The sequence below is a fragment of the Paenibacillus borealis genome, from assembly GCF_000758665.1.
GTDB lineage: Bacteria > Bacillota > Bacilli > Paenibacillales > Paenibacillaceae > Paenibacillus_AQ > Paenibacillus_AQ borealis.
Genome location: NZ_CP009285.1, coordinates 5,703,050 through 5,818,392, shown reverse-complemented (window position 1 = coordinate 5,818,392; position 115,343 = coordinate 5,703,050). Strand labels below are relative to the sequence as shown.

At 51.5% G+C, this 115,343-nt stretch carries 80 protein-coding genes and 1 pseudogene (2 of these 81 running past the window's edge); 54 read left to right on the top strand and 27 right to left on the bottom strand.

Features of this window, described 5'->3' with window-relative positions:
• Window positions 1–607, top strand: the end of a protein-coding gene (gene cls, locus PBOR_RS24865) for a cardiolipin synthase (protein WP_042216328.1). Its footprint begins 848 nt before the window's first position; only the last 607 of its 1,455 coding nucleotides appear in the window; its start codon lies beyond the left edge, outside the window; it ends in the stop codon at window positions 605–607.
• Window positions 608–1,293: 686 nt separating this feature from the next.
• On the opposite strand, the gene PBOR_RS24860 is transcribed toward cls, so the two are convergent.
• The 4 genes from PBOR_RS24860 to PBOR_RS24845 all read right to left on the bottom strand — a co-directional run bounded on the left by PBOR_RS24860 (window position 1,294) and on the right by PBOR_RS24845 (window position 6,320).
• Window positions 1,294–3,642 carry an MMPL family transporter gene (locus tag PBOR_RS24860; protein ID WP_042216327.1) on the bottom strand — a complete coding sequence of 783 codons (2,349 nt, stop codon included), beginning with the start codon at window positions 3,640–3,642 and terminating at the stop codon, window positions 1,294–1,296.
• Between the two features lie 33 nt (window positions 3,643–3,675).
• Entirely contained in the window at window positions 3,676–4,293 is a 618-nt protein-coding gene (locus PBOR_RS24855) for a TetR/AcrR family transcriptional regulator (protein WP_042216326.1), read from the bottom strand.
• 970 nt (window positions 4,294–5,263) lie between these two features.
• Window positions 5,264–5,653 (bottom strand): YhfM domain-containing protein, encoded by a 390-nt coding sequence (locus PBOR_RS24850; RefSeq protein WP_042216325.1) that lies wholly within the window; start codon window positions 5,651–5,653, stop codon window positions 5,264–5,266.
• A 229-nt stretch (window positions 5,654–5,882) separates the two neighbouring features.
• On the bottom strand, window positions 5,883–6,320 hold the full coding sequence (locus PBOR_RS24845; protein ID WP_042216324.1) for a hypothetical protein: 438 nt from the start codon (window positions 6,318–6,320) through the stop codon (window positions 5,883–5,885).
• 207 nt (window positions 6,321–6,527) lie between these two features.
• On the opposite strand from PBOR_RS24845, the gene PBOR_RS38650 reads away from it, so the two are divergent.
• The 3 genes from PBOR_RS38650 (at window position 6,528) to PBOR_RS37110 (ending at window position 8,164) form a co-directional block, all read left to right on the top strand.
• The gene (locus PBOR_RS38650; protein ID WP_425415504.1) at window positions 6,528–6,800 is read left to right on the top strand and encodes a hypothetical protein; all 273 of its coding nucleotides are present in this window, start codon (window positions 6,528–6,530) and stop codon (window positions 6,798–6,800) included.
• A 65-nt stretch (window positions 6,801–6,865) separates the two neighbouring features.
• Window positions 6,866–7,348, top strand: a complete 483-nt coding sequence (locus tag PBOR_RS35695) for a copper amine oxidase N-terminal domain-containing protein (RefSeq protein ID WP_052429631.1) — start codon at window positions 6,866–6,868, stop codon at window positions 7,346–7,348.
• A 471-nt stretch (window positions 7,349–7,819) separates the two neighbouring features.
• Window positions 7,820–8,164, top strand: a complete 345-nt coding sequence (locus PBOR_RS37110; protein WP_157764122.1) for a hypothetical protein — start codon at window positions 7,820–7,822, stop codon at window positions 8,162–8,164.
• Between the two features lie 1,135 nt (window positions 8,165–9,299).
• Here the strand turns inward: PBOR_RS37110 and PBOR_RS24835 are convergent.
• Window positions 9,300–11,594 carry an alpha-galactosidase gene (locus PBOR_RS24835; RefSeq protein WP_042216322.1) on the bottom strand — a complete coding sequence of 765 codons (2,295 nt, stop codon included), beginning with the start codon at window positions 11,592–11,594 and terminating at the stop codon, window positions 9,300–9,302.
• Window positions 11,595–11,693: 99 nt separating this feature from the next.
• Complete coding sequence (locus PBOR_RS24830; RefSeq protein ID WP_042216320.1) at window positions 11,694–12,683, bottom strand: LacI family DNA-binding transcriptional regulator; 990 nt, start codon at window positions 12,681–12,683, stop codon at window positions 11,694–11,696.
• Between the two features lie 192 nt (window positions 12,684–12,875).
• On the opposite strand from PBOR_RS24830, the gene PBOR_RS24825 reads away from it, so the two are divergent.
• The 5 genes from PBOR_RS24825 to PBOR_RS24805 all read left to right on the top strand — a co-directional run bounded on the left by PBOR_RS24825 (window position 12,876) and on the right by PBOR_RS24805 (window position 19,303).
• Window positions 12,876–14,708 (top strand): sensor histidine kinase, encoded by a 1,833-nt coding sequence (locus tag PBOR_RS24825; protein WP_042216318.1) that lies wholly within the window; start codon window positions 12,876–12,878, stop codon window positions 14,706–14,708.
• Window positions 14,686–15,798, top strand: coding sequence for a response regulator transcription factor (locus tag PBOR_RS24820; protein WP_042216316.1), 1,113 nt, complete (start codon window positions 14,686–14,688; stop codon window positions 15,796–15,798). The genes PBOR_RS24825 and PBOR_RS24820 overlap by 23 nt, the downstream gene beginning before the upstream one ends.
• A 373-nt stretch (window positions 15,799–16,171) precedes the next feature.
• Window positions 16,172–17,488, top strand: coding sequence for an ABC transporter substrate-binding protein (locus tag PBOR_RS24815; RefSeq protein ID WP_042216314.1), 1,317 nt, complete (start codon window positions 16,172–16,174; stop codon window positions 17,486–17,488).
• Window positions 17,489–17,562: 74 nt separating this feature from the next.
• Window positions 17,563–18,441 (top strand): carbohydrate ABC transporter permease, encoded by an 879-nt coding sequence (locus PBOR_RS24810; protein ID WP_042216311.1) that lies wholly within the window; start codon window positions 17,563–17,565, stop codon window positions 18,439–18,441.
• A gap of 16 nt (window positions 18,442–18,457) precedes the next feature.
• Complete coding sequence (locus PBOR_RS24805; protein WP_042216309.1) at window positions 18,458–19,303, top strand: carbohydrate ABC transporter permease; 846 nt, start codon at window positions 18,458–18,460, stop codon at window positions 19,301–19,303.
• A 190-nt stretch (window positions 19,304–19,493) separates the two neighbouring features.
• On the opposite strand, the gene PBOR_RS24800 is transcribed toward PBOR_RS24805, so the two are convergent.
• Together PBOR_RS24800 and PBOR_RS24795 are read right to left on the bottom strand one after the other, a co-directional pair.
• The gene (locus tag PBOR_RS24800; protein WP_042216307.1) at window positions 19,494–21,125 is read right to left on the bottom strand and encodes a helix-turn-helix domain-containing protein; all 1,632 of its coding nucleotides are present in this window, start codon (window positions 21,123–21,125) and stop codon (window positions 19,494–19,496) included.
• Between the two features lie 112 nt (window positions 21,126–21,237).
• The gene (locus PBOR_RS24795) at window positions 21,238–23,028 is read right to left on the bottom strand and encodes a sensor histidine kinase (RefSeq protein ID WP_042216305.1); all 1,791 of its coding nucleotides are present in this window, start codon (window positions 23,026–23,028) and stop codon (window positions 21,238–21,240) included.
• A 262-nt stretch (window positions 23,029–23,290) separates the two neighbouring features.
• Here PBOR_RS24795 and PBOR_RS24790 point away from each other — a divergent pair, with 262 nt between their 5' ends.
• From PBOR_RS24790 to PBOR_RS36415, 4 genes are all read left to right on the top strand, one after another.
• Window positions 23,291–24,634 (top strand): ABC transporter substrate-binding protein, encoded by a 1,344-nt coding sequence (locus PBOR_RS24790; protein WP_042216303.1) that lies wholly within the window; start codon window positions 23,291–23,293, stop codon window positions 24,632–24,634.
• A 203-nt stretch (window positions 24,635–24,837) separates the two neighbouring features.
• Window positions 24,838–25,728 (top strand): carbohydrate ABC transporter permease, encoded by an 891-nt coding sequence (locus PBOR_RS24785; protein WP_245647897.1) that lies wholly within the window; start codon window positions 24,838–24,840, stop codon window positions 25,726–25,728.
• Between the two features lie 15 nt (window positions 25,729–25,743).
• Complete coding sequence (locus PBOR_RS24780) at window positions 25,744–26,583, top strand: carbohydrate ABC transporter permease (protein ID WP_081970085.1); 840 nt, start codon at window positions 25,744–25,746, stop codon at window positions 26,581–26,583.
• Between the two features lie 157 nt (window positions 26,584–26,740).
• On the top strand, window positions 26,741–33,415 hold the full coding sequence (locus tag PBOR_RS36415; protein WP_081972169.1) for an S-layer homology domain-containing protein: 6,675 nt from the start codon (window positions 26,741–26,743) through the stop codon (window positions 33,413–33,415).
• A gap of 326 nt (window positions 33,416–33,741) precedes the next feature.
• Here the strand turns inward: PBOR_RS36415 and PBOR_RS24770 are convergent, their stop codons facing one another.
• The gene (locus PBOR_RS24770; protein WP_052429630.1) at window positions 33,742–34,578 is read right to left on the bottom strand and encodes a helix-turn-helix domain-containing protein; all 837 of its coding nucleotides are present in this window, start codon (window positions 34,576–34,578) and stop codon (window positions 33,742–33,744) included.
• A 221-nt stretch (window positions 34,579–34,799) separates the two neighbouring features.
• On the opposite strand from PBOR_RS24770, the gene PBOR_RS24765 reads away from it, so the two are divergent.
• The 5 genes from PBOR_RS24765 to PBOR_RS24745 all read left to right on the top strand — a co-directional run bounded on the left by PBOR_RS24765 (window position 34,800) and on the right by PBOR_RS24745 (window position 41,535).
• On the top strand, window positions 34,800–35,942 hold the full coding sequence (locus PBOR_RS24765) for a DUF2264 domain-containing protein (RefSeq protein WP_042216299.1): 1,143 nt from the start codon (window positions 34,800–34,802) through the stop codon (window positions 35,940–35,942).
• A gap of 25 nt (window positions 35,943–35,967) precedes the next feature.
• Window positions 35,968–37,830: a heparinase II/III family protein gene (locus PBOR_RS24760; RefSeq protein ID WP_245647895.1), complete on the top strand. Its 1,863-nt coding sequence runs from the start codon at window positions 35,968–35,970 to the stop codon at window positions 37,828–37,830.
• Between the two features lie 355 nt (window positions 37,831–38,185).
• Complete coding sequence (locus PBOR_RS24755; RefSeq protein ID WP_167549569.1) at window positions 38,186–38,416, top strand: hypothetical protein; 231 nt, start codon at window positions 38,186–38,188, stop codon at window positions 38,414–38,416.
• A gap of 77 nt (window positions 38,417–38,493) precedes the next feature.
• A complete protein-coding gene (locus PBOR_RS24750; RefSeq protein WP_042216293.1) occupies window positions 38,494–39,630 on the top strand; it encodes a glycoside hydrolase family 88 protein in 1,137 nt (378 codons plus the stop codon).
• A gap of 6 nt (window positions 39,631–39,636) precedes the next feature.
• Window positions 39,637–41,535, top strand: coding sequence for a DUF2264 domain-containing protein (locus PBOR_RS24745; RefSeq protein ID WP_245647894.1), 1,899 nt, complete (start codon window positions 39,637–39,639; stop codon window positions 41,533–41,535).
• Between the two features lie 61 nt (window positions 41,536–41,596).
• Here the strand turns inward: PBOR_RS24745 and PBOR_RS24740 are convergent, their stop codons facing one another.
• Both PBOR_RS24740 and PBOR_RS24735 read right to left on the bottom strand, forming a co-directional pair.
• A complete protein-coding gene (locus tag PBOR_RS24740; protein ID WP_042216289.1) occupies window positions 41,597–43,063 on the bottom strand; it encodes a DHA2 family efflux MFS transporter permease subunit in 1,467 nt (488 codons plus the stop codon).
• A 29-nt stretch (window positions 43,064–43,092) separates the two neighbouring features.
• Window positions 43,093–43,968: an SDR family NAD(P)-dependent oxidoreductase gene (locus PBOR_RS24735; RefSeq protein ID WP_042216287.1), complete on the bottom strand. Its 876-nt coding sequence runs from the start codon at window positions 43,966–43,968 to the stop codon at window positions 43,093–43,095.
• A gap of 166 nt (window positions 43,969–44,134) precedes the next feature.
• On the opposite strand from PBOR_RS24735, the gene PBOR_RS24730 reads away from it, so the two are divergent.
• Together PBOR_RS24730 and PBOR_RS24725 are read left to right on the top strand one after the other, a co-directional pair.
• A complete protein-coding gene (locus tag PBOR_RS24730) occupies window positions 44,135–44,587 on the top strand; it encodes a MarR family winged helix-turn-helix transcriptional regulator (RefSeq protein ID WP_042216285.1) in 453 nt (150 codons plus the stop codon).
• A gap of 124 nt (window positions 44,588–44,711) precedes the next feature.
• Window positions 44,712–47,555: a glycosyl hydrolase 115 family protein gene (locus PBOR_RS24725; RefSeq protein WP_042216282.1), complete on the top strand. Its 2,844-nt coding sequence runs from the start codon at window positions 44,712–44,714 to the stop codon at window positions 47,553–47,555.
• 145 nt (window positions 47,556–47,700) lie between these two features.
• Here PBOR_RS24725 and PBOR_RS24720 read toward each other — a convergent pair whose 3' ends face one another.
• Both PBOR_RS24720 and PBOR_RS24715 read right to left on the bottom strand, forming a co-directional pair.
• Window positions 47,701–49,290, bottom strand: coding sequence for a response regulator transcription factor (locus PBOR_RS24720; RefSeq protein WP_245648295.1), 1,590 nt, complete (start codon window positions 49,288–49,290; stop codon window positions 47,701–47,703).
• A 156-nt stretch (window positions 49,291–49,446) separates the two neighbouring features.
• Window positions 49,447–51,228, bottom strand: coding sequence for a sensor histidine kinase (locus tag PBOR_RS24715; RefSeq protein ID WP_157764120.1), 1,782 nt, complete (start codon window positions 51,226–51,228; stop codon window positions 49,447–49,449).
• Window positions 51,229–51,437: 209 nt separating this feature from the next.
• On the opposite strand from PBOR_RS24715, the gene PBOR_RS24710 reads away from it, so the two are divergent.
• The 5 genes from PBOR_RS24710 (at window position 51,438) to PBOR_RS24690 (ending at window position 58,090) form a co-directional block, all read left to right on the top strand.
• Window positions 51,438–52,784 (top strand): ABC transporter substrate-binding protein, encoded by a 1,347-nt coding sequence (locus PBOR_RS24710; RefSeq protein WP_052429629.1) that lies wholly within the window; start codon window positions 51,438–51,440, stop codon window positions 52,782–52,784.
• A gap of 77 nt (window positions 52,785–52,861) precedes the next feature.
• The gene (locus PBOR_RS24705; RefSeq protein ID WP_042216277.1) at window positions 52,862–53,752 is read left to right on the top strand and encodes a carbohydrate ABC transporter permease; all 891 of its coding nucleotides are present in this window, start codon (window positions 52,862–52,864) and stop codon (window positions 53,750–53,752) included.
• Between the two features lie 12 nt (window positions 53,753–53,764).
• Entirely contained in the window at window positions 53,765–54,589 is an 825-nt protein-coding gene (locus PBOR_RS24700) for a carbohydrate ABC transporter permease (protein ID WP_042216274.1), read from the top strand.
• An 83-nt stretch (window positions 54,590–54,672) separates the two neighbouring features.
• Complete coding sequence (locus tag PBOR_RS24695; protein ID WP_042216272.1) at window positions 54,673–56,682, top strand: beta-galactosidase; 2,010 nt, start codon at window positions 54,673–54,675, stop codon at window positions 56,680–56,682.
• Window positions 56,683–56,752: 70 nt separating this feature from the next.
• Window positions 56,753–58,090, top strand: coding sequence for a glycoside hydrolase family 30 protein (locus PBOR_RS24690; RefSeq protein WP_042216270.1), 1,338 nt, complete (start codon window positions 56,753–56,755; stop codon window positions 58,088–58,090).
• Window positions 58,091–58,117: 27 nt separating this feature from the next.
• On the opposite strand, the gene PBOR_RS24685 is transcribed toward PBOR_RS24690, so the two are convergent.
• Window positions 58,118–58,897, bottom strand: a complete 780-nt coding sequence (locus PBOR_RS24685) for a helix-turn-helix transcriptional regulator (RefSeq protein ID WP_052429628.1) — start codon at window positions 58,895–58,897, stop codon at window positions 58,118–58,120.
• 68 nt (window positions 58,898–58,965) lie between these two features.
• On the bottom strand, window positions 58,966–59,385 hold the full coding sequence (locus tag PBOR_RS24680; RefSeq protein WP_042216268.1) for a pyridoxamine 5'-phosphate oxidase family protein: 420 nt from the start codon (window positions 59,383–59,385) through the stop codon (window positions 58,966–58,968).
• Window positions 59,386–59,509: 124 nt separating this feature from the next.
• Between PBOR_RS24680 and PBOR_RS24675 the strand changes: the two genes are divergently transcribed.
• Together PBOR_RS24675 and PBOR_RS24670 are read left to right on the top strand one after the other, a co-directional pair.
• Window positions 59,510–60,436, top strand: coding sequence for a helix-turn-helix transcriptional regulator (locus tag PBOR_RS24675; protein ID WP_042216266.1), 927 nt, complete (start codon window positions 59,510–59,512; stop codon window positions 60,434–60,436).
• Window positions 60,437–60,690: 254 nt separating this feature from the next.
• Window positions 60,691–61,338, top strand: coding sequence for a FusB/FusC family EF-G-binding protein (locus PBOR_RS24670; protein WP_042216264.1), 648 nt, complete (start codon window positions 60,691–60,693; stop codon window positions 61,336–61,338).
• Between the two features lie 388 nt (window positions 61,339–61,726).
• On the opposite strand, the gene PBOR_RS24660 is transcribed toward PBOR_RS24670, so the two are convergent.
• On the bottom strand, window positions 61,727–63,073 hold the full coding sequence (locus PBOR_RS24660; protein ID WP_042216261.1) for an MFS transporter: 1,347 nt from the start codon (window positions 63,071–63,073) through the stop codon (window positions 61,727–61,729).
• A gap of 177 nt (window positions 63,074–63,250) precedes the next feature.
• On the opposite strand from PBOR_RS24660, the gene PBOR_RS24655 reads away from it, so the two are divergent.
• A complete protein-coding gene (locus tag PBOR_RS24655) occupies window positions 63,251–64,459 on the top strand; it encodes a helix-turn-helix domain-containing protein (protein WP_042216259.1) in 1,209 nt (402 codons plus the stop codon).
• A 968-nt stretch (window positions 64,460–65,427) separates the two neighbouring features.
• Here PBOR_RS24655 and PBOR_RS24650 read toward each other — a convergent pair.
• The 5 genes from PBOR_RS24650 to PBOR_RS24630 all read right to left on the bottom strand — a co-directional run bounded on the left by PBOR_RS24650 (window position 65,428) and on the right by PBOR_RS24630 (window position 72,592).
• Window positions 65,428–67,179, bottom strand: coding sequence for an ABC transporter substrate-binding protein (locus PBOR_RS24650; protein WP_042216258.1), 1,752 nt, complete (start codon window positions 67,177–67,179; stop codon window positions 65,428–65,430).
• A gap of 75 nt (window positions 67,180–67,254) precedes the next feature.
• A complete protein-coding gene (locus PBOR_RS24645; RefSeq protein ID WP_042216256.1) occupies window positions 67,255–68,157 on the bottom strand; it encodes a carbohydrate ABC transporter permease in 903 nt (300 codons plus the stop codon).
• A 9-nt stretch (window positions 68,158–68,166) separates the two neighbouring features.
• Complete coding sequence (locus PBOR_RS24640) at window positions 68,167–69,123, bottom strand: ABC transporter permease (RefSeq protein ID WP_042216254.1); 957 nt, start codon at window positions 69,121–69,123, stop codon at window positions 68,167–68,169.
• Window positions 69,124–69,210: 87 nt separating this feature from the next.
• Window positions 69,211–70,809: a response regulator transcription factor gene (locus PBOR_RS24635; protein ID WP_042216251.1), complete on the bottom strand. Its 1,599-nt coding sequence runs from the start codon at window positions 70,807–70,809 to the stop codon at window positions 69,211–69,213.
• Entirely contained in the window at window positions 70,802–72,592 is a 1,791-nt protein-coding gene (locus PBOR_RS24630) for a cache domain-containing sensor histidine kinase (RefSeq protein ID WP_052429817.1), read from the bottom strand. Before PBOR_RS24630 ends, PBOR_RS24635 begins: the two co-directional genes overlap by 8 nt.
• Window positions 72,593–73,041: 449 nt before the next feature.
• Between PBOR_RS24630 and PBOR_RS24625 the strand changes: the two genes are divergently transcribed.
• A complete protein-coding gene (locus PBOR_RS24625) occupies window positions 73,042–76,602 on the top strand; it encodes a DUF5695 domain-containing protein (RefSeq protein ID WP_081972167.1) in 3,561 nt (1,186 codons plus the stop codon).
• 101 nt (window positions 76,603–76,703) lie between these two features.
• Here the strand turns inward: PBOR_RS24625 and PBOR_RS24620 are convergent, their stop codons facing one another.
• Window positions 76,704–77,594, bottom strand: a complete 891-nt coding sequence (locus PBOR_RS24620) for an AraC family transcriptional regulator (RefSeq protein ID WP_042216250.1) — start codon at window positions 77,592–77,594, stop codon at window positions 76,704–76,706.
• A 169-nt stretch (window positions 77,595–77,763) separates the two neighbouring features.
• On the opposite strand from PBOR_RS24620, the gene PBOR_RS24615 reads away from it, so the two are divergent.
• The 14 genes and pseudogenes from PBOR_RS24615 (at window position 77,764) to PBOR_RS24550 (ending at window position 96,066) form a co-directional block, all read left to right on the top strand.
• Complete coding sequence (locus PBOR_RS24615; protein ID WP_042216248.1) at window positions 77,764–79,728, top strand: glycoside hydrolase family 127 protein; 1,965 nt, start codon at window positions 77,764–77,766, stop codon at window positions 79,726–79,728.
• A 398-nt stretch (window positions 79,729–80,126) separates the two neighbouring features.
• Complete coding sequence (locus PBOR_RS24610) at window positions 80,127–80,711, top strand: TetR/AcrR family transcriptional regulator (RefSeq protein WP_052429627.1); 585 nt, start codon at window positions 80,127–80,129, stop codon at window positions 80,709–80,711.
• A gap of 30 nt (window positions 80,712–80,741) precedes the next feature.
• The gene (locus tag PBOR_RS24605; protein ID WP_042216247.1) at window positions 80,742–81,974 is read left to right on the top strand and encodes an MFS transporter; all 1,233 of its coding nucleotides are present in this window, start codon (window positions 80,742–80,744) and stop codon (window positions 81,972–81,974) included.
• Window positions 81,975–82,174: 200 nt separating this feature from the next.
• Entirely contained in the window at window positions 82,175–83,572 is a 1,398-nt protein-coding gene (locus PBOR_RS24600; protein WP_042219876.1) for an MFS transporter, read from the top strand.
• Window positions 83,541–84,119: a TetR/AcrR family transcriptional regulator gene (locus tag PBOR_RS24595; protein ID WP_042216244.1), complete on the top strand. Its 579-nt coding sequence runs from the start codon at window positions 83,541–83,543 to the stop codon at window positions 84,117–84,119. The genes PBOR_RS24600 and PBOR_RS24595 overlap by 32 nt, the downstream gene beginning before the upstream one ends.
• 222 nt (window positions 84,120–84,341) lie before the next feature.
• A complete protein-coding gene (locus tag PBOR_RS24590; RefSeq protein WP_052429626.1) occupies window positions 84,342–86,228 on the top strand; it encodes a sensor histidine kinase in 1,887 nt (628 codons plus the stop codon).
• A complete protein-coding gene (locus PBOR_RS24585) occupies window positions 86,225–87,802 on the top strand; it encodes a response regulator transcription factor (protein WP_042216240.1) in 1,578 nt (525 codons plus the stop codon). Before PBOR_RS24590 ends, PBOR_RS24585 begins: the two co-directional genes overlap by 4 nt.
• Window positions 87,803–87,931: 129 nt before the next feature.
• On the top strand, window positions 87,932–90,034 hold the full coding sequence (locus tag PBOR_RS38165; RefSeq protein ID WP_245647893.1) for a DNA/RNA non-specific endonuclease: 2,103 nt from the start codon (window positions 87,932–87,934) through the stop codon (window positions 90,032–90,034).
• Window positions 90,035–90,049: 15 nt separating this feature from the next.
• Window positions 90,050–90,526, top strand: a complete 477-nt coding sequence (locus tag PBOR_RS24575; RefSeq protein WP_039310794.1) for a hypothetical protein — start codon at window positions 90,050–90,052, stop codon at window positions 90,524–90,526.
• Between the two features lie 327 nt (window positions 90,527–90,853).
• Window positions 90,854–91,269 (top strand): annotated as a pseudogene (locus tag PBOR_RS24570) (DUF6985 domain-containing protein); the annotation flags it as partial.
• A 63-nt stretch (window positions 91,270–91,332) separates the two neighbouring features.
• Window positions 91,333–91,803, top strand: a complete 471-nt coding sequence (locus tag PBOR_RS24565) for a MarR family winged helix-turn-helix transcriptional regulator (RefSeq protein WP_157764118.1) — start codon at window positions 91,333–91,335, stop codon at window positions 91,801–91,803.
• A gap of 124 nt (window positions 91,804–91,927) precedes the next feature.
• Window positions 91,928–93,406 carry an MDR family MFS transporter gene (locus tag PBOR_RS24560; protein ID WP_042216234.1) on the top strand — a complete coding sequence of 493 codons (1,479 nt, stop codon included), beginning with the start codon at window positions 91,928–91,930 and terminating at the stop codon, window positions 93,404–93,406.
• A gap of 188 nt (window positions 93,407–93,594) precedes the next feature.
• Window positions 93,595–94,896, top strand: a complete 1,302-nt coding sequence (locus tag PBOR_RS24555) for a GntP family permease (RefSeq protein ID WP_042216232.1) — start codon at window positions 93,595–93,597, stop codon at window positions 94,894–94,896.
• Window positions 94,897–94,923: 27 nt separating this feature from the next.
• On the top strand, window positions 94,924–96,066 hold the full coding sequence (locus PBOR_RS24550) for a glycerate kinase family protein (protein ID WP_042216230.1): 1,143 nt from the start codon (window positions 94,924–94,926) through the stop codon (window positions 96,064–96,066).
• Between the two features lie 596 nt (window positions 96,067–96,662).
• On the opposite strand, the gene PBOR_RS24545 is transcribed toward PBOR_RS24550, so the two are convergent.
• Together PBOR_RS24545 and PBOR_RS24540 are read right to left on the bottom strand one after the other, a co-directional pair.
• A complete protein-coding gene (locus PBOR_RS24545; RefSeq protein ID WP_081972165.1) occupies window positions 96,663–97,691 on the bottom strand; it encodes a CdaR family transcriptional regulator in 1,029 nt (342 codons plus the stop codon).
• A gap of 196 nt (window positions 97,692–97,887) precedes the next feature.
• The gene (locus PBOR_RS24540) at window positions 97,888–98,823 is read right to left on the bottom strand and encodes a dihydrodipicolinate synthase family protein (protein WP_245647891.1); all 936 of its coding nucleotides are present in this window, start codon (window positions 98,821–98,823) and stop codon (window positions 97,888–97,890) included.
• A gap of 99 nt (window positions 98,824–98,922) precedes the next feature.
• Here PBOR_RS24540 and PBOR_RS24535 point away from each other — a divergent pair, with 99 nt between their 5' ends.
• The 6 genes from PBOR_RS24535 to PBOR_RS24510 all read left to right on the top strand — a co-directional run bounded on the left by PBOR_RS24535 (window position 98,923) and on the right by PBOR_RS24510 (window position 105,931).
• The gene (locus PBOR_RS24535; protein ID WP_042216228.1) at window positions 98,923–99,681 is read left to right on the top strand and encodes an IclR family transcriptional regulator; all 759 of its coding nucleotides are present in this window, start codon (window positions 98,923–98,925) and stop codon (window positions 99,679–99,681) included.
• A 65-nt stretch (window positions 99,682–99,746) separates the two neighbouring features.
• Window positions 99,747–101,711: a YjhG/YagF family D-xylonate dehydratase gene (locus tag PBOR_RS24530; protein WP_042219869.1), complete on the top strand. Its 1,965-nt coding sequence runs from the start codon at window positions 99,747–99,749 to the stop codon at window positions 101,709–101,711.
• Window positions 101,708–103,294, top strand: coding sequence for a glycoside hydrolase family 43 protein (locus tag PBOR_RS24525; protein ID WP_042216226.1), 1,587 nt, complete (start codon window positions 101,708–101,710; stop codon window positions 103,292–103,294). The genes PBOR_RS24530 and PBOR_RS24525 overlap by 4 nt, the downstream gene beginning before the upstream one ends.
• Window positions 103,295–103,471: 177 nt before the next feature.
• Window positions 103,472–104,266, top strand: coding sequence for a MerR family transcriptional regulator (locus tag PBOR_RS24520; RefSeq protein WP_052429624.1), 795 nt, complete (start codon window positions 103,472–103,474; stop codon window positions 104,264–104,266).
• Entirely contained in the window at window positions 104,263–104,946 is a 684-nt protein-coding gene (locus tag PBOR_RS24515) for a GNAT family N-acetyltransferase (RefSeq protein ID WP_042216224.1), read from the top strand. Before PBOR_RS24520 ends, PBOR_RS24515 begins: the two co-directional genes overlap by 4 nt.
• The gene (locus PBOR_RS24510) at window positions 104,924–105,931 is read left to right on the top strand and encodes an alpha/beta hydrolase family protein (RefSeq protein WP_042216222.1); all 1,008 of its coding nucleotides are present in this window, start codon (window positions 104,924–104,926) and stop codon (window positions 105,929–105,931) included. The genes PBOR_RS24515 and PBOR_RS24510 overlap by 23 nt, the downstream gene beginning before the upstream one ends.
• A gap of 96 nt (window positions 105,932–106,027) precedes the next feature.
• Here PBOR_RS24510 and PBOR_RS24505 read toward each other — a convergent pair whose 3' ends face one another.
• Window positions 106,028–107,644, bottom strand: coding sequence for a mannitol dehydrogenase family protein (locus tag PBOR_RS24505; RefSeq protein WP_042216220.1), 1,617 nt, complete (start codon window positions 107,642–107,644; stop codon window positions 106,028–106,030).
• Entirely contained in the window at window positions 107,645–108,721 is a 1,077-nt protein-coding gene (gene uxuA, locus PBOR_RS24500; RefSeq protein WP_042216219.1) for a mannonate dehydratase, read from the bottom strand.
• A gap of 244 nt (window positions 108,722–108,965) precedes the next feature.
• Here uxuA and PBOR_RS24495 point away from each other — a divergent pair, with 244 nt between their 5' ends.
• The gene (locus PBOR_RS24495; protein ID WP_245647889.1) at window positions 108,966–109,598 is read left to right on the top strand and encodes a GntR family transcriptional regulator; all 633 of its coding nucleotides are present in this window, start codon (window positions 108,966–108,968) and stop codon (window positions 109,596–109,598) included.
• Window positions 109,599–109,680: 82 nt separating this feature from the next.
• Here the strand turns inward: PBOR_RS24495 and PBOR_RS38645 are convergent, their stop codons facing one another.
• Window positions 109,681–109,959, bottom strand: a complete 279-nt coding sequence (locus tag PBOR_RS38645; RefSeq protein WP_425415503.1) for a helix-turn-helix transcriptional regulator — start codon at window positions 109,957–109,959, stop codon at window positions 109,681–109,683.
• A gap of 16 nt (window positions 109,960–109,975) precedes the next feature.
• On the opposite strand from PBOR_RS38645, the gene PBOR_RS24490 reads away from it, so the two are divergent.
• The 4 genes from PBOR_RS24490 to PBOR_RS24475 all read left to right on the top strand — a co-directional run.
• Window positions 109,976–112,069 carry an alpha-glucuronidase family glycosyl hydrolase gene (locus PBOR_RS24490; RefSeq protein ID WP_042216216.1) on the top strand — a complete coding sequence of 698 codons (2,094 nt, stop codon included), beginning with the start codon at window positions 109,976–109,978 and terminating at the stop codon, window positions 112,067–112,069.
• Window positions 112,070–112,104: 35 nt separating this feature from the next.
• Window positions 112,105–112,899, top strand: a complete 795-nt coding sequence (locus PBOR_RS24485) for a Nif3-like dinuclear metal center hexameric protein (protein ID WP_042216214.1) — start codon at window positions 112,105–112,107, stop codon at window positions 112,897–112,899.
• Window positions 112,900–113,256: 357 nt separating this feature from the next.
• Window positions 113,257–114,867, top strand: a complete 1,611-nt coding sequence (locus PBOR_RS24480) for an extracellular solute-binding protein (RefSeq protein ID WP_042216213.1) — start codon at window positions 113,257–113,259, stop codon at window positions 114,865–114,867.
• Between the two features lie 53 nt (window positions 114,868–114,920).
• Window positions 114,921–115,343 carry the start of a glycoside hydrolase family 2 TIM barrel-domain containing protein gene (locus PBOR_RS24475; protein ID WP_042216210.1) on the top strand. The gene runs 3,066 nt beyond the window's last position, so the window shows 423 of its 3,489 coding nt (coding positions 1–423); the start codon lies at window positions 114,921–114,923; the stop codon falls past the right edge of the window.

The window sequence follows — 115,343 nt, the reverse complement described above, 5'->3', positions numbered from 1 at the left end:
GAAGCATGAGCGGGGGGATTATGAGGAATTCTCCTTTTATACAGGGGGGCATAAAGGGACAAGCCCGGTTCAGATCATCACCAGCGGCCCCAATTCGGAGACCGAGCATCTGAAGAACATGTACATCAAGCTCATTTTATCGGCCCGGAAAAGTGTATATATCCAGACTCCCTACTTCATTCCGGACACCAGCTTCATGGATGCCTGCAAAATCGCCCTGCTCTCAGGGGTGGATCTGCGCATCATGATCCCTAATAAACCTGATCATCCGTTTGTGTATTGGGCTACTTGGGCTTATGCCGGAGATCTGCTCAATTATGGGGCCAAAATTCTGCTCTATGAGAACGGCTTCCTGCACGCCAAGACGATTGTGGCAGACGGGGAAGTGGCATCTGTAGGGACGATGAATATCGACTCGCGCAGCTTCCGTTTGAACTTCGAAGTCAATGCCATTGTATATGACCGGCAGGTGGCCGCACAGCTTCAGGACCTGTTTCTGCAGGACAGCCGGGTAAGCTCTGAGCTTACGCCTGAGCGGTACAAGGAGCGTTCGCTTATGATTAAGCTGAAGGAAGGGATCTCGCGGCTGCTGTCGCCTATTTTATAGAAGAAGATGGTGTAAGGATACTTGTATAGCGTCAGATTTCAACTGGTGAAAACCACATTGGTAAATCGCTTACTGAGGATTTGCAGTGACCCGATTACGGTATACGCAGTATGCTTAATTGCACTTTGTACAACTAAAAGTTATGTTTTTCAACCGATTCTCCGTTTAGTTGTATTTCGTACAATTAAACTGCGATTACAGCCTGATACTCACCCATTCGGGCAAATTTAGTTGTACAGACTACAGTTATAAGACTCAAGCCTGCCTTTTCGCTGTTTTTAATTGTACAGTATACAACTATTACTGAATTTCCACTTGGAACTGAATCCGTCAATTGTACAAGTACAACATCAGAACTATAGAAGTGAGTTCAGTAAAGCTGATGGGAACGCTGAAGCCGGGTTACGGAACGGAAACGCTGAGACAGGAATTAAAGGGTGAATTGTAGGTCTTCTGGGTTTTTACGATAAGGCGCTGGCAGCTGGGAAGCATGTGGTTTTCAGTGTAGCTTGAGAAGAGCTGTTGTATAGAAAAGAGGGCCTGCGGACAATGTCTGCAGGCCCTCTTTTGTTTGGGGGCGGACGGCGGTGATGCCGTCCATTATTTTTGATGAACTAATATATGTTGGGGTCCCCGCAAATTAATTGAGTAATTATCGAAGCTAAGTCTCCGCTTTGCGGGGTTATTTAGTGCTTCTGTCCGCTCTCGGCATTCAGCTTGGCGATCAGCTTATCGCCTTCCACGTCGAGATTCGGGAGCAGGCGGTCCAGCCATTTCGGCAGCCACCAGGCTTTGTCGCCGAAGACGGCCATGACGGCCGGAACGAGCGTCATCCGGATGATGAAGGCATCGATCAGGATGCCGAAGGCGAGTGCGAAGCCAATCTGCTTAATCATCGCGTCAGGAGCGAAGATGAAGCCGAAGAAGACGGAAACCATGATTACGCCTGCGGCAAGCACAACACGGCTGGCGAGATCATAGCCGTGAACGACACTGTCATTGCCGTGGCGGCCGTGGACATAAGCTTCACGCATGGAGCTGACCAGGAATACCTGATAATCCATGGCCAGCCCGTACAGAATACCGGTGACCAGAATCGGCATGAAGCTGAGCAGCGGTCCTCCTGTATCGAAGCCGAACAAGGAGTGCAGCCATCCCCACTGATAGACGGCTGTGGTCACGCCGAAGGTGGCAAGAATACTGAGAACAAAGCCGATGGTCGCTTTGATTGGAACAATAATCGACCGGAAGACCAGCAGCAGGATGATCAGCGAGAGAATAACAATGATGCCGATGTAGACAGGGAAGGCATCAGACAGTTTGGAAGACATATCAATATTGATGGCGGTGAAGCCGGTCACACCAAGATTAATATTGTTGCCTGAGGTTAGACTGGATGACGGATCTCGCAATTCCTGCACGAGATCTCTTGTAGCTGTATCTGTCGGACCCGTTTTCGGGATCAGGCTTATGATGGCGAGATCACCGGTGGCATTAACGCCCATCGGAGACACCTGCGTAACGTTATCATGCATTTGCAGCTCTTGAGTCAGCTTGCCCAGCAGCTCCATCGAAATTTTGTCGGACGGGTTCTTCGGCTCCGCCACCAGCAGCAGCGGTCCGTTGAAGCCTTCGCCGAACCCTTTGGAGATCACATCATAGCTCTGGCGAGCCGGAGTATCCAGGTTAGCCGAGGCGCCCGAAGGAATGCCCAGCTCCATCTTGGTTACCGGAATCGCTGCTGCTCCAAGAACGAGTACAACGAGAATAATGATCACCCAGCGGTATTTCACTGTGGCATTTGCCCAGCGGTGTGAGAAGCCATGGCGCTCTTTCTTGCTGTTTCCGGTGTTTTTGGTGCGGGCTTTGGCGGTGACGATCTTCTCACCGACCAGTCCGAGCAGGGCAGGCAGCAGGGTCAGGGCGAGCAGAACGTTGATCAGAACGCTGGCTGCAGCTACAAGTGCCATGGTCGACAGGAAGCCGATGCCGATAACAAGCATGCCGCATAGGGCGATGATAACGGTCAGACCGGCGAAGAATACGGCGCTGCCGGCGGTGCCCAGTGCCCGGCTGGCGGATTCGCCGGCGCTTAGTTTCTCATCGAGAATCAGGCGGCGTTGGCGGTTCACGATGAACAAGGAGTAGTCGATACCTACTGCCAGACCGATCATCACGGCGAGAATCGGCGTAATGTCATTCATCTGGATCAGACTGCCGAGTGCGAAAGCACCTCCGACACTGATTCCGACGCCGAGGAGAGCGGTAATCAACGGCAGACCGGCAGCAACGACCGAGCCCAGCGTCATGAACAGTACGACCGCCGCGACAACAACTCCGACTGCTTCGGTCGAACCGATAGCCGGGATGCTCTTCAGGGAATCACTCGGAATCGCAGTGATTCCGGACCCTGCCTGCTCGACTTCAGTCACGGTATCGATGATGTTATCCGGTACTTCCGATGGAAGGGATGTCTGCTGAACCGTGAACTGGAACTGGAACAGGGCAATATTGCCGTCAGCAGACAGCATAACGCCTGGAACCGGAGCGCCGTCAGCCATCAGCGGACCATAAGGGGCCGACTGTGCTGCAGCGGCGGCTTGGCCGGCAGCAGCGGAAGGATCAGCAGCGGCGGCTTGGCCGGCGGCAGCGGAAGGATCAGCGCCAGCGGCTTGAGCAGCAGCGGCAGCAGCCTGTGCTGCCAGTTCAACCGGATTGATGACGTATTCCATATTGTAGACGTCATTGATAGCTTTCTGAAGTAGCGCTACACGTTCCGGTGTATCCAGACGTTCTCCGTCTGGTGCGGTGAAGGCGACACTAGCTTGGCCGCCGGCAGCAGCAGGAAGCTCTTGGGTCAGCTTATCCAGCACTTTTTGCGATTCGGTGCCTTCAATTTTCATTTCGGAGCTGGACTGGATGCCATTGACACCAAGCAGCGCCCCAATAACACCGAGCACGACAATCCACGCCGCGATGAAATACCAGGGCTTGGAATAAGCCGACTTACCTAAGCGGTATAGAAATGTTGACATGTGATGGTTTCTCCTCTTTATCTCTGAATTTATTTAGAAGCCGTTGCGTAAGTAAGCAAACATGGAATTCAAATATTGATCAAACGATATGGCGCCGGGGCGGTCATCCTGGGTTTCGCCAGGCAACAGAACATTGAGCCGTCCGTCCATAATGGGCACGAACGCTCCATAGACGGCCCCGGCAAGCAGATGGGTATATCCGTCCGCATAACGTCCGTTGGAGAACTGTTCGAGTACTTCCTGGGCCGCGATCTGCAAGCGCCGGAATACGCTCAGGATATACGGCTCCAGTGACGGATATTGCTTCGCAAGCGAGACGAACTGCCGCAATTTATGCAGGAACTCGGAAGTGAACTGCATCTTGAGCAGACCGTACAATACATCGAGCGGAGTTGAATCATCTGTGAAATCCGCGAATATCGTTTTCTCATCCTGATTTGTAACACAGCCCATGAAATATTGCGCTACCGCTTCTTCTTTGCAGGAGAAGTAGTTGGCGAAGGTCCGCCGGGAATAGCCGGCCTTCCGGACAATATCATCGACGATGAAGCCGTCCATACCTTGCTCCAGTACAAGCTCGAAGGCGGCTACAGCCAAAGCGTAGGCGGTGGCTTCTTTTTTTTGGTCCCGCAGTGTCAGTTTGGGATTCAAGTTGTATGCTTCCTCCTTTCTTATGTATAGGATGAACGCTGAATTGTTATCTACAGTCTATATTATTGCTCAAAGAGCAAAATTGCACAATGTGCAATTAGTGTCTGAAACGTGAATATTTAAAATCTAACGTAATAATTCAGTTTCCCGTTTCTGATGGTTAGTTGTCGGAGGAACCTTGCTGGCGTGGAGAATGGGAAATGTTGTTGATTCAATTAAATATAGTTGGCAATGAAAAAACGAAGGATTATGGCACTGATTTTGAACATCCAGAATGGTCATATCTTAGGAAACAAGTGACAGATAAGGAACCTTGCTTAATTGCTCCGCAGGTGCCTTTTTATTCATACATACAGGTCATTATGGGGTTGTGACGAATAGGGGCTTATACGCGAAATTGAGCCCATTAGAAAGGGAGTGTGATAAATAAATAAACGCATCATCACGATCGACGACGAACTAAAAAGTGTAATGTTAATTGGTCGCTCCTGTAGACATATGGATGGGGAATCATCTGTGTGAGCAAAATAAAATGATACATAGCTATAGCTCATCAGCGATTCAAAGTAATAGTAGTTATTATTTGCGTACGAACGTACAAATTGTTCGGAAGGAGCAGTTCAATAAAAAGAAAGGAACAAACGTTATAAAGAAGAAGGAGCGCGGACCAAGACTGTATTACTCATTTTGATCAGGCGCTTATTTTCAAATAAGCTAAAAATTAATTTATACATAATGAAGTCTCATCAGTCCAATTTTATTGAATGCTATCCCCTCTTATGTGCACAAAAAAGTGATTGAACGCAAAAAGACACCAGAAAGGTGTCTATTATCTACATAGTGAAAATGAGATGGGGATTTGAGAGCAGAGTGAGCTAGAGTACAACTCGAACTCTGAAGAATCACTACTAACAAGAAATAATCAATGGACGAAGCATCTACAACGACCTTTTTAAGTGAACGTTTAAAATTATTCTTTGTTTCCCTTACTTAACAGATCGGCGAGTTCTTCCGAATTATGATCCTTTAAGTCCAGCATCTTTTCACTATTACTTTGTTTAATCAAGAAGCCGTTTTTAGTTTTAAAATCCATATAAAGGCTGTACTCAACAACCTTAGAATCAGCGTAGGTAACAGTCATCTGATAATTTGGTGGACCCACATCAACAGACCCGCGTACTTTTTTAACAGTTCTTATAGCATCTTCGAAGATTTGAACGCTTTCACTGTCAGAGTAAGTGATCTCATTAGTTTCGGACACAAGATTAACACTAATGATATCTGGTCTTGGTCTGGCAAATACATAAATTAAAATCACTAAAAGTATGATTGAAATTGAAAAGATACTAATTTTTTTCATGAATTACCTCCCTACTGAAGAAATCTGGAGACTGAATATTCAGCCTCCAGACAATTCTATAGCTCATTTGAGTAAGTGTTAGTAACTTCATTTAGCAAATTATCTCTGATATCATTATCTCTTGTTATAAAAGTTCCTCGTTTATTAGTAGCGGCAGAATTAATTTCATCCAGAGTAAAGACTCCTGCGTTTCTATTGATGATTTGATATTGGCCTTGAGGATTTTTACTTAAGAATAAAATATATTCTGTTCCTTTTGGGTTTCTTGGTAGCCATCATTAACCATTTTCACTTTTTGTAAACCAAAATCAACGATAGCATTAGATTCAATCACTTCTAAATTTTCACCTATGTCTGATGAATCTCCTGCTAATACTTTTTTAATACTAAGATTATTTAAGGTGTAATAATCTTGTAAATCACCTGTATCGTAAAAAGTTGCAATATGCTTTCTATTTTCAAAATCATCCATAGGTGATGCAACAACAACGAGGTCTGAATAATTTGACAATTCAGATAAGTTATCATAAATATCATATTCCGTTTCAATGTTAACCTCATTTGAATTAGGAGTTTCTGCATTTAAGTCGGGAGCCTTTAATGCAGGTCCTCCATAAAGGGATCTTAACTCACTGATGTCGTAGCTAGGATGTTGAGGTTGAAACATGGAAGGGCTTATACGCGAAATGGAGCCCATTAGAGATGGAGGAGACTTTATGTTAAACGAATAATCACAACCGACGCCGAACTAAAAAGTGTAATGTTATGAGAGCCGCCACCATTTTTAAAATGAAGCAAATGAAAAAGCAAGACTCTCATAACGAGAGTCCGTTTTTCATTTTTACTATTTGATGGCTGGGCAATTTCTCCTACATTGGGAGGAACCGAGTTGCTCGATTCGCATCTTATTACAATTATAGAATCAGATGGTAGTCATAATATTCCTTCCATCAGTAGATGGAAGCTTTTATCAACCGTTGTTAGTGGTGATGATTCGGGGAAAAACAGAACCACCTTTTCTAGTTTGGTAGTCAATGGTACACCACTTGCTAGTGGCGCATTATCAGGCGCGCAGAATGATCATTCTATTGTAACTGTGAATAGCAGCACTTCGATTACAATTGTTGTAAACAGAGGCCGATATTAGGTATGATAACAGACGATGGATTATTTATTTATCCATTGTCTGTTATTATTAAAAAGGAGGTTAGTATGAAAAAATCATTGAACATATATCTTATTTTTGTAATTTTTTTGATGAGTGTTGGAGTAAATAGTGTTTTTGCTTCTAAAGATCCTAGTGGTAGTATAACTAGTGTGAAATCTTCCAGAGAACATCCAAGTGTTTTTATCAATAATGAGAAATTGGATATCTACGCTAATGTTACAACTCTTGGGACAACGCTTGTTCCCATGCGGCCTATATTCGAGGCTTATGGAATGACTGTAGAATGGGATAACACGACCAAAACGGTTACTGCGACCGAAGGGGATGATAAAATTCAGTTAACGAATAATTCGTATGAGGCGTATGTGAACGGAAGTAAAGTAGCATTAACTCAGGCTCCTTCTCTAGAACCTGATAGTAATATTTTCTTTGTGAATTTAAGATTTATTTCTGAAGCAATTGGCGCAAAGGTTACTTGGAGTAAAACTGCCAATGGTGCTTCCATATACATCAACTTTACTGAATAATTTTGAATCATTATAAAGAGCCTACCTTTCAATTCGGTAGGTTTTTTACGTTATAAAGACCTAACTCATCATTTTTGTATTAGGTGTATATCTCTCAGATAATACCGATTTTATTCAAGAGAATCGAAGTGGATTTAGGGGGAAATAGCATAACAATAGATCTCCAAGTGACTATAAAAGGAGTTTATACATGTAAATTGAAATATCGATGTAGATGTATATCCGCCGAAAGTGGATAACCGGCGGTCAAATCGTGCCTGGTTACTGTTACCGACACGAATACAAAATTTTTGGTACTAACTAAACTAGAACAGGCAATGAGTTTCTATAAGGCTGTCAAGTTTACTAATAATATTGACGGTTATGGGCGGCAGATGTATCCGATTTTCTTTATTCCACCATATAACGATGGAGTAAAGCTCAAAACTATTTATAATCAAACACCAAAAAACTCATATATTCTCCGCTAATATGTATGAGCTTGAAATTATCAGCTTACTTTACCTTCTTGCACCAAATAGCCCTAATGTAAAAGAAATAGTAGATAAAACTTCTATACGCTTGAAAACCACATGCTTTGGTAACTGTGATGACGGAGTGGGAGAGTGCTTTGATACATCGCTTGTTGTATTATGCTATCTTGCAACGGTATCTCCTGAAGATACAGATTGGATAAAAGGCAGAATTGATAATTATAACTGTCATGTTGGAGACAGAAAATGCCCATGGTTTGCAAAATGGTATTTCTGGCTCTGCCTTTCTGAACAACCATTTGAAATTGCTGAATCAGAGATTAAAAATATACAGGTGAGATAATGCCATGGCTGACAACAAAGAGTGCAATCATGAATAGCGAATACGATAAAACGATTCACCCTGTAAATATCTGTATGCTTCGCAACCTAAAGAGCAGATATCCAGAATACGCACACATAAAAGAACGTCAACCTTACATAAGTGGAAAAGACGGAAGATTACATTTTGATATAGCCTAATCATAATAAGCATAAGAATTAGAGTTCAATTAAAGTTATTAATTTAACGGATTACGATAGCTTAAGAAACAGCCTTTTCACCAAAGCTGTTTCTTATGGTCAAATATCAACATTAGAATTTAATATCGCCTAAAGTAAAAGGCTCGGGGCCATTATCCGTATATGAACTGCGTTACACTTGGGTGCTTATTTCAATTTATATCCTGAAGTGATTTATTTACATTGTGGTGCATAAGAAGGGGCAAGAAGATTAGTGAATCTCAATCCGAACGATGAAAGAATTTCGTTTTTTAAAGAGGATTTCATTTACCCCTATCTTAGAATTAAATACCTTCCAGAGGTTCTTCATGATATGCAACATTATCACATTGAAAATTTTATATGCCTCATGAAGGATAAATTTGTTGGATAATCACCCCAGAGTTCTGAACTCATGTGAAGTTTAAATGATGAATGTGTAAGACCATCGTAGCAATCGACGGTCTTTTTTTATGGATATTAAAAGTTGTTCGATCATAATTGCCAACATTAGATATCACACTTTTTTCGACATAGATTCCAACTTTATTTAACCGAAACAGTTGTACAAATTACAACATTGGTTCACAAATATCCGGCTGTTCAGGCAGATTGTTGTACGAAATGCAGGAATTATCCGGCTGAGCCGTCTGAGGGAGCAGAAATGTTGCAGTTTGTACAACAGTTTCAGATTATGGCCGTGATCGCGAGGGAATTGTTGTATTTGGTGCAGGATTTTAAAAGCAGCCGCTTAAGCAGGAATTTACCGCAACAGTAACGGCAGCAACCGCAACCGCAACCGCAACCGCAACCGCAACGGCAGCCTAACCTTTCAATGAAGTATTAGCTATTTTTATTTGATTTATAGCCTCGCCGATCCATATAACAAAAAGGCTTCAGTCCCCCGGGGAGACTGAAGCCTTCTCAATATTTAAGGATTAACGCTGTACAGCTCTCAGGCGATAGGTGCAGCTCGCGTAATCGCCACGCAGGTCGGAAACAACCAGGCCGATACGCATCAGGCGGTCGCCGCCGTGAGGTACGCCGTCAAATGCTGTCTGGAACGGAGCGGAGCTCTGCCCATCAGCAGGTACAGCGGCTTCTCCGCCGCCGTGGCCATTTGCGGTAACACCGGCTGCGCCAGTCTCAATCACATAATCCAGCTCCGGATTGAGCCCTTTGAGCGTAAGGCGCGAGATTGGTGCGTTCGGTATGGCAAGCACCCGGAAATAGGCTACGAAGGCTTCCGTTTTATCTTCGCTGACGAACATCCAGGCGGTGTCGCCGTTACCCTCAAACGGACTCTGCAGGCGATACATATCGCCCTGCTGCACCAGCGTGCGGATTTCCTTGTACTGGGCAATCTGCCGGGCAGCCAGATCCTTCTCGGCACCGGTGAACTTGGTAAGATCCAGCTCATAGCCGAAATTGCCGCTCATCGCTACATCCCCGCGGGTGGCAAGGGAGGTAATGCGGTCTACCTGATGGTTCGGAACCGCTGATACGTGAGCACCCATACTGCTGGCCGGATATACGATACTTGTGCCGTATTGAATGGCCAGGCGTTCAAGCGCATCGGTATCATCACTGGTCCAGGTCTGCGGCATATAGAACAGCATTCCCGGATCGAACCGGCCGCCGCCGCCCGAGCAACTCTCGAACAGGATATCAGGGAAGCGCGAGGTCAGGCGCTCCAGCAGGTTGTACAGGCCGAGCATATAGCGGTGGGCGGTTTCTTGTTGCCGCTCCGGGCTGGCTGTCGCGGAGGCAATCTCGGTCATATTACGGTTCATATCCCATTTGACATAAGTAATCGGTGCGCTGGAGAAGACAGCACTTAATGTCTCATACAGATAGTCGCATACTTCAGGACGCGAGAGATCCAGGATGAGCTGGTTGCGGGCTTCGGTACGGCGGCGTCCTTCGGCATGCAGACACCAGTCCGGATGCTTCCGGTACAGATCGCTGTCCGGAGAGACCATTTCCGGTTCTACCCATAGTCCGAATTGCAGGCCTTCGTTATTGACGCGGCCAGCCAGATCGGCCAGACCTTCAGGCAGCTTGCGGCGGTCTTCGAACCAGTCGCCCAGCGAGCTGTTATCTTTGTCACGCTTGCCGAACCAGCCGTCATCGAGTACGAACAGTTCAATACCGAGAGGACCTGCTTCCTTGGCGATCGCTGCGATTTTGTCCGCATCGAAATTGAAATAGGTTGCTTCCCAGTTATTGACGAGAATCGGACGGGCCTGGTCGCGGTGAACGCCGCGGCACAGCCGGGTCCGGTACAGCCGGTGATAGGTGCGTGACATACCGCCGATTCCTTCACTGGAATAGACGAGCACAGCCTCCGGCGTCTGGAAGGATTGGCCCGGCTCCAGCAGCCAGGAGAAATCAAACGGATTAATCCCGATGCTTACACGGGTCTGCCCGAACTGCTCAACCTCTGCAGTGGCGGCGAAGCTGCCGCTGTAGACGAGGCTGAAGCCGTATACATCACCCTGATCTTCATTAGCGCCGGGGCGGAGCAGGGCAAGAAACGGATTGGTCTGATGGCTGCTTGAACCGCGGCGGCTCTCCAGCGACAGGGCTGCGCCCGGAGTCAGCGGACGGCGCTGAACATGGCGCTCTCTGGCCCATGCACCGCTCAGGTGTAGTGTATCGTAGGCGGAATCCGCGAAATCAACGGATGCGCTGAGGGCTTGTTCAAGCCGCAGCGGAGCCTCACCGTTATGTTCAAAACGTACGGAGCGTGTAATCGCGCTATGACCAGCGAAGACGGTATACACCAGCTTAACGGTCAGACCGGCGTAATCATCCTTCAGGGTAAGCTCCAGTGTCTGGGCTTCCGCTTCATTCTCCGCATAGACGGCAGGCAGTCCTTCAAGGGCTGGCTTGCCCGCTGTAATCGTGTAGCCGGCATATTTGAGTTCAGTGATGCGTGTGCCGTCCGTCAGCTGAACCTGATAGGCAGGACGCCGGAAATCACTTGTTCCATACTGCGGATACTCCTGGGGAAGGGCATCCAGAGAGAGGGTAGGTTTGGACAGCAGCGGGGTTGGGGAGAAGGAAGCACGCTCGCGCAGCTCAAGCGCCCCGGTCAGGCTGTTGTCATGACGGAGCTGTGCGCCCCAGTATACATGGGCGGGATATCCGTCTACCAGTTGAATGATATAGCTGGTATCTTTGGATTGAAGGTGGAACAGGCCTAGCGTTTCATCTGCATAAATGTTCATATTCATAACGCTCCTTGTCGGATGTGATGTGGTCCGGTGCTCCGGTCCGTCATTGCAGCTGTAACATATAATTTCTGCTTGCATAGATGCAGCCTGCGTTTATTCAGGCATTCCGCCGCTGGTCTCCCTGACGATCAGCTTCGTGCCGATAATCGTATGCGAAGGCGCTTCGCGACCTTCGAACCGCTCGGCGAGCAGCTGGACGGCCGCTTTGCCCATCTGCTCGGGATAGGCGCGAACCGTTGTCAGCGGGGGCTGGACGTAAGCGGCCATCTCGATATCATCGAAGCCAACGATAGCCATCTCTGCAGGCACCTTCACGCCGTGGTCGTGCAGGGCGCGGAGGGCGCCGACCGCCAGCGGGTCACTGGCCGCGAAGCAGGCCGTCGGCCGCGTGGCACCTGCCAGCAGCTCGTCCATCATCCGGTAACCGTCGGCGCTGCTCCAGCCGCCAGTGCGCACCAGTCCGGCATCGTAGCAGCCTTGGTTCTGCATCATCCGGCTGAAATGATGCACCCGGCGTTCGCCCTCGCCTCCGCCGCCGATGAAGGCAATATCACGGTGGCCAAGGGCAAGCAGATGGCTAAGTGCCTGATCGACAGCCTGACGGAAATGCGTCCGTACGGAGTCATACTCCAGACGTTCCACGTACTGGTCGACCAGCACCGTCGTGCTCTTGTCGGCATGCAGCCTTTCGAATTCCTTAGGGTCGAAGCCGCCTACGACGATAAGGCCATCGTCTGCCCGGAGCGGGGGCAGCGGGTTACGTCCGCGCAGCGTCTGGCCGAGCACAATCCCCAGCTCCTCGCAGCGCAGCTCAACACCGCGGCGGATCGAGCCGTAGTACGGATCATCCCGCTCTTCTTCCGCTGAACACCAGAGCAGAAGCGAAATAGCCTTGCTGCTCAGCTCGGTCTCCCGCTTCAGCTGTCTTAACCGGGAGGGCTTGTAGCCAAGCCGCTCTGCGACCGCAAACACACGGGTCCGCGTATCGTCACTGACAGCCAGGGACAGGTCATTATTTAGCACTCTCGATACGGTGGCGGCGGATACGCCGGCCTCACGGGCGATGTCTTTAATCGTTGCCAAGCTGCTTCACGCCTTTTTAGTTAATATATTTACTAAAACTTCGCTTTTATCCTACCACCTGTTTGCTTTTCTTTCAAGTGGCTTTTTAGAGGCGCTTACAACCCGGAGCTATAGCTGAATCTTACGGCTTCTAAACCTGCTGTGATTGTGATACCATGTTGGATATTCATTTGAGGGTGGAGGAGAACGAGCTTGGAATACACAACATTCATCAGAAAATGGTTTGGCCGGCTCCGCTTCAAAAGCAAGGTAATTGCGATATTCCTGCCGCTGCTTATCCTGTCTCTGCTTATTCTGGGCGTACTGTCCAGCCATTTATTCAGCCGTTCCCTGATTGACCGGACTACTCGCAATGTGGCTGATGAATCCCAGCTGATTCTTTCCCGCACGGACTATATCCTCCGCAGTGCAGAGACTGCGTCCAATATTATGGTCACCAACATCAACCGCCTCTACGAGTCTTATCCGGGCGATCAGGCAATGCCGCTGGATAAGGTGCGTTTTGCCAATCTGATGCAGAGCCGTCTATCCACAGACCTGTCGATCTTCCGGGAGGTGGATGCAGCCGTATTCGTCGGCACGGACGGAACGGTATATCCTTCTTATACTTCCGGCGGGGATGAGGGAGGCATTGCGTCAAGCGGAATGCTGGAGCGGGTTAAGGCATCGGACAGCTACGGAATTTCGCATTGGTTCGATATGGACAAACGCAGCTACCTGACGCCTGATCCGGCCGTACCTGTACTCACGCTGGGAAAGATGGTCATCAATATTGATAGCGGCGAGCCCCTAGGTACCCTGTTTCTGATGGTAAAAGAGGAACAGCTGTCGGCATTCCTCCAGTCCAGCGATCCCGCGGCACCGAAGGCTTATTATTTCATAGACGGACAAGAGAGGGTCGTAGCGGCGGCGGACAAGAGCAGCCTGCTGCAGCCGGTAGAGCCGGCGATGGCAGCTGAAATCGAAGAAGACAGCCGTCCGCCGGACGCGGCCAGTTTTTCGTACAGGGACAATGGTAATCTGGTTACGGTCAGCCATTACGGGCGGATGGACTGGGAGCTGATCAATGTGGTCTCGCTTAAGCTGCTGACAGCGGATGTACAGCAGAATGTCAGGCTGACAGCGCTGGTCGGAGCCTTGTGTCTGATCTTTTCCCTGTTCGGGGCAAATTTTCTGTCACGGATGGTTGCAAGCCCCCTGGAGAGACTGACGCGGGCAATGCGCCAGGTGGTGAGCGGTGATCTTCGTCCTGTTGCGGCAGCGAGAACGGAGGACGAGATTGGTACGATTGCCGAGGCGTTCAATTTCATGGTCGGCCGGGTAGGTGAATTGCTGGACGAGGTGACAGAGGAACAGAACCGGAAGCGGGAATATGAACTTGCCCTGATCAGCGCACAGATCAAACCGCATTTTCTGTATAACACGCTGGATACCATATATGTCCTGAACGAGCTGGACCGCAATGAGGAAGCGCGGGATACGACCAAGGCGCTGGCGGATTTCTACCGGATGGTGCTTAACAAAGGCAGGGAGCTTATCATTCTGGAGAAGGAAGCGCGGATTACGGATGATTATCTAGCGATTATGCAGATCCGTTACCCCGATGTGTTCCGCTATGAGATCGATATTCCGCCTGAGCTGTCCGGTACACCAATTCCGAAGCTGTCGCTGCAGCCGCTTGTGGAGAACGCGATATATCATGGTTTGAAGAAGAAAGGGAGCAAGGGCTTTATCCGCATCGGGGCCGGTATTTCAGCAGGCAAGGTCATTGTTCAAGTGACGGATAACGGGGTCGGCATGGACGGGGAACGAATCGCAGCCATCATGTCCGGGAGTTCACGGGAGGACGAGGCCCGGTCGATCGGAACGTACAGTGTCCGCCAGCGGCTCAGCCTGTATTTCGGTGAGGAATACGGCTTGACGGTCCGAAGCGCTGCCGGTGAAGGCACTGTAGTAGAGCTGTCACTGCCAATGCTTGCAAATGAAAAGAGGGATGAGCAGGATGTACAAGGTGATGATTGTTGATGACGAGCCGCTGTTCCGCGATTATCTGCGGCTTAAGATGGACTGGCAGCGGCACGGGTTCCGCGTATGCTGTGAAGCGAGGGACGGCCAGGAAGCGCTGCTTGAAGCGGAGAAGCATCAGCCCCATCTGGCGCTTGTCGATATTAATATGCCGTTTATGGACGGCATTGAGCTGGCGGGCAAGCTGAAGGACCGCTTCGAGCGGATTGTCATTGTATTTGTTTCGGGACATAACGAATTTGAATATTTGCAGAAGGCGGTGCGGACGGGCGTGCAGGATTATCTGCTGAAGCCGTTCAACGAAGAGGAAATGCTGGAGATGCTGACCCGTGTCCGGACGAAGCTGCCCCGCCTGTCCACCGACCGGGATGCCGGAGAATTGGCGGCGGAAGGAAGCGGTACGGCGGCGGTCCAGTCCGGACAAGAGGCGGCAGATCTCAGCTCCATCCGTGATGCCATTGTGCTGGGACTGCGGATGAGGGACGGTGATATCCTTGAGGAGGTGCGCAAGGCCATCCGCCAGCTCCGCGGCAGCAAGTGGGGGGACGAATATCCTGATGCGATGATGATGGGGCTGCTCTCACTTGTGTTAACCTTCGCTGGTGAACGCGGATTTCCTTTTCACAGGGTATGGAATAACGATGAGGATAAGGCACCGTATGACAGGCTGAAGGAATGCGGCTCCTGGGATAAGGCTGAGGAATGGCTTATCGGCCTGTACCGCAGGGTGATTCAACTGACGGAGGATGTGAAGCCGACCAAGGCATCGAGCCTGTTCGCCGCAGCGATCAGCTATATTGAACAGCATTACGCGGACGAGAATCTGTCGGCCGAACAGGTGGCAGGCGGCGTATATGTGGATTCCAGCTATCTGCGCCGTGTCTTCCGCAAGGAGTCCGGTTATTCGATTGTCGACCATATTACCCATATCCGGATGAAGAGAGCACGGGTACTGCTGCTGGAAGGCAACCGTAAGCTGGCTGATATTTCGGAGAGTGTCGGATACGCAGATCCCAATTATTTCAGCAAAAGCTTCAAAAAGCGTTTCGGTGTGACACCGACGGAATACGAGCAGCTGGTCAAAAAATAATTATGCCCCGGAAGCTGCGGAGTACGGCGGCAGGGTGTTTCATATCCGTTTAGCCGGAGGTTCCGGTTGAGCGGGATTGGCGGTTCCCGGCAGGGGGCCGCTTTTTCTATAATATGAGAATGGATATGCTTCGCATCACTTGTTAGGAATTATGATCTTACTCTATCGTGTATAAGATAATGAGCAATTACACTCCCGCAGAAACAGCACCGGCCTTAAAGTAAGAGGTAAAGCTGTTTCTGTTTTGTCCCGTTTTTTACGGGTAAGGCCCGTTTTATGCCTTAAGATCAGCGTCTCCCGGAGGCTATAATGTGAAAGTAGCAAGCAGATAATAGTCTTAAGACAACATACTCGCATGAGGGGGATCCACACTATGATCATTCAGCACAAACGTTTAAGCGCACTAATGATAACGCTTTCCATGACACTCCTGCTGTCTGCCTGCGGCGGCAACACCGCTTCAGACAACACTCCGGCTGCGGACACAGCGGCAGAGGGCGGTACAGTCAAAATAAAGGTATACGCCCAGCATTTTGACGATGATACCAAGGGGCCTTTCGATTATGCGGTGGAAGAGCTGAAGAAGGAAATGCCTGAGGTGGAGATTGAGCTTGATCCTGCGGTGCAGGATGGTTATCAGAAGCTTAAAACTTATGCCGCTACAGGGAACATGCCGGATATATATTTCACAGACTGGGCCACCCTGCAGACCTTTGCCAAATCGAAAAATGTAGAGCTTCTGGATGACTATGAGACTACTGCGGAGTACAAGAAAAATCTTAATCCGGGTGTAGAATCGCGCCTGGTTGCACCGGACGGACATGTATACGCCTATCCTGATACCGGCATCGAGTTCCAGCTGATCTACTATAACAAAACCATCTTCGATAAGGTTGGTATTGCCACACCGATCAAGACGATTGATGAGCTGGCAGCTGCTGCTGTGAAATTAAACGCAGCAGGGTATGTGCCCATGTCGATTTTCGCCAAGGAAAAGTGGATCAGCGCCGCCTTCTATAACGGTCTCGTGACCCGTGAAGAGTCTCAGGGCTTCGGCGCACTGGGTGAACAGGGAATGACAGAGCTGCCGCAGCCGTTCGTTACCGCAGCAGAGCAGCTGGAACAGCTTCAGCAGGCTAAACTCTTCGACGCCAACGCTACGAACACGAACTATGATCAGGCTTCCTCGCAGTTCTATCAAGGCAAGTCCGCGATGTTCGTTAACGGCCAATGGGAAATCTACAGCGCAGCGGAGAAGCTCGGCGACCAGGTAGACTGGATGTATTGGCCGGCCAAGGACGAAGCGACTTATGAAGCGTCCAAATATTATATCGATGGTGCAGGGGCACCGCAGGGTTATGCCGTATCTCCGGCTAGTGCCAACAAAGAAACGGCAGTTAAGGTAGCAGCATTCCTGGCAGCGAAATCAGCCGAGTATAAATATACGCAGCTGGGCAGCCCGATAATTTCACCAAAAACCGACAAGCCGATCGCTTCAGACGTACCTGTTATGATGCAGCGGGTTGCCAATGAACTGCTGCCTAACGCCAAGGAATACGCTAAGCTGCTGAGCAATACACAAATTCAGAATGCGATCAATGACAATGCACAGAACATGCTGGTGGACGGCTTCACTACAGATAAGTTCACAGAGAACTTGAACCGTACGCTGGAGAAGGAAAATAAGTAGAGTGTAACCTGCCGGACCCTGTGGCCTTTTGCCCCGGAGCCCGGCTGTAATGAAACAAGGAGGGGAAGAACCGCATGAATAAATACTTGGGAAACAAACCGGCGCTGGCGCTGTTTCTGCTCCCTGCCCTGTTGTTATACAGTGTCATCCTGATCTATCCGGTCCTGCAGACGGTCCTGCGGAGCTTCTACGACTGGGATGGGCTAAGTACAGCTACCTTCACGGGTCTGGCTAATTACCGTGAGCTGTTCAGCGATCCGCTGTTATCCACTTCGCTGAAGAACGGGCTGCTGTTTGCCATTGTGCTGGCCGTATTCCAGATCGGTCTCGGTACAATTCTGGCGCTCGTCTGTGCCAATCCGCAGATCCGCGGACGCAAGCTGCTGAAGACGGCGTATTTCATCCCTGTAGTGCTCTCCGTTACGGTAGTCTGCCAGCTGTGGATTGCGATGTACGATCCGACGAATGGCCTGGTGAACAAGCTGTTCGAGCTGCTGCACATTCCTTACCGCCAGAACTGGCTTAGCTCACCGACACAGTCTATTATTGCTATTGCTTTTGTAAATGCCTGGCAGTTCATGGGGTATCAATTCTCGCTGCTGTATGCCGGAGTTAAGGCTGTGCCGGAGGATTACTTCGAGGCTGCTACGATTGACGGCTGCGGCAAGTGGCGGGCCCACTTCCATGTAACGCTGCCGCTGATGCGCGAGACTTTCAAATTCTGCTTCACGATTGCCATCACCTCCGGGATCGGCGCATTCGTGCAGATGCTCATTATGACCAACGGGGGTCCGGGGACCACCAACTATACGTTGACCTTCATGATTTACCGTTATGCCTTTATGGAGAGCAATTATGGATATGCCTGCGCAGTATCGGTTCTGCTTGTGATGATCTCGCTTGTGGCTACGCTTGTCATTAACAAGGTATTCGACCGTGGACAGAACGCGTAAGGGAAAGGAGAACGACATGAATTCAAAAACTGCATTCCGGTCCATCGGCCAAATCCTGCTGCAAATACCGCTATGGCTGTATTTTATCGTATCCATTTATCCGCTGTTCTGGATGATCTCATACTCGCTGAAAAATAATGACGAAATCTTCGTGACCAATCCGTTCGGCTTCCCGACGCACTTCCGATTCGAGAATTATGTGAATGCCTGGACGCAGTTCAATATTCCGCGGTATTTCATGAACAGCTTTGTCGTATCTACTATTTCTACGCTGTGCATTCTTCTTCTGGCGCTAATGTTCGCCTTCGCCGTGGCGCGGATGCAGTGGAAGTTCCGCTCGGCTGTCCGGACGTATATGATTGTCGGGATGTTCATGCCGTTGCAGGTAATCATGATTCCGCTGGCAATTCTGGTCCGCGACTTCCATCTGACCAACACCTTCGGCGCGCTCATCATCCCCTACATTGCTATCGGCCTTCCATTCTCCACGATGGTATTCTATGGTTTCCTGGTGAGCATTCCCCGGGAAATTGAAGAGGCAGCCTGCATTGACGGCGCGAGCATCTACCGCCTGTTCGGCCGGGTTATCCTGCCGCTGGCCCTGCCGGCCATCGCTACGATTGCCATCTTCCAGTTCCTCAATAACTGGAATGAATTCACTTTGGCATATATTCTGATCTCAGACGAGAATATGAAGACACTGCCGCTTGGTCTGCTCTTCTTCCAGGGCTCTTACAGTACCGACTGGGGGGCGATGGGGGCAGTGATGACCATTGCCTCGATTCCGATGGTGCTGGTCTATCTGCTGCTGAGTGAGCAGGTGGAGCGTGCCATGACCGTAGGGTCTGCGGTGAAGGGTTGATAATTGTATTATAAAAAAAGTGCCCCAAGCTGCCGTGTATTGGCTGCTTAGGGGCACTTCTCATATATCGGCAGATTTCTTGAGGACTGGAGAGTCGTTATTTGCCTGAATACCGCCATTCGGCAGGCCATGCGGACTCATGTCCACTTCCATATCCTCTAACTCAATCATCCTCATCAGCCGCGTTCCCTCATTGACTCCGCACATCCTCCGTACCTGATTCGATCTGCTGCATGTAGTCCCGGGGGGAGAGCCCGGTGACCTTCTTGAACACCTTACTGAAGTAAAAGGCGCTCTCGTAACCGAGCTTCTGCGAGATCTCGTAGATGCGGCCTTCCCCGCGGACCATCATTTCCTTGGCGGCGGTGATTTTGATCTCTGTGATATACTCTACATAGTTCACCTTGGCGACCTTGGAGAACAGATGGCTCAGATAGTTGGGACTGAAATTGAATACATCCGCCACCTGATTGAGCGAGAGCTTGCTGCCGAGATTTCTTTTGATATATTCCTGGACATTCTTCACAACCTGCTCCTTATAGCTCTGTCTGCGGGTGGAGAGAATGTCCGAGCAACCGTCGCGGAACTGGATCAGCCAGCCGGCGATCTCTTCTATAGTATGCATCTGATAAATGGCCCGGTAGCCCTCCGGTTCATTCTCAAATATCTGTTCTACAATGTTCTCCCCGTCCGCCAGCAGGGAAGTGGCCATATACAGGATGTTGCAGGCGGCATCGGTGGCGGGAACCAGCAGGTCGGACCGGCCGTCGAAGATTTCGATCATTCTGGAGATAATGGTGTATAAGGCCCGGGTATCCATCTCTTCAAAAGCCCGGCGGATCTCCGAACGTGATTCGGAGAAATCGAACAGCAGATGCTCCTGCGCCAGCGCCTCGCCCTCGGTGAAGAAGACGAAGGAGCGCTCTTTAACCGCAGCCGGAAGCGCCTTCCGGGCGGCAAGATAGCTCTCCCGCAGCAGATAAGGATCTTCGACGGCGAAGCCGATGGCCCCGATGATCGTCACATTGAAATAGTTGTGCAGCACGGAGGCCATGTCCCCAAGCAGCTTCTGGATGTCCGGCATCCAGAGCCGCGGATCCGTCTCCGGGACAGGCAGGGCCACAGCGAAATTGCGCAGATCAAGACTGGTTACATAACAGGGGCTGACGGAAGAGAGCGTATCCTTAGCCATCTGTACAGTGCTGGAGCATAAGGCGACCAGCTTATCCCCGCGCGGCGGAACCGTATCCGGGCCCAGAATACGGCAGGTGCAGACCAGATAGGCAGCCCCTGGCAAATCCAGGTCCAGATCCTCTTTCTGCAGGAGGTACTGGTTCTTGTTCTCGAACAGGTTGTTGAACAGGCGGATGAAGAATTTATCGCGCTGGGCCTGGATATTCCCGCGGTGGACCAGCTTCGGGTAGCTCTCCATCGCCTGGTAAGTCTCAAGTATGCCAATCGCTCTGCGGATGGATTCGGACAGTGCCTCCGGGGTCAGCTCCAGCTTCACCAGATAATCCGTGGCCTGCACTTCAATCGCGCCGCGGGCGTATTGAAATTCTTCATAGCTGGTCAGCATAATGAAGAGCGGCAGCCGGCCGTACTTCTTGCGTACCGAGCCGGCTACCTCGAGGCCGCTCTTAATCGGCATTTTGATATCGCTGATTACGATGTCCGGACGGAGCGTGTCGATCATCTCTTCCTCCTGGGCGCCGTTGTGGGCGATGCCGACAATTTCAATATTGAACTGCTCCCATTTCAGCATGGACTGCAGGCCGATACAGACCAGAGCCTCGTCATCAGCGATTAATAATTTGATCAAGTTCATCACATCCTTGCTAAGTTTGCTATGTTGTGGGGTGGAGTTTTGGGGTCCCCGCAAAGTACCTGAGTAAACATCGAAGCTAAAGCCCCACTTTGTGGGGTTATCTTGGCTACTCCCTCTGCAGGAAGGGCAGCAGCAGCTTCATGATGGTATATTGTCCAAGTTCACTCTCAATAGACAAGCCGTAATTCCCGCCAAAAGCCAGCTGCAGGCGTTCATTTACGCTGCGCAGTCCGACATTCTCCAGCATTCCCTTGGATTCGTCCTCAGGAACGGATAGGATCGTGGAGATTTGCTCTTCTTTCATGCCGACACCATTGTCTTCGATGGTGACCAGGATATCGGCGAATCCGCTTTTGGACACCGTGATGACAATATCGCCTCTGCCCTTGGGCTCAATGCCATGGAAGATCGCGTTCTCCACCAGCGGCTGCAGGGTGAACCGCGGAATCAGGCCGGTGAGCAGCTCTTCATTCTCAATTTCCTTGACCATGGTGACCGTGCTGCCATAGCGGTATTTCTGAATCAGGAAATAGTCATCCAGCAGGCTCAGCTCATCCTTCAGCGGCATCAGCCGCCGGTTATCCTTGGCGATGCTGCGGAGCAGTCTGGACAGTGAAGTCGTCATCTCCGCAATACCTGTAGCATTCTGGATCGTGGCCATCCATTTGATCGAATTCAGGGTGTTATACAAGAAATGCGGATTGATCTGACTCTGCAGCATCCGGTATTCCAGCTCCTGCTTCTGTTTCTCGTCGGCGAGCCGGCTGTCCATGAGGGCCACGATGTCCTGGGACAGGCGGTTGATACCGCGTCCGACGTCGCCGAGCTCGCTTTTCCACTCAATATTGCGGTCAATCAGGAAATTGCCCTGGGCAATCTTATCGATGCGCTTCTTGAGCTTCTCTACCGGAAGACTGATGGTACGGGTCAAATACAGTGTAATGATAGCGCTTAAGACAATGACCAGGAGGACGACGCCGATCATGACCAGAATCCATATATTTGCCTTAGGCGCGAACTGGTCATTCGATAAAGTCTGGGACAGAATGACTCCGCTGCGTACGGGATAAGATACCACAATATGGCTTTCTTTATCATCCGTAAGCTTCACCATAGACAGCTCGGTCTGCGGGCCGACAGGCTTGTCATTGGTATAGGCCACCGGTTCATAAGGTTCTGTAATGGCAGTGACCTGATCACCGGTGAGCTGATAATGATGATTGCCGAGCGTCAGCAGCAGCCGGGAATTTTTAGGCAGAGAGTATCCCTTCAGCTTGTCGGTTATAACAGAGGTATTGGCTAACATATATACCGTTCCAACCCGTACAGCCCCTTTGCCGTAAATCGGAAACACAAACGGGATTCCATTCGTGTTGGAGAGCGGGTCCTTGATTACCTGATCCCACTGCTCCTCAGCAACTGCATTAAGGCCGGCGATATGACCGATATTGTGTATGGTAAGGGGAACGGAGGTGCCAGTGTTATCCACCTGCAGGAACTTTCCGTTGTTATCCGTAACAATCAGGCGGCGTGCATAGCTGTTCGAGCGGTTATTCAGGAATTCCTGCTGCATCGAGTTGAAGACATTCACAGCTTCCTTGGAGCTGGGGTTCTTGGACGCGAAATAGTTCGTGATCAGGATATTGGTGGACGAGTTGGTACTGCAGGTCATGGCCAGGGCAGATAGATTAATCAGATCCTGTTCAATAATATGGGAAACCAGCTGCAGATTGAACTCGGTCGCCTGGATGGTTGTTTTACGCTGATAATAAGTAATCAATTCATAGCTGAAAAAAGACAGCAGCGACGCGATCAGCAGTGCGAAGACGGCCATGAGCAGAATGATGCGGCTTTTAATAGTAGATTTTCTTACCGTCGTGAACACTCCTTTGTCCATTGTGAAAACATATTAAGCGTTTTCATCTACCTTATCATATTCCTGCGTTTCAATACAGGGCAAGGAGTAGAAGCTGAGAATTTTACATGTTTCGGATAGGATATTACAGGTTTAAACCGGACGGGGGGGCGAAGAGCACAGAAAAGTGAATGATCTGTGTTTGATATTGCATCCCAATCCCGCTTGAAAAGGCTTACACTTTGAACTAAGGCCGGATCGACCGGTCACTGATAGACCATAAGAAGGAAAAGGGGATATTTAAATGAACTTAAAAAGATTCTATGGCATGACCCTTGCCACCGCGCTCTCCGTGAGCATGCTGGCCGGATGTTCCGGGAACAACGCCAATAATGAAGCTGCTGCAACTACCGCACCTGCGGCGGGTAACGCTGCAAACGCTTCCGCTGAACCGAGCCAGGAGCCGGTGACTCTGAAATGGGCACTGTGGGACTGGGAAGCCACCGCTTACTACAAACCGCTGATTGATGCCTATAAAGCTGCACATCCGAATGTAACGATCGAATATGTCGACCTTGGTTCCACGGACTATATGACCATGCTGAGCACACAGCTCTCCGGCGGTGCAGACCTGGACGTTCTTACCATTAAAGATATTCCCGGCTACTCGAACCTGGTGAAGCAGAATCACCTGGAGCCGCTTAAGAGCTACATGAGCGCGAATTCCATTGATCCTTCCGTATATGGCGGTACTGTGGAGCAGATTGAAGTTAACGATGAGGTGTATGCGCTTCCTTTCCGCAGTGACTTCTGGGTGGTCTATTACAACAAAGCTTTGTTCGACAAAGCAGGCGTAGAGTATCCAAGCAACGATATGACCTTCGACCAATATGATGAGCTGGCCCGCAAAATGACCTCCGGCAGCGGTTCCGAGAAAGTATACGGTGCCCACTACCACACTTGGCGGAGCGCGGTTCAGCTGTTCGGTATCCTTGACGGCAAGAACACGGTTGTTGGCGGCAACTATGACTTCCTGAAGCCTACCTATGAGCGGATTCTGAAAGAGCAGGAAGACGGTATCGTAATGGATTACGCTACACTGAAGACTTCCAGCACGCATTATTCCGGCGTATTCTACAACAACTCCGTTGCCATGATGAACATGGGCAGCTGGTTCATTGCCACCCAGATCGAGAAAGTGAAGAGCGGCGAATCCCAATCGACTGAATGGGGCATTGTGAAATACCCTCACCCTGACGGTGTGGAAGCCGGTACAACCCTGGGAACCATTACTTCCCTGGCTGTAAACCAGAAATCCAAGCACAAAGAGGCAGCACTTGACTTCATGAACTTCGTAACTGGCGAAGAAGGCGCGAAGGTTATTGCTTCTACCGGAACGATCCCGGCGATCAAGAATGATGAAGTTATCAATTCCATCACTTCCATCGACGGTTTCCCTACAGACGAGAACAGCAAGGCTGCCTTGAATACGGTTCAGACCTATCTTGAAATGCCTATGCATGAAAAGAGTGCAGACATCGAAGTTATTCTGAATGAAGCACATGATAACATCATGACGAAGAACGCTACGATTGATGAAGGCCTGAAGGATATGAATAAACGTGTAGGAGAGCTCTTGAACAATTAACCGCCTTGAAAAAAAGGGTGGTGGATATAAGGGCGGGCGAAGGCCCGCCCTCTATATGACAAAGGACAGCTTTGGGGTTCCCGCAAAGTACCTGAACAGGCATCGCAGTAATTCATACTTTGCGGGGATGTTATATAAGGTTTGGAGGAGAAACAATGCAGAACGAAACCATATTGCATACAAATAAGAGCCCAAAAAGACGTATGTCAAGAGGGGTTAAAGATAACCTGATTGCCTACAGCTTCATTGCGCCGAACTTTATCGGATTTGCCCTGTTTACACTGGTACCCATGATTTTTGCCTTTATCCTTGCATTTGTGAAATGGGACGGGGCCAATCCGATGAAGTTTATCGGGCTGGACAATTTCACCCGGCTGATCAAAGACTCAACCTTCCACAAAGCCTTGTGGAACACCGTTGTCTACACCATCGGAGTCGTGCCGCTGACCATGATTGTGGCACTGGCGCTGGCGATTCTGCTGAATCAGAAGATTATGGGCCGTAATTTCATGAGAACCGTGTTCTTCTTCCCGTATGTAGCCTCCCTGGTAGCCGTTGCGGCGGTATGGAACTTCATCTTCAGTCCTACCATGGGTCCGATCAACAACATTCTGCATACCATTACCGGTATCCCGCTGGAGGATCTTCCCCGCTGGGCGGCAGATAAGCAGTGGGCCATGTTTACCGTAGTTCTTTTCACAGTGTGGAAAAATATGGGTTATTACATGGTCATCTATCTGGCAGGACTCCAGGGAATTAACCCTGAGCTGTACGAGGCCGCTGAGCTGGACGGCGCAGGCCCGTGGAGAAGATTCCGCAACGTGACCGTGCCTCAGCTGGCACCGACAACCTTCTTTGTTCTGATGATTCTGGTCATTAACTCGTTCAAGGTCTACGATATCTTTATCAACCTATTTGCCGGCGCCGATAACCAGCTCAACGACTCTACGAGGGTTATGGTCTATCAAATCTACAATACGGCATTCCGTTCACTTGATTACGGATATGCCAGCGCAATGGCGATTGTACTCTTTCTGCTGGTACTTGGCATCACCATCGTCCAGTTCCGCGGCGAGAAGAAATACGGACAATAGGAGGATTCAAAAGATATGGTTGGAAAAAGTAAAGGACTTAGAATCAGCCTTATGGTTCTTGTGTATATTTTGTTGTTTGCGACCGTGCTGGCGATGCTGGTTCCGTATATATGGATGCTGTCCTCCTCGCTTAAGCTTAACAAGGATGTCTTCTCCTTCCCGATGCAGTGGATTCCGGCGAACCCCCGCTGGGAGAATTTCACGGATATCTGGACGCGGATTCCATTGGGGCGTTTCATTTTTAACACCGCGAAATTATCAATTATCGTAACAATTCTGCAATTGCTGACTTCAAGCTTTGCGGCCTATGCCTTCTCGAAGCTGCATTTCCGGGGCAAGAACTTTATCTTCCTGGGATATATCGCAACGATTGCGATCCCTTGGCAGGCTTACATGGTGCCGCAGTTCATCCTGATGCGTTACATGGGACTGAACAATACCCACCTGGCGATCATTCTGCTGCAGGCGTTCTCGGCATTCGGTGTGTTCATGATGCGCCAATTCTATCAGGGAGTACCTGATGAATTATGTGAAGCAGCCCGGATCGACGGGCTCAGTGAATACGGCATCTGGGCAAGAATCATGCTGCCGCTGTCCAAGCCGGCTTTGTCCACACTCACCATCTTCACCTTCGTCGCCACCTGGAATGACTTCCTGGGGCCGATGATTTATCTGACGGACACGAAGCTTAAGACCATTCAGATCGGTCTGCGCATGTTCATCTCGCAGTATTCTGCGGAGTACGGGCTGATCATGGCAGCAAGTGTAGTTTCCATTATTCCGGTAGTGATTGTATTCCTGGCCCTGCAGAAATACTTCGTACAAGGAGTTGCAGCATCGGGGATTAAAGGCTAGAACAGTAATGCGCCTGGCAGTTGCAGCTTTTCGCAGTCTGCCGGGTATTTTTATAACCACTATGCAGGGTGAACGATGGAGGTCAGCCGAGAAGGATTATTCTTCTAACAACGAAGATAAAATCACATACTTACATGCAAAAGAGGAGGATGAATGAATGACCAGTAAAACCCGCGTTAAGAAAAGGCTATTCTCAGTGCTGATGTCAGGTGCTCTTGTAGCCGGAATGTTTCCGGCCCTTGGTATACCGGCTGCATCTGCTGCCACCGTAAATACGGTCTATGCAGCGGCCTATATGGGAGCAAAGACAACGGCAGGTACGACTCTGCCGGCAAGCGTTGATGTTGGAGGCCAGAGTGCGGCTGTGAACTGGAGCATTGGCGAAGATACCTTCGATGTGCCGTATGACACCGTAACCGTGAACGGAACCGCGAACGGCGGGCCGGTTACGGCGAATGTGGAAGTGATTCCGCCGGCCGGCAGTCCGCTCGTCTACTTCGTGGACAGCGGCAGGGGCGGCGATTCGTTAAATAATCCTTCCGGGCCTTCTCCGCTGTACGAAGCGGTCAAAACCTTGTCCGGCGGCAGCCTGCTTAACGGGTTACCGGATCAGAAGTATATTAACGGCCAGACGGATTGGGGTTTTGATGATAACGGCAATAAGGTGAAGAACTCCAAGGACGGAAATCTTGCCGATCCGGCGACCGAACCGTCTATATGGAAGGTAGGACTGCGTGCTGATCCTTCAGGCAATCATATCGTTTATAAATTGAAAGCGCTTAATGCAGGTACTTATACACTCAGCAGCGGTTTCTATGACTGGTACGGCAGCCGCGACCGGGTCATACAGCCCCGGCTGGAATATATGAATGTCTCCGGGGAAACCCGAAGCATTCCGTTTACACAGTTCAACAGCAAAACAACCCAGCTTATTTCCGCTGAATTCACCATTCCGGGAGATATTGATGTCAGCAGTCCTATGACCTTGACCTATGCTTATGTCTCCGGGGAGAAGCCGATCCTGAGCTGGTTCGCTGTTGCCAAAGGCGCGATCAAGCAAGAGCTTGATGATGCCCGGCAGACCGCAGCCTCTACGGTTAAAGTTCTGCTCGACGGCAACGATATCCAGGCAGACAATGTCAACGGTCTCACATTCAAAGGCTTCGGCGTGCTCAGCGGCAACAGCACCAGCGCCCTGCTGATGGACTATAAGTCTGCGCAGCCCGAGGCTTATGCGCAGCTGCTGCAGGTCTTGTTCGGCGGCGACCGTCCGCTGATCGACCATGTCAAGATTGAAATGGGGAATGACCGCAACAACTCTACAGGTCCGGACCCTTCAACGATGCGTACGGAGGATGAAGCGGCCAATGTAACCCGGCATCCCGGCTTCCAGCTGGCGGCGGATGCGAAGGCCATTAATCCTGCGGTTAAGGTAAGCTTCCTGCGCTGGAACGCTCCGGCCTGGGCGAATAACAACGACAAAATATATACCTGGTACAAAAACACGATTCTGGCCGCTTACCGTGAATACGGTTATATGGTCGATTACGTCAATCCCGATGTCAATGAGCATGCAGCGGATTTGGCCTGGATCAAGCAATACAGCGCCAAGGTTAAAGCAGACTCTACAGGCTTCAAAAACACTGAGGAGGAGGAGCTGTATCACAACATTAAGCTGATTATTTCCGACGAGGTCGGAATCGGCACCTTCGGCGATGCTATGGTCAGCGATCTTTCCCTGCGTGAGGCGGTAACGGCCGCAGGATATCATTACAATACTGATGATGACAGCAAAGGCAATTTCAAACGGCTGGCCGAAGAATTCGACAAGGAAATCTGGAACAGTGAGGCGCAGGCGACCTTCAGCAACTCGGCCTTCCGCCCGAACAACAATATGAAGGACCCGTCGGCGGCCGGCACGGGAATCGGCGGCACCGGCGGTCCGCTGGAGATGGGCAACACCATCATTAAAGGCTTCGTGAATTCCCGCCGGACGCACTTCATCTACCAGCCGGCCATCGGCTCCTTCTATGAAGGCGGACAGTATTCCTTCAAAGAGCTGCTCAGTGCACGCGACCCGTGGTCGGGCTGGATTCATTATGATGCGGGGCTGGTTATTCTCCAGCATTTCAACGGATTTGCCAAGACAGGCTGGGAGAATGAAGAGAATACCGCAGGGATCTGGAGAGCGGTTCCCAAGGCCAGCTACACCGGAGCAACAGGTACGAATCCGGTCAGCGGACGCAACGGCACTCCGAGCTACATGACACTTGCTGCACCTGATAAGCAGGATTTCTCGACAGTCTTCATCAATGACAGCGAGTACGAGAAGATCTACAAGCTTCAGACCGTGAACATGGGCTATACGGGCAATCCTTCCCTGGAAGTATGGGAGACCCGGGCAGCGGATCAGGGTCAGGCTTTTAACAGCAATTATATGAAATATCTGGGCGATGTAACTGCAGATGGCAGCGGCGTGTACACGGTACGCGTGAAGCCGTTCTCGATTGTAACTGTAAGCACACTGGATAACCACGCCACAGAGGGGCAGCCAGCAGCGCTTCCGGTTGAGGGAGAGCGTACGGTGCTGGATACTGATGCAACAGGTTCCGTACAGAATACAGAAGACGGAATTCTGTATGCGGATGACTTCAATTATGGGGACAAAACCGTTGCGGTCATCGGTGAAGGCGGTGAAATCACCGGCGAGCAGAGCTATGTCAGCTCCCGCGGCGGCGAGCAGAGTGTCATTCCGCGTTATACCCAGGACCTTAACGGTGCCTTCGAGGGGTATCGCATAGGCGATACGGATAACTATGTCCTGCGCCAGCAGCTTGATCAGAACACTACAGGAGTAGGCGGCGCCTGGAATGGCGGAGACCCTGTCACCGCGATCGGGGATAACCGCTGGACCAACTATAAAGTCAGTGCCGATGTGTCTTTTGAACAGAATAGTACTTACAGCGGCAACAATTACGCGGCGGTCGGAGCCCGGTATCAGGGCGGCCCGCAGACGCTAAGCGGTACGCCATACGCCCTGAAGTTCTGGTTCGACGGCGGATGGCAGCTGCTGTCCAGCGGCACCGTTGTCGCCAGCGGCAATGCGGCCACCGGCGCCGGCGGCGTGAAGATCGCAGGTTTTGATACCGCACACGACGCATGGCATAACATTGCTCTTCAGGTTGCGGGTGATAGAATCACTGCTTATCTGGATAATGTTGAGCTTAAAACTTATACCGACCCGAATCCGAAGCTGTCGGGACGCGTACAGCTGGCCAGCGGCTTCTATCATGTCCGCTTCGATAATCTGAAGGTGGAGAAGGTAGACGGTTATACGCCGTATTATTCTGAGCTGCTGGATAATCTGGAGATGTACGATTTGGCTGCGGTTCCGGGTGCCAAGCTGGTTTACGAAGGTGCGTGGGCCCATGAGAATGGCAAAGGGATGTATGTGTACCAGCGTTCCCTTTCCACCAGTCAGGCTGCGGGTGCGGTGCTGAAATACACGTTTACCGGCACCGGACTTGATATTCTGGGCCAGAATGACGGCTCAGCCAAGCTGGAAGTGAGTGTGGACGGCCGGACTGTAGTGCTCTCGGGTGCAGCTGCGGCATCGAAGGAGCTGTACCAGACCTTCATGCTGCGCGGGCTGGAGTACGGGGAGCACACGGTTCAGATTAAGGTGCTCAGCGGTACACTCGCTGTGGATTCTGTGGGGGTTATCGACGGGGGAGCCGCAGGAAACGTGAACACTGCCGCGCTTGAGCTGGCGGTAAAAGCTGCGCAGGAAATCACCCGGCAGGATGAATTCCCGGAGAGTGACTGGAATTTGTTCTCAGGTGCGCTAGGTGCAGCGGAGGCAGCATTAAATAATCCTGCCGGATACAGATTGGATCAGGAAGGTGCAGCGCAGCTTGAAGCGCGATTGACATCTGCCTATATCGGGCTGGTTGTAGGCGATGTGAGGGAGCTTGCCGCTCCTCAGGATACGGCTACTTATGCCGGGAAGAAGCCGGATCTGCCGGCCAGGCTGGAAGCAACGCGCGCTGACGGCAGCAAGGTGCAGGTGACTGTGAAATGGAATGTAGACGCAGTCAGCTTCGACACTCCATATGAACGGGTAGCTGTAACCGGTACTTTCGGAAATTTGAAGACAACAGCGTATGTGGAAGTGGTTCCGGAAGGTCTCTTATACTTCCTGGACCCTGGAGTTTCGGCAGACGGCGACACCCCGCCATATACAACGATCAAGAATTTCGTCGGTAATAGCCTGCTGAATAACAAGGCGGATCAGTTGTCTACAGATGATACGGTCTGGGGACATACCAACATTACGGCAAACTACAGTCCCAAGGGAATTGGCGGAGCTGTAGTTGCTACAGACAAAGCTCAGACTGGGGTATACAGCTCGAATACGAAGAATACACCCCTGGTCTACAAGCTGCCTCTGAATGCAGGCAAATATACGATTACTTCCTATCATCTGGACTGGTGGAACAACAGCAGCCGGACCATGGATATTACACTCAGTTATGCTGATGCGGAAGGGAAAGCCGTATCTGAAAAGGTCCGTACCGGCCTGGTTGCAGGTCCTGCGGGTACCGCAGTCAATCATGACTTCACGCTGCCCGTGAACGGTACCGTGACCTATTCAGTGTACAATACGTTCAGTCAGGCTGCGGTAATCAGCTATGTAGCTGTAGCCAGAGACAAGGTCAGCGTTGCCAATGAGCAGGCAGTCAACGAGGCCAAGAGTATTATTGAAGGTGCAGCTTACGATGTAGGGAAGGAAACGGCAAACAGTGAAGAGGCTGTTCAGGCCTGGCTTGTGCAAACCATAAACGGCTTGCCCGGCTTCAGTGCTACCGGCGTTACCATGAGTGATATCACTTTGTCGCCATTCCAGGAAGCAACAGACGACATGGACGGCAGCTTCACCTTCTCGGTTACGCTGAGCAAGGGGGAGGCGAAGGCGGATAGTTCTGCCAGCGGAGCAATTACGCTGCCGGTACCGGATACGGTTCTGCCGGTAATTAATCTGAATGGCGAGGCGATAGTTAATCTGCCGGTTGGTGCGGAATATACCGATGCCGGAGCAACGGCTGTTGATGATCAGGACGGAGATATAACTGGCCGTATCGTTACAACAGTTACCAGTGAAGTATATGGCCTGGCAGAGCTGGATACGGCGGTAGAGGATATTTATACCTTCCATTATAATGTCAGTGATAACGCAGGCAATTCAGCGGAGGAAGTAACAAGAACCGTAGTCGTTGCACTTGACCCGGATGTAACGAAGCCGGTGATAACCCTGCTTGGGGAAGAATCCATTCAACTGGAGAATGGCGTAAGCTATACCGATGCCGGAGCTACTGCGGCAGATGACCGCGACGGAGACATTACGGAGCGCATCGTGGCGACGATTACGAAGGACGGGGAGTCTGTATTGACGCTGGATACCTCAGCAGCGGGTACCTATTTGTATCATTATAATGTGACGGATACTGCGGGCAATGCGGCTGCCCAAGTGACCAGAACGGTGACTGTAGGCGAAGCAGAACAGCCGCCGGTGACACCAACACCGACGCCTGAGCCTGAGCCGACAACAGCACCAACCGCAACGCCGGCCCCTACGGATTCGCCTGTGTCGACGGTAGCACCAACACCAGCGGCTACGCCGTCACCGGCGCCGCAGCCGCAGACCGAGAAGGTTCTTGGCACTGGTGATTTCGCGGCTCCGGCTGGCGGGGTAATAACGGTTCAGCTCACTGATGCTACAGAATCCGTACTACTTCCGGCAGGATTATCCGGAATTACAGGAGAGAATACCCTGCGTCTCGCCTGGAGTACGGTTGCAGTGGATCTGACTCCGGAAGTGCTGAAGAGCATTCAGGAGAAGGTTACTGTTGCCGGAGAACAACCGGAGGGGGCAAGAATTAAGCTTTCAGCCGTGAAGACAGCGAAGGCTGCTGCGGAGCAGCTGATGAACAATCCGGCTGTCAACGGTTCCGTTCAGCTATCGGCGGCAAGTGATGTGATCAGCTTCAGCCTCGAGGTTGTTGCTGCGGACGGTACAGCTGTGCCGGTAACCGCTTTTGACCAACCGCTTACTCTTACTTTCACTGTAGATCCTAATGCCAACCGCAGCTTGCTTGGCGTCTACTATATCGCTGCCAGCGGTGCGCTTGAATACATGGGCGGAACACTGGCTGACGGTAAATTCACCGCCGATGTGCAGCATTTCAGCCAGTATGCCGTGCTGGAGTATAACAAGAGCTTCGTGGATGTCAGCAGCAGTAACTGGGCGAACAGTGTTATTAAGTCTATGGCTGCGAAGCATATTATCGAGGGCATCTCGGCTACAGAATTCAATCCCCAGGGGGAAGTAACCAGGGCGCAATTCGCCGCTATGATTACTCGTGCGCTTGGCCTCAAGGCGGGAAGTACACCGGCATTTGCGGATGTGGATTCCGAGTCATGGTATGCCGGAGCTGTAGCCGCAGTAAATGAAGCGGGTATCGTGCTTGGACGCAGCAAGGATTCATTCGCTCCCAATGAACATATTACCCGTGAGGAAATGGCGGTCATGATCGTCCGCGCTTATGAGTACTTACAGGGAAGCCAGGTAAGCCAGGTAAGCCAGGTAAGTGATACAGCTGCAGGCGCGTTCAGTGATTATTCCCTGATTCATGACTGGGCGAAGAACGCAGCCGGCACCGCAGAGCAGGCTGGGCTGATCAAGGGACGCGGCAATCAGCAATTCGCGCCGCAAGAGAGCATGACCCGTGCAGAGAGCGCGCAAGTCATCGCTAATCTGCTGGGACATTTGTAAGCAGGAGCTCAAAGAACCTGGCAGCTGCGCTTAGCGGGCTGTCAGGTTTTTTATACGGATGTGAAATTTGACCTCAATTTCTAGATGCCCGCAGGATTAGAGGGATAAATACATCAGATTCGGCCTGTTTTGCCGGAAATGAGGAAATGAAAGGGATAAATCCCACTGAATCCACCGGAAGCGGGCAGAATGAGGAAATCAGAGGGATAAATCCCACTAAATCCACCAGAAGTGGGCAGAACGAGGAATTTAGAGGGATTTATCCCACTAATTCCGCCAGCCAGCGTCCCCTTAGTTCAATAGAGCGCCCCATCATAAGGGGGACATCAGCTTTTTTTACCGTATTTGCCGGGCGGGATGCCTGTGATGTTCTTGAAGGTGCGGATGAAATTGGCATAGTCGTTGAAGCCGGACAGATAGCAGGTATCGGATACGGAGTTTCCGGCGGACAAGAGCTGCTTGGATAAGGCGATTTTTTTGAGCAGGACATAACGGTAGATGGTTCCGCCGGTCTGCTGCTTGAACAGATGACTGAGATAGTATTTATCGACGTTCAGTTCCCCGGCTATGTGCTCGAGCGAGAGGTTCAGGTGCAGGTGGTTGTCAATGTAACTCATGGCCGATTGTATATGTGAGGAAATAATGCTGGGCACGGCGGAGCGGGTGCGGCTGTACAGCTCATTGACGATTACCAGGATCTGAATCAGGTACGTCAGAGCCAGCACCTCGCTGCCATACTGCCCGCTCTTTAATGCTGCCATCAGAAGTGAAGCCAGTGCTAAGTACTCTGCAAGCAGCGGTTCTTCCATATGGGCCAGATTATGCTCTCCGGGCTGGCGGTTCTGGAAGCAGGCGAGCAGATTTGTGGTTGCGGTGCAGAATGGATAAACCAGCGGGGCTTTGAAATGAATCGTCAGCCGCTCATAGGGCTCCGATGATAAATTGATGATTTTGTGAATTTCGTGATTGTTGAACAGGAGCACGTTGCCCCGCTGCAGCGGATAGCTGAACTGATCTACAAAGCCGTTTACGTTGCCGCCGAGGAACAGGAAGATTTCATAGTGGTCATGAATGTGGAAATCCCTGGTCGGCGAGATTGGTGAATTGCCGATTCCGGCTAGAATATCACCAGCGAACGGCTCATAATACTGGGCATGCTTCATAGGGATTGCCCCTTTCTCCAAATATAAGAATTTATATGTTTCGCGCTATCATTATTCTTCTATTTCTCGCTGAAACGATACCGCGTTCTATTAAAGGACGGCAAAGCCATTTTCACTTAGTGATCGCAATAAACGCAATAAAACATCATTATTCGCAAAGACATTGCAATAATACCACACTAAACTAGAGAAGAAGAATACCTGAAAGGGTGGAATTGTGGATGAATGGGAAGGAACAGCGTAAATACTGGCTGGATACGATGCTGCTGATCGGGGGACCCGTGCTGGAGGCATTGGCCAAGCGGAAACTGAAAGAACAGCTGCCAACAGAGTTTCATAGTGACCGGAGTCAGTTTGCCCATCTGGAGGCTTTTGCGAGACTGGCCTGCGGAATGGCTCCATGGCTGGAGCTTGAGGGACTTGAAGGCGAAGAAGAACAGCTTAGAGTCCGTTACGCCGGGCTGATGCTGGAAGCTATTGATGCAGCAGCCGATCCGCAGTCGCCTGACTATATGGAGTTCAAGACGGAAGGCCAGCCGCTGGTAGATGCAGCCTTTCTGGCCCATGCGCTGGTGCGCGCACCGAAAGCAATTACAGGTCAGCTGACTGAGCGGGTCAAAGGCAATTTAATAACCGCGTTGAAGCAGACACGCCGGACCGCTCCAAGCGGCAGCAACTGGCTGCTGTTCAGTGCAATGGTGGAAGCGGCTTTGTATATACTGGGCGATCCTGACTATGACCGGATGCGTGTCGGTTATGCGGTTCATATGTTCATGGACTGGTACAAGGGTGATGGGGTCTACGGGGACGGCAAGGATTTTCATTGGGATTATTACAACAGCTTTGTGATTCAGCCGATGCTGGTTGATGTCGTGGCCCTGTTTGAACAGGAATCGGTGCAATATGCTGCACTTAAGCCGCTGATTATGGAACGGGCGCAGCGATATGCATCAGTGCTCGAACGGAGCATTGCCCCGGACGGCACCTATCCGTTCCTCGGGCGCTCGATTGTGTACCGTTTCGGCGCGTTTCAGCTGCTGTCGCAGGCAGCGCTGCAGCATTTCCTGGAGGAGGCGCTGCCTCCGGCACAGGTACGCTGTGCTTTGACAGCAGTGATCAGCCGGATTATGAGTTATCCGGGCACGCTGGATGAGAACGGCTGGCTGCGTCCGGGGATCTACGGCTATCAGCCGGAGCTGGCCGAGAGCTATATCAATACGGGCAGCCTCTATTTATGCGCTGCGGTATTCCTTCCGCTCGGGCTGCTTCCGTCCGACCCCTTCTGGGCGGGCGAAGAGCTGAAATGGACTGCGCTAAGAATAGCAGACGGTGAGAATGTTATGCGGGATCACGCGCTGGAATAGCGGGTGTTCCGCCGCTATAGCGAGAATGAAGTACAGCACGAATCAGATGGGCACTGATAAGGAGGAAGAAGTGGGCATGAACAGACAGGAGCTTGCCGGTATTGTGGAGGACATGAAACCGGCTGATTGGAGCTTGTATTATCCGCAGGGAGATTCGGCTGCTTTTTGGACCCGGGCGCTGTCATCCGGAGTGTTAAAGGCAGATATTAGCGAGATTCGCGCAGAGGCGCAACGGCTGGAGGGTCAGCCTATATCCGCGCTGACGTACACGCTATTTTCTATTTTTGCGCGTACCGGTTCGAGACTGGAATATGAACGGGTCTATTTCGAACGGAGAAGAAGACTGAATACCTATGCATTTCTAAGCTTGCTGGAGCCGGATCGTGCGGAGTTTCTGGAGAAGCTGGAGGATATCCTCTGGGTCATATGTGATGAGTACACCTGGTGTCTTCCGGCCCATCTTCCCGCAGAACATGATGCTGCTGAGATCAGCCGGCATATTGACCTGTTCTCCTCCGAGACGGGATTTACCTTAAGTGAAGTATCCCTTCTGCTGGGGGACCGGCTTCCGCTGCTGCTGCAGTCCCGGATACGGTATGAGGTAGAGCGCAGAATTTTCCGGCCTTTTCTTGAGCAGGGTCCATATTTCTGGGAGACATCACGCCATAATTGGGCGGCAGTCTGCGCGGGCTCCATCGGGGGAGCTGCGCTGCTGCTGGTGAAGGACGCAGCCATGCTAACGGATATTCTAATGAAGACAGAGAGCAGCATGAACTATTATCTGGAAGGCTTCGGGGAGGACGGCGCTTGTCTGGAGGGGCTGGGCTACTGGAATTATGGCTTTGGCTATTTCACTTATTATAGTGATCTGCTCCGGACAAGCACCGGAGGCCGATTGGACTGGTTCAAGCAGGAGAAGGTATCGCAGATCGCCCGTTTCCAGCAACAATGCTTCATTGACGAAAGTCATGTCGCCAATTTCTCGGATTCGGTGCCTCAGGTACGTGTACACATGGGCCTGTCCCATTATCTGGCGGATGCCTATGCGGATGTCTTGCGGCCTCCGTCCGCTCTGCGCGCGCCGTTCACCGACGATCACTGCAGCCGCTTCGCACCGGCGCTGCGCAATCTGATCTGGACCAGAGCCGGCCGGGAGAATGAGGCGTGGGAAGCTGCCAGCTGCTATCTTCCCGATGCCGCCTGGCTGCTCTCGCGTCATGTGCCGGCAGCAGGGGCCTTCGGGTTCGCCGCCAAAGCCGGCCACAATGATGAGCCGCATAATCATAATGATCTGGGCCACTTCATTCTAAGCGGCCGGGGAGAGATCTACGCTTCCGATCTGGGCAGCGGAGAATATACCGCTGACTACTTCGGTGCCGGCCGTTACAGCTATGACTGCAATGGATCGCAGGGCCATTCGGTGCCGGTCATTAACGGGCAGTACCAGGGTGCCGGCCGGGAGTTCAGCGCCGCAGTGCTGCATGCATCTGCGGCGGCGGAGAAGGATGAGCTGACACTGGAGATGGCACAGGCTTATCCGGTGCCAGGACTGCAGTCCTTAGTGCGTTCGCTGGTATGGCACAAAGAGGAGCTGCCCCGTCTTGAATTGACAGACCGTTACCGGTACGAGGAAGCTCCGGCGAGCTGGACGGAGCGGTTTGTAACCTGGCGCAGGCCTAAGCTCCTTCACCCGGGCAGCGTACTGCTGCCGGGCACTACGGGCCTCGGCGTTGAGGTCACTTATGATCCGGAGGCAGTCCAGCCGGAGATTACCGCGCATGTGTACCGGGATCATTATGGCCAGGAGACACTGTGGCACAGTCTGGACTTCCATGTTCTTCAGCCCGGGGCGGAGGGCACATTAGCATTCACTTTTCAATTTCTGTGAACATTGAATTAAGCGGCCGCAATTCCAGGTATCCGCATCCGCTGCGGATACCGCTTCTCTGCTGGGGGATATAACCCGCATAGAAGACGATGGTTGATGCCAACAAAGCGGCCGGTCCATCGCTGGTGTTCAGACGAAATCCGGTAAAGTGTTGTATGAAATACAATTCGGATGCAGATATATCGGGATGTGCGGGAGGATTGTTGTATGAAATACAACTTAGGTACTGTTATATCGGGATGTGCAGGAGAATTGTTGTATGAAATACAACAATTGTTCCATTAAACGGCTTGAATGAGGAGAAATGTTGCCTTTTGTACAACAATTTTGGATTCGGGTCGGCTTTTGGAGGAAAATGTTGTATTTTATGCAGGATTTCACAATGGTCGGGGAACCCGGAACTTCTGCGGCAATAGCAGCGCCGGGAAAGCCGCTTGGAAGCTGCTGCGCCCGCCGCCCGGAAGCTGCGGCGCACGCTGCCCGGAAAGCTGCGACGCACGCCGCCCGGAAGCTGCGGCGCCCGCCGCCCGGAAGCAGCGGCGCCCGCCGCCGGAAGCCCCCGGAATTGCCGGATTTGGCGTGGTGAAAGCTAATTCTTGTGCAGATATCTTTCGATCAGCTTAAATAGATAAGCAAATAAATTCAAACAAAGGCGGGATTTAGATGAGTGGAACAATACAGCAGGCTTGGGTAGATGAGGCTTGGAGCAAAGCACTGGAGAAAACGCTAGCAAACAGCTTGAGAATCGGTGCCGAATTCCCCCATGCCAGCCAAGGCGGCAAGTACGTACTGGAGACACCGAGCTGGTGGACAGCCGGCTTCTGGCCGGGCATGCTCTGGCAGCTCTATGCCGTGAGCGGTGACGAGAGTCTGAAGGATATTGCCGAGCGCTGCGAGCAGCGGCTGGATGAGGTGCTGGATGGTTATGTGAAGCTGGATCATGACTTAGGCTTCATGTGGCTGCTGACCAGCGTAGCCAACTACAAGCTCACGGGCACAGAGGAATCACGGGTCCGGGCGCTTAAGGCTGCCAACTATCTGGCCGCCCGCTTCAATCTCAAAGGCCGCTATATCCGCGCCTGGAATCCATGGAGAGAAGGCGAGGACAACAGCGGGGTCGCTATTATCGACTGCAGCATGAATACCAGCCTGCTCTTCTGGGCTTCCGAAGTAACGGGAGATCCGCGTTACCGGCATATCGCCGAGGCGCATATGGACACGGTACTGGAGCATTTCATCCGGCCGGACGGCTCCGTCTATCACATTGTCAACTTCAACCCGGAGACGGGCGAAGTGGTTGAGAAGCGCGGCGGACAGGGTTATGCACCGGAGTCCGCCTGGTCGCGCGGCGCGGCTTGGGCACTCTACGGGTTGTCGCTGGCCTATCATCATACAGGCAAGCAGAGCTACCTCAATGCCTCCAAGCAGGTGGCCCATTTCTTCCTGACCCGTCTGCCGGAGGATCAGGTTCCGCACTGGGACTTCCGGGCTCCCGGTGAAATCGGCGAAATTCGTGATAGCTCCGCCGGTTCCTGCGCGGCGAGCGGCCTGCTGCTGCTGGCCAGCCAGGTGGATGAAGCGGAGGCGCATGTATACCGGAACGGCGCACTCAGAATTACGGAATCCCTCTACCGGAATTATGGAACATGGGACAATGCGGAGGAAGAAGGGCTGTTGCTTCACGGTACAAGCAACTACCCGGAGAACCGGAATATCGATGTTCCGCTGATCTATGGTGATTTCTTCTATGTTGAAGCACTGGCGCGGATCAAAGAAGCCGGCCCGTTCTACTGGGAGTAGGGGGATATGATGACTAACGGGAAGGCAGCATCAGAAATATTATCCTCGCGGATTGCAGACAATCCGCTGAGGACGCGGGAGGACCTGGTGACCGCGCTTGAACAGCTTACAGGTCCGCTGCGCCCGCTCTACAGCAAAGGCGGCGCAAGACTGGAGATCGGCAGAAGCGGAGCGAGTTATCCGGCAGCAACTGCCGGAATGGAGGGTTTTTCCCGGGTGCTGTGGGGGCTGATTCCCTTGCTCATTGGAGGCGGAAACAGCGGAATCCTAGACATCGTGCTGAATGGCATCCGGCATGGCACCGACCCTGCCCATGATGAATATTGGGGAGATGTACGGGATTACGACCAGCGTCTGGTTGAGATGGCGGCCTTCGGCTTCGCGCTTGCAGCGGTTCCGGAGCAGATCTGGTCACCGCTTGCTCCTCAGGAGCAGGATCACCTGTACAACTGGCTGAATCAGATTAACTCCCATCCCTGCTATGACTGCAACTGGCTTTTCTTCAATGTACTCGTTAATGTCGGGTTCCGCACCATCGGCCGCCCCTATGATGCGGTGCAGCTGGAGAACAATCTGCAGCGGATGGATGCATTCTATCTGGGCGAGGGCTGGTACAGCGATGGTGTTGACGGGCACAGTGATTATTATGGGCCGTTTGCGATTCATTACTATTCGCTGCTGTATGCCAAGCTGATGGAGCAGGAGGACCCAGAACGTTCCCGATTGTTCAAAGAACGCGCCCGGCTGTTCGCCGCTGAATTCCTGGGCTGGTTCGCCCCGGATGGCTCCGCGCTTCCTTACGGACGCAGCCTGGCTTACCGCTTTGCCCAATCAGCGTTCTGGAGTGCCTTGGCATATGCGGATGTTGAAGGCTTCCCTGCCGGTGTGGTGAAAGGCATTGTTCTGCGCAATCTGCGCTGGTGGTTCAGCCAGCCGATCTTTGATGCGGCTGGCGTATTGACCATCGGATACACGTATCCGAATCTGGTCATGGCGGAGAATTATAATGCGCCCGGCTCACCTTACTGGGCGCTGAAGACCTTCCTGCCGCTGGCTCTTGGCGCAGAGCATCCTTTCTGGAGTGAAGAGGAGCTGCCGCTGCCGGAAATTCCGGCAGTAATGGTCCAGAAGCCTGCACATCTTGTCCTGGTGCGCACGCCGGCCTCCGGTCATGTGGCGGCCTTCAACAGCGGCCACCTGTACACGAATGAACATACCCATACCTCGGCCAAATACGAGAAATTCGTCTATTCCACAGGCTTCGGGTTCAGCGTACCCCGTTCCGAGTGGGGACTGTCGCAGGGAGCATTCGACTCCATGCTTGCGCTCAGTGAAGGCGGGGACAATCTGTACCGCGTACGGCGCCGGAATCTGGAATCCGAGATCACGGACAACGTCCTGCGGTCGGTCTGGAAGCCATGGGCTAATGTGGAAGTCCGTACCTGGGTGGTAGCCGGGCTTCCCTGGCATATCCGGATTCACCGGATTGAGACAGGCCGTGCACTGGACGCCGCAGAAGGCGGCTTCGCCCTGGGCCAGGAAACGGAGCTTGCGCAGCAGACCGACAACTCGGGCATAGCAGTATCTACAGCCTGGGGAACCAGCGGAATCAAGGGACTGATGGGTTACGGAAAGGCAGAGCTGATCTGGCCCAATGCCAACACGAACGTGCTTCGTCCCCGGACAGTACTGCCCACATTGACAGCTACGCTTGAGCCCGGAATTCACTGGCTGGCTTCGGCTGTCTACGGTGATCCTTCGGCTGATTCTTCAGCCCGGCAGGTGAACGGAGTCGGTAATATTCTGGAGCAATCTCCCGAGTCCTTGCTGCAGGTTACTTTTGCTGAGGATGGCATCATGGTTCAAACTACGGGCGGAACGGAAATTATGATATCGCTACTATAGCAATAAAAGACTACACCTTCGCTCAACTGCTGAGGATGTAGTCTCTTTTCATTTATTTGAATTATTCATTGGAACGGCTGGGAATCTGCAAGGAATCAGCTTGGGTCGTCTTCCTAATGAAGAAGGATAACGCCAGTCCTGCTAATCCAAATATAATGACAATGAAATAGGCGTCATTCATCCCTGCAATGGAAGCCTTCTGCAGCAATTGTGCAGGATCACTGATTGTTCCTGCTGCAGCCAGCTTAATGGCGTGAGTCTGCGCCTGATGGGTAAGGACCGAAACTAGCAGCGCGGTGCCAATGGCCCCAGCCACCTGCTTGACGGTATTGGATATAGCGGTACCGTGGGCATGCAGTGCCGAGGGCAGCTGATTAAGACCGGCGGTTGTAATCGGCATGAGGAACAGAGCCATTCCAAACCGCCGGCCCGTGGACATTAGCACAAGATACGTATAGCTTGTAGTATCTGTTAATGAGGTGAAGCTGATTGTTGTCACGACTGTGATCGCAATACCGGCGACTGACAGCCATTTGGCACCGTACCGGTCGAATAATCTGCCTGCAACCGGCATCATTAGCCCCATGATTAATGCGCCCGGCAGCATCAGGATACCCGCATCGAAGGCCGAGTAATGCCGCATGTTCTGCAAATAGATCGGCAGTAGCATCATATCCGCATACATGACCACGGTCACAACAATATTAATAATTGTTGTCAGCGTGAACATATTGTATTTGAATGTTCTTAGCTCCAGCAGAGGGCTGCTTTTACTCAACTGGCTGATGGAGAACAGAACCAAGGAAATCACACCGGTGATTATCGTTAACAGCACCTCGCGGCTAGTCCAGCCAATTGCGCCGGCTCTGCTGAATCCGTATAATAATGACCCGAATCCGAGAGTTGACAGGATTATTCCTGATATATCCAGTTTTGGATGAGTGCGCTCTGTTACATTTTTCAAATATAAGCTGGCCATGATAATTACGATTACGGCAAACGGAATTATTACATAGAACAAGGAGCGCCATTCATAATGGTCTAGCATATATCCGGCATAGGCTGGGCCGATGGCGGGTGCAAAGATAATAGCAACTCCAATTAATCCCATGGCCCCGCCCCGCTTCTCCTCTGGAAAAACAGCAAGCACAACGTTCATGAGTAGCGGCATGATAATACCAGCTCCAGCCGCCTGGATCAGCCGCCCGGCTAATAGCACTTCGAAACCTGGAGCGATACCGGATATAGTAGATCCGGCAAGGAACGCAGCCATCGCCGAAAGAAAAAGCTCGCGGGTTGTGAAACGCTGCATGAGATAAGCCGTCACAGGTATGAATACACCGTTAACCAGCATGTAGCCTGTTGTCAGCCACTGGGCGGTGGTCGCTGCAATATTGAAATCCGTAATGAGCTCGGGAATCGCCACACTCATGATGGTTTGATTTAGAACCGCTATAAATGCGCCTAGAATCATGATGAAGAGAAGAGGTCCTTTTTTGATACTATTCAATTGAATGTCTTGACTCATAAGACACTGTCTCCTTTCTGAGTACCTGCTTACCGAAGATAACCCCGCTGGTCCAGCAAGTCCTGAGTATCCTTCCAGAGCTTGCGCTGCACCGCTTGATCTCCGCCGGGAGATACCGGTACGATCGGCTTCCCTGTGCCCACGTTAAAGTATCCTCCGGTCACCTCCTGATAATGCTGGTCCACGATTAACCGTGTGATAATATCAGTTCCTCTCTGCGGATCTCCGAGACGCAAAAGCTTCAAGATCCGTTCAAGCACCGAGGCGAACCGCAGCTCACGACCCAGACCGGTTACATTGAAGCCCGGGTTCAGGGCATTGACACTGATCCCGCTGCCTGCCCACTGGCGGGCCAGTTCTGCAGTGAACATAATGTTTAATAGTTTGGTTTTGCCATAGATAGGTGAAGACCCGCGGGCAGTAAATGTTGTAGTATCTGTTAAATCTCCGGGCAGACTGAGCACACCGTGGCGGCGTGAAGCTTCAGAGGCTACATTGACTACCCGGGCCTTTCCGGCATTGCGCAGCGGTAGCTCCAGTCTGTGTGTCAGCAGCCACGGCGCCAGATAGTTCACCGCAATCATCTCCGGCAATCCTTCGGAAGTCGTGCGGGGTTCGAAGGCATGGAGGCCTGCATTGTTCAGAAGTACGTCGATCACTGGACAGGCGGCGGCAATTTCTGCGCCAACCCGGTTCACATCCTGCATCAGCGACAGGTCCCCGAAGAAGAAGCGGATATTCACTTTAGCGTTGTGAGCTTGTATAATTTGTCTTGTCTGCTCTGCCCGCTCTTTGCTGCGGGCAGTCAGAACAAGATGATAGCCGCGTTTGGCTAACTGAATGGCAACAAGCTGCCCCAGTCCGCTGGTAGCTCCGGTGATAACAACAGTTGGATGTTTCGGCATGGTCATTCTCCTTTATGTGTTACAATATTTTGGGATACAGCAGCTTGAATAAGTACATAAAAAACTTTAAATATGGTTGACATATGTCCACTATAATTATTTAATGGATATATGTCAATTAGTTTTCGTCGGTTATTTTTTTGGACTAAAGGACAGGTGAATAAGAATGAAGCAAAGTCAGCATCATAACCCTCCGAGGGAAGAACTGGAGCTTGCCCTGGGAGCGCAACTTAATGCACTTATCAGCGCATCGCATGCCCTGAATGTCAAAGCCGCCGCACGATTCGATTCCTCGCTGCAGCCGGCGGCCTTCCATATTATCCGCTGGCTCTATTCTTACGGGCCGGCGAGTGCTGCCGCCATCGCGGAAGCAACGGCCATGGACCGCAGCTCGGTCAGCCGTCTGATCAAACAGCTGGAGTCCATGGGCTATGTGAGAAGAGAGGCCTCCCCGGATGACGGACGTGCTATTCTTCTTTCGTTAACGGAGCTCGGACATCAGCAAACACTGGGTGCCCTGAATGAAAAGGGGTCTGTTTTTTATGAGCGTATTGCCGGCTGGAATGATTACGAGCTGCATCAGTTCATTAACATGCTCAAGCAGTTCAATGGGCTATAGCAAGCTACACGCATCCTTTACTAATTACAAAAACTTGCTAGTTAGACCATGGAGCCTGTAACCGTTTTCCCGATATAATGTGCGTAAGCATACGAAATCGGACAATCCGGGAGGAAGCTATTCCATGAAATCGAATGAGGACTTTATACTTGCCGCGCCAGACCAGGCGGTTCAAATTTACCTGGACCCGAAGGGGACTGATTATAACGGACTGCGCCGGGTGGCGGATTCTTTCGGCGCGGATATCAAGCTGGTGAGCGGGATAACACCGGTAATGATTACGCAACTGGAGCAGCTCGCAGGAACCGTCGTCATCGCCGGACCCATAGGCGGAAATGAGCTGATCGACAGGCTGATTGCAGAAGGCGTCCTCGACGTCACGGCGATTCAAGGCAAGCGGGAATGCTTCCGGCTGCAGCTGGTTGAAGCTCCAATGCCTGGCGTGGACCGGGCGCTTGTCATTGCGGGCAGCGATAAACGCGGAACGATATACGGGATCTATTCGATTTCGGAAACGATTGGAGTCAGCCCGTGGGTGTATTTTGCCGATGTGGTTCCGTACAGGAACACCACCCTGTCCATTCCTGTAAGCAGGCTGAACCGCAGCTCCAGAGAGCCTTCCGTTAAATACAGGGGATTCTTCCTGAATGATGACTGGCCGTCGCTCGGCTCCTGGGTCACGCATGCTTTCGGTGATTTCAATGAGGATTTCTATGACAAAGTGTTCGAGCTGATCCTGAGACTGAAGGGGAACTTTCTGTGGCCGGCGATGTGGAGTGCAGAATTCAGTCTGAACGGGAAAAGCAGTCCGATTGCCAATGCGGTTCATGCCGATGAATACGGCATTGTTATGGGAACATCGCATCATGAGCCGTTGTTCCGGGCCGGCAGCGAATGGCAGAAGGTGTATGCGCAGTACGGGACAAGCAATCGGTGGGATTTCGCCCGCAACCCGCAGGCGATCACTGCTTTCTGGGAAGACGGGATCAAGCGCAACAGACACTATGACAATCTGATCACACTCGGCATGCGCGGAGAGAGCGACTCTGCACTGGAAGGCTCCGACCAGGAGAATATTGAGCTGCTGAAGCAGATTATCCTTACCCAGAAGGCGCTGCTGAAGAAATACAATCTGGAGCATATGCCGCAGGTGCTGGCAGTCTACAAAGAGGTTGAGAAATACTGGTACGGCACGGCAGAGGTGCAGGGGCTGAAGGACTGGGAGGTGCTGCAGGATGTGACGATTCTGCTCTCGGATGACAACTTCGGCAATCTCCGCAAAATCCCGGAAAAACATGAGCAGCAACGGGAGGCCGGCTGGGGGATCTACTACCATTTTGACTATCACGGCGGCCCGCACTCCTACGAGTGGGTGAATGTAACTCCGCTGGAGAAGGTCTGGGAGCAGATGACCATGGCGTATGATTACGGCATCCGCGATATTTGGGTGGTGAATGTCGGCGATCTGAAGCCGATGGAGCTGCCGCTATCCTACTTCATGGACTTAGCCTATGATTTTGCAGGCTGGGGAACCGGAGCGATTAACCAGACGGAGGAGTACACCCGGCGTTGGGTAGAGCAGCAGTTTGGATCAGACCTTACAACGGGGACGGTAGACGGAATCGCGCAGGTGTTAGCGGATTACACCCGGATGAACGGGCGGCGCAAGCCGGAGATTATCCGGGCTGACACCTTCAGTGTCCTGCATCATCAGGAGGCGAAGAGAGTGCTGGAACAAGCGCTCAGCCTGGAGCAGGCTGCTGCAAAGTATGAGCTGAAACTCCCTTCACCGCTGAAGGATGCCTACTACCAATTGGTCTATTATCCGGCAGTGGCCTCCGCCAATGTCATCGCAATGCAGATTTATGCGGGGCTGAACAACCTGTATGCTGAGCGGGGAAGTATTCTCGCCAATACCTATGCTGATCTGGCAGAGAGAGCTATTGAACGGGATAAGCAGCTGGAGCAGCACTACAATACCGGAATCTCAGGCGGAAAATGGCAGGGCATGATGAGCTCCCCTCATGTCGGCTATGTCAACTGGAATGCGGACGGGTGGAGTTATCCGGAAGTTACAAGAGTGATTCCAGCCCAGGAAGCTATCATGATTGTGGGTGTAGAGGGGACGGAGCAGGGTTACACCGCAGGGACAGCAGGCCTCCCGGCGTTTACGAATCTGCAGCAGGAAAGCTATGAGATTACGGTCAGCAGCGGCGGAGCGGGGTTCGAATATGAGGCAGCCAGCAGCGCGGACTGGATCAGGCTGGACCGGACCCAAGGCTGGATTGACAGCGGAGTAACGATCCGGGTTTCAGTAGATTGGGAGAAGGTGCAAGGGGCGGCTTCGGGCCATATTACTCTATCAGGTGCCGGCAATACTGTAACCGTGCAAGTAACATTGGAGTGGACCAGCCTCACCAATATGCCGCCGGTGACCTTCATCGAGACGCATCACACCGTCTCTATCGAAGCGGAGCATACTGCAAGCCGTGTGGCGAAATCCGGGGTCGAGTGGAAGACGATCAGCAACTACGGCCGGACCTTATCTTCGGTCAAAATGCTCCCCGCCGGCATCTCCTTTGATCAGCCGGAGGAAGCGCCTTACCTGGAGTACCGGCTGCTCGTCCATCAGGACGGCGAATACAGCCTGACCGCTTATATCGCGCCGACGAACCAGTTGTCTCCGGTCAGCGGACTGAGATATGCCGCCGGATTCGACGGGGAAACGCCGGTCACCGCAGACGCGCTGCCGCCGAATTATGAGGGCGGCAATCATGACAATGAGCCGTGGTGCCGTGCGGTCATGGACAATATCCATACGCAGGTTACCCGCCATAGGCTCGACAAGGGCCAGCATACGCTGCGCGTGTACGGACTGGATGCAGGACTTGTCCTGCAGAAGCTGGTGCTGTCCTCCGGACCGCTGCCGTATTCCTATCTGAGGCCGGTGGAGAGCTTCCATACCTGACCTCCGGCGGGTTGCCGGGACCGCCGCCGCCGCCATCATCAAGCAGATGGCGGCGGACAGCCCGCAACACTAGCCGCACTCCCGTTCCTCTCCGCGCACTACCGTTCCTCTCGGCGCACTGCCGTTCCTCTCCGCATCCTCCGCGTTACTCCGCATTACTGCGGAACTGATTCGGAGTAATCCCCTTATACTTTTTGAACACCTGATAGAAATATTTCGTATCATTGTACCCGGACTGCAGAGCGATGTCCTCGATCCGCATTCCGGGATCTTTGAATAGCAGACAGGCATGCTCGATGCGGACCTTATGCAGATAATCGGTGAAGCTGGTTTTGAGCTGCTGCTTGAACAGCAGGCTTAAATAGCCGGGTGTAATATAGATTTCCCTGGCGACAATCTCGCGGTTGATATCCTTCATGTAATTTTGCCCGATATAGAGCTTGGCCGCTTCCAGCAATTTGTTGCTGTTCTTCTTGGAGGTCAAATGCTCACTAACCAGAAGGGCAGTCTCAAGCAGAGACTGGAAAATGTGATCCAGACTGGAGCGGGACAGAACCTGGATCAGCTCGGTCAGATTCTGTCCGAACACCTTGTTCACGTTGACGTTATTCTCAATGCATAATTTATACAGCGCAAAGAACAGGGCGAGGCTTGACTTGATCACCTGGTCCCTGGATACCGTTTCGGGCTGAAGGGCCACGTTGAACAGGGTAAGCTTCCCGGCAATTTCTTCGGGGGAGCCGTTCCGGACAGCCTTAAGCACCTCCTGCTCCTCATGCAAAGGATAGGAGGATTGGGAGGCTTCATCATCAAATTCCCCGCTGAACTCCACAATTTTGCCGGTGCCTGTGTAGTTTCTCGTATTCAGCGCCTGGGATGCCTCCAGAAAAGAACGCCGTAAATGCTGAAGATTCTTATCTATACTTCCGATTCCGGCAGAGACCGTGAACCGGAGATAACTCAGGATATTGTCTTGAATGATCCGGATATAGCCGCTTAATTCCTCGTGATCCAGCAGCTCATCCGTATTAAGGATCAGCACAATATCATCCTGATGTTCAAAGGCGATACATACTATCGTCTCCGGAAGGGACTCCTCACAAATATTCTTCAGCCCGTATTTCAGCAGCTCCGTATCCTCATGCAGATATTTCTGGTGCAGCTGCCGGAAATTATCAATCCGCAGCAGTATCACGCCATACAGCAGATAAGGAAATACCAGATTGTTCATCTTCAGATTGGCCAGCAGCCGCGGATATGCAGGACTTTCGGTGAGAACCAGCTGGCTTAAGGTCTTCTCCTTCAGCAGGGGCAGACTCTCCCGGAAGCCCTGCCGCAGATGCTCCAGCGATTTGATCTCCAGCTTCTCCGATTGAATCTGCTCGGTGATGTCCAGTACAGTGCTCAGAATTTCCTGTCTTCTGCTTGGTTTCAGCAGGTAGTTACTGGCCCCGACTCTAATCGCCTGCTGGGCATAGGCGAAATCATCATACCCGCTCATAATCACCGATTTAATATGGGGATACTTCCCTGAGACAATGGAGATTAACTCCAGACCATCCATTTGCGGCATCCGGATGTCCGTCAGCATGATGTCGACCTGGTGGGTACCCAGAATATCCAGTGCTTCCTGGCCGTCTCTTGCCTCGGCAACAATAGTAATTCCGTGCGCCTGCCAGTCGATTAAGGTTCTGATTCCGACCCGGGCCCGTTCTTCATCGTCCACGATAATCATATTAAACAAGTGATAATTCCTCCGTTCTTGCGCTTTTTGTTAGGTTCTTAAAATAGAAGAATTTATATGCTTCGCATGATAACTTATCCTTCTATTTCTCGCTGAAACGCCCCGTCCTTAAAAGGTCGGCGAAGCCGTTTCTTCTTTATATTCAGCCTAAATATCATTCAGGATAGCCGGAATTACGATCTCCACGCGTGTACCCTCTCCCGGAACGCTGGTGTAGTTCAAGGTGAAATCCCCTTTATAGAAATGCTTCAGTCTGGCTTGTACATTCTGCACCGCGTATCCCCCGGTATCCCGGGCTGTATAAATATCCGATTCATCCGGCAGGGTGAGAATCTTCTGCAGCGTCTCGCTGCTCATGCCGCCCCCGTTATCTTCAATCACGAACTTCAGCTGATCTCCGGTTAATTGTCCGCTGATACTCACACAGCCGCCGCCGCGTTTACGTTCAATCCCATGAATCAGCGCGTTCTCAATAAAAGGCTGCAGGCTAAGCTTCAGAATGACATAGGGATGCAGCTCTTCAGGGATATCGATTACGAAATCCAGAGAGTCTTTAAATCTCATTTTCTGCAGGGACAGATACAGCTCGATAAGCTCCTTCTCTTTGGCGACGCTGGTGAAGCTCTTGCCCTGGTTAAGACTTAATCTGAACAGTCTGGAGAGGTTGATCACCATCTCGCTGATCTTGTCCTGGCCCGCAGCTTCGGCTTCCCAGAATATCGTATCCAGCATGTTATACAGAAAATGGGGGTTGATCTGGGACTGCAGCGCCTTGAGCTCCGCTTCCTGCTCTTTAAGCTTAAGCAGATAGGCATCGTCCACCAGCGCCTTGATATTGGCGACCATGTTGTTGTAACCCCGGCTTAACTGGCCGATCTCATCCCAATATTTAATGTTAACCTTCTCTTCAAACTGTCCATTCTGAAAGCGGCGCATCGACAGGAGAAGGGTCTTGATCGGTGCGGTCAGGAAGGAGGAGAAAAACATCAGCAGGGGTATACTAAGGACCAAGCTGGCCAGAATCATGATCAGCACAGCCGACTTAATCGAGTTAAGCTCCTCGGTCAACGAACTGAGCGGCACGCTGTACAGCGTAATCCAGCCGTTGGCATTGATATTATAGTTCAGCAGCGTATCTGCGCCTTGCAGGTTCACAATGGTATAACCGGACATTATGCCGGCTTCAGCCTGCTTCATCACGAAGTCTACTGCCTTCTTGTCATTCGTTTCTTTGCCTGCGGCCAGGAGCTGTTCACCGCTCTCATTCAGGATAAGAATACCGTGGTCCTGATCATAGAGATCCGTCAGATAGGTTCTGCGGATCGTCTCCAGATTAATGCCGACAAATACAAAGCCGATTCTGTTTCCGTTTACAATATCGCGGATAATCCGGGTCATACCTAGCTTGTCATTGCGGTTGCTCTGAATAAAGACATTATTCTCTTCCGTCAGCGGGAACCAATAGGAGGCGCCGTTCAGGGCAACGGATTCCTTATAAATATTGTGAGGGGTGATCTTGTCCAGGCCGTAGGCCCCGCTGCTGTCATCGGTGGCAACCTGAAACATGGGTGCGGACAGGCTGCCGTACAGCGCCAGATAGTCGAAATTGCCGGTTACCAGCATCTGGTTCATCATGGACGCGGTCGGCCCGTTATAGAATTGATCCTCGATCTCGACAGAATCCGGAGTATTGCTTCTTAACGTCTCCTGTACAACGGAAGCCAGGCTGAATACCGTAACCCAGTCGGCAATCGTCTTCTGCATTCTGGAGAGATTGCTGTCAATCTGCTTAAGCACGCTCTGATTGGAGTTGCTTACTTTGTTAATGATCTGTTTTTTTGAGATGCTATACGAATATCCGCCTATAGCAAAAGTTACTGCGGTGATCAGGAGAAAGATAAGAATCGTTATCTTATAACGCAGATTCATATTTAAGTAGAAACGCAGCACGTGATCACTGACCTTTTTGTTTTTTATCTTATTCGTAATGTTGAATTTAAACAAGAGTGCCGGAAGAGGAGTCGACAATTTTAAACTTTACTCTCTTTTTCTCTACTGACCCCGGATCAGGTTCTCTGTTACGATGTGGTCACAACAAAGAAGGCAAGCACAATCAACAACAATTAGGGGGAGATTAAATGGTTATGAATACAAAATCCACACGGAATCTATTGCTGATTACAGCGCTGGCAGCTGTCTCGGTACTCAGTGCATGCGGAGGCAACGATCAGAATGATAGTGCGGGCAGTACAAACGGCAACGCAGCCGATCCCGCCGCTGAACAAGTCACATTGCGCGTGTTCTCCAACCTTCCGGACCGTAAATCGGGCCAGGGCCTGGCCGAGCAAATGGTGATCGACAACTATACGAAAGAGAATCCTAATGTGAAAATCGAGCTCGAAACGCTGGCCGAAGAGCCTTTTAAGAATAAATTAAAAGCCTATATGGCCTCAAATGAAGCGCTGGACATCACTATGGTGCACGGGGGAGCAGAGCTTAATACACTGGTTCAGGCTGGTTATGTGAAAGAGCTGGACCCGGCCGGGTACGAAGGGGAGACCTATAACTTCCTCCCGGGCGTATATAAGTCTTTCACCTTCAATGACAAATTGTATGGCCTGCCCCGGAACAGCGACTATGAGGTCATCTACTATAACCAAAAAATGTTTGCAGACAATGGCGTAAACGTACCCACTACTTATGCGGAGCTGCTGGATGCAGCCAAACAATTCCGTGACAAAGGCATTGAGCCGATGTCGGTGAACGGTAAAGACCTGTGGAGCTTCGCGGCATTCTTCCAGGATCTGGTCATTAGAGTGAGCGGAGATCAGAGTCTGATGCTGGATGCGGTGGAACAGAAGAAGAACTTCACAACCGATGAGAGCTTCATCACTGCTGCCAAGCTGCTGGGTGAGGCAAGAGATGCCAAGCTGTTCCAGGAATCATTCATGACCGCAGACTACGGTGCATCCCAGAACTTATTTACGCAGGGAAAAGCGGCAATGTGGTACATGGGCTCCTGGGAAGCGGGAATGGCTACGAATGAGAGCCTATCCGAAGACTTCCGCAATAATGTGGCTGTGCTGAAATTCCCTGTAGTGGATGGCGGCAAAGGCAAGGATACAGACCTTCTGGCCTGGAACGGCGGCGGCTATTCACTGGTCAGCAGCTCGAAGCATCCGGAAGAAGCCAAGAAATTCTTCGACTATCTGATGAGAGCAGATCAATGGGCCAAAACCGTCTGGGATACCGGCGCGGCTGTTCCTGCCCAGAAGTATGAGCTGACCGGCACGGAGAGCGGGCTGCAGAAACAGCTGACAGATGTTCTTACCGGAGCAACCACTACTGCAGGTTCACTGGGTCTTGATTACGGAACTCCGAAGTTTAAGGATGACGGACAGAACGCGTTCGGCAAATTCTTCGCCGGCGGTTCGACACCGGAAGAGCTGCTCGCAGACCTGCAGAAAGCAGCGGAATCCCAATAACAAATGTAGAGAGTGAAAGGGGAGGGGCAGGAACCATTCTTGCCCTTCTCCAATCTTAAGGATGGAGTGAGACTTCCATGCAAAAAGTATTCAACAATAAAATGGCCATCTTCCTGTTCGTCTTCCCGGGAATTCTCTTATTCTCCCTAACCTTTCTGGTCCCGATTGTGCTCAGCGGATACTATTCGTTCCGGGATACCCTGGCACCAGGCACACCGTCTGCATTCATAGGGTTCGCTAACTATACGGAATTGCTGTTTCACGACAGCCGTTTCTGGCTGGCGCTGCGGAATGCCGTTCTGCTGGGTCTAGGCTTCATCTTCATTCAACATCCGATTGCCATCTTTTTTGCCATTATGCTGGACCGCCTGGGCGGGAAAGCGGAGAAGTGGTTCAGAACGATCTTTTTCATTCCCTGCGTAATCTCTGTAGTGGTTATCTCCAAAATGTGGCTGTCGCTGCTCGACCCTACCTTCGGTGCATTCAACAAACTGCTGGATACACTGGGCCTTGGGTTCCTGAAGCATGCCTGGCTGGGGGACAGCAGTACAGCACTGGTTACGATGCTGTTCATTCTAATCTGGGCCGGATTCGGCTGGGGGCTGCTGTTCTATTATGCCGGCCTCAAAGGAATCCCTGATGAAATGTATGAAGCCGCTTCCCTGGATGGAGCTTCCGGCTTCAAGCTGCATCTGCGGATCACTGTTCCGCTGCTGTCACCGGTTATTACGGTGCAGATCACACTGGCTATGATTACCGCCTTGAAGCAGATGGAAACCGTGTTCCTGACCACCAACGGCGGTCCCGGCGATTCCACTCAATTCCTGGCTGTGTATCTCTATAACAAGGCATTCTCGGCCAGCCAATACGGCTATGCCAATGCCATTTCGATTCTCTTCATCGTTGTCTGCCTGCTGGCCACCTATCTCAGCAACAAACTTACCCGCAGTGATGCTACGGAATTCTAAGGAGGAAACACCATGACCAAAAGTACTAAAACTATACTATGGGTGTTCTTCCTCTTTGTCGCCCTGGTTCAACTGTTCCCGTTAATCTGGCTGGCGGATTTCTCATTCCTCAGCAGCAATGAATTCTATTCTTCCAGCATCCTGAAATGGCCAAGCGCACCCCAATGGCAGAATTATATCAACGCCTGGGTAGACGGCAAGTTTCTGCGCTATTTCATTAATAGTGCGTTTATTACTACGGTAACAATCCTTCTGACCGTTGTGCTATCCTTAACGTTAGGGTATGCGTTTACACGGATGGAGTGGAAGTTCCGTTCGGTATTCTTCACCATCATCCTGCTCGGGATTATGATTCCGATCCATGCCACCCTGCTGCCCAACTTCGCGATCTTCAAAGCGCTGGGCTTGACCGACTCCTATTTGGGCCTGATTCTACCCTACACTGCGGTGTCCGTGCCCATGGGGACGTTCATCCTGACCGGGTTCCTGCGCAGTATTCCCAAAGCTCTGGAAGAGTCGGCAATTGTGGACGGGGCGAATATTTACCGGATTGTGTTCCAGATCATCGCACCGCTTACCGCACCTGCTCTGGTAACAGTAGTCGTAACGACTTTCCTGAACTGCTGGAATGAGTTCATTATGGCTTCGACCTTCCTCAGCAAGGATGCACTGAAAACGCTGCCTTTCTCGGTCATGAATTTCGCCGGCCAGTATTCCTCTGATTATGGCTCACAGTTTGCCGTCATGGTGCTGACCTCCATCCCTGCGATTGTCATCTACGCGATCTTCAATGAGCAGATTACGAAGGGCGTTACTGCCGGTGCGGTAAAAGGTTAATTTCACACAGCGTATGCTTCCGAAGTGAGTTTTGCGAAGAGATTCAAGAAGCCTATGCTCACAAAACTTTTAGGAGGACAACAATGGATCACTTGTTATACGGTGTTGCTTATTATGACGAATATATGCCTTATGACCGTCTGGATGAAGATATCCGGATGATGCAGGAAGCGGGAATAAATACCGTGCGTATTGCCGAGTCCACCTGGAGCACCCATGAACCCCAGAATGGCGTATTTAATTTCAGTCCGGTGATAAGAGTGCTGGATGCCATGCATGCCGCCGGGATTCATGTCATTGTGGGCACGCCGACTTACGCCATTCCTGCGTGGATGGTCAAGGAGCATCCGGATGTGCTGGCCGTCACGGCAAAAGGTGAAGGTAAGTACGGTGCGCGGCAGATTATGGACATTACCCATCCCGTGTATCTGTTCTACGCCGAACGGATCATCCGCAAGCTGATGGCCGTGGTCCACAGGCATCCGGCAGTTATCGGTTACCAGATAGATAATGAAACGAAGCATTATGAGACCGCCGGACCGAATGTCCAGCTCAAATTCGTCAAATACATGAGAGAAACCTACGGAACCCTTGAGGCGATTAACCATCAGTTCGGCCTGGATTACTGGAGCAACCGGATCGACAGCTGGGAGGACTTCCCGTCGATGGTTGGCACGATCAACGGCAGTCTCGGTGCGGAATTTGCCAGGTTCCAGCGCGGGCTTGTGAATGAATTTCTGGCCTGGCAGATTGGAATTGTGAATGAATATAAGCAGCCGCAGCAGTTCACGACGCATAATTTTGATTTTGAGTGGAGAGGGCATTCGTTTGGGGTGCAGCCGTCTGTGGATCACTTTGCCGCCGCAGCCCCGTTCGACATTGCCGGTGTAGATATCTACCATCCGTCGCAGGACAACCTTACCGGTACCGAGATTTCGTTCGGGGGAGATATGACCCGCTCGCTTAAGCAGGATAACTATTTCGTCCTGGAGACACAGGCGCAGGCTTTTCCTGAGTGGACGCCTTATCCAGGGCAGCTACGGCTGCAAGCCTTCAGTCATTTGGGATCGGGTGCCTCCATGGTTGCCTACTGGCATTGGCATTCGATTCATAATTCGTTCGAGACCTACTGGAAAGGGCTGCTTAGTCATGACTTCCTGCCTAATCCGGTATATAAGGAAGCCTGGACGATCGGTGCTGACTTTAAGCGGCTGAGTGATCAGCTGATTGGGCTCAAGAAGACCAGCAAAGTGGCTGTTATGGTCAGCAACGAAGCACTGTCGGCGATCGAATGGTTCAAGCTTCCCGGCGGAGTAATTTATAACGATGTGGTCCGTTGGATGTATGACGAATTGTACAAAATGAATATCGCCTGCGATTTCATCCAGCCATCCAGCACCCGGCTGAACGATTATGAGCTGATTGTCGTACCTTCTCTGTATGCCGTCTCTGACGAGGCACTGCAGCGGCTGAATGAGTATGTCCGCAGCGGCGGTCATGCCGTCTATTCCTTCAAAAGCGGATTCACCGATGAGCAGGTGAAGGTACGGCATACAGCGCAGCCGGGCGTTATTCATGAGGCTTGCGGAGTGGCTTACAGCCATTTTGCCACGCCTAATGCCTCTGCCGGACTTACCGGCAAGCTGTTCCCCGAGGGAACGGAAGCAGGCGTTCATACCGTCAGAACATGGATGGAAATGCTTGTTCCGGATTCGGCCGAAGTACTCGCCAGCTATGATCATCCCCAGTGGGGCGAATATGCTGCGGTCACGAGAAACACTTTCGGTGATGGTACCGCTACCTATATCGGATGTATGGCGGAGCCTGCCGCGCTGGCGGTCATCCTGCGGGATACGCTCCAGGTTGCCGGATTATGGGGCGAAGACCAGCAGCTGTCGTTCCCGTTAATCGTCAAATCCGGTGTGAACCGGCACGGCAGCACCATCCGCTACTACTACAACTACTCTGCTGAGTCCGTTACATTCCAGTATCCGTATGGAGCGGGGCAGGAGCTTCTGTCCGGGAATCTCGTAGCGCATGCTGAGGAACTGAAGCTGGATGCTTGGGGCATATTTATTATTAGTGAAAGTTAATAAATTGCTTTAACTATGAGGAGTAAGTAACGATCCTCCCCATAGGGAGATAGGATGAGGAGGCAGCAATATGGACGTTAAAGATATAGTCTGGGTATCAAGTACAGAGAATGGCCCATGGGTTACCCGAAGCGTGGAAATTGCAGCTGCGGACGCGCCGGCGGATCTGGCGTTCACCGGAGAAATTCATCAGAACATTGAAGGGTTCGGCGGATGCTTCAACGAGCTTGGATTCGAGGCGCTGAATCTGCTGGCTGCAGAAGACAGAAGCGCGGTGCTGCACTCGCTTTTCCATCCGGAAGGGGATCATAAGTTCAGCATTTGCCGGCTGCCGATCGGGGCGAGTGACTATGCACTTGAATGGTACAGCCTGAATGAAACCGATGGCGATTACGCCATGGAGCATTTCTCGATCGAACGGGACCGCAAGTACCTGATTCCGTACATCCGGGAGGCGCTGAAGCTGAATCCGGAGCTGAAATTATTCGCCTCCCCCTGGAGTCCGCCAACCTGGATGAAGTTCCCCCGGGCGTATAATTACGGCACGCTGCGCTGGGAGAAGGAGATTCTAGAGGCGTATGCTTTATACTTTGTGAAGTTTGTACAGGCGTATGCCGGGGAAGGCATCACCATCCATCAGGTTCATGTGCAGAATGAAGTCGTAGCGGATCAGAAATTCCCTTCGTGCGTATGGACCGGGGAGCAATTGCGTGAATTCATCCGCGACTATCTGGGACCGGCTTTTGAACAGCATGGCCTGGATACGGAAATATGGCTGGGCACGATTAATGCGCCGGAGCCGTGGGATGAGTGGATGAAGCAGAAGGACAGCGGATTCGATGCCTATGCGCACACGGTGTTAAGCGATCCTGAAGCATACAAATATGTGCAAGGCGTTGGCTACCAATGGGCGGGCAAATATGGCATTCAGCGTACGGTGCAGGCTTATCCTGAACTGCGCTACATGCAGACGGAGAATGAGTGCGGGGATGGGGAGAACACCTGGTTTTATGCCAAATATGTGTTTAACCTGTATCAGCATTACTTCACCAATGGTGTGAACGCCTATATTTACTGGAACATGGTGCTTCAGCCAAAGGGCCGCAGTACCTGGGGATGGGAACAGAACTCCATGATTACGGTAGAGCCGGATGAATACAAGGCCGTGCATAATCCCGAGTTCTACGTCATGAAGCATTTCGCCCATTTCGTTGGCCCCGGTTCCCGCAGAATCGGCCTGAAGGGCAAATGGACAGGCAATGCGCTGGCATTCGGGACGCCGGAAGGCAGACGGGTGCTGGTGATTGCGAATCCGTTCAAGGAAGCAAGAACGATTCTTTTGGCTAACGATGAAACGCAATATGAGCTCAATTTGGCTGCGGAATCTTTTAATACCCTTGTTCTGTAAAATAGACTAACATGACTCCATCCGCCGTCACTTCAAAGCAGCTGACGGCGGATACCCCTTCATGCTTTTGAACACATTGCTGAAGTACGCCACATCATGATACCCGCAGTGCTCAGCCACCTCAGACACATTGAACCCGCCCGCAGACAGAATCATCTCGGCATTATTGACCCTGACCTTGTTGAGGAATTCTTTGCAGGTGGAGCCGGTATTCTGTTTGAACAGCTTACCCAGGTAGACGGAATTCAGTCCGATCCACTCCGCCAGATCCTTAATCGTAACGTCCTCCGCATAGTGATCCATCATATAAGTCATTACTTTATGGATTCTCGGATCAAGCAGCGGCGTCTCCTGATGATGGGCAATATTAAGCAGGCGGTAGACAATCAGCTGGAAGATGGCCCGGGCCTTCATTCTGTAGAAAGGCTGCGTGCCCATCCAGATATGCGAGAACTCCCTGATATCATCGAGGATTTCCTTAGTCATCCTATTCTTTGTTACGGACGCAAACGGCAGGTGCACATGATTATCCGCACCCTCCCAGAAGAAATTGAACGCAAAGGAATGCATAGGTGCCTCGGCAAAGGTATGGGCTTCCCTTACACTGCCGGAAGGGACATAGAGCATATCCCCGGCTTCTACAGAGAATTTCTTCCCGTTAATGAAGTAATCCGCTTTGCCTTCCACGATGAACGACAGATCATGGAAATCTATCGTGCTGCTGATAATCTCCCAGTCTGCAAAGGATCTGCGGTCCACAAACAAAAAGACATTAGGCACAAGGTGCTCGTATTTGTGGATGTCCATCACGTTCATCCCTCCTTTCATCTGAAGCGCTGGTAAACACCACCCTATCTTACCATTTATCTAAGCTGCTATAGCGTGATTTTCTCCATTTTCATCGGCCCCAGCGTTACAATGGCTTCATTGAAATGAAACTCATACACATCAAACATCGGGCCCATTTTTTCAAGTGTGCCTTCAAAGGCCGGATTGTTTTTCGTGAAGCCGTCTTTCAAATCATATACGGTATGCCCGCTTTTCTTAACGATAGCATCAGTTACGCGCACCAGCCTGCCTGCGGGTTCGGGGAGAGTTGTGAAGGCTATTTTATCATTGGCTGCGAACTCTGCAGTTTTGGGGGATTGCTTGAAGGTGGAGACATATACAATGCCCTTCTCCTGATCGTAGAAGTGGCTCATCACTCTCACGTTCGGTTTATTATCCATTGAGGTGGCTAGGGCCAGGTGTGCGCTGACCTCCATAATTTCTTTGAAGCCTTGTACATATTCCATATTCATTCTCCTCTGTTAATGTATTGAACCGTCGTGATCTAGCGGCCTAAACTGATAGTAGCATACGGAATTATGACAGCTGTCTGTCATGGTTGTTGTGGTAAACTAAAAAAAGGTGATCAGAATGAAAATAGACCGGTTAATCTCCATAATCATGATTCTGCTGGAACGCGACAAAGTGAGTGCCTCCAAGTTAGCAGAGATGTTCGAGGTCACGCCCCGTACCATCTTCAGGGATATTGATTCGATCAATCAGGCGGGAATTCCGATTGTTACGTATCCCGGGGTACGCGGCGGCATAGGCATCATGGAGCAATATAAGGTGGAGAAAAGATTATTTACCGTTTCGGATATCACCGCCCTGTTAACAGGTCTCGGGAGTATCCACGCTACGATGTCGGGTGAGGAAATCCTGAATGCGATGGCTAAGGTGAAGGGGCTGATTCCCGAGGAGCAGGTGCGGGAGATTGAGCTGAAATCCGGTCAGATCGTCATCGATCATGCGCCCTGGCTGGGCAATAAGATTCTGAAGCTGAATCTGCACGACATTAAGATTGCTATGGACGGGTGCAGACTGGTATCGTTCAGCTATAGTGATCAGGAGGGGAAGCCGAGCAGCCGGGAAGTTGAACCCTACCGCCTGGTGCTGAAGGACTCCAACTGGTATCTGCAGGGATATTGCATCTCCCGGCAGGATTTCCGCATCTTCCGGCTATCCCGCATCACTGGGCTTAAGGTGCTGGAGGGGACCTTCACGCCAAGGGAATTTGATCCTAAGCCGCTGCATCCGCCGGACCAGCAAGTGGTAACCCTTACGCTGCAGATAGATTCCTCATTACGGGATTTGATGCTTGAGCTATGCGGCGAGGAGAATGTAGTGCCCTGCGGGAACCATAAATTTACCGTGTACTTTCCATTTGCCGAGAATGATTTCGGGTATAATATGCTGCTGCGGATGGGGGATAAGTGCGAGTGTCTGGGGCCGTCCCATGTGCGGGCGGAGCTGGTGCGGAGAATCAAGGGGCTGCTGGCGGTGTATGAAGGGGAATGACAGATAAGAGATTATCAATTGTACCCTCCGGAAATTCCTGCTATACTTTTTCCATATTAGTTGATAGGGGGTTACACTGATGGCAACGAATTGCTCATTAGCTAGGAAGTCCTCATGCAGAGCCTGATCCGGGGCGATACTTTGCGTGGGGTGCGGCAGGAAGATCTTGATCGCCCAAACTGATTTTATCGTTTCTAATTAGCAGGCTCTGCACCTTATTGGATTGACCAATAATAATAAGGGGCTGAAGAGCTGTGACTACAACATTTATTAGAAACCATCAATATAATTATATTAAGAAACAATCGGATTTCGTGCTCAAAACACTGCGGTCTGTAGCAGACCGGCGTGTCCTGGAGACCGTAAGGTACAGTGCTGAGGTGAATGTGACGGAGGCATTTTCTTCGCTTACTGTGGATCAGGAGCAAATGCTGAAGCCTATCTCCACCCTGGAGAAAGCCGAGGATTTCCAGCAGTATATCAGCGGCTTCGAGCCTTATCTGGAGCCATTTCCGCCGATTACACTGAAGCAGATTCAGAAGCTGTTTCCTAAGAATAAGAAGATGAAGCTACCTGATCTTGCATCGTTTGATTTTCGTTATGTGACGTATCTGGCCTGGGCAGACATTGCGACGAATAAGCTGTTCATTGTCTATCCATACGAAGGACAATTCATCGGCGTAGAGGGCAGAATAATACCGACCCACAAGAAAGGCTATTGCCTGTTCTGCAACCGCCAGCAGGAGCTTGCCTTCCTTACAGTCAAGACCAAGCCTGAGCTTGCTTCAGCAGATAACATAGCTTCTGTGGGGCAATACGTATGTATAGATAATCATGGATGTAATCAGAGTATCACCGATATAAGCTCGCTGGAGAGGTTCGTGCTCTCGGTGCAGAAATAAGTTTGCCGGAGAAGGCCGCCCTTAGGGTGGCCTTTTGCTTTAGGTTCTTAACTAAAATTGAAAAACAGCATAATTATAGCTGCTTCCTCAATCAAGCTTCCGTCCCGTCGCTGGCGGTCAAACGGAGTTTCGCGAAATGTTGTACGAATTACAACTCGAAGGCAGAAAAATCCGGGTGTCTGGGAGGATTGTTGCAGAAAATACAAGAATAGTTTGTTTAATAGGCTGGGAGGAGGGGAAATGTTGCCTTTCGTACAACAATTCGGGGGGGAGGAGCGTTATCGTGCAGGAAATGTTGTATTTCGTGCAGGATATGTGCTTGAGTCACACACTTCTATTCCAGTAATTGCAATAACATCCCCCTCATATGTGCTCAAAGCCTGAACTACTACGCCCCAGCCTGCTCCACCTCTGTATGAACCCCTTGCTGTTCTGCGGCCCTGCTGCTGACCAGCCCTCTCCGTCCGGTTAGAGTTACCGCCAGAATAGCCGCACCGGAAGCCAGCAGAATGATCGAACCGGGAATCCAGTCGAGGAGTACTCCGTAGAGCAGCATGCCCAGCGGAGCGATGGAACCGGCGATGCCTTCAACCAGTCCGAATACGCGTCCGCGGTACTCTTCTTCTATACTCTGCTGCAGATACACCTGGATCGGAATATTGATGATCATAATTACGATACCGACAAGCAGGAGCAGCGGAAGGAAGAAGATGAAGGTAACGGCAGCGGTGAAATGAAGCAGCAGCGGAAGGGCCATCGCAAGGAAGAGCAGCCCCAGTGCGCTTAGACCTCCGATAATTGTATTTACAAGATTGTTGCTCTGGCGGAGAACGGTGAGGAGCAGGGACATCAGCAGCATGCCCGCTGCCAGCATGGCTTCAAGTATACCGTATTGCTTCGAAGACAGCCCCAGGGTCTGTACGGCCACAAAGGGCAGCACGACATTCAGCGCGACTACAAAGAAATTAATCCAGAACACGATAATTAGGAGGGAGCGGATAACGGGACGGCGGATTACATAGGAGAAGCCTTCTTTCAGATTCGTACTGACCTCGGCAGCAACGCTGCCCAGGCGTTCGCGGAAGGGCGGGTTTCCGGTTTCGGCAGCCCCGTCTGTAAGCCCAGCTTCAGATAAGGCTTCTGGAACCGGTCTAAACTTCAGCATGCAGCCCATCACGGTCGAGATGGTAAGCCCTGCCGCGTTCAGCAGCATGAATTCTTCAAGCGGGAGGAAGGCGTAGAGCATACCGGCAAGAATGGGAGCCAGCAGGTGGCCGACAGAACTGGCAATTTGATTCAGGGAGCCGGTACGTTGGATGGAATCACGGTCAACGAGCATCATCATGGAAGAGGAGGCGGAGATACTGTAGAAGGTTGCGCAGATTGACAGAAGGATCAGTGAGATATAAATCGGTAAGAGGGACATTCCCTCTATGGAGACGGCGGCAAAGGAAAGCAGCATAATCAAGACACTTGCAGCATCTGAGCCGATCAGCAGCTTGCGGCGGTTCACCATATCGGCCACCACGCCGGCGAAGGGCGACAGAATAATACTGGGCAGCATACCGCACAGCAACGTAACCGCAAAGCTGCTTCCTGAACCGGTGAGCTGCAGAATATACAGGCCGACAACAAAGGTGTACATACTGGAGCCGAGAACAGAAGCGAATTTTCCGCTGAAGAAAAGAATGATATTGCGGTTGGATGCTGCCGACACCGGCGTTGGTTCAGACATTACGAGCACTCCTTTTTCCGAAAAAGTTAAATTATATTAAACTTATTGTAGAGGCTGGATCTGATTATTGCAACAAAAAGTTTAATTATATTTAACTTTTGCCATGATGCGGCTTTTTCTCGCTTGAATATTAGGCTATACTGGAAGAAAAGCAACCAAAGAAAGTTGGCACAGCAGATGACGACTAAACTGACCATCGGCGACAAAGTCAAACAAATGCGTAAAGCCAAGGGCCTTACGCAGACTGACCTGGCCGGAGAACATATGACCAAAAGCATGCTTAGCCAAATCGAGAACGGACGGGCGTTGCCTTCTATGAATACGCTGCAATTCCTTGCCGGGCGTCTGGGTACAGATGCGGGGTATTTCCTGGAGGGTGAGCACGAAGCGGAGCTGGGTCCGCTCGTCCGTAAGATCGAGCAGCAGTACAAGGCGAAGCAGTATAAGGAGATCGTTGCGGAAATCCAGCCGCTGATGAAGGATACGCTTCCGATGGCAGTGGATGCCGCACGGCTGATGGAGTTTTATGTGGGCTCCTGTTACCACACCGGAACAGAGGGCGGAGAAGAAGGAATCGAACGGGCTGTTGAAATCTATGAGCGTTTCGGTTTATTTGTAGAGCGTGCCAAGATTCAGTATTTGGCTTATGCTTTATTGTTTGCCAAGAGCAGATACCAGGACGGGCTGGAACTGATTCGCCGTGTCCGTAAAGAATATGTGAGCAATAAGGTAGGCAACGATTTTTTATTTGAAATCGATCTTTATTATGCGGAAAGTGTTACGTTGTCTGCACTGGCAGATTACTCCGGCAGCCGGGAAGCTGCCTTGGCGGCACTTAAGCTGTCGCATGAAGAAGGAGTCTACTCATTGTCGGATCATCTGTACCGTCTACTCTCCCATCTGGCCCTGCTTCACAATGATCTTGAGCAGGCAGAGGCATACTTAAGCAAGGCAAAGCTGTTCGCACAGTTCACAGAAGCTGCGGAGTCACTGGAACTGGTGCACCTTGGCGAAATTAGACTGGCACTTGCGAAGCAGAGTTACGGGGAAGTGCTGGTACTTGCGGAGCATTATCCCGCGAAGGACAGCCAGTTCATGCCTTTTGTCCATATGATGATGGGGATCGCGCACTACCATCTGGAGAGGGATGAAGAGGCACTGGCGGTCTTGTCCAAAGTAGTATTGAACGACCAGGTCTATCATCCGCTTGACCGGGTCGACCTGCTCACTGCCTATGCATACAAAGCGAAAATCTTCGCGAAGCAAGGCCGTTTGGAGGAAGCCCGCCATGAAGTCCGGTTCGCCTATGATCAGGTGAAGGATTATCCGCCTTCTGAATATGCGGACTTAATTAGACAAACCTACCAAGAGCTGCATGATAATTAAATAATGTCCAGTAAAAAACCAACCGTGCAGCTTCCCGCACGGTTGGTTCTGCTTGGTGTATAGGAATTACGATATTCGTCTGTTGTGGATAAGCTTCTCTGGAAATTGGAGCAGGTCCGTCTGAAGGACGAATGTGTTCTTGTATCCGGAATTCCACAGAATCCCCGGAAGTCGGAGGCTTGGAAAATCAAAGGGATAAATCCCTCTGATTCCGCCGAAAGTGGGCGGTAGGAGAAAAATAAAGGGATAAATTCCTCTGAATCAGCTGAAAGTGGGCGGTAGGAGAAAAACAAAGGGATAAATCCCTCTGAATCCGCCGAAAGTGGGCGGTAGGAGGAAATCAAAGGGATAAATCCCTCTGAATCCGCTGAAAGTGGGTGGCAGGCAGGAATGAGGGGCAAAAGTGCCCTTGAATCCGTCAAAAGTGGGTGGCAGGCAGGAATGAGGGGCAAAAGTGCCCCTCATTCCGCCAAAAGTGGGTGGCAGGCAGGAATGAGGGGCAAAAGTGCCCCTCATCCGCCAAAAGTGGGCGGCAGGCGGGAATGAGGAGCAAAAGTACCCCTGATTTTACCGGAGGCTGCCCAAACAAAGCGGTCAGAATAGAGCAATGTGAGATGGGCTTACAATCTACATCAGGCTGCGTTGCTCGGGCTGATTCACCCGTTAAGGTGATTTTGTTGTGAACTATTGGTTGGACTTTAATTCTTTAGAGAAAAGGAAGTACTAAAGAGACTAACGAAAAGCGAAAAGAAGCGGAGGGGAAATTTGGAACTGTAGGAGCGGTAGCGTCCGCCTGAAAGCTTTCCGTTGGAAAGCTCGCATCGTAAGCATGCAGTTACCGGATTTCCACCGCGAGTAGCGGTCTAAATCAAGAAATCTGGGAACAACAGCGGCCGGAAGTCCAAAATCCCCGCAGCAGCGACACTTTCTTTTTCTAACAAACTTAAGCTCAAGCAATAATGAACCCCCTATTTGGAACTCCACAGCTCCACGCGGTCCTGCACATATTTGGTGTAGCCGGCTTCCATTTTCTTAACGCCGGCTTTTTCAAGATCGGCCATGTAGTCATCCCAGATTTTATCGAATTCAGCCGGTTTGGCCAGAATCGCCTGCGGGATGCGTTTCCACGTAATATCTCTCATTTTATTGCCCAGAATGGAGACTTCATCCTCGCCGGGGAGGGCAATATTCCAGGCTGCCCCGTACGCTTTCTCAGTAAACTCCTCTTCTTTAGGGAACAGATCCTTCCAGGTAGTGGCATTGTAAGCCGCCAGCGTTTCTTTCTCGACATCGCTGTAACCGAGTACCAGCTGCTCAGGGAAGTTCTTGGTGTAATAGTTGCCGGTAGAATCCTTGGCCCCGTCGCCGTAGTGGACCATCATATTCCAGTAGAAGCCGATGCCGGTCTCCTTCGTGAAGGCCGTGTTATCATTGTTAATGCGGTCCTGCACTTCGGCAGGGACGACGCGTTTGCCGTTTTCTACGACATAATGTTTGCCTTCAATGCCCCAGTTGTTCAGGATCTGCCCTTCGTCGGAAGCCAGGTAATCCAGGAACTTAATCGTCCGGACCGGGTCAGGGTTCGTGGTCGAGATTGAGATTCCGTAGCCGCCCATGAAGCCTGTAGGCCAGAAGCTGGTTTCTTTGTATTCACTGGTTAAGGTCACAGGATAATGGCCGTAGGTTTGATCGAATTTACCGGCCGTCTTCAGAGCCTGCTGCGCGTCATTGTAGTCCCAATCCTGGTCAATCAGGCCAAGCACACGTCCGGTGGCCACTTTGGCTTTATACTGGTCGTATTTCTGCACGAAGCTTTCTTTGTCCAGCAGGCCGATGTCATTCATATGGTTCAGCCAGCGGAAGTATTCCTTCTCTTCCGGACGGCGGAAGTGGTAGATCGCTTCATGAGTCGTCTGATCGACGAAATATTCCCCGTCATCGGAACCGCCGGTAGTCGCCACTGCAGGATTGGTTACGGAAATGTACATATGCCAGTCATCTGCGTTCAGCGATACGCCGATATTCTTGTTGCCGTTCTCATCGGTTGGATGTTTCTCCAGATAGGCCTTGATTACATTCTCATAATCCTGGACCGTCTTGATCTCCGGATATCCGGCTTCCTTCAGCACTCTGTGCTGCAGCTCGAAGCCTCCGCCGGCGACGAACTTCTTCTCATTCACAGCTGCCCAGGTAGGGATGGCATAGATGGACTGGTCTTCGTTCGTGTATTTGGCCCGGGCCAGATTGTCTCCAAGCACCCGCTTGATATTGGGCGCGTATTTGTCGATCAGTTCGGTCAGGTCAATGACAGCGCCGGCATCCACCAGCTTGCCGATATCGGCTTTGGCGGAGATGATGTCGGGATATTCACCGCCGGCGGCAATCAGCGCGATCTTCTGCTGCGGATCGCCAACGGCGAACTCGGCATCGAGAGTGACGCCTGTTTTCTCTGTAAGAACGGTACTGACCTCATCCTTCATATTGTTCCAGTTCGGATTGGGGTCTTCCGCGAAGAAGGAAAGCGTCAGTGGGCTTAAATCTTCGGCTTCTGCCGTAGCTTCTGCCGTGGCGGCCGCATTTGCGCTATTAGCGGCTTTGGTGCCGCCGGTATTCTCGGCCGTATTCTTGTTGTTATTGCCTCCGCCGCAGCCGGCCAGCACACTGAGCAGCAAGGTCAAGACCATCAGCAGAACATACGGTTTCGCTGTCTTTCTTGTCATGAATAGAAACCCTCCCTTTGTCTGGTGAGAACATATTGTATACACAGGCGTTAACCTGACGATACCGTAAGCGGACTAGCTTTTGACCGAACCCAGCGTCATGCCTTTGACGAAGTAACGCTGCAGGAACGGATAGACGATCAGAATAGGGACGGTGACGACAATGGTGATTGCCATTTTGACCGATTCCGGGGAGATCTGTGCCATCACTTCGACCATATTCCGGCCGCGGAAGTTATCCGCATTGGTGGTGGTGCTCTGAATGACCTTCATCAGCTCAAACTGCAGTGTCGTCAGTGCGTCATTCGAGCCGTTATACAGGTAGGTGTCAATCCAGGCATTCCACTGGCCAACCGCCAGGAACAGGGCGATGGTCGCCAGCGCAGGCTTGGTCAGCGGCAGAATCACCCGCCAGTAGATGGTGAAGTCATTGGCTCCGTCCAGCTTGGCAGATTCCTGCAGGGCGTAAGGCAGACCGTCGATGAAGGAGCGGATGACGAACACATTAAATGCACTGACCAGGCCGGGCAGGACATACACGCTGAAGGTGCCCATCATATGCAGATTCTTGATCAGAATGTAGAAGGGAATCAGTCCGCCGGATACGTACATCGTCAGCGCCAGAAAGGTGGAGACGAACTTGCGGCCCTGAAAGTCCGAACGGCTTAAGGTGAAAGCCAGCATCGAGGCGCTGATCAGTCCGAGAAGGGTGCCGATGAGGGTACGCAGAACAGAAATCTTGAATCCGGTAATGAGTCCGGAGAAGGCGAAGATCGTCTCGTAATTCTTGAAGGTGAACATCCGGGGGTAGACCGTAATCCCGCCCTTGATGCTATCGGTAGAGTCATTGAATGAAATCGCCAGCACATTGAGAAAAGGGTACAGTGTGGCAATGGTCACCACAGTAATCGCAGCATAGACTACCAAATCGAAGATGCGGTCCGACCAAGACGCGGCGGCCAGTTTTTTGATCAGCATAAGGGCCTCCTAAATGATGCTTTCCTTGGTTATTTTTTTGAAGATGCCATTGGCCGTAAAGAGCAGAATCACACTGACCACCGAGTTGAAAATATTGATGGCCGTCCCGAAGGAGAAGCGTCCCATGCCGAGCCCGTAGTTCAGTGCATACAGATCCAGTGTCTGCGAATAGTCGCGTACCAGATTGTTGCCGAGCAGGAATTGCTTCTCGAACCCGATGCTGATGAGATGGCCGATGGAAATGATCAGCAGGATAACGATCGTCGCCCGGATGCCCGGCAGTGTAATGTTCCGCACCTGCTGCAGCCGGCTTGCGCCGTCCACCCTGGCTGCTTCATACAGCTCCGGTCCAATACCCGAGATCGCGGCGAGATAGATGATCGTGTTCCAGCCCGTTTCCTTCCACACATCCGATGCGGTTACGATCCCCCAGAACAGATTGCCTTTGGCCATGAATTGAATCGGCTCGCTAATGATATGGAGGCTCAGCAGCAGGTCATTGACTGCGCCGTTGTCGGTGGAGAGCATCTTGGTAATGATCCCGGCGGCTACCACCCAGGACACAAAGTGCGGCAGATAAGACACCGTCTGGACAAAACGTTTCAGCACCTGCAGCCTTACCTCATTCAGGAGGATGGCGAAGATGATAGGAATGATGAATCCGGCTAATAGTCCCATGACGCTCATTGCCAGGGTGTTGCGCAGGGCATTGAAGAATTGCTCATCCTGGAAGAGCTCCCTGAAATACTGCAGGCCGACCCACTTCTGCTCAAAAAAAGATTTGCCCGGCTTATATTTCTGGAAGGCCATCATCCATCCCCATAACGGCAGATAGCTGAAGACGAAGGCCCACAGGACAAAGGGAACCGCCATCATATATAGATATTTCTGCTGCCGGAATTTGGCCCAAAAGCGTGAGCCGGGTTTCTTAAGCTCCGGCTTCACGGTGGTGGTAATCGCTTTCATTTATGTCCCTCCTTCGATATGGCTTTATCATAATCTCCCGGAAAACAAGGAAACACCCGAAGATTTAAGTGTAAAAACAGGGGGAAATCAGTCCTTTTCGTAAGCGCTTTCTGAAAAATCCTCCTCCGGCTGCGAATCTTTCCGGCGGTAGACCGAGGGGGAGATGCCGGTGATTTTCTTGAACTTTTCACGAAAATAATCCACATCGCTGAAGCCGACACGGCTTGCCGCCTGATGGATTTTGTAGCCCTGGTCCAGCAGCTCCTTGGCTTTGCCGATGCGGATATTGTCCAGATAGGTGTTGAAGGACGAGCCAGTGCTGCTCTTGAACAGCTTGCCGAGGTAGGCGCTGCTGTAAGTGAATACATCCGCCAGAGTCTCCAGCTTCAGATTCTCGTCATAATGGCGGTGGATGAGGTCCAGCATCCGCTTCATGAGTACATCCATGTCATTACGGATAATGCCGCCGGCATATTGCTCAAGCAGGCCTGTGATGTAGCGCTGCAGCCGGGGGAGGGAAGTATGCTTATAAATTTGCTGGATTTGCCCGTCCATCCGGCTCTGCGCCAGAATCAGCTCTTTGTACTGGACGGAGAGCTTGTTGCACAATGAAGTTAATGTCCGGACGTAATAGGATTTCACAGCCAGCTCGGATAGCCCGGCGGCGGTCATAATATCCCCGGCTTCCTGGATCAGGGAAGGAAGCACGGTGAGCTCCCCGATATCCATGGCGAAATACAGCCGGTCCGCCAGCGGTGCCAGACGGCTCTCCGCTTCCTGCAGTCCGGAAGGCAGCCCTGTCTTCAGCTTCAGCGAATCCGGACCGATCATCCCCGGCTCATCATAGAAGAAATGATCCTTCATCCGGACCAGCGCGGATTGATGGGAGCCAGGCAGCCCGCCCAGACTGTCTACCATATCACCTGCGGTGATTATGCATTCCAGCCCCTCGGCGGCGGAAGCTTCACGGATACTCTGCACCATTAATTTGCGGACAAGCTCCTTCTGATAAGAGGGCTGCAGCAGCACGCCCAGATAAGAATCCAGCGAGAAGACGATGCCCCAGCTGTTGTTCTCAAAGCTTGCCGTCAGCCTGGCTTTGACGGCGGTGGAAGGGCCGTTGTCCGCATGATCCTGCAGCAGCAGCCGGATCAGGACAACCTGATAGGAATCCCAGAGCAGACCGGATTCCAGTGCCGAGTCCATCAGAGCGGGTGTTGGCTGCAGGCTGCTCTCCATCAGCAGCGACTGGACTATCATCTCCCGGCTCCATACCTTAACTGCAGCGTGATTCCTGCGGTGCACAGTCTGCGCATCCAGTACTTTGGACAGATCAGACAAATACAACTGCAGTTCATCTTCATCGACCGGCTTGAGCAGATAGTTATCGATGCCGTAAGACAGCGCGCGCTTGGCATAGCTGAAGTCGGCATAGCCGCTCAGGATGATCATATGCATTTCCGCCTCATTCTCCCGCAGCTCCCGGATCAGCTCCAGTCCGTCCTTCCCGGGCATACGGATATCGATAATCATCAGATCCGGGGAATACAGCTCAACCTTATGCCGCGCTTCAACCGCGTTGGCCGCTGTATCCACCACTTGGTAGCCATGGCTCTCCCAGTCCAGCAGCGTGACCAATCCCTCGCGGATGGACAATTCATCATCAACAATTAACACACTATACATAAGAATCTCTCCTTAGGGGGATGGCGAAGCTGATCTGCGTGCCGTATCCGCTCTGGCTGGCCAGAATCAGGCCGTATTCAGGGCCATAGGTCAGCTGAAGACGCAGGTGAATATTGCGCATCCCGATATTATTGGTCTCATAGTCATCCTTGTTGTCCAGCATTTGCCGGATTTCTTCGATCCGGGCGGCGGACATGCCAATTCCGTTATCAGAGACCTGAACCTTAAGCATTTCGTTCTCAATTCGGATATCTACCATAACCATTCCGCCGTCCATCACATTCTCCAGCCCATGGATGACGCAGTTCTCCACCAGCGGCTGAATAATCAGCGGCGGGATTTGTATGGTATTCGCTGCCGGATCTACATACAGCTCATAGGCGAGCCGGTCATTATAGCGGAAATTCTGAATCACCAGATAGCAGTTTACGGTCTCCAGCTCGCTTTGCAGCGCGATCCTCCCGTTACCTACCTCTAAGTTTTTTCGCATCATTTTACCCAGAAGCCGCACGACCTTGGCAATATCGGTCTGGCCCCGGGAATGGGCCTTCATCCGGATTGATTCCAGGGCATTGAACAGGAAATGAGGGTTGATCTGGCTGGCCATCATCTTGAATTTAATCTCATTCTGTTTCAGCAGGGTGGCATTCTTCTGGCGGTTCGATTCCTGCACCTCGCTCATCAGATCATTAATATTCCGTACCATATGATTGAACTGCCTCGCCAGCTGGCCAATCTCATCCTTGCCGTCGATCACCAGCCGGGCCTCCAGATTCCCGGAAGCGACCTTGGAGATATGCTTGCTCAGGTGCAGCATGCGTCCGGTGAGCAGCCGTGAGAAGTAGTAGATCAGGATAATTGCCAGAATCAGAGCTGAAATAATGACCATAGACGCCAGTGAGAGTATCCGGTTGGGCTCGCCCACGATGCTCCCGACAGAGAAGATGGAGATAATCCGCAGGCTGTTCAGGCTTCCTCCGGGATGCCAGTCATCAATCAGCATTTTGGAGGGCTTGCCGTCAATCATTACATCGGCCGGTCCTTGTCCTGCCAGGGGGGACAGCGGTTTGAAGTCGATGTCATCCAGCGTCTTGCCCAGCGTATCTGCACGGTTAGAGGCAACGATGTTGTCGTTCTCGTCTACGATAATCGTCTCGAAGGTCTCCTGGTCCAGGATGGTGTTGAGCCTCTCCGTATTGACATTCACGATCAGTACACCTGTCGTCCGCTGCTTCAGGAAATCGATCTTGCGGATCAGGCTGAGATAATACCGGCCGTTGCGGTTGTCGCGGATATAATTCCAGCAGACCAGCCCTTTCTGGGCAAGGGCGGTCTGGTACCAGGCCTCCTGCGTTACCGCAGCATCTGCCTGGAGGAACTCCCAGTTGTCCAGCACCGTCGGGTTGTCGATGTACAGCCGGATGCTGGAGATTTCCTTGTACAGCCGGACAAATTCCCGGAAGTCCGGATAATCCCAATAGGCCTGCACCACATCGTAGACCGATTCATAGCGGTGGTTGGCGGCCTCCTCCAGCCGGCTGTCATTGGACAGCCGGTAAGCGATGTCGAGCGGAACGTTCAGCATTTCGCCCGTCCGTTTTTTCACCCGGTCCACATTGGCTGTAATCTGCTCCAGTGCATTGCCCAGAGCCATATTCCGCAGTTCACTGGTCAGGAACACCCCCACAATCAGCACCGGGATCAGGACCACACAGCCAAAGGATAGAAAGAGCTTGGTCCTGAGCTTCAGATTGTTCATTAAGGTGATGATACGGGTATACACGAATTCAATCCCCTCCGTCAGCTCATGATTGTTAACGCTTACATAAGAGTATATCTGCAAACCGGGAACCAATATATGTAATCTATTTGGGTTTTATTGTCTTCATTTATGGAGTTTGGGGAAATCAGCGGTTCTCCTTAACTGCCTTGTGGAGGATGACCTGCACTGGGGCAGCTGTACTTCACGGTCAGTGATAACGGCTGTAACGGTCGTCATTCCCTGTGAAGCAGGTTGAAATGGTTAAAAATGAGGTTGTAATCCGCGATTTTTTTTCGCCGGAGAGCATGTATTATTGTAGATGAATTACTATAATTTTGAAATACATTAACGGGTGCAATGCCTGACCGGGAGGGGAGGAAGAATTCGCAGATTCGAAGATTCATAGAGGAATTCCAGTAAAGTGGATTAAGAGACATACTGTACATTCCGCTTTCCAAGGAGGAATTGCAATGCCGGGAAGAATGAAATCCCCATTCGTGAAAAGGACGCTGCTAAGCGCCGTATTCACCACAGCAGCCTTAAGTTTACTGTGGTTTGCCCAGCCCGCCTTTGCTTATGATCTGTCGAACAGCAGTTTCCAGGTCAGCACCGGTACCAACGGCGATATTACCAGCCTGAAGCTGACCGGAGATAACTTCCCCACAAACTATGTCATGAATGCGACCAATGCCCCTAACCAGAATACGGCAGACCATCAGTGGCTCGGAGAGCTGATGTTCACATACCGGCTGAATAATGGCGCCTGGACCAAAGCCTTGACCAACAAATCAGCCGACGGCCGCACACAGAGCCAGACCGGCAATACGGTCAACATCATCTATCAGAATTCCGCGAATGCCGAGGGCATCCGTAATTTCCGGGTGAATGAAAGCTACTCTCTTGTAAGCGATTACTTGCTGTGGCAGATTCAAGTGACCAACACCAGCACACAGACTCTGGAGATCGGTGATTTCGGCCTGCCGCTGCCCTTCAACGAATTCTGGACCGGTGGAGGCAATGAGCAGATTTATGAATCCAGAGTAGTCACCCAATCCTTCATCGGCAATAACAGCTCCTATGTAACCGCGCAGCGCCCCAGCGGCATCGGCCCTTCTCTCCTGCTGGTGCCGGATGCCACCACCGGCGCAGGCTTCGAGTACATGGATAACTGGCGCATCCAGGATCATGCGGGCAGCAAATGGGCGGGCGATCAAGGCGGCTGGGTGGAAGGCCTCTCGGTCTACTACATCCACTCCAATGTGATCAAGAGTACGGGGCGCGGCTACCTGCCGAACAGCAGCCTGACACTTGCCCCGGGAGCAAGCAAAACCTATGCCTTCAAATTCTTCAAATCAGCCAGTGAGCAGGCCACCAAGGACCGCCTGTACTCGGAAGGGCTGATCGATACCACGGTAGTCCCCAGTCTGGTCGTGCCAACCAATCAGACAGCCAAGTTTGACCTCCGCACGTCCAAGACCATTACTTCCGTAACTGCGCAGTATCCGTCCGAAACGACGGTGGCCTCCCTTGGAACAACGGCAGGGGATCACAAGCTGTACTCCCTGCAGATGAACCACCTCGGTCCCAACAACATCACAGTCAATTACGGCAGCGGAGAAAAGACGACCCTGCAGTTCTACGCCATTGAACCGGTAGATACGGCACTCCAGCGCCACGCCACCTTCATGGTGAACAATCAGCAGTGGAACGTGCCGGGAGATATCCGGGACAAGGCGTTCGACGACTGGATGATGCAGACTAATACGAAACGCAATAATTTTGCCGGGTACTGGGGCTGGGGGGATGACTGGGGCTATACACATGCCCAATTCCTCGCCGAGAAGAATGTCCAGAAGCCGGTAACCTCAGAGATCACCGCACTCGACCAGTATCTGGAGACCACAATCTGGACGAACCTGATGGCCGGCCATCATACCGATTACCTGGTGCCTGACTTCCTCATGGCCGCGCCGAACACCACACCGACCTACCGGGGGTATGCTTACCCGCATATCTACAATACGTATTTCAGCATGTACAAGATTTCCAAGCTGTACCCCGGCCTGATCACCTATGCACAGCCAAGCAATACTTATCTGCTGCGGGCTTATAACATTATGAAAGCGCTCTATGACGGTCCTGTAGCCTACAACTGGAATACGGGCCTGATGGGAGAGATGACTACTCCGGAGATCATCAAGGCCCTGCAGGCAGAGGGCTATACTACCCAGGCCAACGATATCATTGCCAAAATGAATACCAAATACAACAACTTTGCCAGTACAACCTATCCTTACGGCTCGGAATACAACTATGACAATACTGGCGAAGAAGCCGTGTACATGCTGGCGAAGATGAACAACAACAATACGATTAAGAGTAAAATCAACACCAAAACCCGTGCCGTCCGCGGAAAAATGCCGGTATGGTATTTCTACTCCGATCCGGTAACGATCAACGGGGAGCCCTGGTGGCAGTTCCAATACACCGCAGCGCTTGCCGGAACGGCTATGGATGACTGGGTGCGCAATAATTCCGCCACTCCGGAAGTTGAGCAGCGTTTAACCTATGCCGCCAAGCTCGCGAATCTGACCGCGATTAACTCCGGACAGATCAGCTCCGATCCGGCAGATATCGGGGCCGTATCCTGGACGTATCAAGCGATGAAGGGCAATAACGGCGCACTGGGCCTTGACGGCGGACCGCTGTTCAATGGCTGGCGCGGCATGTCCGGTGAAGCGGATCTCGGCCTGTTCGGCGCGATAAAGCTGCTGAGCTCCGATGTGGCGGTTGATCCGATCTTCGGCCTGTACGGCTATGGCTGTGAGGTTACGGAGAGCGGCGGGAATTACATCGTTACACCCAAGGACGGTGTATATCAGCGCCTGAATCTGATCACTGAGAAATGGGGCATGAGCCTGGAGCGGGACAAATACACTCTGGCTACCGTCGCCAAGGCGAAGACCAGTGCCAGCTTCACACTCAGCAATGCAACACCGGGCACAGCACATGTTACGAAGGTGGCCTTTAACGGTTTCGCCCCCGGAACCTATAACGTAACGGTGAACAATGTGGCATCCGGCAGCTTCACTGCGGTGAGCGGACAGACTGCAACCGCCAGCCTGAATATTGGCACAGGGGCTTCCTATGAGGTGAAGATTCAGCAGGGAACTGCCACCCCGGTCTCCTCCATCGTTGTCAACTACAACATGAATCAGTCTTCCGGAACAACGGTTACGGATTCCTCATACGGCTTGAACCATGCAGCACTGACAGGAACTGCCACTTGGGTTACCGGCCGCACAGGCGCAGGCAACGCGCTGAATCTCAGTGGAACGAGCGCGTATGCCTCGCTGCCGGCTGGCGTGGTCAGCCAGCTGAACGACTTTACGATCTCCGCCTGGGTTAAGATTACGGCCAATAGTGACTGGGCGAGAATCTTTGATTTCGGCACAGGAACAACCGCTAATATGTTCCTGGCGCCACAGATTGGCGGCGGCGGGATGCGCTTTGCCATCACCACCGGCGGCAACAGCACAGAGCAGCAGCTTACGGCAACTGCACCGCTGGCCACCGGAGCATGGAAGCATGTGGTTGTGAGCCTGTCCGGCACGACAGGCCGTCTCTACCTGGACGGCGTACAGGTTGCCGTCAACACAAGCATGACACTGAAGCCTTCCAGCCTGGGCAATACCACGCAGAACTATATCGGCAAATCACAATACGGTGATCCTAATCTGAACGGCGCTGTCGATGATTTCATAATCTTTAACCGTGCCCTCAGTGCTTCCGAGATTACCGCACTCTTCGGCGGGACGATGCCTGCGCTGTCGGCTTCCGCTTCTCTGGAGGAACTGGATGCGCTGCAGCCGGATTCCGGGCTTGCCCTGCCGCCGCTTGACGAAACGGATGGACAGCAGCCGGACGGCGAAGTCATTCCGCAACCGGACGGCAGTTCTCCAGAGACAGGTGCACAGGAGGTTCCTGTGACACCTGAAGAACCAGTAACACCTGAAGTGCCTGTAAGCTGACCTCTGGCAGGCTTCCCGGGAGAAATGCATGTAGTAAAGAGGGAGAACCCGGGAATTAGGGGTTCTCCCTCTTTGTTGTAAGGGAAATTATGAATGCACGCTCAGCGTTTCCGGATAAACCTGCTGCGGAAGTCTGACGGTGACAGGCCTTCCTTCTTGGAGAAGCAGGAAGAGAAATGGGAGACATGATGGAAGCCGACCTCCTCGGCAATCCGGGTCACGGACCAGGAGGTCTGCAGCAGCAGACGCTTCGATTGCTCGACACGGTAGTTCTGGAGATAAGCCATAGGCGTCATGCCGTAGGCTTTCAGCATGCTTTTGGCCAGATAGTTGGAGTGGTAATTCAATTCCTTCTGCAGCAGCGGATTGTTGATGTCCTGGGTATAGTTGCGGCGGATATAGAGCTCAATGCGTTCGGCAAGCTGGATGGCGGTAGCGTCAGAGGGGGAGGCGAGGTCGCGGTCCAGATGCTGGAGGAAGGACTGAAAGGAAGCCTGGCGCTTCCAGTTCCGCAGGGATTGCGGCTCCTGCTCCTGCTCGAAGAACAGGTTCAGCACCTCCATTGCTTTGGCTGTAATCTTCATATGCTTGGGGATGTAAATGGAACAGACGTCGGCATGATTGAGGTAGGCCTTCTGCTTATGGCTCTCAATTAAGGCGCTCTGATTGTCCAGACATTCATCCATGCTCTCACATTCCTTCCAGCTGCCGAAGGTCTGGAAATGAATCCAGATAATCTTCGTATCCCCGGTGCAGGGAGCACTGCCGTAATGATGCCCGTCCGGACGGAGAATGAGGATCTCGCCCTCCTTCAGCTGCCACTCCTTCCCGTCCTCACCGACCGGCAGGGTTCCCTTCAGCACAACGATCAAATCGAATACCCCGATGCAGTTGCGGTTGATGTGATAATCACCAGCCGTATAAGTGGCGTGTCCGCAATCTATGAAGTAAGGAATCGGAGGGGAAATGAAATGGAGTATCGGTGAGAGCATTTGATAAGCCTCCAGTAGGTTGAAATGATGAAAAATCAGGTTGGAAATCCTCGTTTTTTCTCATGATACAACATGTATTATTATAAATAAAGCGCTTTCTTTAAAGTTGGAAAGATGAAAAGAAAAGGCTTGGCAATAATGATGAAGCCTGAGAGGAGCGTTCCATATAATGAATGAAATCACCACGGCCGCATCCGGCAAGGTTCAGATTCAAGATGTGTTCTGGTCGGAATATATCCGTCTGGTCCGCGAAGTTATGGTTCCTTATCAGTGGGAAGCGCTGAACGACCGTATTGAGGGGGCGGCCCCCAGCCATGCGATCCGCAATTTCAAGATTGCCGCCGGACGGGAGGAGGGCGGGTTCTACGGAATGGTCTTTCAGGACAGCGACGTCGGCAAATGGCTCGAAGCGGTTGCTTATCTGCTGGAGACACAGCGCGATTCCGCGCTTGAGGACATTGCCGATGAGGTGATTGAACTCCTGATTGCCGCCCAGAGAGCGGATGGTTATCTGAACACCTACTTTCTGCTGAAGGAGCCGGGACGGGAATGGAGCAATCTGGCGGAATGCCATGAATTATATTGTGCCGGACATCTGATTGAAGCTGCAACAGCCTATTACCGGGCCACCGGGAAAAGAAAGCTGCTGGATGCGGTCAGCCGCTATGCCGATTACATCGCTTCCGTATTCGGAACCGGGCCCGGCAAGCTGCACGGGTATGACGGGCATCAGGAGATCGAGCTGGCACTCGTGAAATTATTCCATGCTACCGGGGAGAAGAAGTATCTGGAGCTGGGGCGTTATTTCCTGGAGCAGCGGGGGCAGCAGCCGCATTATTTCGAAGAGGAATGGGAGCGGCGCGGCCGTACCCTGCATTTCCCGGAGCTCTCTATGGTGCATGACCATCTTTACAGCCAGTCCCATCTTCCGGTCAGAGAGCAGGCCACGGCTGAGGGGCACGCGGTCCGCCTGGTCTATATGTGTACGGCGATGGCTGATATCGCCCTGGAGACGAAGGACGCAGGGCTGCTCGCCGCCTGCCGGAAGCTGTGGGATAACATCGTGAATAGAAGGATGTACATTACGGGCGGCATCGGGTCCATGGAACAAGGCGAATCCTTCACGGCTGATTATGATTTACCGCCTGATCTGGCGTATGCCGAGACCTGTGCTTCTGTGGGGCTGATCTTTTTTGCCCGGCGTATGCTGGCACTGGATCATCACCGCAAATATGCGGATGTGCTGGAAAGAGCACTCTATAATACCGTGATCAGCGGCATGTCGCTGGATGGAACCAGGTTCTTCTATGTGAATCCGCTGGAAGTGTATCCGGAAGTTCTGGGTAAGAACAAGAACTATAAGCATGTAAAAGCAGAGCGCCAAGGCTGGTTCACCTGTGCCTGCTGCCCGCCCAATGTCGCTCGTCTGCTGGCCTCGCTTGGAGATTACATGTATTCGGCGCAAGGTGATACCTTGTATGTTGAGCTCTATATCGGCGGGCAGCTGGAAACGGTGATAAACGGCTTGCCGTTACGGCTCGAACAGCATTCGAGCTACGGCACGGATGGCAATGTCCGCTTTGTGGTCGATCCGGAGCAGGAGCGGGAATTCACCATCGCCCTGCGCCTGCCGGATTGGAGTAATGAAGCGATAGTGTCGATTAACGGCCAGGCCAATACATATAGCGGCGGAAGTGCTGACGGGTATATTCATCTCACCCGCAGCTGGGCGTCCGGCGATGCCATTGAGGTGTGCTTTGCGATGCCGGTGCAGCGGATGAAGGGACATCCGCATATCCGCCAGACTTTCTCCAAAGTCGCCCTGCAGCGCGGTCCGTTCGTCTATTGTCTGGAGGAGGCAGATAACGGTAAGCGGCTGTACCAGCTGCGCCTGGCTGCCGGGCGAGCCTATACTCTTGCCGGAGAGCCGGGATTCCCGGCGGGCATTCAGACGCTGAGCGTCGCGGGGATCAGGGCACAGCCGGAAGGAGAGTGGCCAGCGGAGGGATTGTACAGCAGCGGAGCATCCTGGACCGGCCGGGAAGTGCAGCTGAAATTCATCCCTTACTTTGCCTGGGCCAACCGCGGAGCTGGTGAAATGTCCGTCTGGATTGAGGAGGAAGCTGGCAGATAAGCGGGTATAACATTCCTGCTGCCGCAGAACAGAATTTAACCGGTGTAGCTTAAGAGAGGAATCAGAGTAACTAGAATAGTCATAGTAACCAGAGTAACCAGAGTAACCAGAGTAATCAGAGGTGTCCCCAGAGCCATAACATGGCTGGACGGGGCATCTCTTTTTGTAAGGCACCCGTCACACTGCAGCGTTCCATCAGCGGCAGCACCTTTGCGGACTGGAGGGCCGTTATTTTAACAAATCAGGCCTTGAGGTTGTTCGTGTGCACTCAGCCGGCTAATCTGCTCCTCACGAATATTATTTTAAATTTACAAATATGAATTTTTATATGATAATATAACGATACGTATCGTTTCGTTTATTCATAAGCATGATTTGCAATTCAGGGGGTGAAACCAATGAACACGGACATAAACATAACTATGAAGCACAAGGAAGCCCGGAGTAAGAGGGGGATTCTTGAGGCAACGATTGAGATGCTGGCAGTAAACAGCTATTCCTCTTTAACCATTGAGGCGGTTGCGTCACAGGCCGGAGTAGGCAAATCAACCATTTATAGATGGTGGAACAATAAAGCGCGTCTTGTACTGGATGCGTTTCTCATGACCGCGGAATCCGGGTTTGAGTTTGACGGCAACAGACCGGTTCAGGATAACTTTAGGCAGCAGCTTGAAGCTTTGGCACGTATACTTAACAGCCCGATCGGGAAGTCCACTTTAACGATTGTTACGGAGAACGATGAGATTGCCGAAGACTTTTACAACCTATTCTTAATCACCAAGCGAAATACAGCCAAACAAGCGCTCCAGGCAGCGATCGATAAAGGTGAAGTCAAACCGGCGGTTAACCTGGATGTCGCCCTGGACCTGCTCTATGGTCCCATTTACTTTCAGATTCTGATCTATAAAAAAATCCCGGATGAGGATTACATCAACGATCTGTTGATCCATGTGATGAATGGAATCGCTGCTGCGGCAAATTAAAAAAACTATTAAACCGGGGAGCTTTACTTCATGAATCAGACGATAAGCAAGCAGAGCGGCAATCCAAGCTACTCTTTAATGACGGTCATTTTATTCTGGTGCGGATTGGTCATCTTAACCAGCATGTATATCACAATTCCTTTGGCCGATGTATTTACGCAGGCCTTCCAGATCAGCCCGGGTGAGGCCGCCTGGATCGGAAGTTCGTTCTCACTCTGTTATGCGCTGGGTTGTCTGCTCTACGGGCCGTTCTCTGACAGATACGGACGTAAAGTATTCCTGGCCGCGAGTATTGTCGGGTTAACTTTAGTTACTGTTGCGATCGGGTTTGTGGATAGCTTCTACGGGCTGATTGTCCTCAGAGGGGTCCAGGGGCTTATTGCTGCTGCATTCGCGCCGATTTCACTTGTGTACGCCGGGGAAATGTTTCCTCCCCATAAAAGACTTACAGCCCTCGGGTTTATAAGCTCCGGGCTGCTGATGGCAGGGATCGTAGGCCAGGTGTTTAGCGGGCTGGTGAACGAATATTGGGGCTGGCACGAAATTTTCTTCATTCTCGGAGTGGTGTACGGGATTACGGCAGTCATTGTCATTCGCTTTCTCCCGAAGGATGAATTGCACCGGCCGAAAGAAAATGTGCTGCTAAAGTTCAAGCAGATGGCCGGTCTGCTCAAACAAACACAGCTGCTGCTGGCTTTTGCCATAACCTTCGTGCTGCTGCTATCCTTGGTCGGGATGTACACCGTATTAGGAAGTTACTTAAGCTCAGCCAAGTTCGGGCTCTCCGCACAGACAATCCTTTCGATTCGTGCAGCGGGGATCGCCGGGATGCTGTTATCGCCCTTCTCGGGAAGAATTGCCCAAAGGCTGGGGATGGCCGCCGTTCTGCGGGGCGGATTAGCTTTAGGTTCAGTAGGGTTGCTTGCTTTAGGCTTGAACCCGGGCCTGCCGGTTATTGTCCTGATGAGTGTTATTTTTGTGGCGGGGATTGCCCTGGTAACTCCCGTTGTCATTTCTATCGTCAGCCAGCTGGGCGGGAGCGCGCGCGGGTCTGCGATTTCATTCAACGCCTTTATTCTGTTCTTAGGCGCCAGCACGGGACCTCTATTAGCCCTGAAATTATTAAAGACGGAGAACTATCCGCTCTCCTTCGGGATCTTGGGGGCGATTATTTTCGCCGGGTTCCTGGTTTCTCTTCTTTTAAAGCTACCCTCAAGAGGGCCTGTCAAAAGTGAACAGGTATCTGCTGTACCGGCAGAGTAATAGTTACGGCGCGAAGGCATGCGATGATTCAATCGTATGCCTTTTAAGCATATTTTCTTAAACATGCAGCTGTAGCTTGACGTTATACCTCGGGTAAGCTATTATCTATTTAAATGTCAGTAAGTACTGACAGTCATATGTGGCCATAGAAATGAGGCGAACAAATGCAAACGAACGACAACACGCAATCAAACGGTAACATGAGAGCAAATCATGGAATGCCATTAATGCGTATTCTTGTTTTTACACTGATCATCTCCGTGATGAATGGAACGATGTTTAATGTGGTTCTTCCGGTGATCAGCAGACAGTTTCAACTATCCCCATCGCAGGTGAGCTGGATCGTGACCGGTTATTTGATAGTGTACGCTATTGGTACAGTAACCTTCGGCAAACTGACGGACAAATACAGCTTGAAGAATCTGCTGACGTTCGGTCTATTGTTTCTTTCTGCCGGTTCCATAGTAGGGCTTCTGGCTACCGAGTATTGGATGATGATCGCCGCCCGTATATTGCAGGCGGTTGGAGCATCGGTCATTCCTGCGCTGGCCATGATCATTCCCATCCGTTATTTTGCACCTGAAAAGCGCGGCCGGATGTTAGGCATCAATGTGATCGGGACTTCTCTTGGCGCTGCACTGGGCCCGATTATTGCCGGCTTCGTATCCACCGCCTGGAACTGGCAGGTGCTGTTTGTGATTCCCCTGCTGTCGCTGTTTACGCTGCCGTTTTACCGCAAATATCTGGATGACGAGAAGGGCAGCGACAGCACCATTGATATCATCGGCGGAGTTCTGCTGGCAGGAACCATTGCTGCCTTATTGCTCGCGTTGACTAACGGAGGGAGAGGGTATGCTCTGGCAGGGGGTGTTATGCTGATCCTGTTCATGGTGCGTATCCGTTATGCTGCTGATCCGTTCGTCAAACCTTCTGTGTTCCGCAACAGACCGTTTACCTTCGGTTTAGCAATATATTTTGTGATGGCTGCTATAGGCTTCGGGACTCCGTTCACTACGCCTCAAATGCTATCCCAGGTAAACCAGCTCTCACCAGCCGTTACGGGGATCGTTATGCTGCCGTCGGCCCTTGTAACTGCATTTATGGGACGCAAAGGGGGCAAGCTGGCGGATGAGAAAGGCAATCCATTTCTGCTATATACAGCGGCCAGCATTCTAATCTTTGGTTTCTTATGCTTGTCTTCTGTTGTGGGTATGTCACCGGTCTTTATCTCAATCTTTCTTATCTTCAGTGTTCTTGGTCAAGCATTTATGCAGATTGCTTTGACGAATACCGTTTCACAGACGCTGCCGAAGGAGCAAATCGGAATTGGGATGGGCCTCTTGTCCATGTTTAATTTCATAGCCGGGGCAGTCTCTGCAGCAGTCTTCGGGAAGATTCTGGATTCCGGTACAACAACTATTCATCTAAATCCGGTCCCGGGCAATAGCACTGCTTTTATTTACAGTAATATTTTCCTTGCGCTTGCGTTATTGGTTGCGGTAATGGTCTTGCTCTACTTCATTCAATTCGGGCGCAGTGCTAAAATACAAAGCGGAGGTGGATTAAGTGAGCGAAGACAGCAGTATAAGCAACAGTGACAAATTGCTGCTCGCAGCAATCGATTTAATCGCAAGCAAGGGTTATAAAGGGGTAACCACCCAGGAAATAGCTGCCGCAGCCGGATTCAGTGAGAAAACATTGTTCCGCCACTTTGGAAGTAAACAGAACCTGCTCGAAGCTGCCTTTGACCGCTTTCATTATGCTGAAGAAATGACCAGGCTGTTTGATGAAAAGCTGATCTGGGATTTACAGACAGACTTGCTGCTGATCAGCCGGACCTACCATGAAATCATGAACCGCAACCGGAAGATGATTATGATCAGCATGAAAGAAGCGGATAATTTACCGGGGTTCAGTGAAAGAACATTGAAGCATCCCAGACAATTTATAAGGATTTTGACGAATTATTTCACGGTGATGTCCGGAAAGGGGAAGCTGGCCGATGTCAATCCGGAAATTCAGGCCTATTCCTTCATCTCGATGAATTACGGGGTATTCGCCAATACCTTGGATATTGGTACAATCTCACTTGAGGCATTCATTACGGAGAGTGTGCAGACCTTTACCAGAGGGTTAACCCCTTAAAGTAGAGGCTTTACGATAATAGAAGGCCGGTTACCTGACAGAGGGAGCCGGCCTTTTGTGCTATACATTATATTTTTGAGACATATAACTAAAATTCTGCAACCCTGACTGAAATTTGCTGCCTTATGAATTCAAATATGATGAAATATAATTGAGATAACAGGAGCGGTTGAAGAAAAGGGGCGGGAGATGGCCAGGGTTAGGAGCACAGCAGAGAAGCTAATGAGGTGGTTTGCGGATCTGTCCATTCAAATTAAGCTAATCGGGGCTTATATCTTGATTATTCTGGTTCCGGTTATTATAATCTCTAACTATTTGTTTACCGGGTTCTATCAGAATACGATTAAAGACATCATTCAGGAGAACCGTTACCAGACCGATAATGAGAAACAAGAGATTATGAGCAAGATCGAGGTCATGGAGCAGTCAATCGGGTTACTGGTTTCGGATCGGCAGCTGAGGGAGTATGTAACTGTTGAATCGGAGCCCGAGTTGGAGGATATCAAGCGGTTCCAAGAGTATTCTCTGACCTTTTTGCAAAGTGTGCTGTTTAATAATTCGGATATCGCGGGTATCCGTTTCTTCGTGAATAATCCATGGATCAGTGAGCTCTGGCCGATCATTTATCATGAAGAGAGGATTAAGGACAGCCCCTTTTATACTAAAATGATGAATCAAAATGGAAACATTCTATGGGAAATTCAATCGGAAGATACACTATTACAGGTACAGGACAGCAACGCTGCTGTGAACCAAAGCTCAAGCTCTATAGTCTCCTTGATGGCGGGAGTTAATCAGATTAACAGCCAGAATCTTATCCAGCATCTTGGAATCATCAAAGTCGATATGCCCATCGGGAATTTCTTCAAAAAGGCTTATAACAACAGCAGTGACCGGGTTTCCCGGTTTTACATACTTGATCAGCAGGGCAACCTGCATGCCAACAACACAGACCCGCTACCGGAATTGGATGAAGCTGATATTCAGCAGGCCGTCGCTAAGTACCAGCAAGCAGGCAAGTCATCATTGCTGCTCTCCCGTAAGGGGGAGGATTTCCTATACCTCGTGGAACATATCGATAAAATAAATGCAGAGCTTATCAATGTGATTTCATTACAGACTACATATTCCAAGATAGATCAAACCCGAAACACCGTCATTGTGGTCATTCTAATCCTGCTGATACTTCTGGCCATTACAACCTTCTTCATGCAGTCCATCATACTGAACAAACTGAATATTTTGCGGGAATCCATGAAACAAGTACGCAGCGGCGATTTTGGCGTAGACATTGATGTCAGAGGCGGTGATGAGATCGGAGAGCTGGCCCATCATTTCCGGCAGATGCTGAATACGATCAATGAAATGATAGCCGATGCGGTAAAGCGCAGCGCAGCCACGAAAGAAGCCGAGCTCCAGGCATTGCACAATCAGATTGATGCCCATTTTTTATACAACACCCTGGAAAATTTGAAGATGCTTGCAGAAGTCGAAGGACAATACACCGTATCGGATGCGCTCACTTCCCTGGGCAGTATTATGCGTTACAATCTCAGATGGTCCAGTGACAGGGTGCAGCTGAGAGATGAAGTGGGTCATATTCAGCATTACGTAACGATCATGAATATCCGTTATGACGAGAAGCTGAAACTGGTGATTGAGGTGGAGGACAGATTTCGGGATCATGAATTATTAAAGATGTCCCTGCAGCCTATTGTGGAGAATGCCTTGAAGCACGGGGTATATTCCGCTTTGATGAAGGGTGACGGCCTGGTTGTGGCTATACGGGCTTTTGAAGAAGGCGGTTTCTTCTATATAGAGGTGACTGACAACGGTATCGGAATTGCCGGGGATAAGCTACAGGAGCTGAATCGCAAGCTGATCATGAGCGACGAGGAATTCTATGCATTGCCCGGGGAGACGACGGAGACGGCGGAGCTGAATAAGCGGAGCGGCGGCATCGGGCTGCGAAATGTGAATCAGCGGATTCAGATGGTGTACGGGGAGGAGTATGGACTCCGGATAGAGAGCAAGCGGGGAAGCTATACCCAAGTAACCGTGAAGCTGCCTTTATTAACATCAGGTAGAGGAGGAACACAGATTATATGAGAAAGCTCCTGATTGTGGATGATGAAAAGAATATCCGCCGCGGGCTTCAGGCCATGATTGAGCGGGAATATAAAGATGTCTATGACATCCGTTTGGCCTGTGATGCATTTGAGGCGCTGGACATACTGAAATCTGAGAATATAGACCTTCTGATTACGGATATCCGTATGCCGGAGATGGATGGGATCGGATTAATAAAATCGATTCAAGACTTCAATCTGAAGCCAGTAATTGTGATTGTCAGCGGCTATGATGATTTCTCTTATGCCAAAGCGGCTATCCGCTATGAAGTGAAGGAATATCTGCTCAAACCGGTGATCCGCGAGGAATTGGCTGCTGCAATTAAGCGCGCTGAAGAGGAGCTTGTACGAAGAGCGGAAGTGATAGATGCACTGTCCGCGTCCTCTGAGCAGCGGGAGGAGTACATGGAGAGCCAGCTGAATTACTACGCGGGCTATCCTTCAGCTGAGGCGGAAGAGGTTAGAGAGCGGCTGGCCCAGCTGGAGCTGGACTGGATGGATCACGGTTTTCATACAGTGATAATCAAATATGCCGGGGATGTGCAGGCAATAGGGACGATTACCTTTAAGGCGCAGATTCATGCGTTAATAGAACAGCTTCAGCCCGCATTTCATTTTCGCTTCGTGCGGTTTTTTGACCGAAATTCGCATGCTGTTATCCTGACGGAGGGCGCGCTTGCTGCACCGATTATAACCGGACAGCTGATGCAGGCTGATTCTCACCTGAACATCGCCGTAAGCGGGCTGAATTATGGGATGGAGAAGCTCTACTCTGCTTATGAGGAGGCGGCTGTTTCTTTGAAGCATACTTTCATGCTGCCCGCACCCGGAATCGTAACATTCGAGGAGATTTGCCTTAAGGATAGCGGCTATCAGGTACCTGTAGATACAATCAAAAGGGTTGCGAATATGCTGGGTTCAGGGCGTGAGACGGAGATGCTGAGGCTGCTTCATGAAATATTGGACGCTGCGGATATCAGCCCGAAGAATATCGGGTATCTTGAGGGAATCAGCAGAGCCCTGAACGAAATTGTATTTAATCAATCCATTCAATTGTATGGTAAAGAAGAATCAGCGGAAATGCTGCAACGGTACAATAAGGTAAGCGATTTATATCAGTTCAGCTGTTTCCAAGACTATTACCGTGAAGCAGAGAGCTTGTTCCTGCTGCTGGATGACTACCTCCATACCTTGAAATCCGTGCAGATGGATAATAAAGAAATGAAGAAGGCACTCCAGTACATTCAAGAGAACTATGCACAGAATATTAATATGACCATTATTTCTAATCTAGTATCCTTTAACTATTCTTATTTCAGCCAGGCTTTCCGGGAATATACGGGAGAGAATTTTGTGAACTATTTGAAGAAGTACCGGATCGGTAAGGCCAAGCAGCTGCTTCAAACCACAGATGATATGATTTACGAGATCGCCAAGAATTCCGGGTTTGAGAACACGAAGAACTTCAACCGGGTATTTAAAGAAAGTGAAGGTGTGAGTCCGGTAGAATACCGTAATCAGCAAAAAGTATTGTCTGCGCCAAAAGATCAATAGCCGGAGTGTTAACATCCCTTACTCTTTCAATTCAATGGTTATCCCTTAAATTTATGGAAGATAAATCCGATAAAGAAGAAATCTGTATAACATTAATGGATATATATTGACAAGGAAGCAGGGATGATATTGTCTTCCGCAAGACTTATATTTAACGAGGATGAAGTCCAGCGCCTGCAGACCAGAATAGGCCAGGTAAGCCAGGACACCAACCGGCTGTATTTGCAGCTGAAGGGCCAGTCCAGCGGCTGGGGCGGAATTCCCCTGGGAGACCACCTGGTGAAGGCCCAGGTCATGATCAATGAATTAACCGTAGAAGCGGAGAAATTGGAGGATATCATCCGGACCGCCCTGAAAGGAGTCGCAGGACTGCAGGAGGAGAATAAACGGCAGGCTGACAAGCTTACGCAGCAGTTTAGTCTTCTCACGGGTGCATTCGGAAGCTTTGGGACGCCAAATGCCGCTGGCCGGGTTTCCATTCCAGCCTTTGTGCAGAAGAGTGTAGCGTATCTGATCACTTCTGTTACCGTCCTGCTGGGAAAGGATGAGCTGAATAACGATCCGGCAGTGCAGAAGCTGCGGAATATCATCCAAACGTCCGGGCTTTTGACCGTAGAGGGTATTGCGGCCCTAAGCAAGCTGAAGGATATCTTCGCGGCGCGGGATGGGATCGCGAAGGCGCAGATGGCCTTCAAGGTCTATGAAGCGTTCGGCAACAAGACGCAGATGGAGGCCGTCCACGCGCAGGCCGAAGAAGCACGCCGGAAGCTGGCGTCCCTGGGTGTAGGCAAGGTCCAATATGAAGCAGGGAAAGATCTAAGCGGCTATTTCAAGCAGCCGGCTGTCAAAGCCTGCGATTATGATCCGTCGATCACGGCGGAGAGTGTACCGCTCATACATAATGAAGAATATCTCCTGCTGCTGCGGCTGGCGATGGAGAAGAGTGCTGCTGGGAACTATGCGCGAAGCCAGCTGGAAGTGAAGCGGGAGGAGATCAGGATCGCTGAGGCTGTGAGGCAGGTCCAGGAGCAGATCGAAGCTGCAAGACGGCTGAACGGTCCGCCGCTGGAACTGCCGGACGGCACTCCGATTACCGCTAGCAACAAAAGAAATGAGACGACCTTTAACTATTATATGGAGCGGATTTCTGATCCCAAAGTAACCAATCAGGTGCTGGCCTATGAAATGTGGCTGGAAGACACGTACGGTATGACGGCATGGCGGAAAAAAGTCGTACAAGCGGACGCGGTAGTAAGAGCTTTTGGGGAAGGCTTGATCACAGAGGTCGTCATGGGTGTGGCGGATACGGCTACGTTTGCCTTCAACGTTGTGGTTCACCCGGTCAAAACAACAACGGAAATGAAGAATCAAGCGGTGTATATCATGGAGCATCCGGAAGTACTGGTGGAAGCGGCCAAGATGGCGTATCATAATTTTGACGAAGGAACGCCGGAAGAGAAGGCAGCGATGCTGGGCTCGGTAGCGTCCATCCTGGTTCCGGGACTGCAGGTCACCAAAATCGGAAAAGCCGGGAAAGTGTTCAGCGGGGTGGAAGACGTCGTCAGCCAGGCGGCGAAAGATGCCCTTAAAGGGATCAAGCAGAAGCTCCCGGATCTGGGTCCGGTATTGCAGACACCGGAAGGGCTGGCCTTCAAGGCAGGGGAGATACCCGATGCCCCAGCGTTGCCGAAGACATCCGTGCAGCAGCAATATATTGATGCGATGGATGAAATGGGTGGTGGCGGGAGTAGGATTGAGGGGCCGGGTGAAGTACCTGAAAAGACTTTTGCTGATAATCCTTTTGATGATACAGGGAAACTTATACCTAATGCGAAGTATAAGGCAGGTGAGCACCAATATAATTATGAAACAGATCAGTTGGGTAGAATTGAAAAGTTTAGTACGGATGAGCTAAAATTAACGGCAAGAGATGAAAGGTTACCGCATGATGCAAATACACCGGGCAAAGTAACTGGAGACCATGCAGGTCATTTGGCAGGAGACAGATTTGGAGGGTCACCAGAGATTGATAACCTTGTATCTCAGTCAAGTAATGTGAATTTGAGTAAGTATAAAAAAATTGAAAATCAGTGGGCGGCAGCAATAAAGGAAGGAAAGCAAGTAAAAGTAAATGTTGAAGTGAAATATGAGGGAGATGACTTACGACCATCTAAATTTATTATAGATTACGAGATAGATGGAGAATTTTTTTCTAAGGATTTATTGAATTGAAAGGATGATCAATCAATGAATAAGGTATTTGAAGATTTTTTTAGTGAATTGCAAGCGGATATGGTCTCTATATGTTTGGAGTATGTTAGTAATAATGCTGATACAATATTTATCTATTGCTCATTTGAGGAAAAGGTCATTTCCAGTGATTTTTTCTTCTTGATTAATGGGAAAGTTGTTAGAAAAAACAAATTAAATGATGCTTTGGAAAAAGATGAAAATGAATTTCAATATAATACATCTGTAGACCGGCAAAGAGGAGTAATGAGAATAATAAATGGAGACATCGAAAAAATATATAAATTATGCAATGAGTACAACAGAGAAATGCCAACTGAAATTAAACTAGTTTACAAAGTAGATAAGAATAGTCTTAATGCTGAATATAAATATGATTTGATACATACTAATGATCCTGTTAAAACTGCAGATGACATTTCTATGGAATGGTTTGAACAAATTAAAATGGGACTAACTAATAATAAAGTCTGAACCCAATGATTTTGTTTCTTTTTTGGAAGTGATTAACGTTGGTCACCGAACTGCCTAATTGCAAATGAAACAGAAATTATGTTCGTTCAATTAGGAGGAAGAGTCAAGTTATGACCTAAGTCAAGTACTTGAAGTATTCTTTTATGATGAAGAAAGTATCGCTATTCTATTACACAGGACAGGTCGATTATGGTCAGATGCCCCCATGATTGACTTGTTTTTGTTGTTTTCGTTTCTCATCGGGGTTCGGCAGTACCAGTTTAGAAAAAAGATAATATTCATCCTTAATGGTTTTATTAAGACCGAGGACAACAGATTTGTTAATCAAGCAAAGATACTACAATTGAGTTTTTCGGAGAAATGTCAATATTGCTTTGATGGTAGATGGTGAAGAAGATGGAGAATTTAGTGAAAAACAGTATGCTTCATATAATACTTTGAAAGAAAATTGGAGGGCTATTCAGCAAAGTATTCTGAAACAAATTTTAGACTATTACAAACCGAAGCGATCTGAACTTGGGTATGACGTTTCATATAATGAAAAGTACCCTTTAATTGAATCCAATGATAAACTTCTCGAAAGTATCATGTTAGTTGGAATTTTTGTACCATCTGCAAGACGATTTGAAGGCAGATATATTGGACTGACATTTGACTGTACATGGGATCAGGAAAATGGCCTGGGACTTCGTTTATTGGATGAAGCTGTAATTGATGTTGGATATCAGGATGTTGTAATTTAGCAGCAAAATAATCGGAATGGGGAGCATCTATATTTTTTGACGGCACTTCCTCTCCTGCTTATAATGAACAAATATAATGCAGCAACAACGACGGGAGACGCGGGAATGGATCAATATACAGAAGATATAGGTTATATCATGTGGAGAGTCACGAACAATTGGCAAAAATTGATGAAAGCCGAGCTGCGGGAGGTAGATCTGACACATGTCCAGTTTGCGCTGCTGCGGTCCTGCCATGCACTGAATGAGCGGGAAAGCGCGTCCGGTGTGACGCAGATTCAGATTGCCCACAATTCTGATATCGATCCGATGATGGCTTCAGAAGTGCTGAGAACACTGGAGAAAAAAGGGTATATCAGCCGTGTGCCGCATCCGCAGGATACAAGAGCCAAGCTGATCGCACTGACCGAATCCGGAGTAGCTGTAATGGAACGTGCCAGCCAGATCGTTATGAGCGCAGATCAGATGTTTTTCTCCAAGCTGGGGCCGGATATGCCAGATTTCATTGCCCGGTTGAAGACACTGTCGACATAGAGCTGGAACGAATTTGCCAAAAGAAAGTTAAAAGAAAAACCTTGACTCTATTTAATAAGTGAACATATAATAAGCGGACGTATAGATAATATGGATAGGCAATTCGAGAGGAGAACGTTAGTACATGAATGAGGCATCACAAATCAAGGTGAAATACAAGGTAATCCCTGTGCTCGTAGCGCTATTACTGGGGGGATTCATCGGTCTGTTAAGTGAGACCATGATGAACGTGGCCCTGCCGGTGCTTATGGCGGAGTGGAATCTTTCCGCTTCAACCGCACAATGGATCACCACAGGTTACATTCTGGTCATCAGCATCATTATGCCGGTCTCAGCCTTACTGCTGCAGTGGTTCACAACTAGGAAATTATTCGTCACGGCAATCAGCTTATTTATGCTCGGAACCTTGGCCGCAGGACTTGCCCCGGGCTTTGGGATGCTGCTTATAGGGCGTTTGGTTCAGGCGGCGGGTACTGCAATCTTGATGCCGGTTATCTTCAATACGATCCTGACTATTATTCCACCAGCGAAACGCGGGGCGGCTATGGGGATGGTAGGTCTCGTGATGATGGTAGCTCCGGCGCTTGGACCTACCGTGTCCGGGCTGATCATCGACAAGCTGGATTGGCACTGGATGTTCTGGGTGCTGGTCCCATTCCTCGTGATCGACTTTATCATCGGGCTGCTTAATATTGAGAATGTGGCAACGATCACCAAACCGAAGATTGATGCACTGTCGCTTATCCTGTCCACTATCGCCTTTGGCGGAATCGTATATGGGCTTAGTGTGGTGGGCGAAGGAGATGGAGGCTGGGGCAGCACGAAGGTTATTGCCTGCCTTGTTATCGGACTTGCAGCACTCTTACTGTTTATCTTGCGCCAGCTCACGATGAAGCAGCCGATCATGAATTTGCGGGCGTTCAAATATCCGATGTTCACAACAGGTACATTATTTATTGTCATCGGCTTCCTGACGATCTTCGCGACATCCTACCTGCTGCCGATCTTCATGCAGGGCTCGCTGAAATTGTCAGCTCTGTATGCCGGGCTGCTCATGCTTCCCGCCGGGCTGGTCAATGCTATACTGTCACCCATTATCGGACGGAGCTTTGATAAAGTCGGCCCCCGGGTACTGGTTATTCCGGGTATGATCATTTTGTCGGCCGCCATGTGGATGTTCACCAGCGTTGACGTAAATACTCCAGTCTACATGATCATTCTTATGCATTGCTGCATGACGGCGGGCCTGGCGCTTACCCTGATGCCGGCGCAGACGAACGGGCTGAATCAGCTTCCGCGGGAACTGCATCCGCACGGTACAGCCATCATGAATACTCTGCAGCAGTTAGCCAGTGCCGTAGGAACAGCTCTGATTGTAAGTGTGATGACCGCGGGCCAAAGCACCTACATCAGTACTCATTCGAGTACCGCCGCAGCGGAGATGGGATCACTAAGTCTGGCGGCAGGCGTGCATAATGCATTCATTCTGGCTGCAGCGATCACCTTGATTGGTGTGATTGCCGGGTTCTTCGTGAGACGGAGTATCGTTCACAGTCATGCTGCAGCACAGCCGGATAAGCCAAGACGTCAGACTGCTTCTTAACATTCGAGAGTTAAAAAAGGGGATTTCCGGCATTTGCCGGAGGTCCTCTTTTTACAATGGAGTACAAATGTGGCTGGTTTCTATTGGTCACTTGCACAATGCATTTCGTCCGATCATCAATATTCTTTTGCTGCCCCGGGGCCGTATAATGAGAGCGTGTTCAACAAGTACTTAGGGGGATATTCGAAATGGAAGGATTAATCATTGGTTGGTACGGAGCACTGGCAGGACTGGCAATTGCCATTATTCTGATCCTTAGAAAATTAAATCCGGTATACGCACTGTTCCTGGGAGCCATTGTAGGGGCGCTTATCGGTGGAGCCAATCTGGAACAGACGGTAAGCGTTCTTGTAAGCGGTACACAAAGTGTAATGGGCACGGTTCTGCGGGTGCTGGCCGCCGGAGTCCTGGCTGGTGTCATGATGGAATCAGGTGCGGCTGAAGCGATAGCCCAGGCTATTGTCAAAAAGTTCGGCGGAAGCAAGGCAATTCTGGCGCTGGCGCTGGCGACGATGGTCATTACGGCCATGGGGGTATTCATCCCGGTAGCTGTCTTAATTGTAGCTCCGATTGCTCTGTCGGTGGGTAACAAAATGGGCATTTCCAAGGTAGCGCTGCTGCTGGCGCTGTCGGGCGGAGGCAAAGCCGGGAATATTATATCCCCGAATCCGAATACCATCGCAGCCGCACGGGGCTTCGACCTGGATCTGAGCCATGTGATGCTGGCGGGCCTGATCCCGGCTGTCTGCGGATTAATTGTAACCGTTATCCTTGCCTCATTGCTGAAGAAAAAAGGTATAATGGTTACCACTGAAGAAGCTGCAAACGGTACCGACACTGCGAATACAGCTACTTATCCGCCGCTCAGCCGAGCGATTGTCGCTCCTCTGGTTGCGATTGTCCTGCTGATGATTAATCCAATCGGTTCGATATCCGGAATAGAGGCATTGGCCAGACTCAAAGTGGATGCGCTTTATATTCTGCCGCTGGCTGGTATTATCGGTATGCTGGCGATGGGACAGGGAAACAAGGTTCTGCAGTATACGTCCTCAGGTCTCAGTAAAATGACAGCCACCGTCCTGATTCTGATCGGGGCAGGAGGAATTGCCGGCTTGATCTCTGCTTCGGATTTATCGAATCAGGTGGTTCATCTCATTGAGCTGTCCGGTATCTCCGGCACGTTCCTGGCACCGATCTCCGGTATTCTGATGGCAGCGGCAACCGCGTCCACTTCGACTGGGGTTATTGTGGCGACCGGCTCCTTCGGACAGGCCATTCTGGATATGGGCACGGCTCCGCTGGCGGCAGCCGTTATGGTCCATACCGGGGCGACGGTCATCGACTCGCTGCCGCAGGGCACCTACTTCCACGTTACTGCTGACAGTATGAAGATGACGATCAAGCAGCGTATGGGGCTTATTCCTTACGAAGCGGTTGTCGGCGGAACGATGACGATTGTGGCTACGCTGGTTTACGGATTTTTATTCTAATATCAATATCATATACGGGGTGTGGAAATGAGAGAGAAAACCTTTGTACTGGCACCGGATTCCTTTAAAGAGAGTATGACCGCGAAGGAAGTCTGCATTGCGATGGAGAGCGGACTGCGGAAGATTTATCCGGAAGCGTCTTATATCCATGTTCCCATGGCAGACGGCGGAGAGGGGACGGTACAATCCCTTGTGGATGCTTCCGGCGGGGAGATTCATTATAGAAAAGTAGTGGGGCCGCTCGGACAGCCGGTTACAGCGAAATACGGAATCCTTGGTGACGGACAGACTGCGGCGATCGAGATGGCTTCTGCCAGCGGCATTCAGCTGGTGGATAAGGCAGACCGGAATCCGCTGATCACAACGACTTACGGTACAGGTGAACTGATTCTGGAATGTCTGGAACAGGGAATCCGGAAAATTATTATCGGCATCGGCGGGAGTGCGACCAATGACGGCGGCGCAGGCATGGCCGAGGCGCTGGGTGCGAGATTCATCGATGAGGCGGGGGAGTTGCTGCCGCGCGGCGGCGGTAGTCTGGGCCGGCTGAGCAGCGTCGACATCAGCTCGCTTGATGCAAGACTGCAGCAGGTTCAGCTGATTGTCGCCTGCGACGTGACGAATCCGCTCTGCGGCGATCACGGGGCATCGGCGGTATTCGGCCCGCAAAAAGGCGCTACACCTGAAATGGTGCAGCAGCTGGATGCCAACCTTGCCCATTATGCGGCAGTGGTGAAGCAGCAGCTTCACAAGGACGTGCGGGATCTTCCCGGTGCCGGTGCGGCCGGCGGTCTGGGGGCAGGCCTTATGATCTTTACGCAGGCCACACTCCAGAAGGGGATCGAGATCGTGATCGAGTACACGGGTCTTGCGCGGAAGCTGGCGGATGCGGACTTCGTATTTACCGGTGAAGGCGGAATCGATTTCCAGACCAAATTCGGCAAAACACCGTATGGCGTAGCCCGTACCGCCAAGGCCAACGGCAAGAAAGTGATTGCCCTGGCCGGTTACATCGGCGAAGGAATTGAAACGCTGTATGCAGAAGGTATCGATGCTATCTTTGGCATTGTGCCGGGGGCTTCCGGCCTGGAGCAGCTGCTGGCCGAAGGGCCGGCCAATGTAGAGCGGACCTGCGAGAATATCGCGAGGTTGCTGACGATTAGCGAATAGTGTAGCTTAGCGAATAATGTGGCTAGGTGAATAGTGTAGCTAATTGAATAGTGAAGCTGGGTGAATAGTTGAGCTGAATTGGATTGAGTTGAATTGAGTCTGATTGAATAGCCGCTGGGATAATTCCCAGGGGCTATTGGTTTTGTGCAGGAGATAATACTATGAATAATCCTCGCAGTGGTGAAATCCTGCACGAAATACAACAATCTTCCCGTGATATCGGGTCTAATCGCAGATTGTTGTATGAAATGCAGCATTTCCCCGTGTATAAGCGGGTAAGCGGAGAAATTGTTGTATTTCATACAACAATCGTTACGAAATCCCCGGTATCTATCAATCAGAGTTGTATTACGTACAACATTTAGAAACGCGAGGCAGTAATTCAACGCACGTGACGCCCGCGCAACCCTCACCGCACCCGCCGCACCCGCACCCGCGCACCCGCGCACCTGCACCGCCCGCACCCGCCCGCGCATCCGCCCGCCTGCACCCGCACCCCCGCCCGCGCAACCCTCACCGCCCGCACCCCCACCCGCCCGCGCCGCCCGCCCGCACCCGCGCACCCGCACCCAAGCATAACAACACGAGAAGACGCTCTACTTATAGAGCGCCAGCAACTCATACGTAAGCTCGAAGAGCTGCAGCAGATTCCTCGGGTCTTTGCCGGTAATACTCTCAATCCGCTTCAGGCGGTATTGCAGAGTATTGCGGTGAATATTGAGATGATCCGCCGTTTGCGAGACGCTGCAGTTATGGTTAATGAAGCTTCTGAGGGTTTCCAGCAGATCGGCTGTATCCTCCAGCTTGATCGCCCGGCCGGGCTTGTCCGACAGCTTCGCATGGCTGAGCTTCACCAGGAATTCAGCTTCATCGAAGGTAATGGATTGTGAAGCAGGCCTCAGCGCAAGCAGTATACTCAAGGCTGACTTGGCCTGGCGGTACCCTTCCGCAATGCTGGATTCGTGCCTGCCGGAGGCCAGCAGCAGGAGCGGCTGATTATGCAGCAGCTCTGCGATCAGCGGGCTGCAGTCGGGACGGTTCTGGATCAGCAGCAGCCAGGTATCCTCATCCAGCTGGAAGGACGGGTAACGCAGCAGGAGCTTCGCCGCATCCTTTTCCGGATTGAAGTGCTTGAGATAGAGCACCGTAGTCTTCAGCAGCAGATCGATGTTGTAGGGGGCGGCCTCTTTTCTTAATTTCTGGGAATATGCTCCCTGATGGGCGAGCAGCATCTCCAGCATAGCCTTCTTGCGGTTTGCCTCATTCGCGAGATTCTCCAGCGTATTCCGTTGCTCGATGAGCAGGGATACCGTGGTTCTTACGATGTTACAGAAAGGCCGGACTTCTTCCGGACTGCCGGAGATTCCGATCACACCAACGCGGGTGTTGCCGATGACAATCGGCTCGTTGGTCCCTTTTTTCTCATATAGACCATCCTCCAGCACCTCCACCATCTGCCCGGTGGACAATGCCTTGACCGCCCCCTGGTGAACTGTGCCAACCCGCTCCTTATTTCCGCTGCCGACAATAATCCCCTGATGATTCATGATGTTGATGTTATAAGGAATATCCATCATCATTTTGTCTACAATGTCCTGCGCCTGCTTCTCCGATAGCTGAAACAACCGGAATTTCCCCCCTCGCCGTGTCTGGGTTACCGCCTAAGCAGCCTCTGTACACTCCATTGTGCATCTGAACAAAAGTATAGAGCATTCCGCACGAAGAATAAAGACGGAATCCGCATACCGGACTGAAGGACTCAACGGGCAAACGAGCCATGCAGAATAAGCAGCCACGCTCCTGGGTTATGCGGGCTAAGGATTAGATAGAGACTGTGGGAATTCCTGCCCGGTTGAAGATCTCCTTCAATTTAATCTCCTTGTCTGCGTTCCAGAGACTTGATGGTGCAAGACAGAAGGTGGACACCGGCACACCGGCCAGACGAATGGCTTCTTTTATCGAAGGAATGAAAGGATCATCAATGCTGTACAGCGCAGGGATCTCTATGATTCTCCGGTGCAGCTCATGCACCTCTGGCAGATCATTCTTCAGGAAGCTGCTGAATAAGCCGAGCATCAGCTGCGGTGCGAAGTTGGCACTGGCGGCAATCGCCCCGTCCCCGCCGGCAGCCAGGGTAGGCAGCAAATATTCATCAAACCCGCAGAATACCGAGAAGTCCGGTTTAACCGCCTTCACCTGCATAATCATCTGCCGGATGTGGCTGAGCTGGTCTACGGTTTCCTTAATTCCAGTTACATTTGTATATTTGGCGGCAAGGCGGCTGACAAAGGCCGGACTCAGATCCTGGCCGGTCAGCGCCGGGAAGTTGTACAGAATCAGCGGCACATCAACGGCTTCCAGAATGGAGGCATAGTGCGAGAACAAAGCCTCCTCACTAAGCTTGTAGTAATAAGGATTAATGACAACGACACCTGTCGCGCCTTGCTCCGCAGCATGCCGGGTAAGGCGGATGGTTTCCGCTGTCGTGTTGCTGCCCGTGCCAATCCATACCGGAAGACGGCCATTCGTATATTTAAGGCATACCTCAGCGATTTCCTCGCGCTGCTCTGTGCTGAACAAGCTGAATTCTCCGGCTGTCCCCAGGAAAAAGAGTCCCTGAACCCCGTTAGCGATCAGGCTGTCGATCAGCAGCTTCATCCCGCTGTGGCTGAAGGTCCCGTCTTGATCCAGAATCGTCGGAACCGGGGGGATGATGCCTGTATGATGCGGTCTCATGGTCATGTTAGAAATTTTCATTTTATTCCGCCTCCAGGTTTGATATTATAAACATAGGATTATTATAATGAACTAAATAGGTTTAATCAATTGATTTATGAGAGAGAGGGGAATGAAGATTTGGAGCGGAAATATTGGGTTCCGGCTTTAGAACGGGCCGATCTGATTCTTACAGCCATCTCCCGGAAGCCCGGAGAACATAAGATGACCGACCTGTGCGATGAAACGGGCATTAACAAAAGCTCCATGTTCTCGCTGCTGCGTACGATGGAAACTCTGCAATGGGTGGTGAAAGACGACAGTGAGGCTTACGCGCTCGGAGCGGGGATCACCTACTATAATACGGTCTACAATGAGTCCCTTAAGCAGAACACAAGTCTGGTGGAACGGTTCATGGTCAGATCTGCCCAGAGTGTTAAGGTGATCGGGGAAACCTTTCAATTATCTATCCTTGACCGGGATGAGATTATCTATCTGGCCAAGCAGGAAGGGCCGTCCCTTGTGAGGCTGGAGTCCAGTCCCGGGATGCGGTTTCCGGCGCATGCGACCGCCATGGGCAAGATGATGCTGGCACTGCTGCCGGACGGCGAGCTCGAAAGACGTTATTCCGGCAAAACATTAACTGCGGTTACGTCTCACACGTTGACGGATTGGGCGGAATTCACGGGCGAATTGTCTGATATCCGCCAAGCCGGGTACGCAGTGGACCGCGAAGAGATTATTCAAGGCATCAGCTGCGTGGCTGCGCCGGTTCTGGATGCCGCCGGAAATGCCGTTGCCGCTGTAAGCACCTCGATGCTTCAGCATGCTTTTGCCGATAAACAGGAGGCTGCGGTCCGGGAAGTGAGGGAGCTGGCGGGGAAACTATCCTTGTCTTAACTGTCTGTGCAAATTCATTCTGAAGGAGAGAAGGGTCGAGCGTGGGACTGACTTTGCAAGAGATCATGAGGGAAGCTATAGATGATTCTGTTCCTGTACATACTGCTGCGGAAGGACCGGCAGGCAAGCTGCCGATTACGGGGGAGCAGCTCCGCAGTGCTCCAAGCGGGGAAATCTTCGGGATGACCCAGAATGCGGGCATGGGCTGGAATCCGCTGCTGCTGAACAGGCCGCAATATCTGATTCTCGGCACAATGGGCGGAATCCGGCGGGAGGATGGCAGCCCGCTTGCGCTTGGCTACCATACAGGCCACTGGGAGATCGGCGTGATGATGGAAGAGATTGCTGAGGAGATCACCGTGAACGAGGGGATCCCGTTTGCCGGTTATGTAAGCGATCCCTGCGACGGACGCTCCCAGGGAACCACGGGCATGTTCGATTCTCTTCCTTACCGGAATGATGCTGCCATGGTACTGCGGCGGCTGATCCGCTCACTGCCTACCCGCAAGGGAGTCCTCGGCGTAGCCACCTGCGATAAAGGCCTGCCCGCTATGATGCTGGCGCTTGCCGGCATGCGTCAGCTGCCGGGCATTATTGTGCCCGGCGGCGTTACCCTGCCGCCAGTTAACGGTGAGGATGCCGGCAAGGTGCAGAGCATCGGGGCGCGGTATAGCAACGGGGAGCTTTCGCTCGAAGATGCAGCGGATCTGGGCTGCCGGGCCTGTGCTACCCCGGGAGGCGGTTGCCAATTCCTCGGTACAGCGGCAACCGCCCAGGTGATCGCTGAAGCTCTCGGCATGTCACTGCCGCATTCGGCTCTATCCCCATCGGGGCAGCCTGTCTGGAAGAATATCGGCCGCCAGTCGGCCCGTGCGCTTCAGCATATGGTACAGAGCGGAATAGTAATGAGCGATATTCTTACGGATCAGGCGATTAAGAATGCGATGGTGCTCCATGCCGCGTTCGGAGGCTCGACGAATCTCCTGCTGCATCTGCCGGCCATTGCCCATGCCGCCGGGCTGAAGATTCCTTCGGTCAATGACTGGAACGAGGTGAATCGTAAGGTTCCCCGGCTGGTCAGTGTCCTTCCGAACGGTCCGGTGCCGCATCCGACGATCCGCGTATTTCTGGCAGGCGGTGTCCCTGAAGTCATGCTGCATTTGCGGCGGCTGGGACTGATTGACGAATCCGTATTGACCGTGACGGGGCGGACGCTGGGCGAGAATCTCGACTGGTGGGAGACTTCGCAGAGACGTGCCGATATGCGCCGGAGATTGCAGGAAGCGGATGGCATTGACCCGGATTCTGTGATTATGCGTCCGGAAGAAGCCAAGCGGCAGGGAATGGCATCTACGATGACTTTCCCCACCGGCAATCTCTGCCCGGAAGGGGCAGTAATCAAATCGGCAGCGATTGACCCTTCCGTCTTGGACAGCGAGGGAGTTTACAGGCATACGGGAAGAGTGAAAGTGTTCACTGCCGAGAAGGATGCGATCCGAAGCATCAAGGACGGCAAGGTGCAGGCCGGCGATATTCTGGCCATCATCGGCCGTGGGCCAAGCGGAACAGGAATGGAAGAGACCTATCAGCTGACTTCTGCGCTCAAGCACCTGCCATACGGCAAGTATGTCACGCTGATCACGGATGCCCGTTTCTCCGGTGTGTCCACCGGCGCCTGCATCGGGCATATGGGTCCGGAAGCGCTGGCCGGCGGCCCCCTCGGGAAGCTGCGGGACAATGACTGGGTTGAGGTGCTGATCGATACCGTGAACCTGGAGGGGAGTGTGAATCTGGTCGGGGAAGGCGGAGGAGGGGGACAGCCGCTGTCGAAGGAAGCCGGGACGGAGATTCTGAACGCGAGGACTCCGCATCCGGGGCTTGCTGTTGATCCGGGGCTGCCTGACGATACCCGGCTATGGGCTGCGCTGCAGGCGGCAAGCGGAGGGACCTGGCAGGGCTGTGTCTACGATACGGACAGAATCATTGCCTTACTGGAAGCAGGACGGCAAGCATTGGAGGAGAAACAATGAGCCGAAATCTGATTCATAATCCGATTCTTCGCGGATTTCATCCGGATCCGTCGGTCTGCCGGGCGGGGGAAGACTATTATATCGCTACCTCCACCTTCGAGTGGTTTCCCGGCGTGCGGATTCATCATTCCCGCGATCTGGTACACTGGCGGCCGCTTACCTATGCGCTAACCCGCAAATCTCAGCTGAATATGGAAGGTGACCCGGATTCCGGAGGCGTATGGGCACCTTGCCTTACTTATGATAAGGGACTGTTTTATCTGATCTATACCGATGTCAAAAGCAGACAGGGAGCGTTCAAGGATACGCCTAATTATCTGGTGACCGCAGAGAATATTGAAGGTCCCTGGTCCGAGCCTGTGTATCTGAACAGCAGCGGCTTCGATCCCTCGCTGTTTCATGATGAAGACGGGCGCAAATGGCTGGTCAATATGCTGTGGGATCACCGGCCGGGCAATAACAGCTTCGCCGGCATTGTGCTGCAGGAATATTCGGCAGAAGAGCAGGGGCTGACCGGTCCGGTTATTCCCATCTACAAGGGAACGGAGCTGAAGCTAACAGAAGGACCGCACCTGTACCGGAAAGACGGCTGGTATTACCTCATCACAGCCGAGGGCGGTACACAGTATAACCATGCGGTGACGGTAGCCCGGTCGAAGCAGATTGAAGGTCCGTACGAAACATCCCCAGATAATCCGGTACTGACTTCTGCCGGAAACCGTGAACTGGAGCTGCAGAAGGCAGGACATGCCAGTCTGGTGGAGACGCATACCAGTGAATGGTATATGGTGCATCTGTGCGGCCGTCCCGTGAAAGACCATTATTGCAATCTGGGCCGGGAGACAGCGATTCAGCGCTGCGAATTCACGGATGACGGCTGGCTCGCCCTGGCCGGCGGCAGGAATGCTCCGGCGCTTACCGTGCCGGGGCCTAACATTCCGGCGCATCCATTCTCCGCTCCGGCTCCCCGTGATGATTTCGATGATCCGGAGCTGGGTGTCCGCTGGAGCACCTTGCGTGTGCCCGCTGAGGAATCGTGGCTCTCGCTTCGGGAGCGCCCCGGATATTTGCGCCTGCGCGGCAGGGAATCGATGAGCTCCCTGCACCGCCAGAGTCTGGTCGCCCTGCGCCAGCAGGCCTTCCGCTGCAGCGCCGAAACTGCCATTGAATTCGAGCCGCAGCATTTCCAGCAAATGGCCGGATTGATCGTCTATTATGATACGAAGGATTATCTCTACTTACGGATCACTCATGATGAGACCCTGGGGAAATGCGTGGGCATCATCCGCTCCCGGGACGGGGTTTACGAGGATACCCTGACTGCGGATGTCCCGCTGCCATCGGGAGTAGGCGTAGCGTTGAAGGTAGTAATTGACCGGGAATTCGCCCAATTCTATTACCGGGCCGGGAAGTCTGACTGGGAGAAGATCGGCGGGCCCATGGAAATCTATCATCTGTCCGATGATTTCCCGGCCTATATCCGGTTTACCGGCACATTTATCGGCATGTGTGTGCAGGATTTGAGCGGAACGCTTCATGCGGCGGATTTCGATTATTTTGAGTACCGGGAGTTTGATGTGTAAGCGTACTTAATATTGATTGAAATACGATAGGACCAGGCGTCACAGAAAGAGCGTTTGTATATCCATTACATCGTTCTTACGTGCCGCCTTTTTACAATTCTAACTAAGCTATTGACCTTAGGTCTGGCCTAAGGTATATCATTGAAGCCATAAGCAGGGAAGTGAGGAGGATAACTGGTGGGGGCGGAAATTACAATTGGCGAGTTGGCCGAGCTTATGCGGGTGTCGGTTCATCAGATCAGGTATTTTGAGGAAAAAGGGGTGCTTCTCCCTTCCTATACGGATACGAACCAGTATCGCAAGTATGGCATAGACCAGATCTATCAGCTCTCGCAGATTATGCTGCTGCGCAAGCTGGGGATGCCCGTGCAGGCCATAAAGGAAAGTATGGCGGAGGACGGACAGCAGGCGATGGAAGAGAAGCTGCATCACTCGCTGGGGGAGGTAGGCAGAGAGATTGCCAGGCTCCAGCAGCTGGAGCAGCTCCTCTGGAAGGTTCTGCATGAGCAGCGTGATTATCAAATAAACAAGCAGAGCTACAGCGTGAAGATGCGTGAAGCATTGCAGCTGCAAAAGTGGTTTGACATGGATTCGGCAGCCGCTCTTGATGCAAGAACACTGGTGGAACAGTCTGCAGGGGTAAGCCATTTGTTCGAAACGGATATTCATTATGTTTATGACAGTACGGATACTGTCTCATTGTATACCGCTGTGGAGCGGGGCGGAGGAACTGGACGGATTTTACCGGCGGGGAACTATCTCTCTTTTAAGTTACAGGTGAAAGATGAATCCGGGCTTGTGAAGGCTATTGAACAATTCTGCCGCCATGCTGAGCATGAATATGGTGAACTTCCGGGTCCGCTTATTCTTATCGAGAAATCCTACCTCTCTTTGTTCAGCCAGGGCATGCTCCATTATGAGATATTGCTCTGCATTGAAACCGAAGCCGCTTCGGGCGTAGATACTTTATGACTAATTCTTCTGCTCCCAAAACGATTACCACTGTAGACATACAGCCGGAACATAATCTTGAGGTCAGCCGGATCATTGTGCATGGATTCCAGAGTAAGTTTATGGCGCTAACCAAGGTTGATCCAGGGGAGTTAGCCGAGTTTTTCGAGCAGCTGCTGGGGCATTCAGCGGAAGGTCTGTGCACGAAACGGGTGGTGGCGCTGCGAGGCGGGATAGTGGTGGGTACCCTTAGCATGAAGTGGCACAAGAACTCTGTAAGTATCACCGGAAAGGCGGCTGAATCCGCTAAGCTTTCTGTATGGAAGCAAATTACAGGGATTGGCACAAGAAATACACTGCTGCTGCTGGCCACACTCTATTGCTTGAACTATGACCCATTACCGGGAGAATGCTATATCGCAGATCTTGCGGTTCATCCTGAACATCAGGGTAAAGGTGTAGGGCAACTGCTGATACGCCGGGCACAACAATTTATGCAGGATCATCCGCGATTAACATATTTAAGCCTGCATGTCTCCGGAAACAACAGGGCTGCCAAGAGTTTGTATGAACGGTTTGGATTCAGCACCCAAGCGGAAGAGTATAGCCTGTTAAGCAAGTTTCTGTCCGGTGAAGTGAAGTGGGAGTATATGATCTGCAGGCAATATGGAGGTTCATATGAACAAGAAAACCGCAATTAGCTTAATCATCGTGTTAGGTATACTGCTTGGTGCGGGTCTTTATATTGTGCGTCAGAATACTTTTGAAATGTTAGAGCAGTCCGTTGAGATTCCCACCCCGCAGGGCAAATTAACGGGGACACTGACGCTCCCCAAGAACGCCGCAGGCGGATTGGGTTTAGTACTATTCATCCATGGCGACGGACCGGTCGATGCTTCACATAATGACGGATATAAACCGCTCTGGGAACGGCTCGCCTCGCTGGGTTATGCCTCTCTGTCGCTTAATAAAAGAGGAATCAATGGCTCCGCAGGCAACTGGCTTGAGCAGAGTATCGAGGATCGGGTGGAGGAAGCCGGGCAGGCCCTGGCCTGGGCCAGAACACAGACGTTCGTGGATAGCGGGCGGATTGGTGTATGGGGAGCTAGCCAAGCGGGTTGGGTGATTCCGAAACTTGCGGCACAAGAAACGCTCGCATTCAGCATTCTGGTCTCGCCGGCCATCAATTGGCTGCAGCAGGGGGCGTATAATACCCGGCAGCAGATGAAGAAGGACGGTTGTACCGCCGAGGAAATTAAGCGTCAGATCACCTATGAGCAGCAAGTAGACGAGCTTTTGCTTCGGGGGGCAGACTATGAGGAATATGCTCAATTGACTCATCCGAAGGAGAAAATGTCCGCAGAACGCTGGTCATTTGTCCGCCGGAACTTTCTGTCCGACGCTTCGAAAGAGCTACAGAACTTCAAATCCCCGGTGCTCCTGCTGCTTGGCGAAGAGGACTTGAATGTAGATGTGGAGCAAACGGAGTCGGTGTACCGTGAGAACATCAGCCCTGCCTCACTGCTCACGGTTAGGCTGTTCCCGGACACCGAGCACTCTATGCTTCGGGTCCAAACGGCTGATTCTGCACTGCGTGCATTGATGATCAGTCTCTTTGCCCCGCGGAAGATTACGGTTGATGGTTATATGGAGCAGATTGAACTGTTTCTGAGTAAACAAGGCTGAAGTGTGGAAGGAAGAACGGAGGGTTTGGATATAAAAGAAGACCGGGACCAACCGTCCCGGTCTTTCGGTAAGTACTTATCTCGTATCGTCTGCCAATCAGCCGACAAACTTCTCCAGCGTAGCCCTTACAGCACCGGGTCCCGCCAGCATCTCAGTGAACATGCCCTGGATGACTTGGCCCAGTCCGATGGCGTACAGATCAACGCCGAAGATGGCTTGATCTTCGAGAACAGCCCGCATCTTCGCTGCCTGCTCTGCATTCGCGCCCAGCGTGATTCCTTCAAGCCGGGCCTGCAAAGATTCCAGCAGCGGGTCAGGACTCAGCGCGAACACGCCGCCTTCATCGTTCACGCCGAGCAGATACCGGCACCAGGCCGCGATCGCCAGCGGAATGGCGGTCAGCTGCGCCGGATCAAGGTCTTCGCGGCGTACATACGCCTTGATCGTCTCGCCGAAGCGGATGCCGACCTTCTGCGAAGTGTCGGTCGCGATCCGCTGCGGGGTATCCGGAATGAACGGATTGGCGAAGCGTTCCTGCAGCACTTCATCGAGGAACTGCTTCGGACTCAGAATGCCCGGGTCTACCACCACCGGCAGACCTTCTTTGTAGCCGATGATCTCCACGAGCTTCCGCAAGGTATCATCCTTCATCTCATCGGCGATCAGCGTGTAACCAAGCAGACAGCCGGTTACAGCCAGCGCCGTATGCAGCGGGTTGAGGCAGGTGGTGACCTTCATAGTCTCCACATTGTTGACCGTATCCCGGTCGGTAAAAATTACACCGGCTTCTTCCAGCGCAGGGCGGCCGTTCGTGAACTTATCCTCAATTACCAGATACTCGCTGATCTCGGCGTTGACGAACGGCGCAGTGTACGTATTCTTGGAGGTGACGATCACATCCATGCCGCCGATTCCCTGCTCCAGCAGCGCTGCCTGAACCGATTCGGACGGGCGCGGCGTGATTTTGTCAATCATCGACAGCGGGAAGGTAATCTTCTGCTCATCCTCAAGATAAGCTACGAAGCCTTCTTCTACATGGCCTTTGGCCGCCCATTCTTTGGCGATCGTAACCATGCCGTTCTTCAGCTTGTCGCCGTTATGCGAGCAGTTGTCCATGCTGACGAAGGTCATCGGGTACTGTCCCTTCAGATAACGCCGGTAAGCGAAGGAAGCTACGATGCTCATCGCATGGACCGGCTGATCCGGTCCGCCAGCAATATCCTTCTCTACGATGCCGAGATACTGGCCGTTCGGACCAGTAAGGGAATAGCCTTTTTCGGTAATGGTGAAGCTGGCCATCTGCAGGCTGGGATTCTCGAACACCGCGGTCAGGCGGCTGTAATCCGCTTCGCGGTTCTTATCCGCTGTGATGCCTTCCACGATGCTGCTGACGATTCTCTTCTGGAAGTCGCCGCGTGCATTCATCAATACCAGCAGGGTCAGATTATCGTAAGGCTTATAGACCTTATCAATCATCTCGAAGTCGAAGGTCTCGGCAGCAATAATGCCGGTATCTGCCTTGCCGTTGTCGAGCAGCTTCTGGTGTGCATTGGCCACGAAACCTCTGAAGATATTTCCTGCGCCGAAGTGAACCCACTCCGGCTTCTCCAGCGTATTCTGTGCTACCGCTGCGAAATCGAACTGCGGCAGCTCTACACCGGCGGCTTCCCAGGCTGCACGGTCCGCAATGCTGCTTCTGGTGAGGCTCAGCATTTATTTCGCCCCCTTGGCATTCTCCAGGCTGTCCCATACGCCCAGCAGATACATAATGCCCATCGCTCTGTCGTACAGGCCATAACCCGGACGGCAGTTTTTCTCTTCGCCCCATAAATGTCTGCCATGGTCCGGACGCACGTAACCGGTATATCCGTTCTCATGGTACGCTTTGACAACTTCGGCTACATCCACGCTGCCATCGCGTCCGCGGTGGGATACTTCGATGAAGTCGCCATTGTCGAATACCTTCACGTTGCGGATATGAGCGAAATAAATCCGGTCGTGGAATTCGCGGATCATCGCCGGAAGATCATTCTGCGGGTTGGTTCCAAGCGAACCTGTACAGAAGGTAAGACCGTTGTACGGGCTGTCGACCATGTCCAGGAAACGGCGGATGGAATCGCGGCTGCGGATGATGCGCGGCAGTCCGAAGATCGGCCAGGCCGGATCGTCCGGGTGAATCGCCATTTTGATATCAACTTCTTCACACACCGGAATGATACGCTCCAGGAAATACTTCAGGTTGTCGAACAGGATATCCTCGGTAACATCGGCGTAAGCCGCGAACAGATCATCCAGCTTCTCCAGCCGCTCCGGCTCCCAGCCCGGCATCGTGAATTCACCGGCGCCCTTGAGAATCCGGTCAACCATTTCACGCGGATTATCAGTAATGGCAGCCTTTTCATAAAAGAGTGCATTCGAGCCGTCCGGCAGCTCCTTATACAGCTCTGTACGGGTCCAGTCGAACACCGGCATGAAGTTGTAGCAGATGACCTTAACGCCAACCTTGGCCAGCTTGCGGATGGTATCGATATAGATGTCGATGTATTTGTCGCGGGACGGCAGCCCGATTTTGATATCATCATGAACGTTAACGCTCTCAACAACCGCTGTGCTGAAGCCTTTGGCTGTAATCTGATCGGCTACCTTCTGGATTTCTTCCATTTCCCATACTTCACCGGCTACCTTGTGATGCAGCGACCAGACGATACCCATTACTCCCGGAATCTGACGTACGTGGTCCAGGGTAATATTGTCGTTGCCCTCGCCATACCATCTCCAAGTCATATTCATTGTCATTTCCTCCTTGGTATTAAACATAAATACAAATAAAAGCATTCTGAAGCCTTGTGGCAATTGACCTTACGGATGAAACGTTTTGTGATATGATTATCTTGTATACAAGTTAGGATTCGTAATGATCATAGAATAAGCTTGAATCTTTGTCAATGAAATTCCTGCTTCTTTTCTATATAATAGTTGGAGAAGAATCCTGTACAGAAAGTTGGTCCATTCCATGACTTCCAAGAAAGAAATAATGTCGCATCTGAAACAGGAAATCCTCTCCCTGGAGCTGAAGCCCGGGTCGATGATCAGTGAAACCGCGCTTTCTGAACGCTTCCAGCTGTCACGGACACCGATCCGGGATGTACTGAAGCAATTGTCCCTGGAGCAGTACGTCGACATTTATCCCAAAAAAGGCAATCTGGTCTCGTACATAGATCTGGAGTCGGTGGAGCAGATTATCTATCTCCGCAATGTGCTGGAGAAGGAAATTATGAAGTCACTGGCTGGAAATATCCCACTGAAAGGGCTGCATGAGCTGCGGAACAACCTTGCGCAGCAGCAGAAATGTATTGAGCAGGCGGAAGGGGCCGAGGTTTTTCTGCAGCTGGATGATCAATTTCACCGGACGATGTTTGGCCTGGCCGGCCGTGAATTTCTGTGGGGAGTGCTGCAGCAGTTCAATGTCCATTACATCCGCTACCGCAAGCTGCACATGCTGAAGGATGAGAAGCTGGCTACGATTCAGCAGGAGCATCAGCAGCTGCTGGATTATATAGTCCAGGGTGACACGGCGGGCATCGATGAGCTGCTGCATCATCATCTGCGGGCGGATATTGATTCGATGAACTTTCAGGAGCATTTCGCCACCTATATCAAGAAATAAATCCATAAGCTGATCCATCCGGCAGATGCCAAATATCCCTGCACTCATGAGACATGAAGGCAGGGATATTTGGCATGTCAGCTTATTGTCCGGACTCGCGGTATTCACGCGGCGAGGTGCCGAAGACCTGGCGGAACACCCGGTAGCAGTGCGAGGCGCTGATCCCAAGCTCCGAGGCAATATCGTCAAATCCGTAATGGCTGTCATAGGGCAGCTCCAGCTTGTATAGCTGAAACCTGCTTGATTTGGGTAAATAATTGCATGATTTGACAATGTTCCCGTCCGGCGGCTGCGTGGTAGGATGAACCTGAACAGGATCTAGTATACAAGATGGGCGCCCCGTTAAGCATGAATAATACACTGGAGGAGATATGGGCATGGGACAACAACCGGACAATCAGGCTGCCACAATAACCGGAAGCGGATACGACGCCTGGTTAAGCTATCCGAAGCTGCCGCAAGGCAATCTATATAAGCAATATGTGAAATGGTGCAGAGCAGCCGTATCCGTGACGGAAGAGCAGGATACGGTGCAAGCGGCGCTGCGTGAATGGCAGAGAGGAATTACCTCGATGCTGGACATTGAGTCGGAGTCTGGGGCTGAACCGGCTGCGGATGGATTCACCGTAGCGTTCGGTACCTTCCATGGCGGCAATCCACTGATCGAAGCTATATTTGATGAAGCGGCTATACAGGCGGTAGGACCGGAAGGGTTCGCAGTCCGCACCAGCCTGACCCATAAATGCATTGCCGTAGGGGCATCATCTCCGGCAGGTGTACTGTATGGTGTCTTCCACCTCCTGCGCCTGATTGGAAGCCAGAAGGAGATTGAGCGTCTGGATGAAACGGTGAATCCGGTGAACGCGCTGCGCATGATCAACCATTGGGATAATTTCGACGGTAGTGTAGAACGGGGCTATTCGGGCAGATCCTTCCTCTATGAGAATAACCGGTTCACGGATGATCTGGACAGAATTACCGATTACGCGCGGCTGATGTCTACCGCAGGCATTAATGCCATTGCGATCAATAACGTGAACGTTCATGCGCTGGAAACATTGTTTATCTCCACCTACCTGCCTGATGTTGCCCGGATCGCTGATGTATTCCGTATTTATGGCATCCGCCTGTTCCTGAGCGTGAACTTCGCCGGTCCGATGCATGAAGGTGAAGTGGGAACCGCAGATCCGCTGGACGCCGGAGTCCGGGAGTGGTGGAAGAAGAAAGCGGCTGAAATCTATGCGGTGGTTCCCGATTTCGGCGGATTCGTGGTCAAGGCCGATTCAGAGAACCGGCCAGGCCCGTTCACGTACGGGCGGGATCATGCCGATGGCGCGAATATGCTGGCGGAGGCGCTGGAGCCGTTCGGCGGCATCGTCATCTGGCGCTGCTTCGTGTACAACTGCAAGCAGGATTGGCGTGACCGCAAGACAGACCGGGCGAGAGCAGCCTACGATCATTTCAAACCGCTTGACGGCAAGTTCCACGATAACGTAATTCTGCAGATCAAGAACGGCCCGATGGATTTCCAGGTCAGAGAGCCGGTATCTCCGCTGTTCGGGGCGCTTGAACAGACGAATCAGGTGATAGAATTTCAGATTGCCCAGGAGTATACCGGACAGCAGCGTCATGTCTGTTACCTGGTTCCCCAATGGAAAGAGATTATGGAATTTGATACGCTGGCCAAAGGCGGAGCGGCTCCGGTGAAGCATATCGTCGACGGCTCGCTATGGGGCAACCGTTTCAGCGGTGTGGCCGCGGTGTCTAATGTGGGTAATGACCTGAACTGGACCGGACATCTGCTGGCCCAGGCGAATCTCTACGGATTCGGGCGTCTGGCCTGGAACCCGGAGCTGAGCGCGGAAGAAATTGCCGCGGAGTGGATTTCCTTGACGTTCGGAACAGATGCAGCGGTTGCCGGCGTGATCAGCCGGATTTTACTGGATTCCTGGGAGATTTACGAATCCTATACGGCACCGCTTGGCGTGGGCTGGATGATTAATCCCGAGCATCACTATGGACCTAATGTTGACGGCTATGAATATTCACAATGGGGCACCTACCATTATGCCGATCATCAGGGAATCGGTGTAGACCGGACTGTGGCCACAGGCACCGGCTACAGCGCCCAGTACATGGGCAGCAATGCGCAGCGCTATGATTCGCTTGAAGAATGTCCGGATGAACTGCTGCTGTTCTTCCATCATGTGCCGTATACCCATGTGCTGAATTCCGGCAAAACCGTGATTCAGCATATCTACGACACCCATTTTGCAGGTGCGGAACGTGCTGATGGGCTGCTGGCAGCCTGGAGCGGATTGAAGGGCAGTATCGCAGAAGGACTGTATGCGCAGGTGGAGGAACGTCTGCGGGGACAGGCTGCGCATTCCAAGGAGTGGCGTGATCAGATCAATACTTACTTTTACCGCAAGAGCGGCATAGAAGATTCCGGAGCACGCAAGATCTATTGAGGGTTGATAAGGGACTATTAGGAGGGGGCAGGATCATGACGCTCACTTTCAGACAGGTTATTGAACATTTAACAGCAGGAATCCGCAAACCGGATGGAACGGTAGACAGGCTGGAGCCTGGTGCTCCGGAGTCAGAAGTGCAGGGGATTGTGACCGCCTTCGGCGCTTCGCAACATGTAATTGAGCAGGCGGCCTTGCTTGGCGCCAATCTGATCATTACACATGAAGGGGTTTTTTATAGCCATCAGGATAACCGGGATGGGCTGGAGAATGATCCTGTATACCTGCAGAAATCTTCACTGATTGCCAGCACCGGTGTAGGCATTTACCGCTTCCATGACTATGTGCACCGCTATACACCGGACGGGATCACGGAAGGGCTGCTGCGGGAGCTGGAATGGGAGCCGTATGTTGAACGGCATCTGCCCCATGTGTCGATTCTCTCCATTCCTTCTGCGACAGTTTCAGAGATTGCCGGATATTTGAAGCGGCAGCTGCATATCCCCTATGTCCGTGCAGCAGGTGATTTATCCGCTGCATGCAGCAGAGTGGGAGTGCTGGTTGGCTACAGAGGCGGCAGTGCAGCCGCCATTCCCTTATTTGAGCAGGAGTCACTGGATCTGGTCATCGCCGGTGAGGGCCCGGAGTGGGAGACGCCGGAATATATCCGGGATGCCGTCCGGCAGGGCCGAAGCCGGGCATTAATTATGCTTGGCCATGCGGAGAGTGAAGCACCGGGGATGAAGCTGCTGGCGCAGCGGCTGACCCTGCAGTTTCCGGAATTGCCGGTGCATTACATTCAAGACCAGCCGGTATTTCAAATTGTATAATTAGCGCAACCTCTTTGAAGGTATGAAGACCCGGGGACAATGACTGTCCCTTCAGGTCTTCTCATATTGCGGTTTGCCCCCTGTACTCAACTATCATATAGTGGAATTCTATATGAGGTAAGGGAGCGCAGAAGATGAACCACCAGCAACCGGGGTTCAGCAGACATTCTAATCTTGCTTAAAACAAACTGGATAGCCAATTTCACGACAGGAGGATAGAATCAGGATTATTCTATTCTCCTTTTGCGTTTTTAACCATTGATTCCGCATTTTGAATATTGTTTGTATACAAGATTCAGCTTACATTGTAGAGGCATCAAGCCATCAACTACACCTATAACGGAGGTCGTACCAGTGATGAATTCATCCAGATCGAAAAAGCTGCATAAACCGCTTATCGTTTTGTTAGCTCTCACATTGCTTGCTGCAGGCTGCAGCAGCTCCAAAAAGGCTAATTATGAAAGCGCTTCTGAGACTCCTGCCGGAAATGCCCCGGCTTCCAATGAAGCGGGTGCAGCTTTCACTTATCCGATGACGGGCGGCATAGAGCTGACTTATATGAATGAACAGCTGGGAGGTGCGCCGGAACGGCTGCCGGTTGATGACGAATATGAGAAGCGGACAGGAATCGCAATCAAACAGCTGGGCGGAACACCGATGACCGATCAGAAGTTCAGTCTGCTGCTGGCCTCGGGCGAGCTGCCGGATATATTCCTCAATACCTGGCTGCAATATCCGGGTGGTCCTGATAAAGCCGTCGAGCAGGGATATATTCTGAAGCTCAATGACCTGATTGACCAATATGCGCCTAACCTGAAGAAAACGCTCCAGGAGAATCCGGATATCGACAAAATGATCAAAACCGATGACGGTACGTATTATGCTTTCCCGTTCATCCGCTCGGAGATTGGACGGGTCTACGGCGGGCCGATTATCCGTAAGGATTGGCTCGATGAGCTGAATCTCGGCATCCCGGAAACGATTGAGGAGTGGCATACTGTGCTGACTGCTTTTAAAGACAAGAAAAATGCAGCCTCACCCGTAACCTTCCGTACGATGTTCCTGGGAGAGCGGACTGGAGGGTTCGCCGGAGCGTTCGGTGTGATGGGTAACTTCTACGTTAACGACGGCAAAGTAGTCTATGGCTATCTGGAGCCTGGCTACAAGGACTACCTCAATACCATGAGCCGGTGGTACAAAGAAGGGCTGATTGACAAGGATTTCGCTTCGATTGACGGCGCTACCGTTGACAAGAAAATGACCTCTAATGTAAGCGGAGCAACGATCGGCTGGCAGTACTATATTGAGAAATATAACTCAGCCGTACAGGAATCGGACCCGGAAGCCGACTTCGTGGCCGCTCCATACCCGTCTGCGTTCAAAGGCGGACTTCCGGAGTTCGGCCAGCTGGATAATGCGTACGCGGGGACAAGCTCGGCGGCCATCTCTGCCACAACCAAAAATGTCGAAGCCGCTATGCGCTGGCTGGATTATGCTTTTACCGAAGAAGGCAGCATGCTGAATACCTATGGGGTTGAAGGGACTACCTATACGCTGGAAGACGGCAAGCCCGTCTATACCGATCTTGTGGTTAAGAATCCCGAAGGCCTCGGCAGCGATCAGGTTATGTCCAAATATTCGCACGGCACCAACTTCCCGATGATTCAGCAGGACAACAATCTGCCGGCGAAATATCCGGCAACGACCGAATCCATCGGCATCTGGAAACAGACCAATCATGAGAGCCACCTGCTGCCACCGGTAACGCCAACCGCCGAAGAAGCGGACGAAATGAGCAGCATTATGAATGACATCAACGCTTTTGTAAAAGAGACCGAGCTCAAGATCATCCTGGGCACCGATTCCGTAGACAATTACGATAAATATGTGCAGCAGATGAGGGACCTGGGCATCGGGCGTGCGCTGGAAATTCAACAAGCGGCCTATGAACGTTACCTGAACCGTTAGATAATACTCATATTTCCCGGCTTATACTAACAAACCTTTAGGAGGAATTATCCATGAGTCTAAAAAAGAAACTCAGCAATGGCTGGCAGTTCAGCAAGCAGCCGCTTCATTCGGAGCTTGCCAAGGTGGCCGCAGATGCGGACTGGATGCCGGTTACGCTGCCGCATGATTGGCTGATCTATGATACCCGCAATCTCTACGGGAACGGGGATGGCTGGTACCGCACCTGCCTCCGGTTCGATGAAGTGCCGGCGGATGAGCTTGTGTCCCTGCGTTTCGAGGGAGTGTATATGAACTCGACGCTATATGTGAACGGACAGGTAGCGGGAGAGTGGAAATACGGATATTCCACCTTTGAATTCGATATCACCCCGTACCTGATAGCGGGAGACAATGAAGTCTATATGCGTGTGATCCACGAATCGCCTAATTCCCGCTGGTACTCCGGCGCCGGAATTTACCGGCCGGTCTGGCTG

Bases quoted from the DNA above. Each gene is read 5' to 3' on its own strand.
- PBOR_RS24715 (WP_157764120.1), bottom strand. From the start codon at position 51,228: ATGAATCTGCGTTATAAGATAACGATTCTTATCTTTCTCCTGATCACC.
- PBOR_RS24845 (WP_042216324.1), bottom strand. From the start codon at position 6,320: ATGTTTCAACCTCAACATCCTAGCTACGACATCAGTGAGTTAAGATCC.
- PBOR_RS24555 (WP_042216232.1), top strand. From the start codon at position 93,595: ATGGAAGGATTAATCATTGGTTGGTACGGAGCACTGGCAGGACTGGCA.
- PBOR_RS24615 (WP_042216248.1), top strand. From the start codon at position 77,764: ATGAATGAAATCACCACGGCCGCATCCGGCAAGGTTCAGATTCAAGAT.
- PBOR_RS24750 (WP_042216293.1), top strand. From the start codon at position 38,494: ATGAGTGGAACAATACAGCAGGCTTGGGTAGATGAGGCTTGGAGCAAA.
- PBOR_RS24785 (WP_245647897.1), top strand. From the start codon at position 24,838: ATGTCAAGAGGGGTTAAAGATAACCTGATTGCCTACAGCTTCATTGCG.
- PBOR_RS24700 (WP_042216274.1), top strand. From the start codon at position 53,765: ATGACCAAAAGTACTAAAACTATACTATGGGTGTTCTTCCTCTTTGTC.
- PBOR_RS24675 (WP_042216266.1), top strand. From the start codon at position 59,510: ATGAAAATAGACCGGTTAATCTCCATAATCATGATTCTGCTGGAACGC.
- PBOR_RS24850 (WP_042216325.1), bottom strand. From the start codon at position 5,653: ATGAAAAAAATTAGTATCTTTTCAATTTCAATCATACTTTTAGTGATT.
- PBOR_RS24590 (WP_052429626.1), top strand. From the start codon at position 84,342: ATGAGGTGGTTTGCGGATCTGTCCATTCAAATTAAGCTAATCGGGGCT.
- PBOR_RS24795 (WP_042216305.1), bottom strand. From the start codon at position 23,028: ATGGACAAAGGAGTGTTCACGACGGTAAGAAAATCTACTATTAAAAGC.
- PBOR_RS24600 (WP_042219876.1), top strand. From the start codon at position 82,175: ATGAGAGCAAATCATGGAATGCCATTAATGCGTATTCTTGTTTTTACA.
- PBOR_RS24805 (WP_042216309.1), top strand. From the start codon at position 18,458: ATGAATTCAAAAACTGCATTCCGGTCCATCGGCCAAATCCTGCTGCAA.
- PBOR_RS24650 (WP_042216258.1), bottom strand. From the start codon at position 67,179: ATGACAAGAAAGACAGCGAAACCGTATGTTCTGCTGATGGTCTTGACC.
- PBOR_RS24530 (WP_042219869.1), top strand. From the start codon at position 99,747: ATGAGGGAAGCTATAGATGATTCTGTTCCTGTACATACTGCTGCGGAA.
- PBOR_RS37110 (WP_157764122.1), top strand. From the start codon at position 7,820: ATGTATGAGCTTGAAATTATCAGCTTACTTTACCTTCTTGCACCAAAT.
- PBOR_RS24560 (WP_042216234.1), top strand. From the start codon at position 91,928: ATGAATGAGGCATCACAAATCAAGGTGAAATACAAGGTAATCCCTGTG.
- PBOR_RS24685 (WP_052429628.1), bottom strand. From the start codon at position 58,897: ATGGACATCCACAAATACGAGCACCTTGTGCCTAATGTCTTTTTGTTT.
- PBOR_RS24835 (WP_042216322.1), bottom strand. From the start codon at position 11,594: ATGAACATTTATGCAGATGAAACGCTAGGCCTGTTCCACCTTCAATCC.
- PBOR_RS35695 (WP_052429631.1), top strand. From the start codon at position 6,866: ATGAAAAAATCATTGAACATATATCTTATTTTTGTAATTTTTTTGATG.
- PBOR_RS24510 (WP_042216222.1), top strand. From the start codon at position 104,924: ATGAACAAGAAAACCGCAATTAGCTTAATCATCGTGTTAGGTATACTG.
- PBOR_RS24540 (WP_245647891.1), bottom strand. From the start codon at position 98,823: ATGAAAATTTCTAACATGACCATGAGACCGCATCATACAGGCATCATC.
- PBOR_RS24790 (WP_042216303.1), top strand. From the start codon at position 23,291: ATGAACTTAAAAAGATTCTATGGCATGACCCTTGCCACCGCGCTCTCC.
- PBOR_RS24755 (WP_167549569.1), top strand. From the start codon at position 38,186: ATGTTGTATTTTATGCAGGATTTCACAATGGTCGGGGAACCCGGAACT.
- PBOR_RS24525 (WP_042216226.1), top strand. From the start codon at position 101,708: ATGAGCCGAAATCTGATTCATAATCCGATTCTTCGCGGATTTCATCCG.
- PBOR_RS24745 (WP_245647894.1), top strand. From the start codon at position 39,637: ATGATGACTAACGGGAAGGCAGCATCAGAAATATTATCCTCGCGGATT.
- PBOR_RS24770 (WP_052429630.1), bottom strand. From the start codon at position 34,578: ATGAAGCATGCCCAGTATTATGAGCCGTTCGCTGGTGATATTCTAGCC.
- PBOR_RS24635 (WP_042216251.1), bottom strand. From the start codon at position 70,809: ATGTATAGTGTGTTAATTGTTGATGATGAATTGTCCATCCGCGAGGGA.
- PBOR_RS24515 (WP_042216224.1), top strand. From the start codon at position 104,263: ATGACTAATTCTTCTGCTCCCAAAACGATTACCACTGTAGACATACAG.
- PBOR_RS24490 (WP_042216216.1), top strand. From the start codon at position 109,976: ATGGGACAACAACCGGACAATCAGGCTGCCACAATAACCGGAAGCGGA.
- uxuA (WP_042216219.1), bottom strand. From the start codon at position 108,721: ATGAATATGACTTGGAGATGGTATGGCGAGGGCAACGACAATATTACC.
- PBOR_RS24695 (WP_042216272.1), top strand. From the start codon at position 54,673: ATGGATCACTTGTTATACGGTGTTGCTTATTATGACGAATATATGCCT.
- PBOR_RS24810 (WP_042216311.1), top strand. From the start codon at position 17,563: ATGAATAAATACTTGGGAAACAAACCGGCGCTGGCGCTGTTTCTGCTC.
- PBOR_RS24605 (WP_042216247.1), top strand. From the start codon at position 80,742: ATGAATCAGACGATAAGCAAGCAGAGCGGCAATCCAAGCTACTCTTTA.
- PBOR_RS24550 (WP_042216230.1), top strand. From the start codon at position 94,924: ATGAGAGAGAAAACCTTTGTACTGGCACCGGATTCCTTTAAAGAGAGT.
- PBOR_RS24660 (WP_042216261.1), bottom strand. From the start codon at position 63,073: ATGTCTGAACCAACGCCGGTGTCGGCAGCATCCAACCGCAATATCATT.
- PBOR_RS24625 (WP_081972167.1), top strand. From the start codon at position 73,042: ATGCCGGGAAGAATGAAATCCCCATTCGTGAAAAGGACGCTGCTAAGC.
- PBOR_RS24690 (WP_042216270.1), top strand. From the start codon at position 56,753: ATGGACGTTAAAGATATAGTCTGGGTATCAAGTACAGAGAATGGCCCA.
- PBOR_RS24480 (WP_042216213.1), top strand. From the start codon at position 113,257: ATGAATTCATCCAGATCGAAAAAGCTGCATAAACCGCTTATCGTTTTG.
- PBOR_RS24485 (WP_042216214.1), top strand. From the start codon at position 112,105: ATGACGCTCACTTTCAGACAGGTTATTGAACATTTAACAGCAGGAATC.
- PBOR_RS24680 (WP_042216268.1), bottom strand. From the start codon at position 59,385: ATGGAATATGTACAAGGCTTCAAAGAAATTATGGAGGTCAGCGCACAC.
- PBOR_RS24610 (WP_052429627.1), top strand. From the start codon at position 80,127: ATGAACACGGACATAAACATAACTATGAAGCACAAGGAAGCCCGGAGT.
- PBOR_RS24765 (WP_042216299.1), top strand. From the start codon at position 34,800: ATGAATGGGAAGGAACAGCGTAAATACTGGCTGGATACGATGCTGCTG.
- PBOR_RS24860 (WP_042216327.1), bottom strand. From the start codon at position 3,642: ATGTCAACATTTCTATACCGCTTAGGTAAGTCGGCTTATTCCAAGCCC.
- PBOR_RS24760 (WP_245647895.1), top strand. From the start codon at position 35,968: ATGAAGTACAGCACGAATCAGATGGGCACTGATAAGGAGGAAGAAGTG.
- PBOR_RS24815 (WP_042216314.1), top strand. From the start codon at position 16,172: ATGATCATTCAGCACAAACGTTTAAGCGCACTAATGATAACGCTTTCC.
- PBOR_RS24585 (WP_042216240.1), top strand. From the start codon at position 86,225: ATGAGAAAGCTCCTGATTGTGGATGATGAAAAGAATATCCGCCGCGGG.
- PBOR_RS24505 (WP_042216220.1), bottom strand. From the start codon at position 107,644: ATGCTGAGCCTCACCAGAAGCAGCATTGCGGACCGTGCAGCCTGGGAA.
- PBOR_RS24740 (WP_042216289.1), bottom strand. From the start codon at position 43,063: ATGAGTCAAGACATTCAATTGAATAGTATCAAAAAAGGACCTCTTCTC.
- PBOR_RS24640 (WP_042216254.1), bottom strand. From the start codon at position 69,123: ATGAAAGCGATTACCACCACCGTGAAGCCGGAGCTTAAGAAACCCGGC.
- PBOR_RS24645 (WP_042216256.1), bottom strand. From the start codon at position 68,157: ATGCTGATCAAAAAACTGGCCGCCGCGTCTTGGTCGGACCGCATCTTC.
- PBOR_RS24620 (WP_042216250.1), bottom strand. From the start codon at position 77,594: ATGCTCTCACCGATACTCCATTTCATTTCCCCTCCGATTCCTTACTTC.
- PBOR_RS24725 (WP_042216282.1), top strand. From the start codon at position 44,712: ATGAAATCGAATGAGGACTTTATACTTGCCGCGCCAGACCAGGCGGTT.
- PBOR_RS24495 (WP_245647889.1), top strand. From the start codon at position 108,966: ATGTCGCATCTGAAACAGGAAATCCTCTCCCTGGAGCTGAAGCCCGGG.
- PBOR_RS24575 (WP_039310794.1), top strand. From the start codon at position 90,050: ATGAATAAGGTATTTGAAGATTTTTTTAGTGAATTGCAAGCGGATATG.
- PBOR_RS24730 (WP_042216285.1), top strand. From the start codon at position 44,135: ATGAAGCAAAGTCAGCATCATAACCCTCCGAGGGAAGAACTGGAGCTT.
- PBOR_RS36415 (WP_081972169.1), top strand. From the start codon at position 26,741: ATGACCAGTAAAACCCGCGTTAAGAAAAGGCTATTCTCAGTGCTGATG.
- PBOR_RS24720 (WP_245648295.1), bottom strand. From the start codon at position 49,290: ATGATTATCGTGGACGATGAAGAACGGGCCCGGGTCGGAATCAGAACC.
- PBOR_RS24710 (WP_052429629.1), top strand. From the start codon at position 51,438: ATGGTTATGAATACAAAATCCACACGGAATCTATTGCTGATTACAGCG.
- PBOR_RS24705 (WP_042216277.1), top strand. From the start codon at position 52,862: ATGCAAAAAGTATTCAACAATAAAATGGCCATCTTCCTGTTCGTCTTC.
- PBOR_RS24820 (WP_042216316.1), top strand. From the start codon at position 14,686: ATGTACAAGGTGATGATTGTTGATGACGAGCCGCTGTTCCGCGATTAT.
- PBOR_RS24735 (WP_042216287.1), bottom strand. From the start codon at position 43,968: ATGCCGAAACATCCAACTGTTGTTATCACCGGAGCTACCAGCGGACTG.
- PBOR_RS24780 (WP_081970085.1), top strand. From the start codon at position 25,744: ATGGTTGGAAAAAGTAAAGGACTTAGAATCAGCCTTATGGTTCTTGTG.
- PBOR_RS24655 (WP_042216259.1), top strand. From the start codon at position 63,251: ATGACGACTAAACTGACCATCGGCGACAAAGTCAAACAAATGCGTAAA.
- PBOR_RS24565 (WP_157764118.1), top strand. From the start codon at position 91,333: ATGAACAAATATAATGCAGCAACAACGACGGGAGACGCGGGAATGGAT.